Here is a 113326-nt window from a genome sequence, read left to right on the forward strand (position 1 = left end):
CCCGCCGCTGCGGTTCTCGGAACCGCCGCGGTTGTCGCGGTCGAAGCTGCGGCCCTGTGCGCCATCGCGGTCGCCGAACGAGCGCCGCTCGCCGCCGAACCCGCCGCTGCGACCCTCGGTGCCGCGGCTGTCCCGGTTGAAGCCGCCAGTGCGGCCCTGCGCGCCATCGCGGTCGCCGAAGGACCGACGCTCGCCGCTGAACCCGCCGCTGCGGTTCTCGGAACCGCCGCGGTTGTCTCGGCTGAAGCCGCCGGTGCGGCCCTGCGAGCCGTCGCGGTCGCCGAACGACCGCCGCTCGCCGCCGAACCCGCCCCGGCCCTCGGAGCCGCGCTCGCCGCCGCCGAAGCCGCGGCTGTCGCGGTGCCCGCGGTCGAAGCGGTCCCGGTCCTGCCGGAACTCGCTGCGTCCGGGGCGGAAGCCCTCGCGGCCGCCGCGGAAACCGTCGCGGCTGTCGCGCCCCTCGCGGCGGTCGTCGCCGCCCAGGCGGGCCTCGCGCGCCGCGCGGCGGGCCGCGTGGTAGGCGTCAGCCTCGGCGACATACTCCGCCACCGGGCGGCCGCCGGTCAGTTCGCGCAGCTCCGCGGAGCTCGGGGTCACCTTCGTCAGCTCGGCGTCGATGCCGGCCGACTCCAGCAGGCGCACCGTGCTCTTGCGCTGCTTGGGCAGGACCAGCGTGACGACCGTGCCGCTCTCGCCGGCGCGGGCCGTGCGGCCGGCGCGGTGCAGGTAGTCCTTGGGGTCGCCGGCCGGGTCGACGTGCAGGACCAGGTCGATGCCGTCGACGTGGATGCCGCGGGCGGCGACGTCGGTGGCGACCAGGACCGGGACGCGGCCGTCCTTGAAGTCCGCCAGGGTCTTGGTGCGGGCGCGCTGGGTCATGCCGCCGTGCAGGGCCAGCGCGGAGACGCCGGCCTCGCGGATCTTCTCGGCGATGCGGTCCGCGCCGAGCTTGGTGCGGGCGAACAGGATGGTGCGCCGGCCGTCGTCGTCGCCCGGCGTGTGCCGGGCCGCGATCTCGGCGGTGACCAGGGCCTTGTCCGCGGGCTCCACGATCAGCAGGTGGTGGTCCATCTGCGCGGAGTCGTCGCTGTCCGGGGTGACCGAGTGCAGGACCGGGTCGGTCATGTACTGGCGGACCAGCTCGTCCACGGCGCCGTCCAGCGTCGCGCTGAACAACAGGCGCTGGCCGGTCGGGTCGGTCTGCGACAGCAGCTCCGAGACGATCGGCATGAAGCCCATGTCGGCCATCTGGTCGGCCTCGTCCAGGATGGCGATCTCGACCTCGGACAGGTCGCACTCGCCCTGCTCGATCAGGTCGGTGAGCCGGCCCGGGGTGGCCACCAGCACCTCGACGCCGCGGCGCAGCGCGAACACCTGCTTGTACATCGGCGCGCCGCCGTAGACCGAGGCGATGTCCGCGCCCACGGCGAAGCCGTACGGCTGCAGCGCGTCGCTGACCTGCATCGCCAGCTCGCGGGTCGGCACCAGGACCAGGGCCAGCGGCTTGCCCTTGCGGGCCCGCTTGCCCTTCAGGTTCGCCAGCGCGGCCAGGCCGAAGGCCAGGGTCTTGCCGGAGCCGGTGCGGGCCTTGCCCAGCACGTGCCGGCCGGCCAGGGCGTCCGGGATGGTCGCGGCCTGGATCGGGAAGGTGGTCTGCACGCCGTTCTCGGCGAGCTTCTTCACCAGTTCCTCGGGCAGGCCCAGTTCGGTGAACGCGACCGGCTCGGAGCCGGCGGCGTCGGTGTCGACGGTCTCGGCGTCGTCGAAGCCCTCGGCCTCGTCGTCGTCCTCGTCGTGGTCTTCGGTCTCGTCGAGGTCCGCGACCTCGTCGGTCTCAAGGTCGATCTCAAGATCGTCGGTCTCAAGAGCCTCGCTCTCCAGGACCTCGTCGGTCTCCAGAGCAAGAGTCTCGTCGATGTCAGCGCTTTCGCGCACGACATCATTCTCAGGGGTGATTGCAGACATGGCTGATAAAGCCCTTCTGAAAACGGACACGTTCTCAGGGGCGTGCGAGCACATGGATTGCGCCGCAGCGGTACTACAGAACGGTCACTAAGGCGGCCTGGCTCCAGTTTTGGATGACCAGGTAGGCGATAGCCGCGCCTGAAGTGGCTGGGCGGGAAACGTCGTTCCCGGGCCACTGCGTTCTGCGTCACATGACGGAAGCCGGTTTCCGACCGGCTTCTAAGGTGACCTGTCCCGCGCAGCGTTCGCTTGGATTTCGATCCATGGTAGCGGGCAGGGTCTCGATTCCAAGAATCGCGCAGGTCAGCTGTGTCAAGAGCGCGGTCAGGCGTGCCGGTTGGGGTCCTTCAGCTCGGCCGGCGCAGGGCCGTTCAGCGGGTCCACCCGCACCAGGTGGCCCCACCAGATGAGCCGGTACGTCGAAGCCCACTCCGGCGTGCACGTCGTCAGCGTGATGTAGCGGCCGGGCTTGGTGAACGGCCCGCCCTTGGGGATCGGCGCGATCGTCCCGATGTTGGTCGGGTCGGTCTGCGGCAGCTCCTTGTCGAGCGCGTAGACGAACCAGCCGTGTGTGGTCTCCACGACGACGTGGTCGCCGGTTCGCAGCTGGTTGATGTACCGGAACGGCTCGCCGTACGTCCGCCGGTGCGCCGCCACGGCGAAGTTCCCGGTCGGGTCCCACGGCATCGCGGTGGCCGGCGTCGTGTAGTGCCCGACGGCGCCCTTGTCGAGCACCTTCTCCTTGTCCACGCCCTGCATCACCGGGATGTCGTCCTTCCCGATGGCCGGGATGGTCATCAGCGCGAAGCCCTCACTCGGCGCGAACGTCGACTTCGGCGCCCCGCTGGGCCCGGCCGGCTTCAGCTGCTGCTGGATCTGGTTGGCCTCGGCGTTGGCGGCCTTGTGCGCCTCGACGTTCGTCCACCACAGCGTGTAGACGACATAGAGCGCCATCACCGCGCCGAGCGTGATGAGCACCTCACCGATGCTGGACAGAAGTACCAACTTGCGCTGCGCCTGCCGCGCGACCCGTGCCGAGCCGCGCGCCGACCGAGGACGTTCGGGCTCGGATTCGGTCTGGGACGCCGGGTATCCGTCCTCACCGGGGAACCCAGACGGAGGCGGCGGAGTGAGGACGATCTTCGGGATGTACTCCGTCTGCGCCTCCGCGGGGGAGGGGAAGTCGGTGATCCGCGGGATGTACTCCGTCGGCGCCTCGTCGCCATTCATGCCGGACACGTTAGGGGAGAAACCTCTGGGTTCCTGCGGGCCCCGGTGGCTTTGCGGCATGGGCCACAACTTAGCGGACGATCATTCTTCCGGTGGGCTGTATCCCGAATGCCGCGGACCACTGGGAGCCTCCCATTCCGCCTCCGGTTTTCCGGCCGCAGCCTTGGGCTGACGCCGCCTCTGCCACAGCACGTACCCGCCACCAGCGAGGATCACGACGAACCCGATCAACAGGATCGGGCTGAAGCCCCCGGACCCACCGCCGCTGCCCGCCGCCGCGTGTGACCCGTTCGAGGGACTCGTGGGAAAGACCGGCTTGGTCGGCCAGATGTTGGCGGTGTCGGTGGTGCCCGGCGCAGAGGTCTGAGGTGTCTGCGTGGCCGAAGAAGATCCGGTGGCAGCCGTTGAGGAATTCGACGACGGAGCGCCGGAAGCCCCGGACGCCGCGCTCGTCGGGGCCGACCGCGTGCTCGGCGAGGCGCCGGTCCGCGGCGGCTGGTTGACCGGGAACAACGCGTCGAACCCGGGCAGGGACTCGGGATCGACCGGCGGACTCGTACTCACCGCCTGCACGGGTTGGATGACCCCGTACCCCAACCGGGCGTCGTGCCTGGCCCCGGACGCCCCGTAGATCGAACCGGCCATCTGCGCGACGACCTGGCGCGCCGGCCAGTCGCCGTGGTCGGCGCGCAGGATCGCGGCCAGTGCGGCGACGTAACCGGCGGCGGTCGAGGTGTCGTTGCCGAACGCCGCCAACGTCATCTGATCGCCCCAGGCGGACGACGGCTGCGCGGTCTTGGTCACCTGCGCGGAGGCCACATTCACGACTCCCTGCGGACGCTGGGTCATCGGGCCCCCGGTGTCCCCGGCCGCCGCGATCACGAGCGCCTGACCGGCGATCGACGCGGGATCGACCGAGGTGTCGGCGACGACCACGATCGCCCCGCTCGCCGAGCCCGACGCCACGGTCGCGTCCGGGGCCAGTGCGCTGATCGCGCAAGCCGCCTCGACGACGCGGTCCGGCGCCCCGACCACGCCGATGGTGACGCCGCTTCCCTTGGTGCCCGCCGCGTCCCACAGGCGCGAGGCCTGGAGATCGAAGCCTGGATCAGGGCACGAAGCCGCGGACGCGCGCGTCGGCGCCTGCGCCACCACGAAACCGGCGAGCAGCGCCGCGCACCCGAGGGCGGCCAGAGTCCTTCTCAGCACATGGTGACGCTACCCGAACCCGGGCCGCCTCAACGGTGTGCCGGGCCGTCCCTTGGCCGGGAGGTCGGCGGTTTCGGCGGTCAGAGCGGTTTCGAGGCATCAGACCTCGCGTTCTCAAGCCCCGTTATGCCGCCCCGACCAAGTCCACGCGTACCCCGGATCCTCAGAAGCCACGCCGCCCTCGCCGATCTCCAGCGGCCGGAAGGTGTCCACCATGACCGCGAGCTCGTCGAAGAACTCCGCGCCGATCGAGCGCTCCGCGGCGCCCGGCTGGGGGCCGTGTGTCAGGCCGGAGGGGTGCAGGGAGATCGAGCCCTGGCCGATGCCGGAGCCGCGGCGGGCCTCGTAGTTTCCGCCGGTGTAGAACAGCACCTCGTCGGAGTCGACGTTGTGGTGGTTGTAGGGCACCGGGATCGACAGCGGGTTGTAGTCCACCTTGCGGGGCACGAAGGAGCAGATCACGAAGTTCGGGCCCTCGAAGGTCTGGTGCACCGGCGGCGGCTGGTGGACGCGGCCGGTGATGGGCTCGAAGTCGGCGATGTTGAAGGCGTACGGGTACAGGCAGCCGTCCCAGCCGACCACGTCGAAGGGGTGGTGCGCGTACGTCAGCCGGGTGCCGCCGGCGCGGTGCCGGACCAGCACCTCCACGTCCGACCCCTCGGCCAGCAGCGGCTCGCTCGGGCCGCGCAGGTCCCGCTCGCAGTACGGCGAGGACTCCAGGAACTGCCCCTTGGCCGACAGGTAGCGCTTCGGCGGGCCGATGTGTCCGGTCGCCTCGATCACGAACAGCCGCAGCGGTTCGCCGGAGCCCGCGGCGGGGACCCAGCGGTGGATCGTGGACGTCGGCAGGATCACGTAGTCGCCCTGGCCGACCGCCAGCGCGCCGAACGACGTCTCCACGACGCCGGACCCGGACTCCACGTACACGCACTCGTCGCCTATGGCGTTCCGGTACAGGGGAGAGGCTTCCGTGGCCGCGACGTACGACAGGCGCACGTCCCCGTTGCCCAGCAACAGATGCCGACCGGTCACGGCGTCCAGCCCCGAGCCGTCCAGCTTGTGGGTCAGGAAGTGCCGGGGCTTCAGCGGCCGGTTCGCGACCGCCCCGGAGATCGGCCCCGGCGGCTCCCACTCCGCGGAGTCGACGATCGCCGTGGGCAGCCCGACGTGGTACAGCAGCGCGGAGTCGGAGGAGAAGCCCTCGACGCCCATCAGCTCCTCGGAGTACAGCGCGCCGTCCGGCCGGCGGAACTGGGTGTGGCGCTTGTGCGGGATCTCGCCCACGGCGCGGTAGTAGGGCATCGCCGCCGTCCCCTTCACTGTGTCAGCCGCTCCGGGCTGGAATGTGTTCGATAATCGGACGTTACTGTCCGCTCTCTTCGACCATGGGCTACCGTGGCGGTCATGTCAACCGCCGACCCCGGCGCCCTCGGCGTCCTGTTCGCAGAGCTGATCGACGACGCGGCGCTGTTCCCGCCCGGCGACGCCCCGATGCCCGAGGCGGTGCCCGCGCACCTGGCCTACGACGCGGGCGTTCACAGCGGCATGCTCGGCCGCTTCCTGTGCCCGGTCTCCAAGCTCGCCGACCTGAAACCGCTGCTCGACGAGGACGCGGGCCTGCGTCTCGGCCTGATCGCCGACACCGGCGTGGACGGTCTGCTGGCGGCTTTCGCAGAGCTCGAAGACGACGACCGGCTGATCCTGGAGACCGCGGAGATCCGCCATCCGGGCGAGCGCCTGGACGAGCTGGAGCGGCGGCTGCCCTACGGCGTCGAGGCCTACATCGAGATCGCACCCGCCGACATGCGCTCCCTGCTCCCGACGGTGACCGGCCGCGAGCTGCTGCACGCCAAGCTGCGCACCGGCGGGCTGACCGCCGAGGCGTTCCCGACCCCGCTGGCCGTCGCCGAGTTCCTGGTCGGCTGCGCGGATCTGGAGCTCGGGCTGAAGTGCACGGCCGGGCTGCACAACGCGATCCGGCACACCGACGCCGGGACCGGGTTCACGCACCACGGCTTCCTGAACGTCCTGCTGGCCGCCGAGCGCGCGAGCGACGGCGCGGAGATCGAGGACGTGGCGGCGGTCCTGGCCGTCACGGACGGCGCCGACCTGGCGGAACGTGTCAAAGCTCTGACGGTCGAGGACACGGCCCGGACCCGGGATCTGTTCCACGGCTTCGGCTCCTGTAGTTTCCAAGAGCCGATCGACGACTTGTCAAAGCTCGGTCTGCTGCCCACTGAGTAGAAGGACTGCAAGGACGGTTATGACACAGCCCACCTGGGTCCCGCTCCCGGACCCGACCGACTTCCCGGTCGAGAACCTGCCCTACGGCGTCGCGACCCACGGTGAGCGGCCGGCGCACGTGGTGACCCGGATCGGGGACTTCGTCGTCAGCCTCGGCGCGCTGGCGGCGGCCAGCCTGCTGGACGGCACGATCGAGGAGCCGGCGGCGTACTTCGCGATCGGCACGCTGAACCCCTTCATGGCGCTCGGCGCGCCGGCGTGGGCGGCGGTGCGGGAGCGGCTCACCGAGCTGTTCACCGACCCCGAGCGCCGCAAGGCGGTCGAGCCGCTGCTGGTGCCGCTCACCGACGTGGTGCTCTACCTGCCGTTCCAGGTGGCGGACTACGTGGACTTCTACTCCTCCGAGGACCACGCCACCAACCTCGGCCGCATCTTCCGGCCGGACAGCGAACCCCTGCTGCCGAACTGGAAGCACCTGCCGATCGGCTACCACGGCCGCTCCGGCACCGTCGTGCCCTCCGGCACCCCGATCGTGCGGCCCTCCGGCCAGCGCAAGGCCCCGACCGACGAGGAGCCGCGGTTCGGGCCGAGCGTGCGCCTGGACATCGAGGCCGAGGTCGGCTTCGTGGTCGGCACACCCTCGCCGCTCGGCGGCGGGGTGCACGTGGAGGAGTTCCAGGACCACGTCTTCGGCGTCGTGCTGGTCAACGACTGGTCCGCGCGCGACATCCAGGCCTGGGAGTACGTCCCGCTGGGGCCGTTCCTGGGCAAGTCCTTCGCGACCTCCATCTCCCCGTGGGTGGTGCCGCTGGCGGCGCTGCAGGACGCGCGCGTCGCGCCGCCGTACCAGGACCCGGTCCCGCTGCCGTACCTGCAGGGCGAGACCTGGGGCTACAACATCCACCTGGACGTCAAGCTCAACGGCCACACGGTCTCCACCCCGCCGTTCGCCGGCCTGTACTGGACCCCGGCCCAGCAGCTGGCGCACATGACCGTCAACGGTGCGAGCCTGCGCACCGGCGACTTCTACGCCTCCGGCACGGTCTCCGGCCCCCTGCCCGAACAGCGCGGCTCCTTCATCGAGCTGACCTGGAACGGCACCGAACCCCTGGCCCTGGCCGACGGCTCGACCCGCACGTTCCTGGTGGACGGCGACACCGTCGCGATCGGCGGCGTCGCGCCGGGCCCGAACGGGACGCGGATCGGGTTCGGCGAGGTCGTCGGGACGATCCAGTCGGCGGTGCGGCAGCCGGAGTTGTAGGCGCTGCTCGCAGTGGTCGGTGGATGACAGGGACAGAACCTAGGGCGAATGTCTCTATCCACAGCTTGGTGATCCTCCCCTTACGCTCGGCCGCGTAACGCACCTCTCGGGCAAAGGGGAAATCATGGAACTGACACGGCTTCGGCTGGCCGGCGCATGCGGGCTGGCGGGTGTGGTGGCCTTCGGGGCAGCGGCGTGCGCGAGTTCGGCGACGAGCCCGCCGGGCACGCCGGGCACGCCGGGCGCACCGGGTACGCCGGTCGGGGGGACGTCGAGTGTGTCCTCCACGGCCGCCGCCTCGTCGGCTGCGACCGCGTCCTCGGCGTCCGACTCGGCCTCGGCTGAGGCATCCAGCGCGTCGGCGTTGGCTTCCTCGGCTTCGTCGTCCGCCTCGTCGGCTGGCGCACTGCCGAAGAGCGGCAACGGCGACCGCCAAAAGGTCGTCGAGACCATGGCCGCCGTCGCGCCCTCCGGCCTGCCGGTGCACCGGACCGCCGACTTCGGTTCCAAGTCCCGCGTCTACCAGGCGATCGCCGCGAACTACCGTCCGCAGCTGCTCGACCTCAATGCGACCGGCTATGGGGACGCCGAATCCGCTGCGAGCACCTACATCGTCGTCCTCGGCCAGCTGAGGCGGCCGGTGCCGCCGCTTCCGGACGTCGTCGACGGCACGCTCACCGCGCTCGGGGCGACGGGGATCGTCCCGCAGCAGTCGTTCGACGCGCACGCCGCGGCGTCCTCGCTGGTGATGAGCTGCGGGGTGCTGCCCGACAAGTACAACTTGTGCGTGTGGACCGGCGGGACCAACGGCGACCTGTTCCTCGGCGCCGTCGAGACGCCGGCCGCGATGAGCCTGTCGGACAGCGCGCAGTTCGCGCAGAGCGTCTTCGGCTACGTGGCGCCCTGAGCGACGTAGTGAAGCAACGCGGCCAGGCTTCGTGAGGCCTCAGGCGTCACGCGTCAGCCGTCGCCCGGCTCTATCAGGTTCCTGCGAAGCTCCGCTATCTGCTCCGCGGTCAACCCGTGCGCCAGCAGATACTCCTCCACCGAGCCGTGCGCGGCGCGCATCCGCTCCAGCGTCGCCAGGATCAGCTCCGGCGGGCAGGCCAGCGCCAGGCCGTTCAGCCGCTGGCCGAGGCCCGTGGAGGCCTGCAGCTGCTCGACGGCCTGGGTGAACTCCTCGGCCAGGTAGGCGCTGGTGAGGTGGTAGTCCTCGGCTATCACCGCGTCCGGGACGCCGAGCAGCGACAGCACCACCGCGACCACCACGCCGGTGCGGTCCTTGCCGGCCGAGCAGTGCACGAGGACCGGCTGCGCCTCCGGGGCCGCCACGTGGCCGACGGCGGTGGCCAGGACCGTGCCGCAGGCGTCGACCATGTGGTCGTAGACCGACTTCAGGTCGTCGGGGGCCCGGCCGAAGGAGTCGCCGCTGAAGCGGAAGACCGGCAGGCGGAGCACGGAGATGCCGGTGCCCTCCAGCGCGTCGGGGGACAGCCGGGCCTCGAAGTCCTCGCGGAGGTCCACCACGGTGCGGACCGGCAGGCCGGCCAGGGTGGCGCGGGCCGCGTCGTCGAGGCGGTGCAGCGCGTCGCCGCGCAGCAGCCGGCCGGCGCGTACGGTGCCGCCGAGGGCCGGGTAGCCGCCGACGTCCCGGACGTTGAAGGTGCCGGCCAACGGGATGCGGCGGTCGGTACGGGGAACGACCGCGGGCTCGTCGTTCCCCTCCGAAGGTGTGGTCACGCGCACACGCTACCCGCGCCACGCTTCGCCCCACTGGCACCCCCTGACGAAGACCCGGTTGCCGCAAGGTATCCTGACCCTTACCGCGTTAGGCCTTCGACCACGTCAGGGGGCTTGGGTGCCGAGGAGCTGGCGACCTGCCAAGAACCGGAAGCGCGAGCACGCCGCTTCCCCCGATGGGCTGCGCTCGGAAGGGCTCCTGGATCCGCTCGACCGGCTGGTCACCGCGGGTTTCGCGGTGGTCCCGGCCGCCGCCCCGCGCGAGGGCTCGTGCAGCTGCGACCGCCTGGGATGCCCCGAGCCGGCTGCGCATCCGCTGTCCCGCGCGTGGCAGGTCGAGGCCAGCACCGACCCCGAACGCCTGGCGCTGTGGCGCGTCCGGCACCCGGAGGCGAACTACGTCACGCCGACCGGTAAGACCCACTCCGTCCTGGACGTCCCGGAACAGGCCGGTGCCGACGCCCTGCGCCGCATCCTGGTCGCCGGCACCGCCCCCGGCCCGGTCGCCGAGGTGGACGGCCGCTACCTGTTCTTCACCGCGCCGCGTACGAACCCTGACACCGACGACGTCGACGAGGACGAGTGGTGGTCCAGCTCCCTGGACTGCCGCCCGGAGACCCTGCAGGAGCACCCCGGTCTGCGCTGGCACGACCGCGGCAGCTACGTCTTCGTGCCGCCGTCGGTGAGCATGTCCGGCCACACGGCGCGCTGGGTGTACTGGCCCGCCGACGGCACGCCGCTGCCCGACGCGGTGGTGGTGCTGGAGGTGCTGGCCGACGTGCTCGCGGAGTTCTCGGCGGCCTGAGGGCGGTCCAGCGCCGTCTGTGCACGGCCTGAGCGCGACTTGAGGTTCGAGGACCACCGTCACCGGCGACCCTCGCAGGTCACTCCCCGCTAGGCAGCGTCAGCACCTCGACGCCGTCGTTCGTCACCACCATGGTGTGCTCGAACTGCGCGGTCCGCTTCCGGTCCCGCGTCACGGCCGTCCACTTGTCGGCCCACATCTCGTAGTCGGCGGTCCCCAGCGTCAGCATCGGCTCGATGGTGAACGTCATTCCCGGCCGCATCACCAGCGTGGCGTGCGGGTCGTCGTAGTGCGGGATGATCAGGCCGGTGTGGAAGGCCGTGGAGATGCCGTGTCCGGTGAAGTCGCGGACCACGCCGTAGCCGAAGCGCTTGGCGTAGCTCTCGATCACCCGGCCGATGACGTTGATCGGGCGGCCCGGCCGGACCGCCTTGATCGCCCGGTCCAGCGCCTCGCGCGTGCGCTCCACCAGCAGGTGCGACTCCTCGTCGACGGTGCCGACCTCGAAGGTGGCGTTCGTGTCGCCGTGCACGCCGCCGATGTAGGCGGTGATGTCCACGTTCACGATGTCGCCGTCCTCCAGCACCGTGGTGTCCGGGATGCCGTGGCAGATCACCTCGTTGACCGAGGTGCACATCGACTTCGGGTAGCCCTTGTAGCCCAGCGTGGAGGGGTAGGCGCGGTGGTCCAGCAGGTACTCGTGCCCGATGCGGTCCAGCTCGTCGGTGGTGACGCCGGGCTTGGCCGCCTTGCCGGTCTCCACCAGCGCGTCGGCGGCGATCCGGGAGGCCACCCGCATCTTCTCGATCGTCTCGGCGTCCTGCACCTCACCGCCGGTGTACGGCTTGGGTCCCTTGCGTCCGACGTACTCCGGTCGCTTGATCGACGCCGGGACGGGCAGAGTGGGAGAGACGGTGCCGGGTACGAGTGTCGCCATAGTCAGACAGTCTAGGCACCCGGTGACAGCAGGGAGAGTGCGATGCGCTGGACCAAGAAGGGCGAGCCGCCGGACGACGACGGCTGGTACTACTGCGTGAAGCACGGCCTGGTCGAGCCGGCGGGCGCCTGCGCCGCCAAGGACCGCCTCGGGCCGTACGCGACCCAGGAGGAGGCCGAACACGCCTTGCAACGCGTGCAGGAGCGCAACGAGGCGTGGAAGAAGGCGGACGAGGCCGCGGACGCTGACAGCTAGCGATGAGCCCGGACACCCGCGTGGTGTCCGGGCTCACCACTGGTCCACAGCCGCTACAGCGCCTTCACCTCGTCGGCCGACAGCGCCCGGCCGAACACCTGCACGTCCGAGATGTACCCCTTGAAGGGGTTCGACGCGAACTTCCCGTACCAGCTCCGTCCGATCGCGAACGGCCCGGTCGCGGCGTACGGCGCCGACCCGGTCTTGACCGGCCCGCCCTGCGGCACGCCGTTGACGAAGAACGCGATCGTCCCGGCCTGCGCGTCGTAGACCCCGGTCAGCTTGACCCAAGTGTTCATCGGCGTCGGGGCGGTCGCGCCGGCGTTGACCGTCTTGGGGTTGGCGCTGTCGGCCTCCGACCGGACGAACGACCAGGTCTTGGACTCCGTCGAATAGCTGAACGTGAACGCGAAGCACTGCGGCCCGTCCTGGCTGAACGCGGCGGCGAACTTCGTGGGCGTGCTGAGCCCGGTCTGGTCGACCCACATCGAGACCGTGAAGCTCTTCGTGGTGTCGATCGCCGGGCCCCTGGTCTGGATCTGGCCGCCCTTGATCTGGTTCGCCGCGCCGCTGAACTCCGCCGACCCGCCGTGCGCGGTCGAGAAACCGGCGGCGCCGGACAGTGCGCCGACGTGGTTCCTGCCCGAGCCGTCCGCGGCCGTGGTGCTGCCGACCTTGTCGTTCAGGCGCCAGCGCAGCACGTCCGGCGCGGGCGCGGCGACCGGCTTCGACGACGACGGCGTGCTGCTCGGCACGTTCTGCCCGCCGCGGCTGGACGACGGGGACCCCGAGCCGCTGATGTTCTGGCCGCCCGGGCCGGTCGCGCCGGTGGAGGCGGCCGCCCGCGCCGAGCTGGGGGCCGTCGGGGACGCGGGTCCCGGCTGCTTCTTGCCGCCACCGCCGGCGGCGAACGCGATCGCTCCGGCGGCGACACCGGCCACCGCGAGCGCCGAGGCCCCGATGAACAGGGCCCTGCGACGCTTGTCGGTCCCGCCCGAGGGCGGTGCTCCGGTCGGTCCGGCCGGTCCCGGCGGGCCGAACGGGCCGCTCGGGGCGCCGGGTCCCATCGGGCCGCCGAACTGGTTGCCCGGCTCGGGCGCCATCCCGGGAACCGCGCGGAATCCGCTGGCCGACAGGTCCGTGCCGCCCTGCTGCCCGACCGCCTGGTAGGCGCCGGTCGCGGCGAGCGGAAAGGACGTCATCGGCGGCGGTGCCTGCGGTGCGGCCCGCATCGGCGGCGGTTCCGGCGGCCGGACGGCCGCGTACGCGCCGGTCGCCGCGAGCGGGAACGACGTCATCGAACCCTGTGATTCCCCCGGCGATCCCCACTGCGGCCGACCCTGCGCCTGGCCTTGCGGCCCACCCTGCTGCGCCCCGTTCGGCCCCCCGAAACCGTTGCCCTGCCAAGCATCGCCCGGCGGCGGCCCGCCGGAATCCCCCGATGTATCCGGCGGCACGCCCCACGGCGGCACACTCCGGTCCCCGTTGTCCATGTCAACCCCCTGTTCGGACCCGTAAAGGCCTTCGATCATAGGGAGGGCTCAGCGTGGGCCGCCAGCCTTTCGGCCCGGACCGCGACGGCGTGCGTGTCGGTGCGCGCGTCGTAGCGCCGGAACCCGGGCAGCCACGCCGCGAGCCCCACCACCGCCCCGACGCAGGCCACGCCGCCGAACCCGACCGAGAACACCGGGCCCCGCAACGCCGCCATCGACCCGGCCCGCACCTGCCCCAGAATCGGTCCGGTGGAGAACGACAGCATCTCGATCCCGGCCAGCCGGCCGCGCAGCGCGTCCGGGATGGTCTGGTTCCAGATCGACATCCGGAACACTCCGCTCACCGCGTCCGCCGCGCCGGCGGCGGCCAGGCAGGCCAGCACGATCCACACCTGCTGGGTCGCCGCGACCAGTGCGATCGCCGCGCCCCACGCGCCGGCCGCGTAGATCACCGCCAGGCCGTGCCGGTGGACGTGCTTCGTCCAGCCGCTGGTGATCGAGACCAGTGCCGAGCCGACCGCGGGCGCGGCGTACAGCAGTCCCAGGGACCACGAGGCGTGCAGGTGGTCGGCGAGGAACGGGAACAGCGCGGTCGGCATCGCGAAGGCCATCGCCGCGATGTCCACGACGTACGTCCCGATCAGCTCCTGACGGCTGCGCGCGTAACGCCATCCGGCGGCTATCCCGCGCAGGCTGGCTTGCTCGGCGTCCTCGCCCTGGGGCGACGGTTTGAGCCGCAGGAGGAAGCCGACGGAGATCACGAACGTCGCCGCGTCCACCAGGTAGGAGACCGTCGGCCCCGTCGTCGCGACCAGGACGCCGCCCACCGCCGGCCCCGCGATCTGCGTGAACGATCCCAGCATCCACTGCAACGCCCCGGCGGGCACCACCAGGTCCGGCGGCACGATGCGCGGCACGATCGCCTCCTGCGAGGGCCGCTGCAGGCCGTTCGCCGCCGCGAACGCGGCCGTCAGCGCGTAGATCGGCCACAGCGCCGGATGCGGCAGCAGCGCGTTCAGCAGGAGCAGCACCGCCAACAGCGCCGCGGCGGCCTCGGTCGCCACCACCATCTTGCGCCGGTCCATCGCGTCGGCCAGCGCGCCGCCCCACAGCCCGCACACCACCAGCGGCACCAGCTCGGTGGCGCCGAGCAGGCCGACCGCGAGCGCGGATCCGGTGAGTTCCTTGATCTGGAAGGGGACCGCGACATAGGTGAGGAAGGAGCCGAAACCCGAGATCACCGACGAGGCGGTGAGGAACCGATAGTCGCGCGACACCCGCAGCGGCGTCAGGTCGACACTCAGCTCGCGCCATCGACGACGCCGGGGCGTGCGGGCCTGTGGGGGCGCGCCGCCGGACGCCGCGGGTTCTCCGGTCACGCGGCCGATTGTTCGGGCCGGTGCCCACGCTCCGCAAACGACTTTCCACTCGTGTGAGCCGAGTCACGGGTGGGTCGCGCGGGTGCTCGCGGCCCCTTAACAAGGGATGCGCGGCGTGAGACGATCAGCCTCGTCCGGGTACGCCGTTTCGGCGCCTCGAGTCGTCTCTTCAAGGAGAAGCCAGCATGTCCGCTGAAAGCAGCGCCACGCAGGAATCCGCAGTATCTCCAGCATCCGCAGCCACCTCGCCGAAGCTCTCGCTGTACGGCGGGACCGGCACGGGGCGCCGGGTCACCGTCCGGGACCTGGCCAAGGCCAAGCGCGAGGGCGAGAAGTGGGCCATGCTCACCGCCTACGACGCCCTCACGGCCGGCGTCTTCGACGAGGCCGGGATCCCGGTCCTGCTCGTCGGGGACTCGGCGGGCAACAACCACCTCGGCTACGAGAACACCGTGCCGGTGACCGTCGACCAGCTGGTCATGCTCTCCGGCGCCGTGGTGCGCGGCACCAAGCGCGCCATGGTGATCGGCGACCTGCCGTTCGGGTCCTACCAGTCCTCGCCCGCGCAGGCCCTGGAGACCGCGGCGCGGTTCATGAAGGAGTCCGGGGTCGGCGCGGTGAAGCTCGAAGGCGGCCGCCGCGTGCTGCCGCAGGTCGACGCGCTGGTGCAGGCCGGCGTGCCGGTGATGGCGCACATCGGCCTGACCCCGCAGTCGGTGAACGTCCTGGGCGGCTACCGGATAGCGGGACGCGGCGACGAGGAGGCCGAGAAGCTGATCTCGGACGCCAAGGCGCTCCAGCACGCCGGCGCCTTCGCGATCGTGCTGGAACTGGTGCCGGCCGAGCTGGCCGCCCGGGTCTCCGCCGAGATCGACATCCCCACCGTGGGCATCGGCGCCGGGGCCGGCACCGACGCGCAGGTCCTGGTCTGGACCGACATGGCGGGCCTGACGCCCGGCGGCGTGCCGAAGTTCGTCAAGCAGTACGCGGACATGCGCGCGCTGCTCGGCGACGCGGCGCGGGCCTTCGCGAGCGACGTGGTGCACGGTGCGTACCCGGACGAGTCGCACTCGTACCACTGAGCCCTGATCCTCACTGAACATCCCGGTCCGGGTGTCCTGGCGGCGCCCGGACCGGCAGTATGAATGCCATGGATGCCGAGCAGACCACCTTCCTCCGTGAACTCGTCAGCGGCACCCCGTGGTTCGGCGAATGTCGCGGCTTCGCCCGCAGCCTCCGCCGCGCCCCGCGTAGCCCGGGCGGCCTGCTGCTGGTCGGCACCCCGGAAGAGGAACCCTGGCACCTCGCCGCGCACCTGGACACCGAAGCCGGTCTGGCGAATCTGCCGCAGCTCGTACCGACGCTGGTGCGCCACCAGGTCCCCGACGGCGCGCCCCCGCACCTGGCGGTCCCGCTGGCCCGCCTGGAACAGGCCCGCAAAGGCGAGGCGGTCTTCATCGTGGCCCCCGACGACCCCGGCGCGCCGCTGCTGGAGCGCGTCGACGACGCCCGCCGGCGCGGGGCGGCGATCCTGACTCTCGCAGAGGACGAAGAAACCTCCAGCGAACTGCTGACCATCTCGCACGACGCGCTTCTGGTGCCGGAGAACGGGATCGTGCCCGGCTTCGACGCCGCGCAGCACCTGCTCGCCGCGACGGCGGGGGAGGGCGACGGCCGCCGGGGCGGCCGGGGGAACCGGGGGAGCGGTCCGCGGCTCGGGTTCCGCGACCGGCTGACCGCGCTGATCGACCAGGTTTCCGGCGGGTCTGCGGACACGTATCGGTAGTTCGGTAGATCGGCAGAGATCGTCCTGGAACCGCAGCCGCTTCTCGAACCACCCGGCGCGCAGCGAAGCGGTGTCGTGCAGCAGACGGAAGCGTTTCAGAGCCTGTTCGTGGCTCTCGTGCAACGCCAGCACCGCGACGATCCCCGCGCGCAGCACGTCCCAGACGTCTGATTCGGCGGGCTGCTCGCCGATCGTGTCCACCAGCACCTGCCCGAAGCGCTGCTGGTTGCCGCCGAGCAGGTCTTCCTTGGTGCCGAAGTAGCGGAACAGCGTGCGCTGGGAGACGCCTGCCTCGCGGGCGAATGCAGACACCAGCAGCTCTGATCACCGGCGGCACCAGCGGCATCGGCAAGGCCACCGCCGAACTGCTCCAATCCCGCGGCTATCGCGTCATGGTCACTGGCCTCGACGGCGTTCCCGCCGCCGGACTCCCCGACGGCGGCCTGGGCGTCCGCTCCGGCGCCTGACCAGCCCCCGCGCGTCCCGCGGAATTCAATACGGAACGGTTGCGTTTCGATAAGCCCCGGCGTACAGTCGCCGCAGGAAATCGATACGGGTGCGTTCCGTATCTGATCCGCGCCGATCGAGGGGATAGGGGAACATGGATCGGGAGACCCTGCAGAGGCGCCGGTGGGCGATCCTCGGCGTACTCATCTTCAGCTTGCTCGTGGTCGTGCTGGACAACACGATCCTGAACGTCGCCCTGAAGATCATCTCGCAGCCCAAGAACGATCCGCACCAGCCGGGTCTGGGGGCTTCGCAGTCGGATCTGGAATGGGCGATCAACTCCTACACGCTGGTCTTCGCCGGCCTGCTGTTCACCTTCGGGATCGTCGGTGACCGGTTCGGGCGCAAGAAGATCCTGATGGCCGGCATGGTCGGGTTCGGCATCTCCTCGGTGCTGTGCGCGTACGCCGGCAGCCCCGGAGCGCTGATCATCACCCGGGCCGCGATGGGCTTCTTCGGCGCCGCGATCATGCCGGCCACGCTGGCCATCATCGCCAACGTCTTCGAGCCCAAGGAGCAGCCGAAGGCGATCGGCATCTGGGCCGGCGGCGTGGGCCTGGGCGTGGCCATCGGCCCGGTGCTCGGCGGTCTGCTGCTGGACCACTTCTGGTGGGGCTCGGTCTTCCTGATCAACGTGCCGGTCATCATCGTGGCGCTGATCGCGATGTCGTTCCTGGTGCCGGACTCGAAGAACCCCAAGCCGGGCAAGCTGGACCCGTTGGGCGTGGTCCTGTCGATGGGCGGGATCGTGGTGTTCGTCTACGGCATCATCCGCGGCGGCGACCTGGGCTGGTCCAACCCGCAGATCTGGGGCACCCTGGCCGGCGGCATCGTGCTCAGCGCGCTGTTCGTGTTCTGGGAGCTGCGCTCCGATCACCCGGCGCTGGACGTGCGGCTGTTCCGCAGCTCGCGGCCGTTCTCCGCCTCGATCATCCTGATCGCGATGTCCTTCTTCGCGATGATGGGCGTGCTGTTCTTCCTGTCCTTCTACCTGCAGTCGGTGCTGGGCTACAGCCCGCTGAAGGCCGGTCTGTTCCTGACGCCGTTCGCGGTGGCGCAGCTGATCTTCTCGCCGATGTCGGCGCGGCTGGTGCAGCGCTTCGGGGCCCGCGCGGTGTCCACCTTCGGCATGGTGACCATCGGTGTCACGTTCCTGATGTACCAGTTCGTGACCCAGACCTCGGCGGCCTGGCTGCTGCTGCTGATCTTCTTCCTGCAGGGCATGGGCATGGCGAACGTGATGCCGCCGGCGACCACGACGATCATGACCTCGCTGCCCCGGGAGAAGGCCGGCGTCGGCTCCTCGGTGAGCAACACCGTGCGGCAGGTCGGCGGCGCGCTGGGCGTCGCGGTGCTGGGCACCCTGCTCACCACGGCATACCGCAGCCGGATGGAGGGCCCGCTGAAGACCGTGGTCCCGAACCCCTCCGCGCTGCACAACATCGACGGCTCGATCCAGGCCACCAAGGGCGCCGGCGAGCACCTGCCCGCGCTGGTCCGCTTCTACCCGCAGGCCGACGCGGCGTTCATCCACGCGATGCACATGACCGTGACGATCTCGGCCGTCGTGGCCTTCCTCGCCGCGATCGTGTCGCTGGCCTGGCTGCCGCGCAAGCAGGCCGGCGCCGCGGCCGGTCCGCAGCGGGGTGCGCAGTCCGGCACCGACGCCGCCGCGGCCGAAGCCGCCGGAGTGGCCTGAGCGGGACCTGGAACACAGCACGGCAGGACATGACCCGACCCGCCGCGACGCCCGATCATGGGCGTCCGGCGGTCGGCCGGCGGGCCGGTTCGCGAGCCGCCGGGGTGCCGTTTCTCCCGTGTTGTCCCCATCGGCCCCGCATCGAGGAGATGATGGAACGCTATGACGATGATCCATGACGGCCCCCGCCCCGACGAGCGCCATCCCGGGCACGTGGACGGCGCCTGCGACGACCCGGCCTGCGCCGGCGTGCGGGACGGCCGCCGCCGGCCCGGCCGGCCGCGCAGCGAGGCCGCCGAGCGGGCCATCCTGGACGCGGTCCTGGGGCTGCTCAGCGAGGGAGTGCCGTACGGCGCGCTGTCCATGGAGCAGGTCGCGACCCGGGCCGGGGTCGGCAAGGCCACCGTCTACCGGCGCTGGCCGAACAAGGAGAGCCTGGTCGTCGACTCGATGGCCACGCTGTGGCAGGAGTGCCCGCCGCCGGACCTGAGCGACGACCGCTCGACCCGCGAGCGGATCGTCGAGTACCTGGACACCATGGTCGAGATCATGCACGAGGACATGGCCGGGCTGGTGTTCGCCTCGGTGATGGCCGCCGCGCAGCTGCACCCTGAGCTGGTGCAGAAGTATCAGCAGGTGGCGATCGAGCCGCGGCGCGAGCAGCTTCGCATGATCCTGCGACACGGCATCGCCGCCGGGGAGCTGCGCGCGGATCTGGACGTGGAGCTCGGCGTGCGGATGTTCGCCGGGCCGATCGTGCACACCATGAAGGCCGAGCATCCGGGCCGGCCGGTGGACGACGCGTTCGTCAGGGCGTTGGTGGACACACTTCTGGAAGGTATCGGCGCGCGCTGAGGGCACGCGCTGAGACGGTGCCGACAGTGGGCGTCGTCGTGCGCTGAGACGGTGTCTGCGGGAGCCGTCAGGCCCCGTACTTGCCCGCCAGGTACTCCGCCCACGTGCTCTTGCCCTGCCGGCTCTCAGGGCACGTGTGCGCCCCGGCCCGGAAGGCCCGCCCGGCCTTCCCCGGCACGCGCAGCGGCACCAGCAGGCGTCGCTTCCCGGTCGCGCGCACATACGCCTGCGCGATCTCCCCGGCGTCCAGCAGCTCCGGTCCGCCCATGTCCTCGGCGCGCCCCAGCGGCTCGCCGCCGGCCAGGTCCGCCAGGCGTACGGCGGCTTCGGCGGCGTCCAGCGGCTGGAACGGTGCGGCGGGCACCGGGACCACCGGGGACTTGGTCGCCAGCGTCAGGAACGTGTCGAGCAGTTGGAACCACTGCGTGGTGCGCTGGATCGTGTGCGGCAGGCCGCTCGCCTCGATCGCCTGCTCGACCTCGTGCTTGACCCGGTAGTAGCCGAACGGGATCCGGTCGACGCCGACGATCGAGATGTACACCAGGTGCGGCCGCCGCCCGCCGCGCTTGGCCGCCTCCAGCAGCCGCCAGACCGCGTCGGTGTCGCCCTTGCCCTGCCCGCGGGTGTTGGAGGCGGCGTGCACGATCACGTCGATCCCGTCCACCGCCTCGTCCAGCCCCGCGCCACCGGCCAGGTCCCCGACCACCCACTCGAACGAGCCGGGTCCGCCGGGGCCGCTGCCGCCGCGCGGCCGGCGGCTCAGGGCGCGTACGTCCGCTCCGCGCCGGGTCAGGGTCGGGACGAGCGTCCGGCCCAGCGTGCCGCTCGCTCCGGTCACCAGGATCATGTCGGCCTCCTTGCCGTGTCCTCTACCCCGCCGGGGCGCGCTCAGCCCGCGAGCTTTGCTTGGCCTGCAGGCCTTGCTTAACGCGCGAGCCTTGCTCGGCCTGCGAGCCCTGCCCGGCCCGCCGGCCGCGCGCCGCGTCCCTCAGTCCCGCCGCGCCCCTCAGTCCCGCAGCGACCGCTCCCGCCACGCGTTCGTGATCGGCAGCCGCCGGTCCCGCCCGAACGCCTTCGACGTGATCTTCGTCCCCGGCGGGTACTGTCGCCGCTTGTACTCGGCCAGGTCCACCAGCCGCAGCGTCCTGTCCACCAGCGCCTCGTCGAAGCCGGCGGCGACCAGTGCGTCGCGGCCCTGGTCCTGCTCGACGTACAGGTCCAGCATCCGGTCCAGCACCGGGTAGTCCGGCAGCGAGTCGGTGTCCAGCTGGCCCGGGCGCAGCTCGGCCGACGGCGGCTTCTCGATCGAGTTCTCCGGGATCGGCGGCACCTCGCCGCGCTCGGCCGCCGCCTTGTTGCGCCAGCGGGCCAGCTCCCAGACCCGCACCTTGAACAGGTCCTTCAGCGGCGCGTAGCCGCCGACCGCGTCGCCGTACAGCGTCGAGTAGCCGACTGCCAGCTCGCTCTTGTTGCCGTTGGCCAGCACCAGGTGGCCGTGCTGGTTGGACAGCGCCATCAGCGTGGTGCCGCGGACCCGGGCCTGCAGGTTCTCCTCGGCCAGCCCGGTCAGCGGGGTCACCGCCTCACCGACGGTGGCCAGGAACGCCTTCACCATCGGCTCGATCGGCACGGTGCCGAAGTGCACGCCGGTGCGCCGGGCCATCTCGGCGGCGTCGCCCTTGGAGTGCTCCGAGGAGTACTTCGAGGGCATCGAATAGCAGTACACGTTCTCCGCGCCGATGGCGTCGCAGGCGATCGCCGTGCTCAGCGCCGAGTCGATGCCGCCGGACAGCGCGATCACCACCGAGCGGAAGCCGTTCTTGCGGACGTAGTCGCGCAGCCCCAGGACCAGCGCGCCCCAGATCTCGGCCTCGTCGTCCAGCCGCTCGCTGATCGGGGCGGCGATCGGCTCGCGCGCCGGGGCCGGCTCGGCGGAGACCAGGACGTGGTCCACGGTGATGCCGTCGGCGACCGGCGTGGTCGGCGGCAGGCCCTCGGCGGTCGGCAGGTCCAGGTCGAAGGTCAGCAGCTCCTCGGTGAACTGGCCGCCGCGCGCCACGATCTCGCCGCTCGCGTCCACCACCACCGAGTCGCCGTCGAAGACCAGCTCGTCCTGGCCGCCGACCTGGTTGACGTAGGCCAGCGCGCAGCCGGCCTCGGCGGCCCGGCGGCGGACCAGCTCCAGGCGCGCGTCGTCCTTGTTCAGCTCGTACGGCGAGGCGTTGATCGACAGCAGGAACCCGGCGCCGGCGTCGCGCGCGGCGCTCACCGGGCCGCCGTCCTGCCACAGGTCCTCGCAGATCACGATCGCCACGTCCACGCCGCGCAGCCGCACCACCGGCAGGGTGTCGCCGGGGACGAAGTAGCGGAACTCGTCGAAGACGCCGTAGTTCGGCAGGTGGTGCTTGGTCGAGCGGGCGATCACCCGGCCCTGGTACAGCACGGCCATCGCGTCCTGCGGGGAGCCGGCCGGGCGGCCGGTGCGGCGCTCGACCTGGTCGCTGCCGTCCAGGTAGCCGACGACCGCGACCACGTCGCCGTGCCCGGCCTCGGCCAGCCGGCCGGCCAGCGCGTTCAGCGCGGCCTGCGAGGCGGCGACGAACGAGGACCGCAGCGCCAGGTCGTCGACCTGGTAGCCGACCACGGCCATCTCGGGGAAGGCGACGAGGTCGGCGCCGGCGGCGGCCGCGCGGCCGGTCCACTCCACGATCTTGTCGCAGTTGCCGGCGATGTCGCCGACGGAGGTGTTGAGCTGCGCCAGGGCGATGCGCAGCCGCGAGGTCGGGACGGAGCTGGTGGTCATGGGAACAGGCTACCCCGTTCTCGTCGAGGTGACGTTAAGGGGGGTGCACACAGCTTCCGCGGGGATCGGCCCGGACCCGGAAAAGGTCCGAGGCCTCACCGCACGGGGGGACGGTGAGGCCTCGGGATGGGAGACCCCATCGCACGGGGGGACGATGAGGTCTCGTTGCAGGATTATTCTCCGTTCAACAACGCTTGGCGAGGGGTTCCGGAGAGTTTTTCGGCAAAGATCTTCAGAGTTTCCTCGCGAATACCCGGTGTGACCGGATCCTGTCCGGTTCTGTCCGGATCTGTGCCGCTTTGCTGGATGAGTATCGGAGTACGGCACGAGCCGCCATGTCGACGCGGCGTCGGTATGGCGGTCTACTCACTACATGACGACCGGGAGTAGGCATCAGGTTGCACATCGGGTGGCAATCATCGGTGCCGGGTTTTCCGGGTTGTGTATGGCGATCCAGTTGAAGCGCGGCGGCGTCCGGGATTTCGTCGTGTTCGACAAGGGCTCGGACGTGGGCGGGGTCTGGCGGGACAACGTGTACCCGGGCTGCGGCTGCGACGTCCCGTCGCACCTGTACTCGTACTCGTTCGCGCGCTACTCCGGATGGACCCGTGCCTATCCCAAGCAGGAGGAGATCCTCGACTACCTGCACACCTGTGTGAGGCGTTGGAAACTCGGACCACATCTCCAGCTCGACACCGAGATCGTGTCGGCGCGGTGGGAGCCGCAGGAGGGCCTGTGGCGGCTCCGGGACGCTTCGGGGTGCGAGTACACGGCTCGGGTGCTGGTGTGCGGCGTGGGGCAGCTCAACAGGCCGCGGTACCCCTCTGTGCCGGGACGCGAGGCGTTCCAGGGGGCGGCGTTCCACTCGGCGCGGTGGGATCCGGCGTGGCCGCCGGAGGCGTTCGCCGGCCGGGACGTGGCCGTCATCGGGACTGGTCCGTCGGCCGTGCAGTTCGTCCCTGAGATCGCCTCCTATGCGCGCCGACTCTATGTGTTCCAGCGGTCCGCGAACTGGGTGATCCCCAAGTACGACTACGCCTTCGGCGCGGCGGCCCGCTGGGCGTTCCGCCGGATTCCGGGTCTGCGCCTGGCGATGCGCGGGTTCATGTACGCGGTCGTTGGAGAGGCTCTGCTGTACTCCGCTATAGCGGGGAGCTCACTAGGCCGCGGCGTGCAGAGGTTCTCCAGGCGCCATATGCACAAGCAGATCCCGGACGACGCGGAGCTGCGTGCCAAGCTCACTCCGGACTTCCCGATCGGCTGCAAACGCATCCTGATCTCGGACGACTGGTATCCGGCGCTCGCGCGGGACAACGTAGAGGTCGTTACTGAGGCGGTTACAGAGGTGACCTCCAGCGGGGTGCGTACAGCGGACGGCCGTGAACGGGACGTAACGGTGCTCATCTACGGCACCGGGTTCCGGGCCACCGAGTTCCTGGCGCCGATCGACATCGTCGGGCGCGGCGGCGCGCGGCTCCAGGAGCGCTGGCGGGAAGGCGCCAGCGCGTACCTCGGCATGGCGGTGCCGGAGTTCCCGAACATGTTCCTGCTCTACGGACCGACCACGAACCTCGGCCACAATTCGGTGGTCTACATGATCGAGTCGCAGGTCCGGTACATCATGCGGTGGCTGCGCGCGGCCCGCGGCGGGCACGTCGAGGTGGCCGAGGAGGCGCTGGCGGAGTACGACGCGACCATGCGGAGGCTGCTGGCGCGGACGGCGTGGGAGGGCGGCTGCACGTCCTGGTACAAGACCGCGGACGGTCGCGTCACCAACAACTGGCCGCTGCGCTCGTACCGCTATCGCATGGCTACCAACCGCCCTCGCGCGCGCGACTTTTTAGCGCCGTAATCACACGGAAACTCACCTCGTTCATACTGTGCTCATGGAACGTCAGCAGGAGTTCGTACTCCGCACCCTCGAAGAGCGGGACATCCGCTTCGTGCGCCTATGGTTCACCGACGTCCTGGGCTTCCTGAAATCTGTGGCGATCGCCCCGGCGGAGCTTGAACAGGCGTTCAGCGAGGGCATCGGATTCGACGGCTCGTCCATCGAGGGCTTCGCCCGGGTGGCGGAGTCGGACATGCTGGCCAAGCCCGATCCCGCGACGTTCCAGATCCTGCCCTGGCGCGCGGAGTCCCCGGGCACGGCGCGCATGTTCTGCGACATCCTGATGCCGGACGGCGCGCCCAGCTACGCCGACCCCCGCTGGGTGCTCAAGCGCACGCTGGCCAAGGCGGCCGAGCGCGGGTTCACGTTCTACACGCACCCCGAGATCGAGTTCTACCTGTTCGAGGGCCAGCCCAAGCCGGGCAAGGCCCCGGAGCCGGTGGACCACTCCGGGTACTTCGACCTCACCCCGCACGGCATCGGCCACGACTTCCGCCGCCAGGCCATCACCCACCTGGAGTCGATGGGCATCTCGGTGGAGTTCAGCCACCACGAGGGCGGCCCGGGCCAGCAGGAGATCGACCTCCGCTACGCCGACGCCCTGTCCACGGCGGACAACATCATGACCTTCCGCCACGTGATGAAGGAGGTGGCGCTGGAACAGAACGTCTACGCCTCTTTCATGCCCAAGCCGCTGGCCGAGCACCCCGGCAGCGGCATGCACACCCACCTGTCGCTGTTCGAGGGCGACCGCAACGCCTTCCACGAGCCGGGCGCGGAGTACAGCCTGTCCAAGACCGGCCGCAGCTTCATCGCGGGCCTCCTGCACCACGCCAGCGAGTTCACCGCCGTCACCAACCAGTTCGTGAACAGCTACAAGCGCCTCTTCAGCGGCGGCGAAGCCCCCAGCTACATCAGCTGGGGCCACAACAACCGCTCAGCCCTGGTCCGCGTCCCGATGTACAAGCCCTCCAAGTCCCAGTCCAGCCGCGTAGAGGTCCGCTCCCTGGACTCCGCCTGCAACCCCTACCTCGCCTTCGCGGTAATGCTCGCCGCCGGCCTGAAGGGCGTCGAGGAGGGCTACGAACTCCCCGCCGGCGCCGAGGACAACATCTGGACCCTCACGGACGGCGAACGCCGCGCGCTGGGCATCGAGACCCTGCCCTCGTCACTGTCCGAGGCCATCTCCCGGATGGAGGAGAGCGAGCTGGTCGCCGAGACGCTCGGCGAGCACGTCTTCGACTTCTTCCTGCGGAACAAGCGCGCCGAGTGGCTGGACTATCGGCATCAGGTGACGCCTTTTGAGCTGAACCGGTACCTGCCGGTGCTTTAGCGCCGGCTTGAGCTTGGGTGACAGGGGACCCGCCGGGCTGGTTCGGCTTGGCGGCTTGGTCGCGGGCTCAGTGCCAGCCGGCGAGGACCCATTCCAGCGCGGCCGCTGCCTGGACCGGGTCGTTGGTCGTGCTCACGACGACGGTCGCGCCGCTCCGGCGATCCCACACTTCGTAGGTCCCGGCGGCGGTGAGCGAGACGAGACCGGGCGCGATGGTGGCTTCGTCGTGCCGGCGGCTGGTGGCGAAGCGGAGCATGGCGTGGCTCGTGAACGGGTGGAACCGTCGCAGCGTTGTGGATCGGGCAGCCGTGACCAGGGCGTGCAGGATCGGCGGGACCCATGAGGACTCGCGGTCGCGGGTGAAGTCGTCGCGGAGCCGGGCACGCTCGCACATCTCGTCCCACAGCACGTCGAGCTGGTCCGTCACGGCAGCCGTCCCCTCCGACGTAGTCCTTGGTCCGCTTAGTTCTTCGTCCAGTTCCGCAGCACCCACGAAATAGCCCCGACGTCCAGCTTCCCCTCGGCCGCGTCCCCCGCCAGCCGGGCGGCCTCGCGCACGTCCGGTAGCGCCCGGAGCCCACACGCGGCCAGGTACGCCACGGCGGTCGCGGCGGCGAAGAGGCGGTTGGCGTTCTCCAGGGCTGGGACGCGGGCCAGTTGGTGGAGCATCGCGGCGGCTTGGTGGTGTGGCTGTTCGTACACGCGGCGGCCCAGGACTACCGCCTCGGCGCGGGCCAGGGCGGCGAAGAGGGCGCCGTAGTCCACGACGGCGGGGTCGCCGGGGAGGCGTTGGGCGGCGTCGAGGAGCCAGGCTATGTCGATCGGGTGACCGGGGGTGGCCTCTGGGCTCACGCGGCCGGCATGAGGTCGTCGTCGAAGGCGCCGGAGGCCTTGGCGTCCTGGACGAACTGGTCGAAGACCGAGTCGAAGACCGCGCGGCGGCCGCGGGTGTCGGCGTCGATCAGCCGGGTCAGGTACTCGCCGAGGTTCACGCCGGCGTCCGCGGCGGCGGCGCGGGCGGCCTCGGCGATCGCGTCGGGGACGCGCGCGTTCAACTGTTGGTTGCCCATGCCTCCATGCTAGCGCTGCTAGCAGGAGCTGTCAGCAGTCTTAGGACGAAAGTCTCAGACCGGTGCCGCCTCGGGCCGGATCCGGCGGGCGCGCCACCCGGCGAAGATCGTGTGGGGATGCGGCCCGAACCGCGCCCCGACCAGCCCGAGACCAGGAGGAACGTCCATGCGCGCGGTATGGCTGCGAAAGTTCGGCACCCCGGCGGAACTCCACGTGGAGCCCACCCCCGAACCCGCGCCCGCCCCGCCCGGCACCGCCCTGGTCGACGTCGCCTACGCCAACATCACCTTCGTCGAGACCCAGGTCCGCGCTGGCGACGGCCCCTTCCGCCCGACCCTGCCGACCATCCCCGGCAACGGCGTCGGGGGAGTGGTCCGCGCGGTCGGCGACGGCGTGGACCCGGCGTTCGTCGGCGCCCGCGTCGTGGGCTCGACCGGCGGCTCCGGCGGCTACGCCGAGGTGGCGCTGGTCCCGGCCGACGTCCTCTACCGGGTCCCCGACGGCCTCGCCCTCGACGCGGCCGTCGCCGTCCTCGCCGACGGCCGTACCGCCTCGCTGCTCGTCGAGGCCGCCGGGATCCGCCCCGGCGAGCGCGTCCTGATCGAGGCCGCGGCCGGCGGCGTCGGCACCCTGCTGGTCCAGCTCGCGAAGGCGGCCGGCGCCACCGTGATCGCGCTGGCCGGCGGCCCCCGCAAGACCGCCACCGCCACCGCCCTCGGCGCCGACCAGGCCGTCGACTACCTCGACCCGGCCTGGCCCGAGCACCTCGACGAGGGTGTGGACGTCGTCTTCGACGGCGTCGGCGGCGCCATCGGCCACACCGCCTACCGCCAACTGCGTCGCGACGGCCGCATCCTCACCTATGGCCTGGCCAGCGGCCAGTGGACCGCCATCCCCGAGGACGACGCCGAGGCCCGCGGCATCAGGATCGTCCGCCCGACCGCCGGCCCCGAGGACATGCGCCGCCTGACCGAGTCCGCGCTGCGCGCCGCCGCCGACGGCACGCTGCGGCCGGTGATCGGCCAGCGGTTCCCGCTGGAGGAAGCCGGCGCCGCGCACACCGCGATCCAGGACCGGCAGACGGTGGGAAAGACCCTCCTTGTGACGGGCAAAACAGCAGACTGACGCGGGCGCCGCGACGCCCGCCCCCTTGACCGGCCCGCTCCCGGCTGCTGTCCTGTCAGACGCCTGGTCCAAGGAGCCTGACTCACAGCGGGAGGCCCGATGTCGCGCACCCGTACCACCCTCGCCGAAGACTTAGCAGCGGCACGGGCCGCCGCACCGCAGCTCGCCGAGCGCGCCGCGCGGGTGGTCGCCGGGATCGGCGATCCGAAGGCCGCCTCGCTCCTGCCCGGCTGGAACGCGGCCGACGTCGCCGCGCACCTCGGGATGGCGTGCACCGCCTACGCCGCAGTCGTGGCCGGTACGTTCGACACCAAACACTGGGACACCTTCGTGCCGGAGCACCCCGATCTCGCGCAGCGGGTCGCTGTGCTGAACGCCACGACGCTCTCGCACGCCGCGCCCGACGCCTATCGCGCGGCCCCCGGCCAGATCCGCGACGGCGCCGCCACGCTGGTCGCGGCGCTGGAGGACCGCGACCCCGAGGAGCCGTGCCCGATCCCGTGGTTCGGAAACGACGCCCCGCTGCCGCTGGCCGCCGTCGTCGGCCTGTTCCTGAGCGAGACCGCGCTGCACGCCCTGGACGTGGCCCGCGCCACCGGCCAGAGATGGCTGGTCCCGCCGCAGATCGCGCGGCTCATCATCTCCCTGACGTACCTCGACACCATCCCGCGCACCGTGGACGTGGCGCGCGCCGCGACCGTGCACGCCGCCGTGCGCGTCCACGTCCGCGGCGGCGTCACCATCGGCATCGACATCGACGGGCCCCGGGTCGAGACGCACCGCGACCCGGCGCCCGGCGCCACCGACTGCCACATCTGGGTCGACCCGGTGGCCTTCGTGCTCACCGCGAGCAGGCGGAGCTCCCAGGCCCGGCAGATCGCGGCCGGCCGGATGTTCTCGTTCGGGCGCAAGCCGTGGCTCGGCCCGATGATCGGGCGGCTGTTCGATCACCCCTGAGGGCGCCCCCGCGGGTCACCGCCCGGCAGCCGCAGCTCACACCGGCCGTCCACACATTCGCGCCGTACCCTCCCGGCCGAAAGCGTCTGCACCAGCCCCATGGTCCAGCACATCGGACAGCCGCGCAGCGCCACCAGCCCGACCGGAACCAGCAGCAGCGCGGCGATCCCCACGAAGGGAATCAGGGCCACGCCACCCGCGATCCCGCCGAAGCCGATCACGCCGCGTGCCAGATGCCGGGTCAGCGACGCGCTCGCGAACTGCCCGCCCTCAGCCACGGCCCGCCTCCTCCGAGCCGTCGGCCAGCAACGACGCCCGCACCTGCGCCCGGGCGCGATGCAGCCGCGACTTCATCGCCGCCAGGCTCAGCCCCATCTCGTCGGCGACTGCTCGGCCCGAATGCCCCTGCACGTCCCTCATGATCAGAACCCTGCGCAGGTCCTCCGGCAGCGCCACGATCGCCGCGACCACGGCCTCGGCCTCCAGCCGCGCCAGCACGTCGTCCTCGGCCGGGCCACAGACGGCCTCGGCACCGGTGCCTCCGCTCCGCGCCCCGCCCCGCGCCCAAAACCGAGCCCGCCGCAGGCACTCGTTCCGCACAATCCGGAACATCCACGACGCCAGCGCCGCCGTCGCCCGCAGCATCCCGATCCGGCTGTAGAGGATGATCAGCGCCTCCTGCGCCGCGTCCTCCGCGTCCTGAGGTGTCGCGCACAGCGTCTTGGCGAACCTCAGCACATGCGGATACGACCCCGACACCAGCGCTCGCACCGCCTCGGCGTCCCCGTCCTGAGCGGCCCGCACCAACTGCTCGCCCGGCCAGGCCGTCACCGCCTCACCCACGCGTCCGACCCCGCTTCCGCATCACCGAAACGACGCAAGCGCACACCAGCACCGCTGCCACGACTCCCGCCACTGTCCATATCATCCCCGGCGTCCTCTCCCGCTCGACGTGCCGGCCGCACGACCGGCTCCGGGGATAAGAGGTGTGCACGCGCCGGAAGGATTCAGGGGCCTCCGCCATGCTTTGATAACCCGGTGAACCCCGACGAAGAACTCGTCTACGAAGTCGACGAGAGCGACCGGATCCTGCGGATCGTGCGCCGCGGCGAACTCACCGACAACAACCTGCGGCACCGCAGCGTCGACATCCTGTTCCGCGACAACGCCGGCCGGATCCTGGTGCACCGGCGCGCCGCGGTGAAGCGCGTCTTTCCGCAGTACTACGACATGTTCGTGGCCGGCATGGTCCCGGCCGGCGAGTCCTACGACCAGGCCGCGCGCCGGGAGGCCGCCGAGGAGGTCGGGCAGCGCAACGTCGTGCTCCGGCCGATCGGCAGGTGGCGCTTCGACCACGACCGGGTGCCGCAGTGGGGCTCGGTCTACACCGCGACCGTCACCGGCCCCGTGGTGCCGCAGCCGGAGGAGGTCGAGTGGTTCGGCTTCCTCACCGAGGCCGAGCTGGAAGAGAGCATCGCGCAGAACCAGTTCTGCCCGGACAGCCTGTACTTCTATCGGCGGATGCGCGGCCAGGCGGTGTGAGCGGGGGTGATCGGGCGTGATCGGGGCGATCGAGGGTGATCGGGCCCTGTCGATCCGCGGCCCCGTCCGCGGCGCGACCGGCCCCCGGACACGACGCGCCGGTCTCGATCGTCGTCGGCTAGATTGGGCCGGGTGGCACAGACGGCGGCACTTGGCCGGGAACCGGAGTCGGCGCGCTCGCGACTGGTCAGGCTCGGATTCGCCGACCCCGAATCCGCCCTGCGGACCCTGGACGAGGCCCCGCTCGGCGAGCTGCGCGGCGACCCGCTGTTCCTGGAGGCCCTGGGCCGCACCGCCGACCCCGATCAGGCGCTGGCCGCGACCGGCAGGCTGCTCGCGGCCGCCGACGACGCCGACACCCTGGCCGCCACCCTTGCCGCCGCCAAACCCTTCCAGGACCGGCTGCTCGGGGTGCTCGGGGTCAGCGTGGCGCTCGGGGAGCACCTGGAGCGCCATCCGGAGGGCTGGCACGGGCTCGTCGAGTTCGACGTCGAGGACCTGGCCCCGGCTTTCCGGCGGCTGATGCTGGAGGCGGTCGGGGCCGACCCCGGCGCGCCCGACCCGGTGGCCGCGCTGGCCGGGATCCCGGCCCGGGACGCGCTGCGCGTCGCCTACCGGGACGCCCTGCTCGGCATCGCGGCGCGGGACATCGGAAGCGCGCAGAAGAACGACGCCACCGCCACATACGACCAAACGGCCGCCGACCTGTCGGACCTGGCCACCGCCACCCTGGAGGCGGCGCTCGCGGTGGCGCGCGCGGAACTCCCCGAGGACTGCCCGCCGGCCCGCCTGGCGGTCATCGCCATGGGCAAGTGCGGGGCCCGGGAGCTCAACTACGTCAGCGACGTGGACGTGGTGTTCGTCGCCGCCGCCCCCGACGGCACCGACCCGGACGAGGAGCACCTCGCCCTGCGCACCGCCACCCAGCTGGCCGCGACGCTGATGCGGGTCTGCTCCGACACCACCTCCGAGGGCGCCATCTGGCAGGTCGACGCGAACCTGCGCCCGGAGGGCAAGAATGGCCCGCTGGTGCGCTCGCTGCCCAGCCACATCGCCTACTACGAGCGCTGGGCCAAGACCTGGGAGTTCCAGGCGCTGCTCAAGGCGCGCGCCGCCGCCGGGGACCGGGACCTCGGCGCCAAGTACGTCGAGGCCGTCACGCCGATGGTGTGGGCGGCCTCGCGGCGTGACGGGTTCGTCGCGGACGTGCAGGCGATGCGGCGGCGTGTCGTCGAACACCTCCCGGCCAAGGACGCCGAGCGGGAACTGAAGCTCGGCTCCGGCGGTCTGCGCGACATCGAGTTCGCCGTACAGCTGCTGCAGCTGGTCCACGGACCCACGGATCCCGCCCTGCGCAAGCGCGGAACCCTGGAGTCCCTGGCAGCTCTTTCCGCAGGTGGATACGTGGGTCGGACGGACGCGGCGGCCCTGGCCGACGCCTACCGCTTCCTGCGGACGCTGGAGCACCGGCTGCAGATCCACCGGCTCCGCCGGACCCACACGCTGCCCGAGGAGAAGGTCGAGCGACGCCGCCTCGGGAGGTCCATGGGGTTTCGAAAAGATCCCGTCGATCAGCTGAACGGTGAATGGAAACGCCACAAGCGGGAAGTAAGGCGGCTGCACGAAAAGCTCTTTTACCGACCGTTGTTAGACGCGGTGGCCCGTTTGACGCCGGGACAAGCCGCATTGGGTGGTGCTGTTCACTTGTCACCGGAGGCCGCGCAGTCACGGTTGGAAGCACTCGGTTACACGGACCCCGCCGGAGCGCTCCGTCATCTGACGGCGCTCACCTCGGGGGTGAGCCGGCGGGCGGCCATCCAGCGGACGTTGCTGCCGGTGATGCTGGACTGGTTCGCCGACGCGGCGGATCCCGACGGCGGCCTGCTGGCGTTCCGCAAGGCCTCCGAGGCGCTCGGGGACACACACTGGTACCTGCGGCTGCTGCGCGACGAAGGCGCCGCCGCCGAGCACCTGGCGCGGGTGCTGGCCTCCGGCCGCTACGCGCCGGACCTGCTCCTGAGGGCGCCGGAAGCCGTGGCCATCCTCGGGGATCCGGCCAACCTGGTGCCGCGGGCCCGGCCGGTGTTGGAGGCCGAGATCCTGTCCGCGGTCGGCCGCGCGTCGACGCCTGAAGCGGCGGTCGCCGCGGCGCGCGCGGTGCGGCGTCGCGAGCTTTTCCGCATCTCTGCTGCGGATCTGCTGGGACTGCTGACCGTCGAGCAGGTCGGCGACGGCCTCAGCGCGGTGACAGCGGCGACGCTGAGTGGCGCGCTGCAGGCCGCCACCACAGCGATCGAGAACCGGCTCGGCACACCGCTGCCGACCCGCTTCGCGATCATCGCCGTCGGTCGGTTCGGCGGCCGTGAACTCGGCTACGGCAGCGACGCGGACGTGCTGTTCGTCCACGATCCGCTGCCGGACGACGGTGTCGAGACCGATCCGGACGAGATCGCATGGGGCGCGACGGCGAACGGTTCAGCACCGTCCAGCGTGGCGGTGGCAAGCAACGGTGCCGCCACCGGAGCCGCTAACGGAGCTGCTAACGAGGCCGCCGCGACGGATTCCGCGCGCCGCGTCTCGCCCGTCTCGCCCCAGCGCGAACGCGCCGCCACCGACGCCGCGCACGCCGTGGCCAACGAACTGCGCCGCCTGCTCCAGATCCCGACGCCGGACCCGCCGCTGATCATCGACGCCGACCTGCGCCCCGAGGGCCGCCAGGGACCGCTGGTGCGCACCCTCAGCTCCTACGCCGAGTACTACCGCCGCTGGTCGGAGGTCTGGGAGTCGCAGGCGCTGCTGCGTGCGGAGCCGGTGGCCGGCGACCCCGAACTGGGCCGCGAGTTCATGGAGCTGATCGACCCGCTGCGCCGTCCGGCGTCAGGGCTCGACGAGACCGCGGTGCGCGAGATCCGCCGCATCAAGGCCCGCGTGGAGGCCGAGCGCCTGCCGCGCGGCGCGGACAAGGCACTGCACACCAAGCTCGGCCCCGGCGGCTTATCGGACGTCGAGTGGACCGTGCAGCTGCTCCAGCTCTGCCACGCGCACGAGGTCCCGGCCCTGCAGACCACGCGGACCCGCCTGGCCCTGTCCGGGGCGGTGGACGCCGGCCTGCTGGAGCCCGACGACGCCGAGATCCTCGACGAGGCCTGGATCGAGGCCACGCGCGTCCGCAACGGCATCATGCTGGTCCGCGGCCGGGCCGGCGACTCGATCCCGAACGACATCAAGGAACGCGCCGGCATCGCCATGTATCTGGGCTCTGAGAACAGCGAGGAGTTCGTCGAGGAGTACCGGCGCAGCGCTCGCCGGGCCCGCGCCGTCGTCGAGCGCGTCTTCTACGACTGGAGCAGCGACGCGGGGCGTTCTCACGATTCGTGAGACGCCCCGCGCCGGGCCCGCTGCGGTGATCAGCGGACGCGTCCGAACAGCCGCCCCGCGATGTCGATCCCGACGACCGCGCCGCTCTCGTCCCGCGTGAACAGCCCGCGCTGCCCCTTCAACCCGCCGTCGGTGATGGTGTAGTCGTCGCCCGTCTCGGCCAGGAACCCCATCGCGGCGGCCGGGTAGTCCTGCGGCATCTCGGTGTCGGAGGCGGCGCGGATCTCCGGCTTGATGCCGACCGCGAGGGTCAGGCGCTCGCCGTCGTCGGCGACGTCCAGGTTCATCGCGTCGATCTCGTAGCGGCCGACGACGTCGCGGTTGCGCGCCGCGTCGTACGGTACGGGCTCCGGGTCCTCCTCGACGAGGCCGAGGAAGTGCTCCAGGGCCCACTTCACGACGTCCTGGTTCAGCTGGTAGCCCTCGGGCGCGCAGTTGCTCAGCGCCACGATCGCGAAGCCGCGCTCGGGGACCACGAGCAGTTCGGCGAACTGGCCGTTGCCGCTGCCGCCGTGGCCGAAGGTGCGGACGCCGGCGATCTCGTTGAGGAACCAGCCGAATCCGAAGGCGTCGCCGAGGGTGGAGCCGCGCAGCTCGGACTTCGGCTCCCGCATCGAGCGGCGCGCCTCGACGCTCAGGACCTCGTCGGCGGTGCCGGGCTGCTCCCCGACCTGCTCCCCGAGGTGGAACCGGGCCCAGCGCAGCAGGTCCGCGGCGCAGGAGACGGCACCGCCGCCGGGGTTGTTGCCGTGGGTCCCGGCCGGGTACGACTTCCAGGGCGTCGCGGGGTGCAGGACGCCGTCGGCGTCGCGATTGTGGCCGACGGTGTGCTTGCGGGTCATGACGTCGTCGAGGTCGAAGACGGTGTCGGTCAGGCCCAGCGGGGTGAGCACCAGCTCGGCCACGGCCTGCTCGTAGGGCTGTCCGGTGACCTTCTCGATCACCCGGCCCAGCAGGTTGTAGCCGGCCTGGCTGTAGGAGGCCCGGGCGCCGGGCTCGCCGATCAGCGGCAGCGCCTCCAGCTTCGCGACGAAGGTGGCCAGCGAGCCGTCTCCATAGTCGGTGTCGATCAGATTCCACTCCAGGCCGCCGGTGTGGTCGAGCAGGTTGCGGACGGTGACGCGCGCGGCGTGTGACTCGTCGGCCAGCTTCAGCTCCGGCACGTACGTCCGGACCGTCGCCTCCAGGTCGACCCGGCCGTCGGCCGCCAGGCGCATCAGCGCGGTGGCGGTGAAGGACTTGGTCGCGGAGGCGATGTGGAACAAGGTCCGTTCGTCCACCTCGACCGCGGTGAAGAACTCGTGGCCCTCGACCAGCACCCCCACGCTGATGCCGGGCACGTCGTACGCCTTCGCCGCCTCGGCCACGAACGCGGTCAGGTCCTGGGCGGTCTCCTGCACAGTCATCTCGATCTCCCCTTGCCGAGTCACTTGCACTTAGTTCAAGTGGAACCGTAGCCCCGACTTGAACTAAGTGCAAGTACACTTCCGCCATGCCTAGGAACACGCTGACTGTGGACCAGATCGTTTGCGCTGCCATTGCGCAGCTCGACGAGGAGGGGCTGGACGGCCTCAACATGCGTGCCCTCGGCAAGCGCCTGAACGTGGCCGCGACCGCCGTCTACTGGCACCTCAAGACCAAGGACGAGCTGGTCCGGTTGGCTGCCGACGCGGCCTGGGCCGAGGTCGAGCTGCCGGACCCGGCGGTGGTCGGCTGGCGCGAGGCGGCGGTGCGGACCGCGACCGGCGAGCACGCGATGTTCACGCGCCACCCCTGGATGGGCCAGGCCTTCGGCGGCTACCTGCTCTACGGCCCCGGCAAGTCCGGCCATGACGACCACCTGCTGACCGTCTACGAGGCCGCCGGGTTCGCGCCCGCTGATGCTGATCGAGCGGCTGCGGCCGTCTTCACCTACGTGCTGGGCAACTCGCTCGCCCCGGCGGCGACGGTCGCGCTGAACCGGCGGCTGGCGCTGGGCGGTGAGGACGCGATGCGGTCGTTCACGGAGGCGAAGGAGAAGTCCGTGGCGATCGCGCGGACATTCCCCAGACTGCGGGAGCGCATCGACAGCCCGGCGGCCTCCTACGCCGGGACGCCCGAGGAAAGTTTCGAGTTCGGGCTCGCGGCGCTGCTGGACGGATTCGAGGCGCGGCTGGCGGCGCAGGCGTTGGACGACTGAGGAACTGCGCGCGAACGAAGAACGGGCCCGCGAAGGGGCCCGTTCAGTGGTTCACGCTCGTTGGTTCAGGTTCTCAGGTGGATCGAAGGCCGTACCAGCTCCGCCGAGGCGCCGTCGTCGAGGTCGCTCGCCGTCAGCCTTTCCGGCTGCCGGGGCAGCGGCGCGTCCCCGGCCGGCTTCGGCGGCGCGAACACCTGCCGACCCTGGAGGATCCGCTGGACCAGGAAGCCCAGGGCCAGGGTCACCAGGCCGAACACTGCGTCCAGGACGTAGTGGTTGGCGGTGCCGATGATGACCGCGAAGGTGCAGAACGGGTAGGCGATGCCGAGGGCCTTGACCCAGCGGCGCTGCGCCAGGTGCGCGATGACCAGCGCGCACCAGGTGGACCAGCCGATGTGCAGCGAGGGCATGGCCGCGTACTCGTTCGTCGACGAGCCGAGCCCGGCCACGCCGTCGGACGTCGCCGCCGTCTGGCCCCAGGGGTTCAGCAGCTTGAACGTGTCGATGAAGTCGCCGCCGTGCAGCATCCGCGGCGGGGCCAGGGAGTAGAAGTAGAACCCGAACAGCGCGATCAGCGTCATCGCGATCATCACGGTCCGGACCGCGCGGTAGCGGTCGGGGAACTTGAAGTACACCCAGACCAGCACCACGATCGGCACGATGAAGTGCAGTGTCGCGTAGTAGACGTTCATCGAGAACGCCAGCCAGCGCACGCTGTACACCCAGTGGTTGAAGGTGCGCTCGAAGTTCAGCCCGAGGTAGTGCTCCAGGTGCAGGATGTCGTGGCCGCGCTGCTGGGCCGCCGTCTCGTGGGAGGGCGCAGCCAGCCGGGTCAGGGTGTAGAGGTAGTAGCCCAGCGCGATGAGCGCGATCTCCAGCCACAGCTTGGGCCGGTTCGTCGGACGGAATCGCTGCGGCAGGATCGGGCCCGGGATCCAGCTCCGGCGCCGTCCGCCGGCCGAGGCGGCGGGCGCCGTCGAGTCGACGTTCCCGTCGCGCGCTGTAGCCTCCGTGCTGCTTTCCAGCGGCTGTGTCGTCGTCACGAGTTCACCCCCATGACAAGCAAGTCTGCCAGGGTACCTGCCGCGAAGGCGTCATACCCCGGGTCCACATTCCGCATCACCCCATGGTAGGGCTTTGGCGGAGGTGTGAGGCGGTCCCGCCGTAAGGGTCTCTCAGGCGGAGTACGCCAGCTTATCCGGATCAGCTGTTTCCCGCGCGTCCCATGGCAGGTCATCTCCAGCCGGTACGCTCCGCGCCAAGCGTCTGTGCACCCGGTCACAAGGGGCGCGGCGTGACGAATCAGACACGCGAGGAGCCACCTCATGCCCATCCCCGTGTACGTCCCCGCGAACGGTGGTCGCTGTGACCACCTGGAACAGCTTCGCGACGCCGAACCGGACTCCACGGACGAGTGCCGGGAATGCCGGGCCACCGGCGGCCGCTGGTTGAGCCTGCGGGAGTGCCTCGTCTGCGGCCATGTGGGTTGTTGCGACAACTCGCAGAGCCGGCACGCCACGGCGCACTGGCGCGCCACAGGCCATCCCCTGATCCGGTCACTGGAGCCCGGTGAGGTCTGGGCCTGGTGCTATCCGGACGAGGCGATGTTGTTGCCGGCCGACTGCTACTGAGGCTGTGTCGGCTGAGGCTGCTGAGAAGGAGGCAGCGGCTGGGCCCGGGGGTGGCTTTCGTGGCTGCCTCCGGGCCACTGCTTTTGGCGGCGTTTTTCAGGCCGCGCTTCTTAGCCGGTGCTCCGGTGCTCCGGTGGCCCGACGCCGTGGCCCGGCTTAGCGTGAGGTCACGGAAGCCGTCTTCCCGCGGCTCCGGCAGGCAAGGAGTTGAAAACGCATGGCGAAGAACAGCCCGGCCAAGGGGCACCACGGACTCGGCGCACGCGGGCAGGGGAAGCTCCTCTATTTCCACACTCGCGTCTCCCACGTGATCCGCCACTCCAAGGAACAGCTGTTCCGCAAGTACCGCAAGCAACCTGAGTATCGGCAGGCCAACGGGCACTGGGCGGGGACCCGATAGTCCGGGCTATTCCTCTGACGCGCTCCTGGCGACGGTCGTGGCGACCTGCCAGGGGCGCATCTCCATGTGCTGATGTTCCTGCTCGGTGGTGATGGTCGCCGTGGTCGGCTCCGGAGTGAGGGCCACCAGCCGTACCTCGGCCGCTTCCCCGCCGCCGTTGTCGCTGACGTCGCGGCAGCTGCTCAGGACCACGCCGCGCCCGCCGATCTCGATACCGCCGTCGGGGATTTCCGGGACGTTGTCAGGGTTCTGGCTTCGGCCGGGGAGCGCGGTGAACGGATGGCGATAGCGCTCGGCGGCGTCGAGGAGCCCTGATTCGTGCCACTCGCCGGCGTAGAGGTAGAGGCCGAGCTCGACGGTGCGCACGCCGTGGCACTGCGCGCCGGGCGTGGGCAGCTGCGGGCCCGCGGGCTCCTCGCGCCAGGCGTTGTCGTTGCGCGAGAGCAGGCCGACGGAGCGCAGCAGGGTGAGGGCGAGGGTGCGGCCGTCGTCGACGAGCTCGTATTCGCTGACGTGGTCCAGCAGGACGGCCAGGCCCCCGGCCGCGACCCAGCCGTAGGCGGGGAAGGTCGGCACGGGGCGCTCGCCGAAGCCGCCCTCGGCGTGGAGCGGCCGGTCCACGACGGCGAACTGGCCCTCGGCGTGCGAGACCGCGGCCGGGCGGGGGAGCGGGAGGTGCAGGCGGACGCGGTGGTCGTCGCTGCGGTTGTCGAAGGCGACGGTGAGGCGCACGAAGGGCTCGCCGTGGCGCAGCTCGACGCGGGTGCTGAGCTCGGTGGTGTGGACGGCCTCGGCGCGGACGCTGACGGCGTTTCCGCCGGAGGTCCCGGCGGGGACACCGTGCGTCGGCCAGTTGAACCAGCGCACTGATTCGAGTGACGCCGTCAGCGGCCCGTTCCACCGCTCGCGGTTCCAGATCTCGTCCGGCGAGTCGACGATGCGGTCGCGCCCCGGCGGCGCGTAGTTGTACTCATCGCCGAGATCCCCGCCGTCGACGATCACACCGAGGCCCGCGGCGTGCGTACCGTCGGCGGCGAGGACGTCGAGGAGGCCGTCGGAGCGGAGCGCGACGTGAATCAGGCCATTGTCGAGGTCGGACAGCGCCCGGCGCCCGGTGGCGATGTTCCTCAAGGCGACCGGCGGCGCGGGCGCTCCGGCCGCCGCGGCGACCGCCGTGACCGCCGTGAGGCCGAGCGGCCCGACGTCGACGAGCGCGGCCACCTTGGCGCGAGGCTGTATCCGTACCTTGACGCACCACCGCTCGACGGCCGCGCCGGTGCTGGCGGCGGCGGCACGCACGTCGGCGACGTCGAAGACCAACTCGGACGTCGGCGCCAGCTCGAAGGCGATGGTCGCGGCGCGGGCATCGACCTGCCACGCGGCGATCTGCCGCCCGTAGAGCTCGCGCCCGTGGACCTTGCGCAGGAACCGATCGAGCTCACCGGGCGCGACCTGCTCCTCGGCGAAGGTCTCCTCGACGGTCTCAAGAACCTGATGCGGAACATGCGCGCCAGCCCTCAACCCCCGACCGGCCGGCACATCGAGCACCACCACCTCCGCCCGCCGCCACGGCGACGGATTGAAGACCAAATGCCCGCCATCCGGCACAGTATCCGCAACCGGCCCAAGCACAAGATCGACAACCCCGCGCCCCAGATCATCAGCCTCCCCGATCCGCGCAGCAACCTGCTCAGCAGTGCCATCGACGCCGCACCCGGTCACACTGTCGTGGCACGACGAGTCGACCAACCGCCGCCACGCCAGATCCAAGAACGGCTGACACGCCGCCCGCACGCCGTAGAGCGCGGCGACCGGCTCCGCATAGCGCTCGACGAGGCGCTCGGCACGACTCAGTGCCTGCTTGAGGTCGATGCGCGAGGACAGGACGCCGGGGAGGATGTTGGCTCGCGCGTGGGAGCGCAACTCGCCGCGGATGACTTCAGAGCCAGCGGCATCGGCGATATGAGGTCTGGCAGCGACGTTTGCTCCTGCGCTGGCGGCTGAACCTCTTGCAGCGCTCGCGGCATCCGGACTCGCGTGCCCGTCGAAGAACCCGGCCAGCGTGTCGAGCCGAATCCGCATCGACCCGTCCGCCGCACCGGCCACCAGCTCCGCCAGTCCCTCGACCGGCGCCGAGTGGTCCGTCCCGTACATCCCGAGCAGCGGGCCCTCGGGCTGCCAGCGCCGCAGTGCCCGTACATGCTCCTCGGCGCGCTGTCGCACTACCGCGGCATCCGCCTCGCTGAAGACGCCCGCCGCGCCGCCGTAGCCGCCCTCGGGTAGGTAGCGCGTGCGCAGCGTCGTGCCGTCCGGGGCCTGCCACCAGAACTCCGTCGTGTGCACGGCTGCCGGGACGCCGCGCCAGACGCATGCTGTCTCGATGCCCGCGTGGCGGAGGATCTGCGGGAGCTGGGCCGCGTGGCCGAACTGGTCCGGCAGGTAGCCGATGCGCATGGCGCCGCCGAGGTCGTCGGCGCGGCGCAGGCCTATCTCCAGGTTGCGGAGCAGGTTCTCGCCTGAGCACAGGAACGAGTCCGCCAGGACCCGCCACGGCCCGAGCGCCAGCTGGCCGCGCGCCGTCAGTGAGCGGACCAGTTGCTCCTGCTCCGGGCGGATCTCCAGGTAGTCGTCGATCGCGGCTGTCTGCCCGTCGAGGGTGAAGCGTGCCCGCGGGTCGGCGTCCAGCTGCGCCAGCAGCCGGTCCAGCACTGTCACCAGGCGGAGCCGGAAGCGCTGGAACGGCTGGTACCACTCGCGGTCCCAGTGCGTGTGGGGGACGATCACCAGCTCGGCGGGCTCGCTCATCCCGACTTCCCCAGCGTGTCGAGGACGAGCATCCCGGTGCGGATGTCGGCGGTGCCCTCCGCGATGCCGCTCAGCGGCGGCGTGCCGGCGGTCACGAAGGAGTGGAACGCCAACAGCTCGCGTTCGAAGCCCGAGTCGGCGCCGAAGAAGTACGGGTTCCCGAACGCGAGGTCGTACGTGCCGTCCTCGGTGTGCACGCGCACGCGCTCCTCATACTCCGGATAGTCCGGCAGGTAATGCCAACGCACGCTATAGCGCCCACCATGCGAAAGCGGCCCCGAGAACTCCAGCGAACCCGATTCCCCATCCCGCGCGCCCCACGAGTACGCCGCATCGACGTCCACTCCGGTGCCGCCACCCAGCAAGCGAATCAGCGCGAGATCGTGGCACACGCTGTCGAGCACAGCGCGGTACTCCCAATGCACACGCGGCCCGACGTGCTCCGGCGGCGCCACGGAACCGGAAGTGGAACCGGAACCGGGAGCCGGTGTCCAATCGATCTGCGGAAACCTTTCCGGAGGATGCAGAACACTGACATCGATATGCCTGATCGTCAGCAGATCCAGGCTCCCAAACGCCTCGGTGACCATGGGGTCGTACTGCTTCATATACCCGAGCATCAGACGATCGCCAGCCTGCCGCACCACCCCGGCCTCATCCAGCGTGTGCGCCAGCGGCTTCTCACAGAACACCGGATACCCGCGCTTCAGCGCCTCGGCGGCCAGCGCCGCGTGCGACCCGGACGTCAGCAGCAGCACCGCGTCGAACTCGCCGCACCCGAACATGCTCCGCACATCGGTGAAGACCCCGGACCCGGGCACGCGCATCCGCCGCGCGACGTCGGCGGCGTATCCGTGCTGCGCATCGCAGACCGCTGTGACCGCGAAGTACTTGTCCAGCTTGGCCAGCAACGGCAGGTGCACGTGCCGCGCCACCCGCCCCAGCCCGACGACCGCGACCCGGACGACCGGCCCCACAACAGAACCGGCAACAGAACCAGCAACCGACCCGGCAACCGACCCGCCACCCGCCGCCGAAGACAAACCCCCAGCCGCCATCACACCCCCAACCCGGCCAGCACCGCACGGTTGTGCCGCATGTCCCCGATGATCCGCCCGAGATCCTGACCGCGGTCCGGCACATCCTGCTCGACCACGATCCACCCCTCATAAGCCAGCGCCCGCAACGCGTCCAGGAACGCCCCCAGATCCAGCCGCCCCTCCCCGAGCCGACAGAACGTCCCGTCAGCCAGCGCGTCCTTCACATGCACGTGCCGCACCCGATGCCCCCACCGAGCCAGCGTCGCCAGCGGATCCCCGCCGGCCGCGAGCAGATGCCCGGTGTCCAGGCACAGCTCCAGCTCCGTCAACTCCAGCAGCCGGTCGATGTCGTCCGGCGTCTCGATACTGGTGTCCAGATGGTGGTGGAACACCGGCTCCAGCCCGTGCTCCCGGCACCGCGACGCGGCCCGGTACGCCTGCCGGACCAGCAGCCCCCACCCGGCGGCGTCCAGCGGCTCGGACGGCGGGCACGCCAACGTCGGCTTCGGCGCGAAGCTGCTCATGTCCGGGTACCGGTTGCGGATGCGCAGCAGTCGCGCGGTGTCTTCGAGCGCTGACAAGTCGTCCGCGAACCCCTCCTGCTGCCCGAAGCGCAGGTCGTGCCAGCCGCCGGCCAGCGGCGGGCCGGAGTCGGCGTCGGCCAGCACCTCGTCCAGGTAGCCGTGCGGCCCCAGATCAGTACCCTCATACCCGCAGTCCGCCGCGATCCGGGCGTATTCCGCCGCGCTGATGAAGGGATTCTCGGCCGAGTAGATCCCGAAGTTCACCGGTGCCGTCGCGACCTTCACTGCCCAGGCCGGCGGCTGCGGCTGCGGTCGTGGTCGCGGCTCCGTCACGCGCACAGCGCCACCACCTCGTTGCGCCACGTCTCCAACCGATACACCCCGGTCTGCGACGCCGGGAACGACTGCCGCCCCGACCGGTCCGCGCGCACCACCACCCGGGTCTCGTCCGGCCGCACCAGCACCAGGCCGTCGGCGTCCACCGTCGTCACCTCGTCGCCGCAGCGCAGCACCAGCGGGCCGGTCCGGGTGGCCGAGACCGCGGTGCGGCCGGCGGCGATGCCGGACAGGATCGCAGGGGTCTCACACTCGTCGGCCAGCACCCAGGTGACGGGCTCGCCGAGGGAGGCCGGCAGGCCGTCCGGCTCGTGGAAGTCGCTGCCGCCGACCGGGATGATCGCCGCCGGATGCCGTTTCATCCAGGCCAGCGGCCAGCCCCAGGTCCGGTCGAACCAGGACCAGTGCCAGATCTCCGCGATGGAGGGCTGCGTGGTCAGCTGGTGCCGCCACGCGCAGTCCCCGGCCAGCGGATGGTTCACGGAGAACAGCGCGCCGGCCTTCTCGGCCTGCTTCATCCACTGCGAAGCCGGGCGCCGGAAGTCGATCCACTCCTTCGAGCCCCACACGTTCGCGTGCCCGAGGTCGGTCGTGACCTCCTGGCCGGGGATCAGCGTGACGCCGCTGACCTCGGACTGCTTCTCCAGGAAGGGGTAGTGGCTGATCGTGTTGTGATCGGTGACCGCCAGGAAGTCCAGGCCGACCTCCGCCGCCAGCCCGGCCAGCTCCCGGACGGTCAGCTTGCCGTCGCTGTGCTCGGTGTGCGCGTGCAGGTCGCCGGCGAACCAGCGCCGGCCGCCGACGGCCGGCAGCTCCCGGGCCGGCGGTCGTTCCAGGGCCCTGACATGGTGGTAGTCCAGGTCCCTGGAGACCTTCACGGCCTTGTCGGAGAACGTGATCTCCAGCGAGTACCGGACGCCCTCGGGCGGAACCCGGTGCAGGCCCAGCCACACGTGCCAGACCCCGGGCAGGATCTCCCCGGCCAGATAGCCCGGCGTCGAGGACCCGACCCCGATCCGGAACGACTCCCGGGCCCCGCCGGACCAGCCGCGGAAGCCCTCGGGGCCGGCGCAGCCGAGGTCCAGGACCGCGCCGGCGGACTGGTCGTACTCCAGCCGGACCTCGATCTCCGAGACGCCGGGCGGCACCTCGAACGGGACCGGCCGCAGCTGTTGCCGCAGCCGGTCCTCCAGCCACCACACGCCGTCCAGCCGCATCAGCCCACCAACTCCCCATCCGCGTAGAGCAGAGTCCGGTCTTTGCGGGGCAACGCCCACACAGTGGCCTGGGGTTCCGGCTCGTCCTCTTCCGCGACCACGACCTGCACCGCGGTGCCGGCGACGTCCAGCGTCAGCAGCAGCGAGCTGCCGAGGTTCTCGGCGACCTCTACCGTGCCCCGAAACGCCCCATCGCGTGGATCCGCCGATACGCGGAAGTACTCCGGGCGCGCGCCAAGGACCACCTCGGCGCGTTCGGCCAGGCGCTCCCCGGTCCCGTCAGGCATCGCGATCTCGGAATCTGCGACCAGAACGCGTCCGTCACGGACTACCCCCTCCAGCAGGTTCATCGGCGTGGAGCCGATGAAAGAAGCCACAAACGTGTTCGCCGGCCTGCGGTACACCTCACGCGGTGTTCCCAGCTGGCGGATACGGCCGGACTGCATGACCGCGATGCGGTCCGCGAGCGCCAGCGCCTCGGCCTGGTCGTGCGTGACGAAGACCGTGGTGGTGGCGAGTTCGCGTTGCAGCCGCTTGAGGAACGTCCGCGCCTCCAGCCTGAGACGAGCATCAAGGTTGGACAGGGGTTCGTCAAAGAGAAAAACGGACGGCTCAGCCGCGGTGGCCCGGGCCAAAGCCACTCTTTGTTGCTGTCCGCCGGACAAAGCGCCCGGGCGTCGGTCCAGCAAACCCGCTGTGGTCTCGGTGCCTGTCAGACCGAGCTCGGAGGCGGCGGCCAGGACGGCTTCCCGTTGTCGGGCTTTGGGAACCCCGCGTACCCGCAGGGGATACGCAATGTTCTCCGTGACGGTCATGTGCGGGAAGAGCGCGTAGTCCTGGAACACCATGGCCACTCCGCGCTTGCCCGGCGGCGTGCGGGTCACGTCGGTCTCGCCGATGTGCACCGCGCCGCTGCTCGGCGTCTCCAGTCCGGCCAGCGTCCGCAGCAGTGTGGTCTTCCCGCAGCCGGACGGGCCCAGCAGCGCGAAGAACTCCCCGTCCTCGATCGTGAGATTCAGTGCGTCCAGCGCCGTGACGCCGCCGTCGGCGAACGTCTTGGTCAGGTCCACGGTTCTGATTTCGGCCAAGGGTCTCCTCCTACCGTTTGATCCCGCCGTGGAACCGGAAACCATAGCGATGGCTGACGAACAGGTACAAAACGATGACTGGAATCGAGTACAACAGAGAGAAGGCCGAGATGAGCGCGAGGTTCGGCTGGCCGCCCTCGGTATAGAAGGTGTAGAGCACCACCGAGGCCGGGTACTTGTCCGGGTTCCGGACCAGGATGTACGGGATCAGGAAGCTGCTCCAGACGTTCACCACGGCCCAGACCGTCACCGTGGCCAGGCCGGGCCGGATCATCGGCAGCACGATGTGCCGCATGATCTGGAACGGCGAGGCGCCGAACACCCGGGCCGACTCCTCGTAGGACTTCGGCGTGTTGTCGGTGAAGTCCTTCAGGATGAAGATCGCCGCCGGGATCAGGCCGCCGGTGAACACCAGGATCACCCCGACCCGGGAGTCGATCAGATGCAGTTTGAACGCCAGCTGGAACAGCGGCACCATCGCTGCCGTTCCGGTCACGATCGAGGACAACAGAAGGAGCGCGTAGAGGATGCCGTCGCGGCCCGGGACCCGGACCCGGCTCAGGGCGTACGCCGCCGCCGCTGCGAACCCCACTGTCAGCAGAGCCGTACCCCCTGCCAGCAGTAGAGAGTTCCACAGCGACGGCAGCGCATAGGGATCCTTCAGCAGGACCGAGAAGTTGTGAAGAGTAAACGAGCTTATGCTCACGTCCAGGGTCGGGTGCGCGTTGAACGGCGCCGACGCCAGCCACAGCATCGGCAGCGCGAAGAAGCCCAGCAGCACCGACAGGAACGTGTAGCGGCCGATCTTCGCCAGGGCCGCGCGCACGGTCGGATCTTTCATGCCGCCACCCGCTCCTGGCGTCGCTCCCGCAGCAGCCGCAGGTACACCAGCGCCACGACGAGATTGATCACCAGCATCAGCAACGAGATCGCGGCCCCCAGGCCCATCTGCCCGTCGAACAGCGCGGTCTGGTAGATGTACACCGGCAGGATCTCCGACTTCCCGTTCGGGCCGCCGGCGGTGATCTGGTACGGCGTGAAGTCGTTGAACGTCCACAGCGAGATCAGCAGCAGGTTGGTCAGGATGTGGCCGCGGATGTGCGGGAAGACCACGTCGCGCAGCTGCTGCCAGGAGTTCGCGCCGAACATCCGCGCCGTCGCCAGCTGCGAGGGCGGCACGCCGGTGAGCGCCGCGCTGTACAGCAGCATCGAGAACGCGGTGCCGCGCCAGATGTTGAACACGATGATGACGGCCATCGGGTGCTCGATCGCCCACGCCGTGCCGGGGGTGCGCAGCAGGGCGTTCAGCGTCCCGGCGTCGCGGTCCAGCATCGCCACCCACAGGAAGGCCACCACGGAGCTCGGCAGGATCCAGGCCAGCAGCACCAGCGCCTCGATCAGCCGCTTGAACCAGCCGGTGGCGTCGCGCAGCAGCCACGCGATGGTGAAGCCCAGCACGGCCTGCCCGATCACCGCCGAGACGATGACGTATTCGAACGTCAGCCACAGCGAGTGGTGGAACTCGGGGTCCTGGATGACGTTCGTGTAGTTCTGCAGGCCGACGCTGCGCGGATGGCGCGCGGCGAAGCCGGTGAGCCGGTAGTTCGTCGTGCCCAGATACAGGGTCCACAGCGCGGGGAAGACGAGGAACGCGGCGACGACGAGCAGGGCGGGCGCGGCGATCCCCGCCGCGCGCGCCCTGCCGAGCCCCGCGGGATCCTCAGGGACCCGGGGCGACGTCGCTCGCGCCAACGAGCGCCTCCAGCGCCTTCTCGTAGGCCGCCGCGGCGTCCGCCGGGCTCTTGCCCCCGACCACGTCCGCGACCGCCTTCTGGACCAGGTTCGACACGTCGTTGTACGCCGCCTGCGAGGGTCGGAAGTTGGTGACCGGCAGGACCTTCTCGGTGGCGAACTTCAGCATCGGGTCGTTGGCCAGGACTTCCTGGTTGACGTCGGTCCGCGCGGTGATCAGCGCCGCGCCGCCGATCCGGGACTCGGTCTCGGCCTTGGAGTTCAGGAAGGCCAGGAAGTCCCAGGCGGCCTGCGGGTACTTGGTCTTGGGGTTGATCGACCAATCGGAGCCGCCGGAGTAGGACACGAAGCTCTGGCCCTTCACGCCCGAACCCGCGGTCTCGGACGGGATCAGCGCGTACCCGACGGCGGTGTCGCGGTCGGCCATCGGCGCCGTGCCGCCCTTCGGATTCACGACAGAGCGCCACATGTAGTCGGACTCCGCGTAGATGCCGATCTTGTTCGCCGCGAAGTCGGTGAACGACTTGTCGCGGCCCTTGGCGTCCTCCTGGAGCACCGGGTCGCCGAATCCGCCGCCGTAGATCTTCTGGTAGAAGCCGAGGGCCGCCTTGAAGGCCGCGCCGGCCTGGATCCACTTGCCGCTGCTCCACAGCGAGCCGCCGGCCCCGGCCAGCAGCGGCAGGAAGCCCTGGATCGTGGTCGCCTCACCCATCGGGACGCCGCCGTCCCACTGCACCGGCGTGACCCCCGGAAGGGCCTTCAGCTTGGCGGCGGCGTCGTAGACGTCCTGCCAGCTCGTCGGCTGCCAGTCGGCCGGCAGTCCGGCCTGCGCGAACAGTTTCTTGTTGTAGAAGATGACGCGGGCGTCGGTGCCGTTCGGGACGCCGTAGCGCTGGCCCTGGTACTCACCGAGGGCCTGGACGGACTGCGAGATCTGGGACCAGCCGTCCCAGCTGTCGGCCTGGGAGCCGGCCACCGCGGTCAGAGGCTTGAGATACCCGGCGTCGGCGAACTCGCCGACCCAGATGCCGTCCAGGGCGAAGACGTCGTCGCCGGTGCCGGACTGCAGGTCCAGGGCGAGCTTGGACTTGTAGGAGGTGTCGTCGACGCCGTTGGGCCGGAACGTGACGTTCGCCGTGATCCCCTTGGCCGCCTCGGATTTCACGAAGTCCGGGATCAGGGTCTTCTGGATCCAGTTCGCCTCGTTGCTGTTCTTGCCGCCGGCGATGTCGTTGGCGGTGATCACCAGTGTGGGGTTCTTCGGCTGGTTCGCGGAGTTCACGTTGGCCGGCTTCGAGCCGGAGCCGGAGGAGGAACTGGAACAGCCGGCGACGAGGACGGCGGCCGCCGCGCCGATCGCCATCAGGGTTCGAAGATTTCTGGACTGTGCGGAATGTGCTCCCATCGGTGCCTCCGCGGGGGTCTCAGTGCTCGGTGACTGTGACTTCCAAGCTGTAGCGGGAGGCGCGGTAGATGTGGCTGCCGAACTCCACCGCCCGCCCGCCGTCGTCGAAAGCCGTGCGCTCCATGGTCAACAGAGCCGCGCCGCGCCGTTCCTCCAGCAGGGCCGCCTGCTCGGCGTCGGCGGTGCACGCGCCGATCCGCTGCCGGGCCACGCAGATGCGGATGCCCGCCTTGCGCAGCACCTCGTACAGGCCCCGGGTCTCCAGCAGCTCCACGGTCAACGGCGGTACCGGCTCGGGCAGCCAGTTCCGCATCACCGCCAGCGGCTCGCCCTGCGAGCGGCGCAGCCGCACCACCTTCGTCACCGGCGTGCCGGCCGGCAGCCCGAGCGCCGCGGCGGCCTCCGGCTCGGCCGGGACCCGGGCCAGCAGCAGCACGTCCGTCGCCGGGACCCGGCCGCTGCGGGCCAGGTCGTCGTGCAGGCTGGTGAGCTCCATCTCGCGCCGGACCGGCATCGGCAGGATCTGCGTGCCCACGCCGCGCCGCCGGACGATCATGCCGCGGTCCACGAGGTGGCCGATCGCCTGGCGCACCGTGGGCCGGGACAGCCCCAGCGACTCGGCGATCTGCACCTCGGAGTCCAGCTGGTCGCCCGGCGCCAGCTCGCCGGTGCGGATCGCCTCGGCGATCTGTTCGGCGACCTGGAAGTAGAGCGGGATCGGGGAGGAGCGGTCCACCTCGATCCGCGGTCGGATCCCCATGAGGGTCAGTATGCTGCGGTCACTTTGTCCGGACAACAGGTTGACCGGCGAACTCCGTCCTGCTATGCAGCTAGCGGGAGGCGGTATGACATCGGTCGGCGATACCACCATCGACATCACACCCGAGTCGGCGGGTTGGCGCTACGCGGGACTGAAGACCGCGACGTTCGGCGGTTCATATCAGTTCTTTACCGCAGAGGATGAGGCGTTAGTCCTGCCTTTGGCCGGTTCGTGCACAGTCAGGTGCGGTAGCGACGAATTCCTGCTGCACGGACGCGAGAACGTCTTCGCAGGGCCCAGCGACTTCGCTTACATTCCGCGGCGCGGCATGGTGCGGCTGACGGCGGTCGACGGACCGTGCCGCGTCGCGATTCCCACGGCGCGGGCCGAGGCGGACCTGCCGTTCCGGTACGGCGCGCGCGAGGCGGTGCCGGTGGAGCAGCGCGGAGCCGGATCGGCCGCGCGGACGCTGAACAACTTCTGCGCGCCGGAGTCCTTCGAGACCGACCGGCTGCTGGCGGTGGAGGTGATCACGCCGGGCGGCAACTGGTCGTCCTGGCCGCCGCACAAGCACGACGAGGACGTCGAGGGCGGGGAGCGCGCCAAGGAGGAGATCTACTACTACGAGGGCGGTCCGGGGTACCAGCGCGTCTACTCCTCGTCGGCCGGCGACATCGACGTGCTGCGGGAGATCGGGGCCGGGGACGTCGTGCTCATCCCGTACGGTTACCACGGGCCGTCGATGGCCATGCCGGGCTACGACTTGTACTACCTGAACGTGCTGGCCGGCCGGGACCGCGGGGCGGAGCGCTCGATGGCGTTCAGCGACGACCCGCGGCACGCGTGGATACGGCAGACCTGGAGCGCCTGAGGGGACGGCGCGTCCAGGTCCGACGCGTCTTCGGGATTCAGATGTCCTGGTTCAGATGATGCGGATCTCGTCGTTCGAGTGGTCGTGCCCGCAGTTGTCGCCTTCGTAGTGGTAGTCGCGCTGCCCGAGCTGCACCACCCGGAACGACTTGTGCTCGACGACCTTCTGCAGGTGCCGGAAGCCGCTGGCGCCGGCGGCCACCACGGCCAGGATCGCGGCCAGCACGGTGACCCCGATGACGGCGAAGCCGCCGGTCACGTGCCCGAACACGATCATGAACAGTGCCACCAGGATCGAGATCGGCACGGCTACCAGAAGCAGCACGGCGATCGTGGTGAGTAGGATCAACGGCTTGGCGGACGGGGCGTGGTCACCGTCGTGGCGGATCGTCGTTCTCATGGCCATGGCTAGTCCCTCTCGGCAGCGGCCCCAAAGACGCGTTGTATCGCGTTTAAAGTGTATCAACGAGGAGGGTGCCTCCGCCTGTTCCCGTTTCCGGCACCTATTCGGTCACACTGGGGATGTGATCTCGGACGTCGTCGACTCATTGTCCTGCCCGCATTGTGCCACCGCCTTGATCGTCGAGGGCTCTCCGGGGATGCGGTTGGTGTGTGAGGAGGGGCACGTCTTCGACGTCGCACGGCACGGCTATGTCTCGCTGCTGGCAGGTGGGGGAGCCGCTGGCACCGCCGACACCGCGGAGATGGTCGCGGAGCGTGCGGCGTTCCTCGGCGCCGGGCACTATGACGGGATCGCGGAGATGATCGCCGGGGTGGCGGCTGATAGCGCTTCGGTGGCGCCGGACGACAGCTGTGTGCTCGATCTCGGCGCGGGGACCGGCTACTACCTCGCGCGGGTCCTGAAGGCGGTGGACCGGCCGGGCATCGCGCTCGACATCTCCAAGCACGCCGCCCGCCTCGCCGCGCGGGCCCATCCGCGGATCGGCGCGGTGGTCGCGGACGCGTGGGCCGGGCTGCCGGTGCGTGGCCGGGCCGCGTCGGTGCTGCTCAACGTCTTCGCGCCGCGCAATCCGCGCGAGATGCGGCGGGTGCTGCACCCGGGCGGCCGGGCGATCGTCGTGGTGCCCGAGCCGGACCATCTCAGAGAGCTGATCGACGAGTACGGCCTGATGGCGGTCGACGACCGCAAGCCGGAGCGGCTGCGCGAGCAGTTCGCGGACCGGTTCACGGTCGAGGCCGAGCACACGTACCGGGCGACCCTCGCTTTGTCGGCGGCTGAGGTTGCGCAAGTCATCGGGATGGGGCCGAACGCCTGGCACGAGCGTGCCGGGGAGGTCCGATCGGGCGGTGCGGTGACGGTCGCCGTCCGTGCCTACGTCCTGTCTCCGATGTGAGCGTGCCACTATGTCCGGCATGCAGATCGCGATGACGAATGCCATTTCGGCCGGGACCGTCCACTACCCCGCCGGTGACGGCGCTGATATCGAGGCCTACCTGGCGATTCCGCAGGACGAGGCGCCGCGTGGCGGCATCGTGCTGATCCACCACCTGCCCGGGTACGACGAGGCGACGCGTGAGTACGCGCGGACGTTCGCGGTGCACGGGTACAACGCGGTGGTCCCGAACCTGTACAGCCGGGAGGGCGGGCCGGGGGTCTCGTACGAGGACGCTGCGGCTGCGGTGCGCGCGGATGGCGGCGTGTCGGACGAGCGGCTGATCGCTGATGTCGGCACGGCTGCGGAGTACCTGCGTGCGCTGTCTTCGGCGAACGGCAAGATCGGTGTCATCGGGCACTGCTCGGGCGGGCGTCAGGCGCTGCTCGCGGCGTGTGGGCTGGAGTTGCAGGCGGCCGTCGACAACTACGGGGCGTTCGTGATGGTGGACAGCCCGGAGTCGACGGGGCTGCGGGCGACGTCGCTGGAGGGGCGGCTGGCTGAGCTGTCGTGTCCGTTGCTCGGCAACTTCGGTGCGGACGACGGGTATCCGTCGCCGGAGGAGACGGCGCGGTTGGAAGCGGCGTTGGACAAGCTGGGGAAGACTTACGACTTCAAGACGTATGAGGGCGCCGGGCACGCTTTCTTCAACGTGAACCGGGTGTCGTACCGGCCGGAGGCGGCCATGGACGCTTGGGAGCGGATCTTCGAGTTCTACGGGGAGCACTTGTCATGAGGACGCCGCTTTCCCGGTCCCCGGGCCGTCTTCTCAGAGCCCTTCGAACAGTGCGCTGACCGATTCGCCGTTGTGGATCCGTCGCATCGCCTCGGCCAGTGCCGGGGCGATGGACAGGACGGTGAGCTTGTCCGACTCCTCGGTCGCGGGGATCGGCACCGTGTTGGTGCAGACGATCTCCTCGACGTCGGGCTGGTCGGACAGGCGCTTGAGGGCGCCGGCGGCGAACAGGCCGTGCGTGCAGGCCACTCGCACGCTGCGAGCGCCGAGGTCGCGCAGCCGGTCCAGGAGCTCCATGACGGTGCTGCCCTTGGCGATCTCGTCGTCGAGGACGATGACGTCGCGGCCCTTCACGTCGCCGATCACCGAGCTGATGGCGACGGTGTCACCGGCGAAGCGCTGCTTGGCGCCGGCCGCCACCGGGACGCCGAGCAGGCGCGCGAAGGCCGCGGCCTCCTTGGCGTTGCCCAGGTCGGGGGAGACGACGGTGGTGTTGGACAGGTCGTAGTCGCGGAAGTGCTTGGCCAGCTCACGCAGCGCGTTGAGGTGGTCGACCGGGACCGAGAAGAAGCCGTGGACCTGCGGGGAATGCAGCGTCATGGCCAGCACCCGGTCGGCGCCGGCGGCCACCATGAGGTCGGCGACCAGGCGTCCCCCGATGGAGATGCGCGGGGCGTCCTTCTTGTCGCTGCGGGCGTACGAGTAGTGCGGCACCACGGCGGTGATCCTCGCCGCCGAGGCGCCGCGGGCCGCGTCGCACATGAGCAGGAGCTCGACCAGGTGCTCCTGGACCGGCGCGACCAGCGGCTGGACCAGGAACACGTCGCGCTCGCGGCAGTTGGCCTGGAGCTGGACCTCCAGGCAGTCGTTGGCGAAGCGGATGGTGCGCACCGGGTTCAGTGAGGTCTCCAGGTGCGCGCAGATCTCCGCGGCCAGGGTCGGATGGGCGCTTCCGCTGAACACTGCGATGTCGCGCATGTGTGCATGGTAGCGATCTCCCACCCGGGCGGATCAACTGCCCTGCGGGCGTCCTTAGGAGGTCCCACCGGCCGGAGGGCGGTTCTGACCTTGCGATCCGGGCTGCTGGGCGCTCTGCTGAGCGGCTTGAGGAGCGGCCGCGTTCGCTGTGCCGGACGAGCTGGCCGTGGCAGCCGTGGCGCCCTCGGGAAGGTGGCCCTCCGGCGTCATCGCATCGACGACCTGCGGCAGCGTCGCCGCCATGGTCTGCGCGGCCTCCTCGTGACTCATGCCGAGCGTGTTGGCGACCTGCGCGATCTGCTCGTGCCCGAGGGCCTGCGTGATCTCCTCCCCGCTGACCGGCTGATTCGGCTGCTCGGAGCTGACCCACGACTTCGCCTGCGACCCGAGCCCACCACCCTTCAACTGCTCCATGAGCTTCGACAGACCGCCCCCGGCGACCAACCCACCGATCATCGGCGCGAGCTTCTGCAGCATCCCACTACTGAGCAGCCCACCAAGCCCACCGGCGCCACCGGCGGGCGCGGCACCCATCGCCTGCGCGGGCTGCTGCCCCTGCTCACCAGCCTGCTGCTCCTGCGGCGCAGCCTGCTGCCCCTGCTTCCCCATCAACTGATTCAGCAGCGAATTGATGTCGAAACCTGCCATGACGCGCGCTCCTGACGCTCGGGCCGCGCCCGCCCGGCGGCCACGCACCGCCGCGCCCCACGACCCAGCCTCGGGCAGGGTGGGTGCACGCGCCAGTCGGGAGGCGCGGGGGCTGGTGGGGATGGGGCGGCGCGCGCTGCGGGGCTCGCGTGGGCCGGGGCTGGCAGCGACTTGCAGGTCGGAGGCGCTGGCGCCCGGGACCGCGGCCGGTCAGGTGTGCGGCGCGGGAGCGGGCCGGCCTGGGCTGCGGGCGCGCCGGAGGTGCGGGTCGCCGAATGCGGGCCGGTAAGGCAGCGGGGTAGGCGATTTGGGCGCGGCCGGCTGCTGGCGGCGGGGCTGGGGCGCAGGTCACCGGGATGTCGGCCGATCGGAGGTGCGGCGCCTGATCCGGTGCGTGGCTAGCTGCCGGGCCGGGTCGGCGCTGCAGGGTGCGGCGCGGATCCGGGGCGCGGATCTGGCTGGCTGCTGGGCCTGGTCGGCGCTGCGAGGGCGCGTTGCGGCGGCGAGCGTGGCCGGTGAGTGGTGCGGCCCGGATCTGGGGCGCGGATCTGGCCGGCTGCCGGGCCGGGTCGGCGCTGCGAGGGTGTGGCGCGGTTCCGGGGCGCAGCTCCGGCTGGCTGCTAAGCCTCGCTGGCCGATCCGGTCGCGGGCGGGCTTGGGTCGCAGGTCACCGGGATGCTGGCCAGTCAGCGATGCGGCGCGCAACTTTGGTGCGCGGCTGGCTAGCGGGCCGGTTGTCGCTGCTCGATGCGCGGGTTGTGCGGTCGTAGTCTGTGCTGGTGCTGGTGCTGGTGCTGGTGCTGGTGCTGGTGCTGTGCGAACCTGCACCCTACCCCCGCCGCCCGGTCCGCTGGGCATCCTTCACCAGTTCGGCGGCCTTCTCGCCGATCACCATCGACGGGGCGTTCGTGTGACCCCGGATGATCGTCGGCATCACTGAGGCGTCCGCCACGCGCAGGCCTTCGGTGCCGCGGACGCGTAGCTGGGGGTCGACCACCGAGGTCGCGTCGGTGCCCATGCGGCAGGTGCCGACCGGGTGGTAGAGGGTTTGGGCGTAGCGGCGGATCGATGCCTCGTGGAGTTCCGGGCCGGACATGCCGGGGAGGAGCATGTAGCCGTCGCCGAAGGGGGCTAGTTGGGGTGTTGCCGCGATCTGCTCGCAGAGGGCCATGCCTCGGGTCAGGGTTGCGTAGTCCAGGCCGTCGGGGTCGGTCAGGTAGGCCGGGTCGATTCTTGGGGCCGCGGTGGGGTCGAGGGTGGACAGGGTGATGGTGCCGTGGGAGCGGGGCTTCTGCAGTACCGCGCTTATCGTGTAGCCGTGCTCCTTCGGGCGGGTCAGGCCCTCGTCGAGGAAGGCCACCGGGGCGAACAGGACCTCGATGTCCGGCTGGTCGAGGCCTTCCTCGCTCTTGGTGAACAGGTACGCCTCGCCGACGTTCGACGTCAGTGGCCCCTCGTGCCGCGCCAGGTAGCGCGCGAAGCCGGCCGGGGTGCGGCCGCTGATCAGCGACTTGGCGTTCTTCGTCTTCACCACGATGCCCGCGGCCAGGTGGTCCCGAAGGTTGCGGCCGACCTCCGGGAGGTCGGCCACCAGCTTCACGCCGCGCTGCTTCAGGTGCTCCGCCGGCCCGACGCCGGAGAGCATCAGCAGCTGCGGGGTGTTCACCGTGCCGCCGCACAAGATCACCTCGCGGCGCGCCGCCAGCGAGCCGACCCGTCGGCCGTCCAGGTAGCGCACGCCGGTGGCGCGGCGGTCGTGGAACAGCACCCGCGTCGCCAGTGCCCCCGTGTACACGACCAGGTTGGGGCGCGCGCGTGCCGGCTTCAGATACGCGTCGGCCGCCGACCACCGGCGGCCCGCGTGCTGCGTCACCGCCGTCTGCACGCCCGGCATCCCCAGCGCCGCGCACGCCTCAAGAAAACGCCCCGTCAACGTATGCGGCGAACGCTGCCGCTCCACCCGCACCGGCCCGGACGCCCCGTGGGCGGTGCCGTCCGGCGCGGCCGTGAAAGTCTCCACCCGGCGCAGCGCGGCCGCGACCGCCTCCGGCCCCCACTCGGAGCCGGCAGCCGCGGCCCACTCCTCGTAGTCCGCCGCGAACCCGGTCACCCACATCATCGCGTTGATCGACGACGACCCGCCGAGCATCCGCCCCCGCGGCCAGAAGATCCGCCGCCCGCCGAGCTGTGGCTGGTTCACCGTCCGGTACGCCCAGTCCAGCTTGCTCTCGAACAGCTCGGAGAACGCCGCCGGAATGTGAATCAGCGGATTGCGATCCGCGGGCCCGGCCTCCAGCAACGCCACCCTGCACCCCGGGTCCTCCGACAGCCGCGCGGCCACCGCGGAACCAGCGGAGCCGGCTCCGACCACCACGTAGTCGTAGACACTGCCGGTATCGGTCCGTGCGTCGTCGGTGGCCATGTCTATGACGTTAGACCTGCGACGACTCCGTGAGTAGCCCCGCACCCCGCACGCGCACCCCCGCCGGGAGCATGCCCTCCGGCACGCTCTCCAACGCCGTGAGAATGGCTTGCGCCAGGTCATAAGCCGCCTGCGCGGTCAGCTCCACCGCGATCCGCGCCGACGGCCCGCGCTCGGGATTGCGCAGGTCGATGTTCAGCGTGTGCTCGTCCATGGCGTGCACCGGATGGTCGTAGTACACGCTCGCCTCGGTGACGCGGATCCACCCGGGAGTGCCCTTGGCGCTGCCTGTCACCGCCAGCTTGAACGTCTGATAGGTACACATCGGAGCTGGATCCTCGCAATCGGTAGTACACACACCAGTTGTAGACATACGATGACGCTCTGCATTCGCCTGCCGAGCGGAGGGGATCCCCGTGTTCCGTCATGCGATACGCCAGAAGTCCCCTGGCGAACGATTATCCAGCCTAGCCAGCATCGAAGAGCTTTCCGACGAGGCCGAACGTTTCCTGCACCAGTGCTACACCGAACTGGACCGCACCGCCGAACTCCCCGCCCGCTGCCGCGCGGTGGCCGCCGCGATCCGCGCGGACGCGACCTACGACCACACCTTCGCCGAACTCGAATACGGCGCCCGAGTCGCGTGGCGCAACTCCTCCCGCTGCATCGGCCGCCTCTACTGGCAGTCGCTCAGGCTGCGCGACCGGCGCGCGACCGACAGGCCCCTGCGAATCGGCGAAGAGTGCGTGGGCCACCTGCGCGAAGCCACGAACGACGGCCGCATCCGGCCCACCATCACGGTTTTCGCGCCGGACCGCCCCGACCGTCCGGGCCCGCGCATCCGCAACGAACAGCTCATCCGCTACGCCGGATACCGCGTCGACGACGGCGGCCCGCCAGAGCACGGCAAGACGCTCCCGGCGCCGCGCGCACTGCCCAGCATCGTCGGGGATCCGCGCAACATCGCCCTGACGGACAGCGTCCGCGCCCTCGGCTGGTACGGCCACGGCACCGCCTTCGACATCCTCCCGCTCGTGATCGAAGCGGAGGGCTACCGGCCGTACGTCCACGTGCTCCCGCAGGACTGCGTGCTGGAAATCCCGCTGTCCCACCCCCGCCACCCCTGGTTCGCCGACCTGGGCATCCGCTGGCACGCCGTGCCCGCGATCAGCGACATGTGCCTGGAGGTCGGCGGCCTGCACTACTCCTGCGCGCCGTTCAACGGCTGGTACATGGGCACTGAGATCGGCTCCCGCAACCTCGCCGACGCCGACCGCTACGACCTGCTCCCGGCCGTCGCGGCCAACCTCGGCCTGGACACCACGACCGACCGCACGCTCTGGCGCGACCGGGCCCTGGTCGAGCTCAACGTCGCGGTACTGCACTCCTACGAACAAGCCGGCGTCACGATGACCGACCACCACACCGAAGCGCACCGGTTCCTGAAACACGTCGCCAAGGAGGAACGCGCCGGACGGGTGTGCCCGGCCGAGTGGTCGTGGATCGTGCCACCCTTGTCCGGCGGAGCCACGGCGGTGTTCCACCGGTACTACGACGAGGCGGACGTCCGGCCGAACTTCGTCCGGCACGGCCCCGAAGGCCACGGCCCTGAAAGGCACGGCCCCTGAGAGAACCGGGCAACCCCGCCCCCGCCCCGCCGCGTTAGCAGGGATGGCGCCCGCCCGGGCGCCCTACAACGACGGGGGGCGAAGGTGCGAGAACCGGACGGTTTCCGGGAGTTCCTCGCGGCGCGCCAGTCAACTCTGCTGCGCGCCGCGTGGCTCCTGACCGGAGACGCGCATCTGGCCGAGGACCTGCTGCAGACGGCCCTGGTCAAGGTGCTGCCGCGGTGGGAGCGGCTGGCGCGCGACGGGGCGGTCGAGGCCTACCTGCGCAAGACCATGGTCACCACCGCCACGTCCTGGTGGCGCCGGAAGTGGCACGGCGAGGTGCCCTCGGGCCACCTCCCGGGGCCGGCGGCGGGGCGCACGTCGTGGGAGCCGGCGAACGGGATCCTGACCTCCGACGGGGGATTCGAGGCCGTGGACGACCGCTCCGTGCTCGCCGCGGCGCTCCGCTCGCTCCCGCCGCGGCAGCGCGCCGTCGTCATGCTGCGCTACTACCTCGACATGTCCGAGGCCGAGACCGCGGCGCTGCTGGGCTGCAGCAACGGCACCGTGAAGAGCCAGAGCTCGAAGGCGCTCGCCACCCTGCGCACCCGGCTGTCCCGAACCCAGCGAGCCCAGGAGGTCTCGGTATGACTTCTGAGAACGACTTCGAGGACGAGCGCGACCTGCCCGAAGACGAACCCGGACGGTCCGAGGACGAGCTGGTCCGCGCCCTGCTCGTGACCGCACTGCCCGACTTCCCGACCACCGTGGCGCTCGGTGACCGCGCGCTGGCCGGCGCCGCACGCCGGCGCGCGCGGGCTCGGACGTTCGGCGGCGTCGGCGCGATCGCCGTGGTCGCGGGCTGCGTGTTGGCGGTCGCGCCGCTGGCCGGGTGGGGCGGTCACCGGCCCGGAACCGCCGACGTCGGCAACGCCGTCGCCGCGGCCGGGACGCCCTCGACGCCCCCGGCACCGCTCCCGTCGTCGCCCTCGCGTTCGTCGCCGACCTCGCGGCCCGTCCTACCGCCACCGTCGCAGCCCTCGACGACGCTGGTCGTCCAGCCCTGGACCAACTCGCCGAAGCAGCAGGCCGCCGAACGCGTGGCCAACGCGCTGCAGGACGGCCACGACAACGCCTACATGGGAGTCCTTCTCATCTCCGACAACAACCCGATCCTCGTCTATCGCAAGCCGGGCATCGACTCGACGCTGGAACACGACGCGACCCAGGCCGCGTACCCGTTCAGCGTGGTGTTCCGCGACAGCGTCCTGGACGCTTCCGAGCAGTGGTTCCTGGGGCACCGGATGGACCAGGACACGGCCTACTGGAAGAGCCGGGGCGTGACGTTCGGCACCGCGCTGGAGAACGACGGCACGATCGCGATCTACACCTCCGACCCCGGCACCGTCGTGCCGCTGCTGGAAGCGCACTACGGCTACGACGGGAAGGTGTTCGTGGGGCGGGAGTGGAACCCCACGCCGGCGTCCGTGCCGAGCTCAGGCAGCTAGCAGCTAGCAGCTAGCAGCGACCGGCGGCGACTAGCGGCGACCGGCGGGCGACTGGCTGCGACCTGCGGCGACCAGAGGCGCCTACAGGTACAACCCCGTCCCCGTGTCGTCCCCGGTGGACGCGACCGGCTCGCTCCCGTCCCGCGCCGCGATCAGCTCGGCCAGCGTCAGCCCGCCGATCGCCGTCCCGCCGCCGCCCCCGCCGCGCCCCAGGCGCGCCGCGGTGACCCGCGCCGGGTCCGTCCCCTCGCGCTCCAGCCAGGCCAGGGCCTCGGTGCGGGGGAGCGGGCCGACCTCGATCTGCGCCAGGCAGCGCCCCGGCCTTATCACCGCCGGGTGCAGGCTTGCCAGATTCTCGTTCGTGGTGATCGCGACCAGCACGTCGCGGCCCTGGCCGAGCAGGCCGTCGGTGAGGTTCAGCAGCCGGGACAGGGCCTGGCCGCTGGTGGCCTTGGCCTCGCCGCGGATCAGCTCGTCGCAGTCTTCGAGCAGCAGCAGGCGCCAGCGGCGGCGGTTCTCCTCGTCCTCGCCGTGCCCGTGGTACTCCACTCCCATCGCCACCTCCATGAGGTAGCCGGGGGAGGAGAACAGCGCGTCGGGGTCCAGGACGTAGTCGACCTGGCACCAGTCGCGCCACTCGCGGGCCAGGGTGCGCAGAGCCGTGGTCTTGCCGGTGCCCGGGGCGCCGTGCAGCAGGATCATGCGGCCGGCGGCCTCGGTGCGGCGGACCGCCATCAGCTTGTCCATCGCGGTGGCGGCCGAGGCGGCGTAGTTCTTGCGGACGACTTCCCACGGCTCGGCCGTGATGGTGCGCACCGTGCGGTAGGGGCCGCGCTGCGGAGCGGCGTACCAGAAGCCGACCGAGACCTTCTCCTCTTCCGGCTCCTCCTCGGCCGCCACGCCGTCGGTGGCCTGGTCGAGGATCTTGGTGGCCAGCTCGGGGGTCTCGGCGACCACGGTGACCTCGCCGCCGCCGCTGGACCAGCGCACCGAGCGCGCGGTCCAGCCGGGGCCGGCGGTCAGGCAGGACTCGCGCTTGTCCTCCACCACCGAGCGCAGGACCTCGCCCTCGGCCGGGACCAGGGTCGCGTCTTCGCGCAGCGCGTCCAGCCGGGCGTGGCGGGCGTGCGGCTGCAGGCCGGTGGTGAACGGCGTCAGCAGCAGCGCGTCCACGACGTCGTAGGGGGTGTCGGAGTCGTCGATGGTCACCCGGAAGGGCAGCCGGTCCCCGGGATCGCCCACCGGGCGCTTGTCGGTCGCCGGGTGCTTGTCCTGGGTCGGTGTCTCCTTCGCCGGTGTCTCCTTGCCCGGTGTCTCCTTGGTCTTGTCGTCGGGGTCTGGGGCCGGTCGCGTGGCAGGCCCCTGAGGGCGCTGGCGGGGCAGCGTCATGTCCTCGATGATCCCGCCCCGGGACGTCCGGCCACAACACGTTTGTCGAGGTTCATGCGTGATGGGCGTGCCGCGAGGGTGGTTTTACCCGCACTTTGCCGAGCCGGGGACCGGTCCCGCGGGCGCCGAAGATACGATGACCGACCATGAGCTCGCCCGATCACCACTCACCTTGGGGGACGCCCCAGTCATCGTCCGGTGCCGCCGGTGGCGCGCAGCCGCCGTTCGGGCCGGGGCAGGACCCGGCCCAACCGCCGTATCTCGCGCCGCAGTCGTCGTCGCCGCAGGACCCCGGGCAGCCTGCGCCGCCGTCGATGATGTCGCCTTACGGAGTGCCGCTGTCCGGCGGGCCGGAGGGACCCGGCGGATACGGCCCCAACGGCTACGGCCCCGGTGACGGCGGCCCCGGGGGACCCGGCCGCAACCGCAGGACCCTGCTCGTCTCGGTCCTGGCCGTGGTGGCCGTGGTCGGCATCGGCGGCACGGTGGCCTATATGAGCCGCGACACCTCGAAGCACGACAAGACGTCCCTGGCCGGCGCCGGGGCCTCGGTGACCGGCAGCTCCAGCGGCGGCGGCGACGGCTCGGCGGTCTTCGCCAACGGCGGCGGCAAGCCCGACGGCGACAGCATGGCCGCGGGCCCGTCGAGCAACGGCGCGCAGGGTGCGAATCTCCAGGGCTCCCCGACCTCCTCGACCGTGGCCTCCGGCTCCACGACCGGCGGCCAGCAGGGCCAGACCAGCACCTCGAACGGCGGCACCACCACGACGCCCGGCGGCCACCCGGTCACGTCGACCCACCCGGGCGGCCCGGCGACCTCGGCCCCCGGCGCCCCGGCGCCCACCGGTTCCAAGCCGAACACCCCGGTCACCACCACCGCCGCACCGCCGAAGCCGAGCACCGCGGCCGCGCCGTCCAGCGACTGCACGTACCTGGACCTGCCGGCCTCGCAGATGCCCACCATCAAGGAGGGCTCGGGCAACGTCAACGCGGTCAAGGAACTCCAGTGCCTCCTCAAGAAGTCCGAGCTGGGCATCAAGCCGCTGGTGATCGACGGCTCCTGGGGCTCGGCCACGCAGTCGGCGATGACCGCATTCCAGGGCTGCAACAACTCCCCGACCGTGCACTCGCCGGGTGGCACGCCGCCTTACCCGAAGCTGACCGTGGACGGCGTCGCCGGTCCGCAGACGTGGGCGGACCTGTACTTCTGGGACAACCAGTACTTCAACGGGACCGCGTACTACTGCAACGGCACGCGCTGACCGCCGGGAAAACTGGCGCTCCTGCTTGATGTGTGGGTGTGGGTGGCTGGGGTGTGGTGGTGCGGTTTGTTTGTGGGTTGACAGTCAAGGGCGTTTTTTGACGGCTTCGCGCGGGTTTAAGAAGGATCCGCTGGGTGGCGCAGTTCGGTGGTGTGCCTGGCGTGGCGTTGGCGGCCGGCGGTTGTCCGTGTGCACGACCGCGCACCGGTCCGGGTCACTGCGCACACGTTGCGTGGGCGGCGATCGTCGAGCGTGGTGGGCGCCTGAAGTCAAAAGCAGGGCCTCCGGCGGCGCCTGCGCGGCGAGCGGCACTCGCTCCGGGGAGGGGGGTCGCGCTGTGTGCCGGCGGACGCTGCTTGTGGTCGCCTTGTCCGGGGAACCCGGGACAACCCCGCCTGTGGGAAGGGTTCCCGCACCTCCGGCTCGATGGCTCACCGCCACCTGTGCCTGCCGAGTGGACCCCGTCCACACCACAGGAGGGATCCGGGACTCGGCGACCAACACTCAAACCGCCGCCGACGCGGGGGGTTGGGATCCCTCAGACCTGTGCGCGGTCGTGGACACGAACACCGCCAGCCGCCAACACCACGCCAGGCACACCACCGAACTGCGCCACCCAGCGGATCCTTCTTAAACCCGCGCGAAGCCGTCAAAAAACGCCCTTGACCGTCAGCCCACAAACAAACCGCACCGCACCCACCCACCACCGACACCCACACACAGGTCAGCAGCGCCGGGAAATCCCCACCACGGCGCGGATGACGGCATCCGCGCCGCGGTGGTAGGCATGACCCCGTGGGTGTGCCTCTGCTGATCTTCATAGGTTTCCTGGTGGTCATCATGGCTGCCGGGATCGTCGCCAACGTCCGGCGCCGGCGGGCGCTGGTCGCGATGGCCGCCGTCAAGCGCTGGGACCTGGCCAAGAACGACCGGCGGCTGCCGGGTACGTTCGGCGGACGGCCGTTCGCCTCCGGGCACGGCCGCGTCGCGCGGATCGTGTTGCGCGGACGGCACAATGGCCGCGCGGTCCTCGTGATCGACTACGAATACAAGACCCCGGGTAGCGACGGCGACGACACCCACCACTACTGGGCCGCCTGCGTCGACGATCTGCCCGCGCCGTTGCCCGCGCTGGAAGTCGTGGCGCGCGCGTCCCGAGAGAACAAGAACACCGGCCCCGGCATCCTGGCCGGCGCGCCGGAGTTCCTCCGCGGCGATCCCGCCTTCGATCAGCGCTATCTGGTCACCGCCGCGAGTGATCAGCTGGCCGCCGACATCCTGGACCCGAAGGTGCTCCGGCTGATCGCGTCCTGGCCGGACTTCTCCTGGCGGATCGAGGGAACCAGGTTGCTGACCTGGGGCAAGGGCAAGGTGAAGCCGCACTGGGTGGAGACCTGTCTCAACATGTTGGTGGCGCTCGCGGAGGCCGTGCCGGAGGAGGTGTGGCGTACGGCTCGCGGCTGATCCGTCCCCGGCCGCCCCGTTCGACCCGTCTGTCATGGGATGATCAGGTGTCATGACGGCTCAACACCTCCTTTTCCTGCTGGGCGTCCCGTTCTTCTCCGTCGTGGTGTCCGCGCTCGCCCGGCGTTTCGACCTCAGCGGTCCGCTCGTGCTGGTCGTCGTCGGGCTGCTGGTGTCGATCGCCCCGTTCATCCCGGACTACGACCTCGAACCCGAGTTCGTGCTGATGATCCTGCTGCCCCCGCTGCTGTACCAGGCGGCCGTGGAGACGTCGGTGCCGTCCCTGCGCGAGAACTGGTCGGCGGTGCTGATCCTGTCGGTGGCGATGGTGCTGGTCACAACGCTGCTCACCGGGTTCGCGATGCACTGGCTGATCCCGGGGATGCCGCTGCCGGTGGCGTTCGTGCTGGGGGCGGTGCTCGGTCCACCCGATACGGTCGCGGCGATCTCCATCGCGAAACGCTTGGGACTGCCGCGCCGGACCGTCGACGTGCTGGTCGGCGAGGGGCTGTTCAACGACGCCACCGCGCTGACCGCGTTCCGGATCGCGCTGGCCGCCGCGGTGGGGGAGACCGTCACGGTCTTCGACGCGGTCGGGCGGTTCGTGCTCTCCGCCGCCGGGGGCATCGTGATCGGCGCGGTGGTGGCGATGGTGTGGGACCCGATCCGTTTCCGGATGCGCGATCCGCGCGCCGAGAGCGCGATCTCGCTGATACTGCCCTTCGTCGTCTACATCACGGCCGAGGCGGTGCACGTCTCCGGTGTCATGGGCGTCGTCATCCTCGGTCTCTACCTCGGCCACCGCCGGGTCCGCGCGGGATACGCGACGCGGATGCTGGACACCGCGTTGTGGGACGTGATCGTCGAGATCTTGGAAGCCACGGTCTTCGCCTTGATCGGCCTCCAGCTGATCCCGATCCTGCGCGACGTGGACAACTGGGGGGCCTGGCAGCTGATCGGCTATGGACTGGCAGCCTTCACGATCGTGGTGCTGGCGCGGTTCGGCGGGGTTTACACGTTCGGCTACATCGGCGGCTTCCTGGTCCGACATCTGCGCCGCAACGCGCCGCTCGCGCCTCCACCACCTCAGACGCGGACGCCGAGGATCCTGTTCGTGGTCGGCTGGGCCGGGATGCGCGGTGTGGTCTCGCTGGCCGCGGCGGCCGCGATCCCGTTGACCGACAACCACGGCGGGCCGCTTCCGGACCGTGAACTGGTCCAGTTCCTGACGTTGTTCGTGGTGCTGGCGACGCTCATCGTGCAGGGCCTGACCCTGCCGCCGCTGATCCGCCGGCTCGGCGTCGAGGCCACGGAGGAGGTGAAGGAGGACGCGTTCGCGTACTGCAGCGCGATGGGGACGGCGGCCAACGCCGGGCTGGCGCGGCTGGACGAGTTGGAGGCCATGCTGCCGGACCCGGCCGTGGACCGCATGCGCGACCAGGCGCGGTGGCGCGGCGACAAGGCCAAGAAGTACGCCATGCAGGTCGCGTCCGGCGGGCCGAGCGCCAGCGCGGCGGCGGTCGAGGACGCGCGGCGGTCGATGCTGGACGCCGAGCGCGCGGCGATCGAGCATCTGCGGGACCTGCGGGAGATCAACGACGACGTGTATCGCCGGGTGCTGCACCAGCTGGACCTCGAAGAGGCGTACATGGAGCGGCGGTAGGTTCGTCTGGTTCCGGTTCTCGGGTGAATCAGTGCCCGAGCATCATCGAGACCAGCTTGACCGCCACCAGTACGGTCGCCACCGCGAGGTACCCCCGCAGCACGGTCAGCCCGATCCGGGTGCCGACCGAGAACCGGACCTGGCCGAGGTGCTCCAGCGGCGGCGTCCGCCACTCGTCGCGGCCCGAGCGGTCGATGACCTCGGCGACGTAGTCCGGGGCGCGCCGCACCCGCAGGGCCTTGACACCCATCCACGCGCCGAACCCCAGCGCGACGACTCCGCACCCGCCGAGGATCGCCTCGATCTGTCCGGCGGTGATGTTCTGGTCCAGCACCGAGCCGGTCAGCACCAGCGACAGCGCCACCAGGACGGCGATCACCGTGCCGGTGAAGACCGTGGTCTTGCGGTTGTTGACCCAGGGTCCGAGGACTTCCTTGTCCACGCACAGCAGCAGCAGGTACACCGACGCCGAGGGCAGCAGCACGCCGGCCAGGGCCTGCACGCCGACCGTCAGCACGCCCTGCACGTGGTCGCTGGCCACCAGCACGATCACCGCGGCGAAGGCGATGATCCCGGCGTAGACCGCGTAGAAGCCCTTGGCCTGCTTCACACCGCGGTGCAGCGAGTGGTTGATCTTCAGGCAGTCGCCCATCGCGTAGGCGGTGGACAGCGAGACCGCGAAGGCGCCGATGATCGAGGCGTCCAGCAGCGCCACGGCGAACATGTCGCCGAGGACCCGGCCGCCGTAGACCGTGAGACCGCGGGCCACGTCGGCGGCGTCGGTGTACGACCCGGCCAGGTGCGCCGCCGCCACCGCGCCCAGGCCGATGGTCGCCGCCGCGCCGACCACGACCACGACGATGCCGATGCCCAGGTCGGCCTTCTCGTACTTCATGAAGCGCGGGGTGATGCGCTTGTCGATGACGTAGCTCTGCTGGAAGAACAGCTGCCAGGGCGCGACCGTGGTGCCCACGATGCCGATCACGACCAGCATCACGGTGGCCATCTGGCCCGAGCCGCCGGGCAGCACCGGGGTGATGAAGCCGTGCGTCATCGCCCCCGCGCTCGGGTGCGCCATGATCGAGATCGGGATCAGCAGCAGCGAGCCCACGCACAGGGTCAGCGCGATCCGCTCGAACCGCTGGAACGAGCCGCTCATCGCGGCCGCCACGATGATCAGCGCGGCCATGACGACGGAGGGTACCTTTGGCAGCCCGAGGTAGCTGGTCGCCAGCGTGATCCCGATGAACTCGGTGACCAGCGTCAGGGCATTGAGGATGAACAGGTCGATGACGCTGAACGCGCCCCAGAACTTCCCGAACCGCTCGAAGATCAGGCGGGCGTGGCCGACGCCGGTGACCGCGCCCAGGCGCAGCACCATCTCCTGGTTCACGTACAGGACCGGGACCAGCAGCAACAGCGTCCACAGCAGCTTCGTGCCGTAGTCGTGGCCGGCCTGGCCGTACGTGGCGAAGGCGCCGGCGTCGTTGTCGCCGACCATCACGATCAGCCCCGGGCCGACGATCGCCAGCAGGGTCTTGAGCTTGGCCGACAGGCCCGGGCGGGTGTCGTGGTCGCCGAGCTTGATGGTGCCGAACGCACCCTTGATGTCGCCGACGTGCGCGTCGTCTAGGACTGCGCCGTGACGGTGCGTGTCGCGGGCTTCGCTGTTCAGCGTGGCCGTGGTCATGGAACACCCCCTGTTGCCGAGTAGGAGCGGCTGGTCGGGAGGCACGCGTCCACCCCGCCGGAAGCGGTGGGGCCGGGGCCCCGGTGCGGCCGGGTGGTGGCAGGGAACTGATGCGGTTAACGCGCGCCGAGGGAAGGACGGTGGGCTGGGTCGTGCGCGATGCGGGGCCGATCGTGGCCCGACCTACTACCAGGTTTCATCGCTACCACCTCCCTGCCCGCCGCGGCGCCGCGGCGCCTGTGTCTCGCGCGGTTCCGCCCGAGGGGGCGGACCGGTCCTACTCGACACCTCGGGGAGGTCAGCCCGGGAGAGTCCCGATCGCCCCGCCGAATCACGGCAAGGCCAAGACGAGTCCCGGCCACCTCTCTCGTCAGAGCTTCGGCACTTCACGGCGTAGCGTCAGCTGCGCAGCCACTTGGGATCACCCCTTAATCCGAGGAGATCTGTCCTGATCCGGAGGGTCTCTCGACCGATGGGATCAGTGGCCTTTGTCCGTGAAGACGCCTCACCGAACGAGGTGTCCTAACGGAAACAAAGCATCCTCTAGCGGTGTGGGACTGTCAACTCACCTCGTCACAGGTGGGTAACGATATGGATACGGCGGCAACCGGAACGAGCGGTCGAAACGTTTGCGGGTATCAGGGTGTGGTCTGTTGTGGCCTGGCACGATCGCGTTCGGCGTCAGGGCCGCCGGAGTCGTCCGGGGATTATTACAAACTGCGGGACTGCCGCTGGAACGGTGTCATCGGATACCGCGCATAGCATGCAAGCGTGTTTAGAGAGCCGATGACGACAGCACGTCTGGTGCTGAAACCCTTAACAGAATGCGACGCAGAGGAGATGGTCGGGGTGCTCGGCGCCCCGGAGCTCTATACGTTCATCGGCGGAGAGCCGCCAACCTTGGAAGCTCTGAGGGCGCGTTACGCGCGCTTGGCCGTGGGGCATTCTCCAGACGGTTCGCAAGAGTGGGTGAACTGGATCGCGCGGCGCGCCGAAGACGGCGTGGCGGTCGGCACCGTGCAGGCGACGGTGACCGACGGCGGCCGGCACGCGGACGTGGCCTGGGTCGTCGGCGCGGCGTGGCAGGGCCGCGGGTACGCGGTCGAGGCGGCGTCGGCGCTGGTGGCGTGGCTGCGGGAGTGCGGCGTGGCGGAGATCGGCGCGAACATCCATCCTGGGCACACGGCCTCGGCCCGGGTGGCCGAACGGATCGGCCTGGCGCCGACCGGCGAGCTGGACGACGAGGGCGAGCAGCTCTGGCGCGCGCAGGGTGCGCCGGGGCGGACGACGGTGGACGAGCATCCCGAACGGACGGAGAAGACCCGGTGATCGAGCTGAAGACGCCGCAGGAGATCGAGAAGATGGCGGTCACCGGCCGGTTCGTGGGCGAGACCCTGGCCGAGCTCGCCGAGCTGGCCCGCCCCGGCGTGAACCTGATGGACCTGGAGCAGCGCGCGCGGCGCCGGATCAAGGAACGCGGCGCGGTGTCCTGCTACTGGGACTACGCGCCCTCGTTCGGCCGCGGCCCGTTCCGCAATGTCATCTGCCTGTCGGTCAACGACGCGGTCCTGCACGGCTTGCCGCACAAGTACACGCTGCGCGACAGCGACGTGCTGACCCTGGACTTCGCGGTCTCGATCGACGGCTGGGTCGCGGACTCGGCCCGCACGGTGATCGTCGGCACGCCCCGCCCGGAGGACGTCCGTCTGGTGGAGTCCACCGGCGTCGCGCTGGAGGCGGGCATCGCCGCCGCGAACCCGGGCGCCAAGCTCGGCGACATCTCGGCGGCGATCCAGGCGGTCGCGACGGAGTACGGCTACCCGGTCAACATGCAGTTCGGCGGCCACGGCCTCGGCCACACGATGCACGAGGACCCGCACGTCGCGAACGCCGGCCGCCCGGGCCGCGGCCTGGTGCTGCGTCCGGGGCTGACGCTGGCGCTGGAGCCGTGGTGGTCGGCGACGTCGAGCGAGATCTTCACCGACCCGGACGGCTGGACGCTGCGGTTTCAGGACGGCTCGCGCGGGTCGCATTCGGAGCACACGATCGCGATTACCGAGGACGGGGCTCGGGTGCTTACCCGGGTGGATTGAGATTTCGGGTTCGGTGATTGTTCGTGGTCGGCGCCGGCTTGGTCGGCGCCGATTTCCTTTTGTTTTCTTCAGCTCACCAGATCTGGCGTGAAGTAGTCGCGCACCTGGGCGATCTTGCCATCACGGATGCGGAAGATCTGCACGAGAGAGACGACAGTGTCTTGCTCGTTCGAGCCTTCCCCGCTGTCGAAAACCATGTCGATCTCGGCGATGAACACGTCGGGATCGGCGGTGGTGTGCAGGACGAATCCGGACTTCTCGAAATTGGGGGAGCGGTCGTCCTTCGGCAGCCGTTCGTAGTACGCCGCCATTCCGTCGCGGATCTCCTCGCGGCCTACCAGCCTCCGCGGGAAGGCGGCGCCGGCGGGCACGAGGGGCGCTTCGTAGACGCCGTCCTCGGTGAAGTTCTCGGCGAGGGCGTCGGGGTTCCGGGTCATGGCGCCGGCGTAGATGTAGCTCTGGAAGATCTGCTGCGGCGTTCGGGACATGGCCCCATCATCACAGCGGGGTGCGCCGGGTTCCTGTGATTTCGGTGTCTCCCCGGTTGACCTGGTTGACACCGCCGCCGTCCCGGCGGGACGATGGAACCGAACGTTCGGTCGGTTGAGAGGTGGATGCCGTGACGGAGCCGCTGGACACGTCGGCGCTGCAGGAGCGCTTCGACGGGCTGATCGCCGCCGACGAGCGGATCGAGCCGCGGGACTGGATGCCGGAGGCTTACCGCAAGACGCTGGTGCGCCAGATCGCGCAGCACGCGCACTCCGAGATCATCGGGATGCAGCCGGAGGGGAACTGGATCACGCGTGCGCCGTCGCTGCGGCGTAAGGCGATCCTGTTGGCGAAGGTGCAGGACGAGGCCGGGCACGGGCTCTACCTCTACGCGGCGGCCGAGACGCTGGGCGTGGACCGTGCCGACCTGCTCGACGCGCTGCACAACGGGCGTCAGAAGTACTCCTCGATCTTCAACTACCCCACGCTGACCTGGGCCGACATCGGCGCCGTCGGGTGGCTGGTGGACGGCGCGGCGATCATCAACCAGATCCCGCTCCAGCGCTGCTCCTATGGTCCGTACGCGCGGGCGATGGTGCGCATCTGCAAGGAGGAGTCCTTCCACCAGCGGCAGGGCTTCGAGCTGCTCAACGACCTGGCCCACGGCACGCCCGAGCAGCACGCCATGGCGCAGGACGCGCTGGACCGCTGGTGGTGGCCGTCGCTGATGATGTTCGGGCCGCCGGACGCCGAGTCCTCGCACTCCGCGCAGTCCATGGCCTGGCGCATCAAGCGGCACTCCAACGACGAGCTGCGGCAGCGCTTCGTCGACATCAGCGTCCCGCAGGCCGAGGCGCTGGGGTTGACGATCCCGGACCCGGACCTGCGGTGGAACGAGGAGCGGGGGCACTACGACTTCGGCGTGATCGACTGGACGGAGTTCCAGGAGATCCTCGCCGGCAACGGGCCGTGCAACCGGCAGCGCGTGGCGGCGCGGGTGCAGGCGCATGAGGACGGCGAGTGGGTTCGGCAGGCGGCTTTGGCTTATGCGGCCAAGCACAGTGACAGTGAGAGGGACGTGGCGGCGTGAGTAGCGGTCTGCCTCTGTGGGAGGTCTTCATCCGCGGGCGGCGTGGGCTGTCGCATCAGCACGTCGGGAGCGTGCACGCCTCGGATGCGGAGATGGCGCTGCGTAATGCGCGGGATCTCTATACGCGGCGCGGCGAGGGGGTCTCCATTTGGGTCGTCCCGGCAGCTTCGGTTTCCGCGTCCTCGCCGGACGAGAAGGAGCCCTTCTTCGACCCGGCTGCGGACAAGGTCTATCGGCATCCGACGTTCTACCGGGTTCCGGAGGGCGTGAAGAACCTGTGACTACCTCTACAGAGACTTCTACAGAGTCCTCTGCGTCGGTTGCGCAGTACGCGCTCCAGTTGGGCGACGACGCGCTGATCCTGTCGCACCGGCTGTCGGAGTGGTGCGCACATTCTCCGGAGCTGGAGGAGGACGTCGCACTGGCGAACCTCGCGCTGGATCTCTTGGGGCAGGCGCGGACGCTGCTTACGTATGCGGGCTCTCTAGAGGGCGCAGGGCGTTCTGAGGACGACCTGGCGTTCCTGCGCACAGAGCGGGAATTCCGCAACGTGCTGCTGGTGGAGCAGCCCAACGGCGACTTCGCGGCGACGATCGCGCGGCAGCTGTACTTCGCGACGTACCAGAGCGAGCTGTACGCGGCTCTGTGCGATTCGACGGACCCGGAACTCTCCGCGCTGGCGGCGAAGGCGGTGAAGGAGGTCGCGTACCACCGCGACCACGCGGTGCAGTGGACGCTGCGCCTCGGCGACGGAACCGAGGAGAGCCACCGCCGCATGCAGGCCGGGCTGGAGCAGCTCTGGCCGTACACCGCGGAGCTGTTCTTCGCGGACCCGATCGCCTCGGCGCTGGTGGAATCCGGCGTCGCGGTCGACCCGCGCACGCTGCGGCCCGCGTGGGAGGCCTCGGTCGCCGGCGTGGTCGACGCCGCGACGCTGACGATGCCGGCCGACGGCTGGCAGCCGCGCGGCGGGCGCACCGGACGGCACAGCGAGGGTTTCGGGCTGCTGCTGGGCGAGATGCAGGCGCTGCACCGGCAGTACCCCGGGGCTAGCTGGTAAGCGGCGGAACTAGGACACGAGAACAAGCAACACGCGAGAACAAGCAAGACGCGAGAACAAGATGGAGGTGGCGAAGATGACGGTTGTCGAGGAGTACGTGGCGCTCGACCTGGCGGCGCTGGAAGCCGCTGCCTCGTCGGTCCCGGACCCGGAACTCCCCGTGGTGACCCTCGGTGACCTGGGCATCATCCGCGGCATCGCGCTTGCCGCCGACGGCGCGGTCGAGGTGCGCATCACCCCGACGTTCGTGGGCTGCCCAGCCACTGAAGTCATCGCCACCGACGTCCGCGCAGCGGTCGCGGACCGCCTCCGCGAATCTGGCGCACCCGACATCGAGGTGCGCACCCGCACAGCGATGTCACCCCCCTGGAGTACCGACTGGATCAGCGACGCCGGCCGCCGCAAGCTCGCCGAGCACGGCATCGCCCCGCCGAGCGGCGCCGCCCGGCACGCCGGCGGCCCCGTCGCCGTGACGATCGGGCGACGTCCCGTCTCTGCTGCCCCCGCCTGCCCCCGCTGCGGCAGCGCCGACACGCGCGAGCTCAGCGCGTTCGGCAGCACGCCGTGCCAGTCCCTGCGCGCCTGTCGGGCGTGCGGGGAGCCGTTCGGGGCTATCAAGCCCCTGTGATCTAGTCCCTTGATCTAGTCCCTTGTGAGAGCGCTGTGACCTTCCTTCCTGTCGTCGGCCTGGACCGGCTCACTGATGACGCCGTGCGCGTCGTGTTCGAGGTGCCCTCGGGGGAGCGGGACGGGTTCCGCTTCGTGCCGGGGCAGCATGTGACGGTGCGGGTGGAGCTCGGCGGGGTCGAGGCTCGGCGTGCCTATTCGCTGTGTGCTGCGCCGTGGGGCGATGGGGTGGCGACGCTGAGCATCGCGGTCAAGGAGCTCGGGCCCGGGGGCTTCGGGGAGATCGCGGCCGGCAAGCTCGGGGTCGGGGACCTCGTGGACGTGCTGCCGCCGGCGGGGCGTTTCGTCTTGCAGGAGGGCTCTGAGCACGTCGGTATCGTCGCCGGGAGCGGGGTGACGCCGGTCTTGGCCATGGCCGAGGTCGCGTTGGCTCGCGGGGATCGCTTCACTCTGATCTACGGCAATCGCACTGCCGCCTCTGTCATGTTCCTGGAGGAGCTCGCCGATCTCAAGGATCGCTACGGCGAACGGCTGATGGTGCTGCACGTGCTCTCCCGCGAGCCGCGCGAGGCGGCGCTGCTGACCGGGCGGATCGACGCCGAGCGGCTGCCGCAGTTGCTGGCCGCGGCGTCTCCGGGCCCTGAGGCGCACTACTACCTCTGCGGGCCGATGGCCATGGTCGACACCGCCAAGGAGGTGCTGGCCGAGCGGGGCGTGACGCGCGGGCACGTGCACTTCGAGCTCTTCCACGCCGAGGACGCCCCGCCGCCGGCCGCCTACGCCGAGACCGCCAAGGTCCTGGACGAGGGCGACGTCGACGTGACTGTCACCCTCGGCGGCCGTCGTACCCAGCTGGCCATGTCGAAGGACGACGACTCCGTCCTCGCCGCCCTCCTCAAGGCCCGCCCGGACACGCCCTACTCCTGCACCGGCGGCGTCTGCGGCACCTGCCGCGCGAAGATCGTCCAGGGCGAGGTCGCGATGGCCCACGACTACGCCCTGGAGCCGGAGGAGAAGGCGGAGGGGTTCGTCCTGGCCTGCCAGTCCCGGCCCCTGACGTCGGCGGTGGAACTTGACTTCGACGCATAGGGCATAGCCGCGCAGAGGTACAGCTGCGTAGAGGTATAGGCGCGCAAAGGAAAGCGGACCCCTAAGAAGCCTGCGAAAGCAGCCACTCGTCAAGCGTCTCCGCAGCCCGCACCTGCCCGGACACCCCGGCCCGCCAACCGCCGTCCTTCCGCCAGCCGTTTCGCGAACCCGCCCAGGACCCGACCGCGGACCCGACGGAGGACCTGCCAGAAACCTCGGGCTCCCCGACATCCAGAGGCGCCTCCACGCCCGTCCCCGGCCCCGCCGGGGCCGTAGGAGGCATCGGCACGCCCTGCCCCGCGCCCGGCTGCCACAGCTCGTCCATCCCGCCGTACGCGTCGAACCGAATGCTCGCCAGCGGGATGTTCAACTCCTGCAGCCGCGCGATCGTCGCCCGCACCATTGGCACGGACCCCGACACGTACACGTCGTGCCCGGCCCAGTGCTCGAAGAACTCCCCATAGCGCGCCACCACGTCGGGCAGCATCCCGCGCTCCCCGGGGTACCGCGGGTCGTGCGACACCGCCGATACCACCGACAGCCAGCGTCGCCGGTACGCCAGCCGTTCGAGCTCTGCCAAGTCGTACAGCTCGTCGTCATGGCGCGCCCCGTAGAACAACCGCACCTGTCGCGTCGTGTTCCACGTCGCCATGTCCTCGACCATCGCCTTGATCGGCGCCAGTCCCGTCCCCCCGGCGATGCACAGCAGGTCCCGCATCGACTGCGAGTTGCACAGCATCGTCCCGGACGGCGGTCCCAGCCGGACGACGTCGCCGACCTTCGTGTGGCTCACCAGTGCCGTCGACACCCACCCCGCGGGGATGGCGCGCACGTGCAAAGTCAAAGTGTTGTCGTGCCGAGGGGCGTTCGCGATCGAGAAGTGCCGCCACACCCGCGGCCAACGCTGTGTCTCCAGCGATAAGTACTGCCCTGCGCGGAACGCATAAGGCGCGTCCGGCGCCAGCGTGATCACGGCGATGTCGGAAGTACGCAGCTCGTGCCCGACCACCCGCGCGCTCCACCACGCCGGCGTCAGCTTCGCGTCCTGTTCCGCGGCCTCGATCATCGTCCCGGCGACGAGCTGGTAGGCCGCCAGCCAGGCGGCGTCCATGTCAGGGGTCCACGCGGCGCCCGCATAGCGTTTCAACGCTGATATGAGACACCGCCAGACCACGTCATAGTGTTCCGGCCGCGCACCGTACTTGCGGTGGTCGCGGCCCAGGTCCCTGAGATAGTCGGCCAGGCCGTCAGGGTGTTCGGCCTGGCCGACTATGTGCACCAGGGCCTGGAACAGGCGGTCGCGCTGCGCGTCCATCATCGGCGGGAACATGTCCCGCAGCGCCGGGTCCTCGGTGAAGAGCAGCGCGTAGAAGTGCGACAGGACCTGGTCCGCGCAGTCGGCGACCAGTGTGAAGCTCTCCCGGATCAGCGCCGGGACGCGTGCCGGGTCCAGGTCGGTACTCCCGGCACGTCCGGTACTTCCGCCGCTCCCGGCACTCTCGGTGTTTCCGCTGCTCCCGGCACCCTCGGTACTCGCGGTGCTGCTCGCCGCTGCCTGCCGCACCATATCTCGCGCCCCCAAAGCCTTCCGCCGGCTCCGTGACCCCAACGTCACGGAATGCATACCCAGCGCAAGCGATTACCTTAGGCTCCGGTGGCGTCGCGGAACGTTGAAGTCCGGTGGAAGTCCGGTCTGGTAAGGGTGGGATTGTCCGCTATGGCGCGGGGAAAAGTCCTGGAAGTCCGCCAGGAGTCCGGGGCTCTGCGGCGAGGCCGCGGCGCTATCGGGAGGGTTCCTGGCGCATCAGGGTCACGCGGCGGCTCAGGATGGCCTCCGCGGTGGCGCGTCCGTCCGGCCAGCGGCGGACGGCGATCCAGTCGTCGGTGAGGGGTCGTCGGAGGGGGTCCGCCGCCATCGATAGCAGCAGATTGGGGCCGTAGGTGGCTCTGAGCGTGCCGGTGCCGGATTCGGCCGTACATCCGCCTTCACCGGCTTCCGTGACCAACGCCGGTATGAGGTCGGCGCCGGCTGCTTCCTGCAGGACCGCGAAGGCCTTCTCGTGGCCCTCCGTCCAGCCCAGCGCCCGGAGCCGCTGTGAGCCCATCGGAGCTGCGGTTGACACGTATGCTGTCCCAGCTTTCACTGTTCTGTCCGGTTCTTGTCGACCGGGTTCCAGGTCCATCGCCTGTCCCGGTATCTACCGAAATCCCGGAAGATCGCTTCATGGTACGTACGGCTGCGACACGTTGTCGCAAGGTTTTCTGCCAGCTCAGTCGTCCGTAGGAAACCCTTCCGGACCGGGAGTGTCGACGTCCCTCTGAGCGGCAACCCGCTGGCGCAGTGCCAGCCTCGCAAGCCACAACCGCCGCGAGGGCCACACTTGTTCCACAGCCGCGTTGAGCGCCGCCCCGAGCAGTACGGCCAGCGCCGTCATGTACAGCCAGACGAGGATCGCCACGGACGCGGCGAGCCCTCCATACAGCGAGTTGGTCGGATCGGTGTCGGCGAACGTGCTGGAGACCCAGTCCCGCAGCAACGCCGACCCGCCGATCAACAACAGCAACGCCAGCACCGTGCCCGGCAGGTCCTGCGACCAGGGTGTCCGCACCGGCACGGCCAGGTGGTACAGGGTGTTGAGGAACGCCGCCAGCACCGTGAGCATCAGCGGCCAGTACACGGCATGGATCAGCCCGGTGACCGGCGGGAACGCGCTGACCAGCAGGTCCGGCCCGAGTACCAGCAGCGGGAGCGCGACCGTGCCCAGGAGTAGGCCGAGCATGTACAACCCGAACGCCAGCAGGCGGGTCCGCACTATCCCGCGGCGGCCGGACAGGCCGTAGGCGATCGTGATGGTGTCGACGTACACGTTCATGGCGCGCGATCCGGCCCACAGCGCCAGCACGAACCCTATGGAGATCAACTCGGGGTGTCCGTTGGCGAGCAGGTTCGTCAGCAGTCCGTCGAGCTTCAGGATGCCGGGCTGGGACAGCATCGTGCCGGCGGCGCCGAGGATGTTGTGCTTGATCTGGGTGATCCGCGCGGCGCCGATCCAGCCGTTCAGATACCCCAGGGTGCCGGCCAGCCCGATCACCAGCGGCGGCAGCGAGAGCAGCGCGAAGAACGCCGCCTCGGCGGCCAAGCCGGTGATCCGGTAGCGCATGCAGATGGAGAAGGTGATCCTGGTGACGCGCCACCAGTTCTGTGCCTGCGCGCGAAAGCGCTCGCGCGGCCCCAGGTGACGGTGCGGTTCGGCGTGCTCCGGCAGGTCCGGCTGCTCCCGGGGTTCCGGCACGAGGGTGCCGGGGTCGGGGGTGGCGCCGGAGCCGGCGGGCAGGTCGAGCACTGGGCGCATGCGCGGGTCCTTGGGTCCGACAGGGAGGTTCACAAAGGTCAACGGACAATCGGGTCGTTGTTACTAACGGGTAGCGAACACTAGGATCGGGTACTACGTTAACGGCAGCACGACGCAGTACCAGCATCACGCCGAAACGGAGATGACCGGCTCATGCCCGAAGGCCCCCTCGTCGGCCCCGCCGACGAGCCCCTGAACCAGGTTCCGCCGCTGGCCGGGTACAACGCCTACACCGCCGACCCGGCGCTGGCCGCGGCCGTGGCCAGGCTGTTCGGCAGCGGTTCGGCGACCGACACGGAGCTGACCGGGCTCGGCGCGCTGGCCGGCTCCTTCGAGGCCCGCGAATGGGGACGCCTGGCCGAGGCGAACCACCCGATCCTGCGGACCCACGACCGCTACGGCCGCCGCATCGACGAGGTCGAGTTCCATCCGGCCTGGCACGAGCTGATGACGGTCGCGGTCAGCCACGGCATCGCCGCCGCCCCCTGGCTGGAGGACGCCGGCACCCTGCGGCACACCGCCCGCGCCGCCAAGATGCTGGTCTGGGGCCAGACCGAGGGCGGCCACCTGTGCCCGGTCTCGATGACCTACGCGGCGGTCCCGGCGCTGGCCGCCGACCCGATGCTGGCCGCGGAGTGGACCCCGCGCCTGGCGTCCAAGAGCTATGACTTCGGCCTGCGCGACCCCGCCACCAAGGCCGGCTGCCTGGCCGGCATGGGCATGACCGAGAAGCAGGGCGGCTCCGACGTCCGCGCGAACACCACGCGCGCGACCCCGGTCTCCGGCTCCGACCGCGAGTACACGCTGATCGGCCACAAGTGGTTCACCTCCGCGCCGATGTGCGACGTGTTCCTCGTCCTGGCCCAGGCCCCCGGCGGCCTGTCGTGTTTCGTGATCCCGCGCGTCCTCCCCGACGGGACCCGCAACTCCTTCCGCCTCCAGCGCCTGAAGGACAAGCTGGGCAACCGCGCGAACGCCTCCTCAGAGGTCGAATTCCACAACACCCGCGCCTGGCGCCTCGGGGACGAGGGCCGCGGCGTGGCCACCATCATCGAGATGGTCGCCATGACCCGGCTGGACTGCGTCACCGGCTCCGCCTCGCTGATGCGCGCGGCGCTCGCCGAGGCGGTGCACCACACGCGGCACCGGATGGCGTTCGGCAAGCTGCTCGCCGACCAGCCGCTGATGCGCAACGTGCTGGCTGACCTCGCACTGGAGTCCGAGGCGGCGACGCTCACCTCGCTGCACCTCGCGGCGGCCACGGACGCCGGCTCCGACGAGGCGGCGCGCAAGTTCCGCCGGATCGGCCTGGCCGTGGCGAAGTTCTGGGTCACCAAGCGCTGTGCGCCCTTCGCGGCAGAGGCGCTGGAATGCCTTGGCGGGAACGGCTACGTCGAGGAGTCCGGTATGCCGCGGCTCTATAGGGAAGCGCCGCTGAACTCCATCTGGGAAGGCTCTGGGAACGTCAACGCATTGGACGTTCTGCGCGCTCTGGGTAGGGAAGACGGAGTGTGGGATGCGTTCTGCACAGAGGTCGGCGCGGCACGCGGGACCGACGCGCGCTTCGACGCGGCCTTCAAGGAGCTTCAGGACGAGCTGTCCTCGGTGGACGAGGCCGGCGCGCGTCGCTTCGTGGAGCGCATGGCGTTGCTTCTGCAGGGCTCTCTGATGCTTCGCTACGCGCCTACCGAGAACGCTGACGCATTCGTCGCCTCGCGGCTCGCCGGCGACTGGGGCCGAAGCTTCGGGACGCTGCCGCGCGGGCTGGAGATCGAGAAGATCGCCGCGCGCGCACTGGCGGTCTGAACCCGCTCAGCGGGAGACGACCAGATCCGCGTATTGAGGGTTCTTCTCTATGTACGCGGCGACGAACCAACACTGCGGCGACACCTTCAGGCCGTGCTCCCGCGCGTCGTCCAGCGCTCGCTCGGCCATCAGTCCGCCGAAGCCGCGGCCTTCGTACTGCGGCTCCACCACGGTGTGCGGCATGACGACTACTCCGTCATGCACGGAGTACGCCAGGACGCCCGCGAGCGCGCCGTTGACGCGCGCTTCGTAACGCTTGCGCTCCTGGTTGTCGACCACCGTGACCTCGTCGTTCACAACCTGCCTCCGGCTCCCTCTACGATCTTCAGTAGTGTGCGCATCAGCGTAACCGGGATGACTTTTATGCCCAGGAGGCAGAAGTGACAGCGGACGGCGAGGGGCTCCGGATCCACCCCGAGGTGATCGAAGCGCTGGAGTCGGACACCCCGGTGGTGGCGCTGGAGTCGACGATCATCAGCCACGGGCTGCCGCGTCCGGACAACCTGCGGGTGGCGCGGGAGATCGAGCAGACCGTGCGGGATCACGGCGGCGTGCCGGCCACCATCGCGGTGATCGATGGCAAGCCCTGCGTCGGTTTGTTCGACGAGGAACTGCGGCTGATCGCGGAGTCCGACGACGTGGTCAAGCTCGGCGTGCGCGACCTCGGCGTCGCCGCGGCCAAGGGCCTGCACGGCGCCACCACTGTCGCGGCGACCGCGTCTCTGGCGGCTCAGGCCGATATCGACGTCTTCGCCACCGGCGGCCTCGGCGGCGTGCACCGCCACGCCCGGGACAGCTGGGACGAGTCCGCCGACCTGACTGCGCTGTCGCGGATCCCGATGGCGGTGGTGTGCGCCGGGGTGAAGTCGATCCTGGACGTGCCGGCGACGCTGGAGCGGCTGGAGACCCTGAACGTGCCGGTCTTCGGCTACCGGACGACCCAGTTCCCCGGCTTCTACCTCGCCGACTCCGGCCACGCGCTGGAGTGGAGTTTCGACTTCGCCGAGGAGATCGCCGACGCGGTGCTGCAGCACTGGCAGCTGGCGTGGCCGGCGGTGTCCAGCGGCGTGCTGATCGCCAACCCGATCCCGGTCGAGGACCAGCTGGACCCGGTGCTGCACGACCGGATCCTGAACGACGCGCTGGCGGCGGCGGAGAAGGACGGGATCAGCGGCAAGGACGTCACGCCGTTCCTGCTGGAGTTCTTCCACCGGGAGACCGGCGGGGAGTCGCTGCGGGCGAACGTGCTGCTGGTGAAGCGCAACGCCGAGCTCGCCACCCGGATCGCGGCGGAGATCATCGACGCCGCGCCGAACCAATAGCGCAGCCCTGATGCCACCTGTGCCGCCGATGCCGCCTGTGCCACGGACGCCCGCGGCCGGGACGGCGCCGATCCTGGTGATCGGGGACCTGATGGTGGACGTCCTGGCGCGGCTGGACGGGCCGCTGGTCGCCGCCTCCGACAGCCCGGGCAGCATCTCGATGCGCGGCGGGGGGTCGGCGGCCAACACGGCGTGCTGGCTCGCCGCCACCGGCGCCGAGGCGCTGTTCGTGGGCTGCGTCGGCGACGACCTGCCGGGCCGCGAGGCGGCGGCGGCGCTGCACGCGTGCGGCGTCCGCACGATGCTGAAGGTGGACCCGTCGCGGCCGACCGGCACGGTGGTGGTGCTGGTCGACCCGACCGGCGAGCGCACGATGGTCCCGGACTCCGGCGCGAACAGCGCCCTGACCCCGATGGACCTGCCGAAGGACGAGTTCCTCCCAGGCCGCCACCTGCACCTGTCGGGCTACACGATCCTGAACCCCTCGACCCGCGCGGCCGGCGTCGCGGCCCTGGACCTGGCGCGCCGCCGCGGGATGACGACCTCGGTGGACGTCGCCTCGGCGGGCCCGCTGGCCGCGGTGGGACCGGACTGCTTCCTGGACTGGATCGGCGACCCCTTCATGCTGATCGCCAACCGTGACGAGGCGGCGGTCCTGACCGGCATCGACGACGACCCGGTGGCGGCCACCCGGGCGCTGACAGAGCTGTGCGACCAGGTGGTGGTCAAGCTCGGCGCGGACGGCGTGGTCCGGCACGACGCGCTGTTCGACCGCACGATCCGAGTCCCGGCGGAGCAGCTGGCGCCGGGGGAACTGGTCGACACGACCGGCGCCGGCGACGCGTTCGCCGCGGGGTACCTGGCGGCGTGGATGCGGGACGAGGATCCGGAGGAGGCCCTGGCGGCCGGGTGCCGGCTGGCGGCTCGGGTGATTCGGAGGGTCGGGGCGCGGCCTTAGGGGCGGGGCGGGTCTGGCGGCGCGGCGCGAGCAGGCCCCGGGGATGCGGCGGCTGCCGGAGCGCGAGCCGGAGCTGGAGCGGCGGTGCGGCGCGGCGCGATGCGGTGCGGGGCGATGCGGGGCGAACAGTCGCTGGAGCGTGAGCTGAGCTGCGGCTGGAGCGCGCTGGCCGGACTCGGCGGCGGGCGCCTCAGTCCGCCGCAGTCGGCCTTAGTCTGCCTCGCCGACGTGGAACTCTTTGCGGGCGGCCACATATGTCGACATCGTCCAGCACACTGCGGTGGCGGCGATCACCAACACCGCCGGCAGCAGCGGCAGCCGGGGGGCCTGGTCGCTGGGGGTGATTCCGCGGATGGCGGCGTTCACTGGCGAGCCGGCGGCCACCAGCACCGTGATGGCCAGGATGCCAGCGATGGGGATGGCCCAGGTCGCGCGTACCAGGAGCGGCGGGTTGCACAGGGCGCCGACCGCGCTGCCGGCCACGACGCAGGTCGCCATCGTGAGCAGGCCCGCGGTCAGTGCGGTCGTGGGGTGGATGCTGCCGACCGCGGCCAGCATCCCCGCCGCGCCGCCGGCTGCCAGGACGAAGCCGACGATCGCTGCTGCCGCCAGGGCCGCGATGTGCGGGCGGCGCGGGCCCACGGCTGCGGCCACGCAGTGCCGCGCGGCCTCGGGCTCGGCGGTCAGGGCGGCGCGCGTCAGCCAGGCCACCGACGGGACCAGGCCCGCGCCGGCGTAGCCGAGTGCTTCGCCGACCTTCGCCGAGCCCTGTGTTCCGACGCTGACGATCGCCGCATAGAAGATCGTCGCGGGGAGCCAGCGGCCGGAGCGCAGGAGGAGTGCGACGTAGTAGCGGATCAGCGCCGGCATCAGGAGGCCTGCTTCGCGCGGATCTGAGCGGGGGCCTGCGATACAGCGACGATGTGTACCTCCGGTCCGAGGGCCAGGAGATGCCTCAGGACCTCGTCCGAGAGCGCATCATCGACCACGATCCGGTGTAGGCCGTCGCGCTCAGAAGTGATCGCGGCCGCTGGCGGGAGCGAGATCTCTGCCACTACCCCGGCCACCTCGATCGCCACCAGCCGGGACGTGGCAGCGGCCCCGCCCGCGAACTCCTGGTCGGCCGCATGCAGCGCCCCGTCCCGCACCACCCACCGCTCGTCCGTGGCGTCCGCCAGCCGCGCCGCATCGTGGTCCACGAACACCACGCACGCCCCGCCCCAGGCCCGCTCCCGCACCACCGCCGCCAGCTCGTCGCGGGCCGCGACGTCCAGCCCCGTCCACGCCTCGTCCAGCACCAGCAGCTCCGGATCGCCGAGCAGCGCCTGCGTCACCGCGATCTTCTGCGACGTCCCCTTCGACAGCTCCTTCATCGCGGTCCCGGCGAACTGCGCCGCTCCGAACCGCTCCAGCCACTGCGTGCCCTGCGACGCCGCGACGCCCCGCATCCGCGCGTGGTGCCGCAGGTACTGCCCGGCCGTGAACGGCAGCACGGGCGGGAACCGCTCCGGTACGTACCCGGTCGACGGACGTCCGCTCACCCGGCCGCTGGACGGCTCCGCGATCCCCGCGATCACCCGCAGCAGCGTCGACTTCCCGCTGCCGTTGTGTCCCTGGATCCGCACGACCCGCCCCGGCCGCAACTCCAGCCGCACGTCACGCAGCACCCACGGCCCGCCGATGCGGTACCGCTTGCCGATCCCGTCGAGAAGCACGTTCCCAGTCTGCCTTCACCGACCGCTGTGATGTCCGCGCAAGCCCACGACCGTCGCGATCACCCCGGCGGCCGCGATGAACCCGCCGATCATCAACGGCCCGTCATAGGTGTGCGCGGGAGCGGCCAGCGCGAGCAGCGAATAGTGCACGTTCCACACGATCCCCGCGACGAACGCCAGGAACCCCGCCAGCGCGAGCTGTTCCGAGTGCTTCATGGCCGTCCCACCCCCGATCAGAACACTCACTCCTCAGGGTGCCCCGTCCGATCCTGTCTATACCACCAACCGCAACTGCCGCTCCGCCGCCCGGATCCGCACCGTCTGCCCCCACCCCAAAGACAGCCGGTCGGCCTCGATCCCGTCCCCGAACACCACCAGCGACTCGCCCTCGATCCGCACCGTCAGCTCCGCGCCGTCCGGAAGCAGCCCCTCCGTCAGCGAAGCCCCCGTTGTCGGCGACGGCCACGCCTCCCGCACGAACCACCCCAGCTCCGGATCGGTCGGCCCCGGCAGCGCGATCTGCCGCGCCCGCTGCCGGGCGATCGACAGCAGCCAGCCCGTCGCCCCCGTGCCGGACCCCACGAGCAGCCCCGACGACGAGTGGTGCTCCTCCTCACCCCCCGGAGTGCTCAGCAGGTACCGCGCGGACTGGTGCCCGGAGTGCCCGAGGTACACCTCGTTCAGCGCCAGCAGCGATTCCCCGTCGTCGGTCGCGGCCGAGACCATCGTGCGCGCCTCGACCTGCGCCCGGCCCGCGCTGATCCCCGCGAGCAAGGACTCGAAGTCCCTGGGGGAGTGCCGCACCAGCACCCCCACGTTCCGCCCCGGATCGGGGTCGATCCCGATCACCGGCTGGCCGTCCAGGTACTTCGCGGTGTTGGCGACCAGGCCGTCCTGGCCGACCACCACCACGACGTCCTCCGGCTCGAACAGGAACCGCGGCAGGTCGGCCCGCTCGACCGTCCCGCGGCGCCACTCCTTCGGGATCGTCGCGGAGACCGCCTGTACCGCGCCGCTCAGCATCTCGTGCCGCTTCTTCACCGAGGACAGCGACACCCCGCGCCGCTTCTGCACGAACTCCGCCTGCCCCCACGTGCCCTGCTCGGCGACGATCTCGTCCCGCTCGCTGTGCCGGTGCACGACGACCACCCGCGGCGCCACGGACATCGCTCAGGACCCCGCGCCCTGGGAGGCCCCGCCCGCCCCGTTCGCCAGCTTCGACAGCAGCCCGGTCACCACGTCCGGCGTCAGGTTCACCGTCCCGATCTCCGGCAGCTGTCCGGCGAACTCGCGCAGCGCCAGCGTGAACAGCACATTGCGATCCAGTCCCGCGTACGCCGCCAGCTTCGCCGCCTCGTTCTCCGCCTGCGCCGCACCCACGGCCCGCAGGTCCTCGACGTTCGCCGAAGAACGCGTCCGCAGCGCGTCTGCGTCGGCTTCGGCGACGATCCGGGCCCGCTCGGCGTTCGACGCGGTGGCGATCCGTGCGCGCTCCGCCTCGCCCTCGGCCGCGATCCGGGCCCGGTCCGAGTCGCCCTCGGCGGCGATCCGCGCCGCGGCCGCCTGCTCGGTCGCCCGGCGCCGCGCGTTCTGGCCCTCCTGCGCGACCAGATTCTCCTCGCGCATGGCCAGCTCGATCTTGCTCTGCAGCTCGTTCTCGGTGATCGCGCGCTCGCGCTCGACCGCCAGCGCCCGGCGCTCGAAGCCCGCGCGGTCCGCCTCCTGCTGGATCAGCTCCCTGGTGGGGGTGCGCAGCGCGCGCTCCACGTCGGCCTCCGGCTTCACCGCGACCACCCGGACGCCGATCACGCCGATGCCGGTCTCGGCCAGCCGCTCGTCCGCGGCCAGGCCGCCGGCCACGCGCTCCTGGACCGCGGCGGTGCCCGAGGCGAGCGTCTCGGCCAGCTCCATTGTGGCGACGAGGGTCAGCGCGTGCTGCTGTGCCAGCTCCGTGAGCAGCGTCGCGACCTGCTCCAGCGGGGTGGCCCGCCACTGGCCGGTGAGCGGGTCGACGGCGAAGTCCAGGCGGCGCGTGGCCACGGCCGGGTCGACGAACCGGTACGTCATCGACGCCTGCACCGCGACGTCCTGGAAGTCCTTGGTGCGCGCGTGGAACAGCATCGGCAGTTCGCGGTCGTCGACCGGGACCTCGGCCAGGACCGCGCTCAGCGGCCGGAACCAGAACGCCTGGCCGGTGCCCTCGTGCGCGACCTTGCCGCGCCGCAGGTGCACCACGTGGTTGGTCGGGCTGCCGCGGAAGTGGCTCAGGAACAGCCGCTTGGTGATGTCCGCCATTTCTCTCCCCCAAGAAATTCGAAGCTCTGCGTTGCGAGACGCTGCGACGGTAGCCCCTCGGACCTCTTATCGTCAAGCTGACGAGAAAAGGGGCCGACGGCGTCGGGAGACTCAATATCCGCATACTCGACGGCCTGGCCGCCGCGCGACGAGGAAACGTCCGCGTCCTTGAGTCCGGGCGATGCCCCGACCTGCGGGTGATCATTCCGACGGGTGACATCGGCCCGACTATCGGCTAAGAATCCTCAAGTCCGCGGGTGGTGCGGCCGACGACAACAACATGAGCATTCCTACACACATGACCGGGACCGTCGCGCCCGTCGACACCCTTCCCGCCGCACCGTCCCCCGTCGCCAACACCCTGGCCGCCGCGGCCGGCGGCACCATGACCGACTCCTACCTGTCCCTGCGCGCCGGGACCCAGGCCCGCGGGCTGCACGGCCAGCTGGTCCAGCAGCTCGGCCGGATGATCGTGGCCGGCGAGCTCGGCGCGGACCGGCCGCTGGTGCCCGAGGAGATCGGCCGCCGCTTCGAGGTCTCGCGCACCGTGGTCCGCGAGTCGCTGCGGGTGCTGGAGGCCAAGGGCATGGTGACCGCGCGTCCGAACGTCGGTACCCGGATCCGCCCGGTCCCGGAGTGGAACCTGCTGGACCCGGACGTCATCGAGTGGCGTGCGGCCGGGGTCGCGGGCCTGGACCAGTGCCGCGAGCTGGCCGAGCTGCGCTGCGCGTTCGAGCCGCTGGCCGCGCAGCTGGCCTCGGGGCGGCTCTCGGAGTCCGCCGCGGCCCGGCTCTCGGAGCTGGCCGTGCTGCTGAAGCAGGCCGCCGCCAACGGCGACCAGCCCGGCTACGCCAGGGTCGACGGCGAGTTCCACGCGCTGCTGGTGGCCGAGTGCCCGAACCGGATGGTGGAGCATCTGGCGCGGGTGGTGACCGGGGCGGCTGAGAGCGCCGGGATGCGGCGCCGGTCCTGCGGGCCGATGGGCGACGCCGGCGCGGCGGCGCACCAGCGGCTGGCCGACGAGATCGCGGCCGGCGACGGTGCGGCGGCGGCCAGTGTGATGCGTGCCATGCTCGCGGCTCAGCTTGAGGAGCACACTCCGGCCTACGGGCTGCCCGGACAGCGCGGACAGTGAACAACCGGTGATCGACGCCAGCCGGTTGCGTGACCGGAACGTCGGTTCGTGGTGCGGGGCACCGTCGCCTCGGGGGACGCTGAGAGGCGTTCAATAGGCGGTGCCCGCCGATTACCCGGTATCCAGTCCCCGGGGAATACATCGGCGTGCCACAATGCTATGTCGCGTGCAATGCGGAACGACCGGGTGCGACCGGCCGGATCCGCGGCGCGATCGGAATCTTCCACACGAACCCGACACAGAGCAAGACGGTCCGCGTACCTTGCGGGCTGTATCCCGGCTCACGTCGGAAGCGGGTGGTTGCCATCCAGTAGCGAGAGGGTTTTCGTGTCGGCCAGCACTTCCCGTCCACTGCCCGCCGAGATCGCCGAGTCCGCCCACCTCGTGGCGCTCATCGAGCGGGGCAGGGCGCAGGGACACATTGCCGCAGACGAGGTGCGGCAAGCCTTTGAAGAGGCGGACATCCCGATGGCCAAGGCCAAGAGCGTCATGCGGGCCCTGACCACCGTACTGCACGAGGAAGGCGTCGACCTGACGGTCAACGCCGCGCAGAGCGCCGGGGTCGCGCGCAAGCGCGTCGCCGCGGCGAGCAAGACGGCGGCCAAGAAGACGACCACGGCCACCGCGGCCAAGGCGACCACGGCCAAGAAGGCCGTCGCCAAGCCCGCGGCCCCGGCCGTCGCGACCGCCAACGGCGCGTCCGAGGACGCGGACGCCGAGGCCGCCAAGGCCCCGGCCAAGAAGACCGCGGTGAAGAAGACCGCGGCGAAGAAGACAACAGCGGCCGCCGACGGCGAGGCCGAGACCGGCAACGGCCCGGCCAAGAAGGGCGCGGCGAAGAAGGCCGCCCCGGCCAAGAAGGCCGCGTCCGGCAAGAAGGACGGCGACGAGGACGGCGACGAGGCCGAACTTGAGGAAGACGTCGACCTGGAGCTGGAGCTCGACGACGAGGAGGCCCCCGATCTGGAGGTCGCCGCCGTCGACGAGGAGAGCGAGGAGGCCTCCGAGACCGAAGGGGCCGCCGGCGCGGACAAGGAAGAGGGTTTCGTCCTCTCCGACGACGAGGACGACGCCCCGGCCCAGCAGGTCGCCTCCGCCGGTGCCACCGCGGACCCGGTGAAGGACTACCTCAAGCAGATCGGCAAGGTCCCGCTGCTCAACGCCGAGCAGGAGGTCGAGCTCGCCAAGCGCATCGAGGCCGGCCTGTTCGCCGAGGAGAAGCTGAACGACGGCGAGCCGCTGACCCCGGAGTTCCGGCGCGAGCTGGACATCATCGCCGAGGACGGCCGCCGGGCCAAGAACCACCTGCTGGAGGCGAACCTCCGCCTGGTGGTCTCGCTGGCCAAGCGCTACACCGGCCGCGGCATGCTGTTCCTGGACCTGATCCAGGAGGGCAACCTGGGTCTGATCCGCGCGGTCGAGAAGTTCGACTACACCAAGGGCTACAAGTTCTCGACCTACGCGACGTGGTGGATCCGTCAGGCCATCACCCGCGCCATGGCCGACCAGGCGCGGACCATCCGCATCCCGGTCCACATGGTCGAGGTCATCAACAAGCTGGCCCGCGTGCAGCGCCAGATGCTCCAGGACCTCGGGCGCGAGCCCACCCCGGAGGAGCTGGCCAAGGAACTGGACATGACGCCCGAGAAGGTCGTCGAGGTCCAGAAGTACGGCCGGGAGCCGATCTCCCTGCACACCCCGCTCGGCGAGGACGGCGACAGCGAGTTCGGCGACCTCATCGAGGACTCCGAGGCGGTCGTCCCGGCCGACGCGGTGTCGTTCACGCTGCTGCAGGAACAGCTGCACTCGGTGCTCGACACGCTCAGCGAGCGGGAGGCCGGCGTGGTGTCCATGCGGTTCGGGCTGACCGACGGCCAGCCCAAGACGCTGGACGAGATCGGCAAGGTCTACGGGGTCACGCGCGAGCGGATCCGGCAGATCGAGAGCAAGACGATGTCCAAGCTGCGGCACCCGTCGCGGTCGCAGGTGCTGCGGGACTACCTGGACTAGGAGTCCGTCGGCGCCACCTCGGTCCGCAAGGTCCGCAAGGTCCGCAACGCCGAAAGTGCGGCCGTCCCGGAAGGGGCGGCCGCACTTTCAGTATGTGAGATGTGTTCCGTCTGTCACATTCGGCGAGAGGTCGACTACACAGGGCGATCACCATCGCGTGTCGTCGTATGTCGTCGTATGCGCCGTCGTGTGACTCAGCTCACAGCGAAGGCCCCGGCTTCCCATCGGAAGCCAGGGCCTTGTCGCAAGCAGTAGCCGTTATCGGTTGGTCCGTTGCAGGTCTACATGGTCGAACCCGGCAGAACAGGCGCTGTGGCTCAGCGCTCGTCCTCAGCTGCGGCGACGGCGGTCTTGGTCTCCGCCTGCGTCAGCTTGTCCGTGAAGTCGTGTATCTCGATAGCCACCTTCGACAGGCTCTCCTGGTACTTCTTGCCGTGGTGGGCGCAGAAGAGGAGCTCGCCGCCACCCAGGACGACGCGCACGTAAGCAGCGGCACCGCAGCGGTCGCAACGGTCGGAGGCCTTGAGCGGCTCAGTCGGGGTCAGTACTGCAGTGGTCACGGTCGCACCTGCTTTCTGTGTGGTACCCGGAACAACATCAAAGCAGGCGTTCGGTGTTCCCGCGCTAGTGATTCGGCGTCGAAAGCGTCACGTTCGCTCAGAGCGTACGCGGAAAGGGTGCGAACCATGAGGAAACTCAACGTTCGGTGTCGGTCCCGGCACGAAGCGTGAGGCTTCTCCCATCAGAGTGTTGCGCCGGTCACATGGACTCGCCGGGGGGAAGCTGCCGGTACGCTGGCCCTGCCGTCGCTACCATTGATACGAAACTGTGTTCGAGTGACGTGAGTCGATCTTGAGGTCGGTCTTCGCGACCGACGAGGGAGAGGTAGGTCCGCAAGTGAGTGCGCAAGGCAGGCCCGCGCCGTCCGCCGACAAGGACGGCTCCTACACCGCGCGGCACCTCCTTGTCCTCGAGGGACTCGACGCGGTCCGCAAGCGACCGGGCATGTACATCGGCTCGAACGACGGCCGCGGTCTCATGCACTGCCTGTGGGAGATCATCGACAACTCGGTCGACGAGGCTCTGGCCGGGTTCGGGGACAAGATCGAGATCATCCTGCACAAGGACGGCTCGGCCGAGGTACGGGACTCCGGCCGCGGCATCCCGGTGGACGTGGAGCCCAAGACCGGGCTCAGCGGCGTCGAGGTCGTCATGACGATGCTGCACGCCGGCGGGAAGTTCGGCGGCGGCTCCTACGCCGCCTCCGGCGGCCTGCACGGCGTCGGCGCCTCGGTGGTGAACGCCCTGAGCTCCCGGGTGGACATGGAGGTCGACCGCGCCGGCAGCGTGCACGCGATCTCCTTCCAGCGCGGCGTCCCCGGGGTGTTCGACGGCGACGGCCCGGAGGCGAAGTTCAAGGCCGAGTCCGGGCTGCGCAAGGTCGGCAAGGTCTCGCGCGCCAAGGGCGCGTCCCCGACCGGGACCCGGACCCGGTTCTGGCCGGACCGGCAGATCTTCCTGAAGGACGCCGAGTTCGTCCTGGAGGACCTGCACGCCCGGGCCCGGCAGACCGCGTTCCTGGTGCCGGGGCTGACCATCGTCGTCGTCGACGAGCGCGAGGGCGGGCGCGACGAGGAGGTCTTCTCCTACGCCGGCGGCATCTCGGAGTTCGTGGAGTTCCTGTCCCCGGACCGCCCGATCACCGACACCCTGCGGTTCACCGGCTCCGGCAAGTTCACCGAGACCGTGCCGGTGCTCGACGACCAGGGACACATGACCCCGGCGGACATCGAGCGCGAGCTGTTCGTGGACGTGGCGCTGCGCTGGGGCACCGAGTACGACACCGTGATCCGCTCGTTCGTGAACATCATCGCCACCCCCAAGGGCGGCACCCACCTGGTCGGCTTCGGCAAGGGGCTGCTGAAGGCCGCGAACGAGCAGCTGCGGGCGGCCAAGCTGCTGAAGGTCAACGACGACGACGTGATCCGCGAGGACGTCTTCGAGGGGCTGACCGCGGTGGTCACCGTGCGGCTGGCCGAGCCGCAGTTCGAGGGCCAGACCAAGGAGGTCCTGGGCACCCCGGCGGCGAACCGGATCGTGGCCCGGGTCGTGGACAACGCGTTCAAGGAGTTCCTGACCTCGGCCAAGCGCAACGACAAGCCGATGGCCCGCGGCGTGCTGGAGAAGATCGCCAACGCGGCCCGGACCCGGATCACCGCGCGCCAGCACAAGGAGGCGCAGCGCCGCAAGAACGCGCTGGAGACCTCGGCGCTGCCGGCCAAGCTCGCCGACTGCCGCTCGGACGACGTGGACCGCTCGGAGATGTTCATCATCGAGGGTGACTCTGCGATGGGCTCGGCCAAGGCCGCGCGGAACTCGGAGTTCCAGGCGCTGCTGCCGATCCGCGGCAAGATCCTGAACGTCCAGAAGTCCTCGATCGCCGACATGCTGAAGAACGCCGAGTGCGCGGCCATCATCCAGGTCGTCGGCGCGGGCTCGGGCCGGTCGTTCGACCTGGACCAGGCGCGCTACGGCAAGGTGATCCTGATGGCCGACGCCGATGTCGACGGCTCGCACATCCGCTGCCTGCTGCTCACGCTGTTCCACCGGTACATGCGGCCGATGCTGGAGGCCGGGCGGGTCTACGCCGCCGTCCCGCCGCTGCACCGGATCGAGGTGATCGGCGCGGGCCGGGCGAAGAACGAGTACATCTACACGTACTCGGACAACGAGATGCGCCGCACGGTCGCCGAGCTGCTGAAGAAGGGCAAGCGGATCAAGGAGCCGATCCAGCGCTACAAGGGCCTGGGCGAGATGGACGCCGACCAGCTGGCCGAGACCACGATGGATCCGCGGCACCGGACGCTGCGGCGGATCACGGTGGCCGACGCCGAATCCGCCGACAAGGCCTTCGACCTGCTGATGGGCAACGACGTGGCGCCGCGCCGGGAGTTCATCATCAACTCGGCCGCGGTCCTGGACCGATCCCGGATCGACGCCTAGCGATGGCGGCGGGCGGGGGGCCGGCGGCGCCGAGCACGGTGCTGCCCGCCGGGCGCGCGGCGGTGTGCCGCGCGGTGGTGGGGTGGCTGACGGCGGTTTCGGCAGCCGGTTCGGCAGGGGCGCCGGCGGGTTCGGCGGGGGCTGCGGCTGATGGCGGCTCGGGTGGTGGCGGTCGCGCCAACGGTGACGGTGGCGGTGCTGGCGCTGGTGGCGGCGGTGCTGGTGCCTCGGCGGGTGGCGCCGGGGTCGCAGGCGCCGGGCTGCCGCGACTGCTGTTGGTGACCGGGCCGCGGGGCTCGGGGAAGACGTTCACCTTGGCGTGGGCGGCCTCGGAGCTGGCGGTGCTGGCCGAGGCCGCCGATGACGAGCGTTTCGCGTGGGTGTCGGCGCGGGGTCTGACGCCCCGGGTGCTGGCATGGCAGTTGGCCGGACAGCTCGGGGTGACGGTCGGGGACGCCGAAGGGCTCGCCGCTGCCATCGCCGCGCGACTGCGAGCGAGTGAGCGGCCCGGCGAGGAAACGCGATCCGGCGGCGGGCTCGGTGGTTCGGGGTTCGGCCCGGGGGTCGCCGACGGGGTCGCGGCCGACGGCCTGAGCGGCGCGCCTGCCGGGGATGCCGATGCCGATGCCGATGCTCAGGGCTCTGCCGCCGGCGATGGCCACCCGGGGGCTCGCGTTCCCGGCAGCCGATCGTCTTCCACGTCCACCTGGGATCTGTCGTCCAGCGGAGCCGAGGCGCCCCACGAGACCGGCCTGTGGTCCCGGGTCACGATCCTGATCTCCGAACTCGACCTCGCCGGCCACCTGCGCGACGGTTCGGCCCGCGCGGCGGTGGTCTCCGAGCTGCTGGCACCGCTGCTGGCGGTGCCGGGCGTGCGGCTGGTCCTGGAGTCCGCGGAGACGGACGTGGCGCGGGTCGCCGCGGCCGCCGACGCCCCGGCCACCGTCATCGACCTCGGCGAGCCGCGCTGGACCGACCGCGCCGAGTTCGCGGCGTGGCTGGACGACCTGGTGCCCTCCGGCGGCGCGGCGGCCCCGCAGGCGTACCCGAACCCCACCAAGGCCCGCGAGATCCTGAGCCTGGCCAGCAAACGCCACGCGGGCCTGCTCGCCGCGAGCGACGAACGCCCCTGGAAGCTCGCGGCGGTCCCGTTCGACGTGGCGTTCCGCGAAGGCATCGCCGACCAGATCGTCCTGGAACCGGCCAACCTGGTCCTGGTCCAGCAACCGGCGTTGTCGACCGCCATCGACGCCCTCGGCAGCGCCGTGGCCCCCGGCACCCGCGCCGCCTGGCGCGTGGCGGGCCAGGCCCTGACGAACTCCACAACCGTCCCCGAACGCGCGGCGATCCTGCACGGAGCCGCCCTCGCCGTCGGCGACCACGCCCTCGCCGAGGCGGTGGCCCCCTACACGCGCGGCACACGTCCCTCCGACGGCGCCACGGTCGGCGACCCGATCCCCTGGCTCACCCGCTGGGCCGGCTGGCGCCCCCTGCCCCCGGACACCCCGCGCCCCACGCCCTGGCCCGGCCCGGTGGCGGCACTGGCGATGCGGGCGGCGGAGCTGGCGGTCGCGGCGGTTGAGGAGAAGCAGGGCACTGTTGCTGAGCCGACGGTCATGGTGCCGCGGGCCGGTGCTCCGACGGCCGGCGCGCAGAATGTGGTTGCGCCAAACGGCGCTGGTTTTCCGATAGCGAGCGTGCTGAATGCGGGCGCGCAGATCGCCGGTGTGCCGGCTGGTGCTGTTGCTTCGAGTGCTGATGTCCGGGCCGCCGGCGCGCCGCTTGTCGCCGGTGCCGCGCCGAGTGCCGACGGGTTCGATGCTGGCACTCGGGCCGCCAACGCGTCGATAGCGACTGGTGCTGTTTCGAGCGCTGATGCGTTTGCTGCTGGTGCTGATGCTGCTGGACAGAGCGAAGCCGTCCTCGCGCAGCCCGTCCTCGCCAGCCCCGGCATCCTCCTCACCCCGGTCGCGACCTCCCCGGCGGGCGCCTGGCTCCCCGACCCGGAGCCGACGCCGCCGGAGGTGCTGGTCGCGATAGATGACCTGGCCCGCGCCTATCGGTTGGATCCACGGAGCGGGCGGATCGTGGGGCGTCCTGCTTCGCCGGTGATGGTGAAGGCGCGGGCGGCCGCGGTCGTCGACGCCTCGCCGAGCTTGGTGCTCACGGATTCGAGTCGGCGCTTGGCCGCGTTGGGGCCGACGGCGCCGCGTGGGGCTGTGGCGGCGGTGCGCGATGTGCTGCCTGACACGATCGTGACCGCGGTCGCTGTGGCGCGTGACGCGTTGGTGTTCGGTGCCGGCGACGGCCGTGTGCATGTCTGGGACGTCGACACCGAAGAGCTCATCGCCGATCCCGAGGACCAGCACTCCGGTGCCGTGACCGCGGTGGCGGCGATCTGGATGCCCGACATGGACGTGCTGTTCGCGCTGTCCGGCGGCCAGGACGGCACCTTCCGGCTGTGGGCCGTGCCCGCCGACGCCAGCTTGCTGCCGGTGGAGGATCGCGGCGTGCCGGTCACCGCGGTCACGGCGGCGCTCACGGAGATCGGCCCGGTGGCCGCGGTGGCGTGGTCCGACGGCTGCGTGACCGTGTGGGACCTCGGCGAGGCCCGCACCGGACGCCCCATCCCGCTCGGCTGGGCCCCGAAGGCCCTCGCGCTCAGCGCCGACGGCCTGCTCATCGCCGCCGGCCAGGACGGGCTCATCGCGATCGACCTGCACCTCGGCGACTTCTTCGAGGACTGAGGAAGACCGGCGGCAGACTGGGGAAGACCGGCGACCGCCGCGCCGGCGCCGGAGCTGACAGAGCGCTGGATGCGAAGGCGCCGACGCAAGCATCGGGCATCGGGCATCGGGCATCGGCACCGGCGTCGGCAGGGTGCTGGCTTCTGAAAGCGGGGGCGCGGCTCGGCCCGCCGCGCGAGTTCGAGCGCTACTACCCCTCGCCGAGCAGCCCCTCGCGCAGCGCGCCGAGCTCCTCGGCAGTCACGCCGTGCGCGAGCAAGTACCCTTCGACGCTCCCGAACCCCTCCCGCACGTGCGCCAGCGACCCCGAGATCAGCTCCTCGCTGATCGGGTGCTGGTACACGACGTCCCCCGGGTCCGTGCTCAGCCGCTCGTTTGAGATCAGGTAGTCCGCGACGATCGCCTTCTCCCCGACCCCGAGCACGTCCAGCACCATCGCCACCAGCACCCCGGTCCGGTCCTTGCCGGCCGTGCAGTGCACCAGCGCCGGCAGCGCGCCGGGACGCGCCAGCGCGCGCACAGCGTCGGCGAACGCCTCGCCGCTGTGGTCCAGCCAGCTCAGGTAGAGATCGAAGAACGTCCCGCTGCCCTCGCTGTCCAGGCTCGGCGCGACGTTGACCCGCTCGACCTCCAGGTCCCCGAGGTCGTCCGGCCACCTCTCGATCTCGAAGGGCTGCCGCAGGTCCACCACCGTCCGCAGCCCGATCGACGCCAGCCACGCGCGGTCGGCGTCCGTCGGCCGGTTCAGGCGCGCTGTGCGCAGCAGCCGCAGCGGTCGCACCACCGCCCCGGACTCCGTCCGCAGCCCGCCGATGTCGCGGGCGTTCTTGATTCCGGTCAGCGGTATGTCGCTCATGTCATCGGATCTTATCGACGGCGTCCGCCCGCAGCTCCAGCGGTGTGCCGTCGGCCTTGCCGCAGCTTTCCGGGCGCGGAACGGAGGCGAAAGAACCGGTGACCGACACCTCGTACGCCCGGCCGTCCTCGTGCTCGACGACCGCCGTCCACGCCGGCTCCGGGTCTCCGGTAGCCGCGGCGCCCCCGGCGGTCTGCGTCACCGAGACCACGTCCAGCGCCGCCTCCGCCGTCTCGTCCAGTGCCTCCCGTACCGCGAGCTCGGCGACCTGCCCGGCCCGTGGCCACGTCGACCGGCCCCGGCACCCGTGCACCGCCATCCGGCCCTCCCGTGCCTCGGCCAGCACCCGGCCGGCCGCGGCCGTGTCGAGCCGGCCGTAGGAGTACCCGGACGGCAGCACCACCGCGGTCGGCGCGAACCGGTGCCCGCCGAGGTGGGTGATCTCCCAGACCGCCGGGTACGCGCCGACCGGGCCCGAGCCTGAGCCCGATCCGAAGGCCTGGCCCGAGCCCGAGCCGGAGGCCGCGTCCAGCGCCTCGACACCGACCGCCACCTGGCGTCCCACGGTCGCACAGCACGCGTCACGCTTGCCGTTGGTGCACACCCCGAGCAGCGGCGCGTGCACGAACTCATGCTCCAGCTCCGCCACGGCGCGCCGGTCCCCGGCGTCCAGCGCCGCGAAGTCGATCTTCAGCAGGTCGGTCGGGTACGTGACCACGCCGGTGGCCAGCCACGTGCGCTTCGGATGCGTGGACGCGGCGAACCAGCGACGGTGCGGCGGGTCACTGTCGTGGTGGTCCTCCACCCGGCGGATCAGCGCCAACCGGACGGCGGTCCCGGCCGTGCGCCCCTCCAGCTCGGCGCCCAGCTCCGGGTCCAGGCGGCTCTCCGTGGCCGCCACCCGCCCCCACGGTCCCGGCTGCTCCACCAGCAGCCACGCCCGGGCCACCGCCCCGGTCCCGGCCAGCGGTTCGCCCAGCTCGCGGGACAGCACCGAACACGCGTGGGGCTGGGGTGCCGGAAGTTGATCGTCGCGCATGCCTACGACCCTAACGCCCCTGGCGTACCCCCTACACCGCTCGCTTTTGCGCGCTCCCGGAGTCACGATGGTGGCGTCAGGAGAGATCGGGGGGGTGCTCCGAGTAGTGAGGTGCGCACCATGACCGAGAGTCCCAAGCCCGAACCCACCAAAGACAGCGACCTGCTTCAGGCGCCTGACACGCAGACGGACGCGCACATGGCCGACCTGGGCCCCGAAGCCCGTCGCTACGGCTTCCCCGCCGTCTACGGCCACGAGGTCTGTGCCCTCCGCACGGTGGCCCGCGAGGACTGGGACTCCTCGGCCCCCGGCCGCGTGGAGCTCCTCCGCTGGCGCAAGGGCTCCGGCGCCCTGGTCCGCGACCTGCCGCTGACCCGGCTCTACGTCTGGGCCCGCGCGGGCCGCGTCAGCTTCGGCGACAAGGGCGGCCGCACCGTGGACCTGGTGCTGCTCGGCGAGCCGGAGACCGAGGGCCTGCGCCTGGGCTCGCCGTGGCCGACGGACCACCACCGCACCAGCACCGCCTCCAACCTGGCGCACGGCGTGGTCAGCGACATGAAGAACGTCGTCACCTTCCCGTCGTCCTTCCCGCGCATGATGCGCGTCAGCGGCGAGCGCAACGCCGTCCTGGACGCCATGGTCGCCTGGTGCAAGCGCGAGGTCCCGGACATCCACATCATGCGTGGCTGGCTGCGCGGTTCCGAGGGCCCCTCGCGGCACCAGGTCAGCGGTTCGATCCACAAGGGCCTGATCGGTGAGCCCGGCTGGCTGCCGGACACCGTGGGCGCTCATCCGACCGGTTGGTCACCGTTCCATAACGACCGCAACGCGCACAGCGGGACCGCTCGTCCTAACGCGCATGAGCACCCTTCAGGAGCTTGAACTCGCGGCCGCGCAGCCGAAAGAGGTCTACGGCGAGGACGCCAAGATCGTCTGTGACAACCTGGTCCGGATCTACAAGACCGACGGCATCGAGGTCCAGGCTCTGCAGGGCCTGGACCTGCTGGTCCGGGCCGGGGAGCTGGTCGCGATCGTCGGCGCCTCGGGCAGCGGCAAGTCCACGCTGCTGAACATCCTGTCCGGGCTCGACACCCCGACCGCCGGCGTCGCCAGGGTCGGCGGATACGACCTGCTCACCATGAAGGGCCGCGACCGTCTGCGCTACCGGCGCGAGACGGTCGGCTTCATCTGGCAGCAGACGGCGCGCAACCTGCTGCCGTACCTCAGCGCCGTGGACAATATCGCGCTGCCGATGGGCTTCGCCGGCAAGAAGCGCAAGTACGCGCGGCGCCGCTCCGGGGAGCTGCTGGACCTGCTCGGCGTCGGCTACTGCGCCGACCGGCGCCCCGGCCAGATGTCCGGCGGCGAGCAGCAGCGCGTGTCGATCGCGGTGGCGCTGGCCAACGACCCCGAGGTGGTGTTCGCCGACGAGCCGACCGGCGAGCTGGACTCCGGGACCAGCCAGCAGGTGTTCGACGCGCTGCGCACGGCGAACGAGGAGCTCGGCGTCTCGATCGTGGTGGTGACCCACGACCACGAGGTCACCGAGCAGGTGCAGCGCACCGTCGAGATCCGCGACGGCCGCACCTCGACCGAGGTGCTGCGGCGCGGCGACGACGGCGCGCAGGCCGAGCAGTTCGCGGTGCTCGACCGCGCCGGCCGGGTGCAGCTGCCGAAGGAGTACGTCGAGGCGCTGCGCATGAGGGACCGGGTCCGGCTGGCGAAGAACCCTGATCACATCGGGGTGTGGCCGGACCTGGTGCACGGCTCCGGTTCTGCCGGTTCCGCCGGTTCCGCGGGCGAGGGGGAGTAGTCCGGTGGGGGACATGATCGAGGTCGAGGGGCTGCGCCGGACGTTCGGTTCGGGGGAGAACGCCGTGCACGCGGTCGAGGACGTGTCGTTCACGGTGCCCGAGGGCCAGCTGTGCGCCGTCGTCGGCCGCTCCGGCTCGGGCAAGACCACGCTGCTGAACCTGATCGGCGGCCTGGACAAGCCGGACGCCGGCCGGATCTCCGTGGACGGCAAACAGCTCGCCGGACCGGGCCGCAACCTGGGGGAGAAGGAGCTGGCCGGGCTGCGGCGGGACCTGTTCGGCTTCGTGTTCCAGTCCTTCGCGCTGATCCCGATCCTGTCGGCGGCGGAGAACGTCGGCATCCCGCTGCGGCTGCGCAAGACGCCGGTGGCCGCGCGCGAGGAGCGCGTCGAGCTGTTGCTGAACATGGTCGGCCTCGGCGAGCACACGAAGCAGCGGCCCGGCGAGCTGTCCGGCGGCCAGCAGCAGCGCGTGGCGCTGGCCCGGGCGCTGGCCAACTCGCCGCGGGTGCTGATCGCCGACGAGCCCACCGGCCAGCTGGACTCCGAGACCGGTCGCGCGGTGATGCGACTGCTGCGCGCCGTGGTCGCCGCGGAGAACGTGACCGCCCTGGTGGCCACACACGACCCGCTGATGATGGAGCTCGCCGACCGGGTGATCACCGTCGGCGACGGGAAGCTGGTGTCGGACTCCGACGCCGTGGCGGCCGCGGAGGTGCCCGCTTAGGCCACACAGACCCCCGGACCCCTCGGCGGACCCCGAGGCGCGGTCCGGGCCCGGCTGTGGTGTCTTCCGTACCACCACACGCCGATGAGGGAGCACCGCCGTCCGCCGGGACTCCGGTCCAGCCACACGGGACCGGGGATACGACCTCCCGCCGCGTGCCTGAAGGCCGCAGGACGGCGGTGCTCCCGCCCTCTGGGGGAGAGGTGGCGGCTGCTGTGGATTTCCATGGCAGCCGCTGCGGGCTCTCAGCACACTTCATCTGACCGACTTCATCCGACCCGGCGCGCAAACGGCTGTGGCCGCCACAGAACGCGGCGGCCACAGCCGTGAATCAACTCCCTGCTCCCGCGGGCTACCCCGCGGCAGCCGGGCTCGTCACGAACCCGATCGGCACCTCCACCGGCGCCCCCGAGCCGTCGCGCCGCGGATCCACCGCCGGCAGCGGGATCGGCGTCCCGCTCTCCGTGCAGGCGTACGCCGGCGCGTTCACCGCCCAGGCGGCCACCAGCCGGTGCTCGCCCTTCAGGAAGCGCTGGCAGCGCACGCCGCCGGTGGCCCGGCCCTTGGTCGGATACAGGTCGTACGGCGTGGCCTTGATCGTGGTCGCGGTGTCGACCAGGGCGTCGTCCGAGCCGGCCATCGAGACCACCAGGCCGTCCTGGCCCGGGTCCACCGCGCCGAAGAAGATCACCGAGGCGTCGTCGCTCAGCGAGATGCCGGCCATGCCGCCGGCCGGGCAGCCCTGCGGGCGGACCAGCGCGGCCGAGTACTTCAGGAGCTGCGCGTCGTCGGTGATGAAGACCAGCTCTTCTTCGCCGGTGCGCAGTTCGGTGGCGCCGGCCACGGTGTCGCCGTCCTTGAGCGTGATCACCTCGAAGGAGTCGCGGTTCCTCGGATAGTCCGGGGTGACGCGCTTGACCACGCCCTGGACCGTGCCCAGCGCCAGGCCCGGGGACTCGGCGTTCAGCGAGCACAGGCACAGCACGCGCTCGTCCTCCTCCAGCCGGACGAACTCCGACACCGGGGCGCCGCCGGCCAGGCTCGGCGCCGCCTTCGCGGCCGAGTCCGGCAGCACCGGCAGGTCGATCACCGGGAACCGGATCAGCCGGCCCTGCGACGTCACCGCGCCGACCTCGCCTCTTATCGTCGAGGTGACGATCGAGGCGACCGAGTCGTTCTTGCCGCGCTCGCCGCCGGTGCCGATCTTCGTCGAGCCGGAGGCGGTGCGGGCCAGCAGTCCGGTGGCCGAGAGCAGGACCACCACCGGGTCGTCGCTGATCTCCAGCGGCCGGGGCTCGAACACCGGCAGCGCGCCCTCGACCAGCACGCTGCGGCGCGGCGTGGCGAACTGCTTGGAGATCGCGGCCAGCTCGTCGGAGACCACCTTGCGCAGCAGGGAGTCGGACTCCAGGATCGCGGTCAGGTCCCTGATCTCGCCGGTCAGCTTGTCCCGCTCGGACTCCAGTTCCAGGGAGTCGAACCGGGTCAGCCGGCGCAGCGGGGTGTCCAGGATGTACGTGGCCTGCCTGTCCGACAGCGCGAGGGCGGCCATCAGGTTCTCCTTGGCCGCCGCGGCGTCGTCGCTCTCGCGGATGATGCGGATCACCCGGTCGATGTCGGTCAGCGCGATCAGCAGGCCCTCGACCAGATGCAGCCGGTCCACGCGCTTGGTGCGGCGGAACTCGGTGCGGCGCCGGACCACCTCGAAGCGGTGGTCGAGGTAGACCTCCAGCAGCTCCTTCAGGCCCAGCGTCAACGGCTGGCCGTCGACCAGCGCCACGTTGTTGATGCCGAAGGACTCCTCCAGCGGCGTCAGCTTGTACAGCTGCTCCAGGACCGCCTCGGGGTTGAAGCCGGCCTTGACCTCGATGACCAGCTTCAGGCCGTTGAACCGGTCGGACAGGTCCTTCAGGTCGGTGATGCCCTGGATCTTCTTGGCCTGCACCAGCTCCTTGACCTTGGCGATCACCTTCTCCGGGCCGGTGTTGAAGGGCAGCTCGGTGACCACGATGCCCTCGCGGCGCGCGGTGACCTTCTCGATCTTGGCGGTGGCGCGCATCTTGAACACGCCGCGGCCGCTTTCGTAGGCGTCCCGGATGCCCTGCTCGCCGATGATCTGACCGCCGGTGGGCAGGTCCGGGCCCGGGACGAACCGCATCAGGTCGTCCAGGGTGGCGTCCGGGTGCTTGATCAGGTGCCGGGCGGCGGCCACCACCTCGCCGAGGTTGTGCGGCGCCATGTTGGTCGCCATCCCGACCGCGATGCCGGCGGCGCCGTTCACCAGCAGGTTCGGGAAGGCCGCCGGCAGGACCTGCGGCTCCTGCTCCTGGCCGTCGTAGTTGGGCCCGAACTCGACCGTGTCCTCGTCGATGGAGTCGGTCATTATCATCGCCGCGGGCGACAGCCGGGCCTCGGTGTACCGCATGGCCGCCGGCGGGTCGTCGCCGCCCAGGGAGCCGAAGTTGCCGTGTCCGTCGACCAGCGGGATGCGCATCGCCCAGGACTGGGCCATGCGCACCAGCGAGTCGTAGATCGCGGTGTCCGAGTGCGGGTGCAGCTTGCCCATGACGTCGCCGACGACGCGGGCGCTCTTGACGTAGCCGCGGTCCGGCCGCAGGCCCATGTCGTTCATCTGGAACAGGATCCGGCGGTGCACCGGCTTGAGCCCGTCCCGCGCGTCGGGCAGGGCGCGCGAGTAGATGACCGAGTACGCGTACTCCCGGTACGAGTCGGAGAGCTCGTCAGCGACGTCGATGTCGATGATGCGCTCTTCGAAGTCCTCGTCGGGTTCGGGGGTGGTGCTGCGGCGTGCCATCTTCGGTGCGGCTCCTGCTTCTCACGATGCGGGTGACGCCCTATTGTTGCGCGTCGTTCCGACACCTCGTCGCAGGAGGGCACATGCGTCCCGGCGGCCCGGCCCGTCCGCCGTCAGCGATCGGGGGTGCCAATCAGGCCATAACACCCTCCTCCGTCACGCTTCCGTGGGGTGTGGGGCCCGCAACCGGGCCCACAGGTGTCAGGATGGACTCATGCCCAACTCGCAGCCGTCCTCCTCGTCACTGCTCGCCGCCATCGAGCGCAGCGGCTACTACCCAGCCCTGGTGGCCGAGGCGGTCGAGGACGCGGTCGGCTCCGAGAAGGTGCTCGGCCACCTCGTGCACCAGGAGACCACCTTCGACGCCGACGAGGTGCGCAGGCACGTCACCGTGCTGGCCGTGACCCCGACCCGGCTGATCGCCGGGCACACCGACGAGTACGGCTCCGACGACCCGATGGCGCCGGTGCCGCCCGGCTCCCCGGAGTCCGCGACCGGGGCCAAGGCCTACGCCACCACCTCCACCGAGACCGTGCCGCTGCACCGGATCTCCTCGGTGGTGGTCAGCCGCGTCGTGGAGGACCCGGCCAACCACAAGCCCGGCACCCCGCCCCGCGAGGTGGTCCTCACCATCGGCTGGGGCGTGGTGAGCCGGCTGGACCTGGAGCCGGCCAACTGCGGCGACCCGCACTGCGACGCCGACCACGGCTACACCGGCACCGCCACCGCCGACGACGTGATGATCCGGGTCTCCGCCGAGGCCGACGGCGCCGACGCGGTCGCCGAGACGCTGTCCTTCGCCCGCGCGCTGACCACCGTCGTCACCGAGGCCGGGGCCGGCGCCCGGACCGCGCGCTGAGCGCCCGCGAAAGCGTGAGCCACCCCGGAGCGTCCGGACCCGGCGGGACCGACCTCGTCCTGCCCGCCTACGGCCGCGGCGCCCTGTCCGACCTGCTCCCCGCGGTCCTGGCCGCGCTCGGCGTCCCCGACGAGCCGAACCCGCTCGGCCTGGCCCCGACCCGCCGTGCCTGCGTCTTCCTGGTGGACGGCATGGGGGCCCGGCTCATCGAGCGCAACTCCGACGTCGCGCCCTACATGGCCAAGGCCCTGCGCGCCAGCCGCGCGCTGACCGCCGGCTTCCCCTCCACCACCGCGGCCAGCATCGGCTCGCTGGGCACCGGGCTGCCCTCCGGCGCCAGCGGCATGCTCGGCTACCGGGTCCTGGTCCCCGGCACCTCGCGGATGATCAACCTGCTGCGCTGGGACTTCCCGGTCGACCCGGTCGAGTGGCAGCCGCACGAGACCGTCTTCGAACACGCCGAGCGCGAGGGCATCGAGGTCACGCAGGTCACAGCGGCCCGGTTCCAGGACTCCGGCCTGACCCGCTCGGTGCTGCGCGGCGGTGCCTTCACCGGCGCCGAGTCGCTGCCCAACCGGGTGGCCGGCGCGCTGCACACGCTGCGGGACGCCGCCGACCGCGACGCCAGGGCCCTGGTCTACCTGTATTACGCCGAACTCGACGCCGCCGGGCACCTCAACGGCGTCGACTCCGAGAGCTGGCGGCAGCAGCTGGCGGTGGTCGACGCCACGGTCCACGAGCTCGTCGACCGGCTGCCGGCCGGCACCACGCTCTACGTCACCGCCGACCACGGCATGGTCGACGTCCCCGCCGACCGCCGCGTCGACGTGGACGAGGACCCCGAGCTGCAGGTCGGCGTCCGGCTGCTGGGCGGCGAGGGCCGGGCCCGGCACGTCTACGCCAAGCCCGGCGCGGCGCGCGACGTGCTGCAGATCTGGCGCGAGGCGCTGGAGGACGTGGCCGTGGTCCGCTCCCGCCAGGAGGCGATCTACGAGGGCTGGTTCGGGCCGCCGGAGTGCGTGGACGACCGGCTCACGCCGCGCATCGGCGACGTCGTCGCGGCGCTACTCGACGACTGGGCCGTGGTCGCCACCCGCCGCGAGAAGCTGGAGTCCCGGCTGCTGGGCATGCACGGTTCGCTGTCGGCCGCCGAGCAGGAGATCCCGCTGCTGGTGTTCGGTCCGAACGGCGCGCCGGGCCTGTAGATCGCTTGTAGATCCACGCCCCGATCGGTGCCAGGATGGCGCTCATGCGCGAACCCCGAACCTCGCCGCTCAGCGGTACCTCGCCATTGACCAGTGTCGAGCAGCTCGCCGCCGACCTGTCCTGCGCCACCGCCCCGATCCTGCTCGACATCCGGTGGAAGCTCGGCGAGCCGAGCGAGTACGGGCTCGGGGTGTATCTGAAGGGCCACATCCCCGGGGCGCACTATGTCAGCCTCGACCAGGACCTGGCCGAGCACCCGGACTCGCCGGTCGGCGCCCGGGGCCGGCACCCGCTGCCGGACCGCGAGCGCTTCGCCGCCGCGATGCGGCGGGCCGGCGTCCGCGCCGATCTGCCGGTGGTCGTGTACGACGACGGCGACGGCACGCAGGCCGCCCGCGCCTGGTGGCTGCTGCGGCACCACGGCCACCCCGACGTCCGGGTCCTCGACGGCGGCTTCGCGGCCTGGCGGGCGGCCGGCCACACGGTCGAGGAGGGCGAGCCGGGGATCCGGGCCGCCGAGGGCGACTTCGAGGCGGCGGTGCGGGACGTGTTCGCCGTCCTGGACCACGACGGCGCGGCCGCGGTCGCCGCCGACGGCACGCTGATCGACGCCCGGGCCGGCGCGCGCTACCGCGGCGAGACCGAGCCGATCGACCCGGCCGCCGGGCACGTCCCCGGCGCGGTGTCGGCGCCGACCACCGAGAACCTGGGGGAGGACGGCCGGTTCCGGCCGGCCGAGGAACTGGCCGAGCGGTTCGCCGGGCTGGGGGTAGAGCCCGGGCACGAGGGCCGGGTCGCGGTCTACTGCGGCTCGGGGGTCACCGCGACGCACGAGATCCTGGCGATGGCCGTGGCCGGGATCGACCCGGAGGGCGTGGCGTTGTACGAGGGCTCGTGGAGCGGTTGGGCGTCCGATCCGTCACGCCCGGTGGCCACCGGCGCGTCCTGAGATGTACATCACCGGCTCATAAGCCGGGCGGTGTTGACCCACCCCGGCGGTGCGCTGCTAACTTAGGCATGCCTTACTGAAGTAAGGCGTGCCTAAGTTTTTGATGCGGACCAGAAGGGGCGGGGCGCGGTGCTGTCGGATGCCTTCCCGAGTTTCTTGATCGGACTCCGAGAAGGGTTGGAAGCCGGCCTGGTCGTCTCCATCCTGCTCGCGTCGCTGGCCAAGGCCGGCCGCAAGGACCGGGCCGGCTCGGTGTGGCTGGGGGTGGCCGCGGCCGCCGCGCTGAGCCTGTCGTTCGCCGCGGTGCTCACCTTCACCTCGGCGCACCTGCCGCCCAAGGCGCAGGACGTGTTCGGCGGCGCGATGGCGCTGCTGGCGGTCGCGTTCGTCACCACGATGGTGTTCTGGATGCGCCGGGCCAGCGCCTCGATGTCCGGGGACCTGAAGGCGAAGCTGGCCGCCGCGCTCGGCGCCAGCGCCGGGATGCTGGTCTTCACGGCGTTCGCCGCGGTGGCGCGCGAGGGGCTGGAGACCGCGCTGTTCCTGTGGACCACGGCCCAGACCGCGCACGAGAAGAGCGGCCCGGCGATCGGGGCGGTCGCCGGCATCGCGGTCGCGGCACTGCTGTGCTGGGGGCTGTACCACCGGGCGCTGAAGCTGAACCTCGCGCGGTTCTTCAAGGTCACCGGGTTCGTGCTGGTGGTCATCGCGGCCGGAGTGCTCGCTTACGGGCTGACGGACTTGCAGGAGAGCGGCGTGGTCGGCGGGTTCACGGCGTACGCCTGGGACCTGACCGCGCACCTGGACCCGAACGCCTGGTACTCGCAGCTGGTCGCCGGGACGCTGAATCTGACGCCGAAGATGACGTGGCTGGCGGTGGTCGGGTACGTGGCGTACCTGGCGCCGGTGATGTTCTTCTACCTTCGGCCGGCTGTCGCTGTTGTCCGCTCCGCTCCCCAGACCGCCGAGGCGGTCGCGTCGGTTCAGAACCCTGAAGTGACTGAACCGGCTGCCACCCCGGCCGCCTCGGCTCCTTCCGTTGCCCCCGCCCCTGCTCCGTCCCGCAAGCCGGCTCCGCGTTGGGCGCTGGGCGTCGCGGTCGTCACGGTCCCGGCGGTGGCCGCGGTCGCGGTGATCGTCGCCGTCGGCCCGAGCTCGGGCAGCAAGGGCGCACAGACCATCGAGGTCTCGGCGGCGTCCTGCGGCAAGGGCTTCGACGGGCTGACCACCGGCGAGCACACGTTCCAGATGAAGAACACCGGAGACGTGGCCGCCGAGGTGTACCTGCTGGACCCGTCGAGCAACGCGGTCTACGGCGAGATCGAGGGCCTGGCCCCGGGCACCACGCGGCCGATGACGGCGACCATAGGCAGCGGCACGTACGCCTGGCGCTGCGTGCCGAACGGCAAGGACGCGGTCACCTCCGAGGCCAAGCACGCCACCGGCTCGGGCAGCTCCACCACCGCGGTCGTGCCGATCACCGAGAAGGACCTGGCAGCGCCGCTGGACCAGTACCGCGCCTACGTGACGGAGCACCTGAACGAGCTGGCCGGCTACACGGACACGCTGAAGCAGGACGTGGACTCCGGCAACCTGCCGAAGGCCGAGCAGGACTGGCTGACCGCGCACCTGGCGTACAACCGCCTCGGCGCGGCGTACGGCACCTTCCAGGACTGGGACAAGAAGATCGACGGCCGCGCCGACGGCCTCCCCGACAAGGTGCACGACAAGGACTTCACCGGCTTCCACCGCCTGGAGTACGGGCTCTGGCACGGCGAGGCCGCGGCGAGCCTGGCCCCCATCGCCGACCAACTCGACAGCGACGTCCACGGCCTCATCGGCGACTGGCCCAAGCAGGACTTCGACCCCGCCGACCTCCCGCTGCGAGCGCACGAGATCCTGGAGAACACCCTCCAGTTCCAGCTCACCGGCGACGCCGACTACGGCTCCGGCACCACCCTGGCCACCGCCGACGCCAACCTGACCGGCACCCGCGAAGTCCTGACCGTGATCAGGCCCCTGGTCCAGGCCCGAGACCCCCAGGGCCTGACCCAGATCGACGCCTGGCTCGACCGCTTCGGCACAACCGTGAACGCCGCGAAGAAGCCCGACGGCACCTGGACCCCGGCGGACCAGCTCGACCCGGCCGCCCGCCAGAAGCTGAACGGGACCCTGGGCGAACTGCTGGAGCAGCTCTCGGTGGTGCCGGACCTGCTGGAGATCCGGAAGGCGACGTGAGCGGAGCCTCCAGACCCGCCGCCACGCCGACTTCGTAGATGAAAGCGCTTTGAGATGACCGAGCAGAACCAGAACGAGAACCAGGTGCCTGCCGCTGCCGCGCCGACCACCGGCGAGGTGACTTCGGTTGCCGTGAGTGAGGCCGCAGCTGAGCCCGCCACCTGCCCCTTCGACCACACCGCCTTCGCTCGCCGCGCCATGCTCAAGGGCGCGGCGGCAGGCGTGGCCGGTACCGCGGTCGTCGGCGCCACCGGCTTCGCGATGAACAAGGCCGCCGCCGACACCGCTCCGGCTGCCTCGGCCGGCTCCGGCGGTGGCTCCGGCCGCACCCTGCCCTTCCACGGTGCGCACCAGCAGGGCGTCACCACGCCGGCGCAGAAGCACATGACCCTCGCTGTGTTCGACGTCATCGCCGCCGACAAGGCCGAGCTCGCCGCCCTTTTCCAGACGCTCACCGATCGGGCCCGCTTCCTCACCTCCGGCGGCACTCCGCCCGACCTCGGGGTCGGCGCTCCGCCGTCGGACAACGGCATCCTCGGCCCGACGGTGCCGGCCGACGGCCTCACCTTCACCCTCGGCGTCGGCGCCTCGCTCTTCGACGCGCGCTTCGGGCTCGCAGACAAGAAGCCTGTGCGCCTGACGCCGATGAAGACGTTCCCCAACGACAACCTGAACCCCGCCGAGTGCCACGGCGACCTGTCGCTCCAGATCTGCGCCGACAGCCAGGACACCGTCGTGCACGCGATCCGCGACATCGCCAAGCACACCCGCGCCGGCATGCAGCTCAAGTACCGCATCGACGGCTGGGCCAACGACCCGCGCCCCACCGGCGCGCAGCGCAACCTGCTCGGGTTCCACGACGGCATAGCCAATCCCGCCACCGAGCACGAGTTCGACTACCTCGTCTGGGTGCAGCCCGGCGCGCCGGAGCCGGCGTGGACCGCCGGCGGCAGCTACCAGGTGGTGCGCCGGATCCGGATGCTCGTCGAGTTCTGGGACCGGGTCTCGTTGCTGGAGCAGGAGAAGATGATCGGGCGCCGCCGCGACACCGGTGCGCCGCTGGACGGTGGCGCGCAGACCGACGTCCCGCAGTACGCGAAGGACCCCAAGGGCGCCAACATCCCGCTGGACGCGCACATCCGGCTCGCCAACCCCCGCACCGCCGAGACCGACCGCAACCGCATCCTGCGGCGCGGCTACAACTACGACCGCGGCTTCGACAACGTCGGCGACCTGGACATGGGCCTGGCCTTCGTCGCCTACCAGCAGGACATCCAGCGGCAGTTCGAGTTCGTCCAGACCAAGCTCATCGACGAGCCGCTGGTGGACTACATCTCGCCGGTCGGCGGCGGCTACTTCTTCGTGCTGCCCGGGGTGAAGGACGCCTCCGACCACTTCGGCAGCGCGCTGCTGGCCTGAGCCGCACGCGTTCCGAGCCGCCGCCGCTAAATCGGTGGCGGCTCCCGCACGGTGTGCATAGCCTGCACCCATGCCCTTCGACATCAAGATCGTCGAGTACGGCGACGACTTCAGCGACGCGGTCGACGTCACCTTCAGCCGCCCGGCCCAGCGGGGCCGCGGCGCCTTCCGCCGGCAGATCTTCGCCGACGAGATCGCCGCCGGCCGGGTCATCGGCGCCTACGACGGCGACCGCGTGGTCGGCACGTTCGCGAACTTCCGCAACACCGTCTCGGTCCCGGGCGGCGCCGCGGTCCCGGCCGCCGCGGTCACGTCCGTCAGCGTCGCGCAGACGCACCGCCGCCGCGGCATCCTGTCCGCGATGATCGCCACCGCCCTGCGGCAGTCCGCGGACGCCGGCGAGCCGCTGTCGATCCTGATCCCCGCCGAGTGGCCGATCTACGGCCGCTTCGGCTACGGCCACGCCACCGACGAGACCTCCTACCGCTTCGACAGCAAGCGCTGCGCCGTCTCCAGGCCGCTGCCGGGCACCGTGGACTACGCCTCGGCCCAGGAGTGGGTCGAGGAACTGCCGGCCGCCTACGACCGCCTCCGAGCCACCACTCCGGGCGCGATCGAGTACCGCAACCGCCTCTGGGAGCGTGACGCCGGCCTGCTGACCCACGACGGCAAGCCGACCGACAAGGAAAAGCTCTTCGCGCTCTACCGGGACGAGTCCGGGACGGTTCGCGGCGGCGTGACCTACTCGGTCAAGGAAGGCGACTGGAACGGCTTCGTCGCCAACGACCGCGCCGAGGCGGAGATGCTGGCCGAGGACTCCACGGCCCGCGTCCGCCTGCTCCAGTTCATGTGGGAGCAGGACTGGATCACCACGTTCGACGTCGAGACCTTCCCGGCCGACGACAGCTGGCGGCACCTGATGGCCAACCCGCGGTTCGCGCGCGAGACATCGCGCCACGACGTCCTGTGGGCCCGCGTGCTCGACGTCCCGGCGGCGCTGGAGGCGCGCACCTACGAGACCGAGGGCCGCCTGGTCCTGGCCGTCACCGACCCGGCGGGGTTCGCCGAGGGCGTGTACGTGCTCGAAGGCGGTCCGGCTGGCGCGACCGTGAAGCGCAGCACTGAGAACCCCGACGTGACGCTGCCGGTGCAGACCCTCGGCGCGCTCTACTTCGGCCACCACGCCGCCACCGCGCTGGCCCGGGTCGGGGAGATCACCGAGGAGAGAGCCGGCGCGCTGGCGCTCGCGGACCGCATGTTCAAGACCGCGATCCCGCCGTACTGCGCCACATGGTTCTAATCAACCGGCCCCGGCTTGGTCGCCCGCTCGTCGATCTCCATCCACGACTGCGGCCTGGTCACCGGGTAGAACCCGGCCTTGGCGTACGTCGAGTGCTTGTCCTTCGTCGCGAGCAGGAACCGGTTGATGCCGATCGCCTTCAGGTCCGCCACGATCTCCCGCGACAGCCACGGCCCGATCCCCTTGCCGCGGTAAGCCTCGTCCACGTAGACGTCGCAGAAGTACGCGAAGGTCGCGTGGTCGGTGATCACCCGGGTCACTCCGACCATGGTCTCCCGGTCGGCGTAGACGCCGTAGACGTGCGAGCCCTCCAGCGAGCGTTCGACGGCGTCGCGCGGGCGTCCGGCGCCCCACCACGATTCCTCGCCGATCCAGCGGTAGACCTTGTCGGCGTCGACCAGCGCCGGGTCGTCGCTGATGAACAGTCCGTCCTCGCGCGTCACGTCCATGATGGAAAGTCGATCACACCGCCGGTACCGCGGCCAAAAGCCAAAGACGGAAAAGTGGCCCGGTCTCGATGGACGAGACCGGGCCACTGAAGGAAAGACGGAAAATCAGTCGCGGCCCTTCTGCTTGCCGCGCCGCGAGCCGAACACGATCTCGTCCCACGACGGCACCGTGGCCCGCCGCCCCGGCCGCACGCCGTCGGCCTCGGCCTGGCGGTCGGTGGTCCCGACCATCCGCTCCCGGTGCGGGGAGATGGTACGCGGGCCGAAGATCGCGTCGTCGAAGGCCGATCCGGCGGACTGCCCGGCCACCGCGGCGATCGGGGCGCGGGAGTCTCCGGCGTCCAGGAAGTCGAAGTCCTCGTCGGGGCTCGCGGTCTGGGACGGCACGCCCGCGGTGCCGTTGGCGGCGGCCGAGGCCGACGCCGACACCGCGGCGGACGACGCGGCCGAGGCCGACGCCGAAGCCGGCATCGACGACGGGTGCCGCTCCACCGACGCGGTCCGCTCCGCGGCCGTGCGCTCGCGCTCACGATCCCGTTCGCGCTCCCGCTCCAGCGCGCCGCCGGAGCCGTTCGAGCCGTTCGAGGAGGAGGTCTCGGCCGGGCGCCGGCGGGCCTCCAGGTGCACCAGCGAGCCGCCGGCCGAGGAGCCGTTGGCGGCCGGCGCGGGGCCCGGCACAACAGTTCCGCCGGAGAGCACGGAGGCGGCGACGAACGGGAACATCGGTTCGGCGGCGGCGATCGCGGCGGCGTCCGAGGACAGCAGGCGCGCCTCGTCGTCCTCGGGGGTCACCAGCCGGCGCGGCGGGTCGAAGGCCCACAGCGCCTCGTACGTCTCACCGGAGATCTTGTAGACGGCCTGCACCGTCCAGGTGCCGTCCTCGCGGCGCCAGGAGTCCCAGCGCACCGCGGTCGGGTCCTCGGCCCCGCGCTTGGTCAGCCGTTCGAAGACGATCTCCCCGAGCTTCTGCCCGTGGTTCTCGCCCTGCCGGCGCACCTGCGTGTTCTGAGCCTTTTCCGCCATGAAGGCGCGTTCGGCCAGGATCGGGCCCTCGAAGCGGCGGATGCGCTCGACGGAGATGCCGCAGGCGTCTGCGACCTCCTGCGCGGTGGCGCCCGCGCGGATGCGGGACTGGATGTCCCGGGGGCGCAGCTGCCCTTCTGCCTCTATCTCGATCTGGCCCAGCCGGGCCCGATCGCCGCGCACGGCGGCCCGCAACCGCTCGTCGATGGTCAGATGGAATTCCTGGCCGTCGTTAGAGCGCAGCACAAGTCGCTGACCGTCGCTGGTGACGGCCATGACGCGGAGCTCAGTCACGAGCGGACCTCCCTTCGACGAGTGCTGCCAGCTAGACCGTACTGCATCGACACGCCGATCGGGTACGGGAAACGGATGAGGTCGCCCGGACAGCAAGGGTTGTCGGTCATTTGTCGTACGCCGTCCAGTTGTGGGATGTCAGTTCTGTGACCCCCCGCGGGGCCACCCCTCCCGCCTTGAACCGGGTACATTCCCAGACATCATGGTCGCCAATCCTCATCTTCCGGTTCTTCTGGATCTCTTAGGTGTCTTCGCCGCGGCGGTGGCGGGGGCTTTCGCGGGTCTGCGCAAGGGCCTTGATCTGGTCGGCATCCTCGTCATCGCGGTCGCGTCATCACTCGGAGGAGGGATGATCCGCGACGCCCTGATCGGGGCCACCCCGGTGGCCGCGATCCAGGACTGGCGCTATTTCGCCGTGGCACTGGCGGCGACCGCGGCAGTGCTCCTGGTGACCAGCCGCCGAATGAGTGATTCGAAACTGAAATCGGCGATAGAGGAAGTGCGCGGAAGGGCGGTCCGCTTTGACCGCGTCGCGGTGATCGCCGATGCCCTGACCCTTGGTCTGTTCGCGGTCTCCGGAACTCTCAAAGCATTGGATTACCATCTGCCGGTCTTCCAGGCCGCGCTGCTCGGCACGGTCACCGCGACCGGCGGCGGGGTGGTGCGGGACGTGCTGGTCAACGAGGTCCCGATGGTGCTGCAGCGGGAGCTGTACGCGGTGCCGGCGTTCGTCGGGGGACTGCTGTTCGGACTGGTGGAGCGGCACGGGTTCGTGGTCCAGGGCTACCTGGCCGCCGCGGCGTCGGTGGCGATCACCGCGGCCATCCGGTTGGTCGCGGTCTGGCGGGACTGGCACGCGCCTCGCCCCGGCGCAGTCGCATAGCGCCGGGGCGAGGCGGTAGGGCCCTGATACAGCTGTTCTACGTGGGCTTTCTCACAGGGTGATCCCCTAACCCGACATTCCGCGGTCAAAGATTGGTCGGCGGTTCGGGCGTCTCAGTTCAGGACGTGGGTCGTCCAGTTCGAGCGGTCTGTGCCGAGCGAGGTGATCTGATCGAGCAGCCCCTTGGCGCCGCCGACGGATTCCAGCGGGTCCACGCCACTGGCGCCGTCATGGCTGTCCAGAACGCAGATCCGCAAGCCTTTGGAGTCCTTGCAGGCGTCCGTGCTGGCCGGGGGCCCTGACTTGCCACCCTGGGGGTCCGTCGAGCCGACGGGCATGACCACGATGCTGAAGCTGATGAACCTGCTCTTGCCGTCGCCGAAATCCAGCGTCGTCCGGGCTGCGGGCGGATTCTGTCCGACCACGATCGGGTCAGCCAGTGAGGCGGCGCCGAGCGTGGCGCCCTTCGGCACGCCGTCGATGTGGATCGGCAGGGGCACGGCGGAACCGTTGGCGGTCACCGAATCGGCGACTTTGACCAGCATCGCCTGCAGTTGGGCGCCGTGGATCTTGTTGAAGGCGACGAGCGTGAACCAGGACCCGGATGCCGTCTGCCACTGCAGCCTGTCTGCGATTTCGGTGCCGTCACCGTCGTGCACGATGTACGCCTTCGGACTCCCCTTGACCTTCACCTCTGTCGTGGTCTCCGGCGGTACCGGCTTCAGCTCGGTGGCGGACGAGGACAGCTGCAGCTCCGCCGGGATCAGGTCACCGGGTTTTTGGCTGGGCAGCATCGGCTTGGTCTGCAAGATGACGGTCGTGAGGCCCGAGCCCAGGACGTGCGTCGCCACCTGGTAGCCGTCCGGCACGTATCCGAAGGAGGCGACCTCGCTGAGCGGGTCGGTACCGGCGGTGAGGTCTCCGGACCCCGCGCTCATGGTCGCGGGCCGCTCCGCCGGCGACGTCCCGCCGAGCCCGTTCGCCACCAGCGCGCAGGCCGCGACCAGCGCCAGTCCGCCGCCGATCGGTGCCAGCCGGGCTGTGGCGATCCGGCGCCGGCCGTCGGCGCGGGCACGGCCGATGTCGACGGTGGTGGGCGGCGCGTCGGCGTACTCGGCGTCCGCCAGTTCTTCGAGCGAGGTCTTCAAGTGCTGATTCACAGCAATCCCTCCATCGCGGGGATCAGATTGGGGTCGAGAAGGGTGCGCAGCGTCGCCAGGCCGCGGGTGGACTGGCTCTTGACGGTGCCGGTCGAGCAGCTCATGATCTGGGCGGTCTGTTCGACCGACAGGTCGCAGTAGAAGCGCAGGACCACGGTGGCGCGCTGCCGCGGGGGCAGCTTCGCCAGCGCCGTCTTCAGGTCCAGTCCGAGCGCCAGGTCGCCGAGCGCGGCCGGGTCCGGCTCCGGATCGGCGGCGTGCCCGCCCCCGAAGCGGTGCAGGACCGTCCACTTGGCCCAGCCGGAGCGCTGCTCGGCCAGGTAGGTGTTGACCAGCGTGCGGCGGGCGTAGCCGTCGATGTTGTCGACCCGCCGGGCCCGGTGCCAGTGCGTGTAGAGCTTGGTGATCGTGCTCTGCACCAGGTCGTCGGCGCGGTGCCAGTCGCCGCACAGCAGATAGGCGACTCGGCGCAGCCAGGCCTGCCGGGCGCTGGCGTACTCGGTGAACTCGGCGTCGCGGTCGGGCGTCGCCATAGGCCTCCCCCTCGGTGGATGTGTTATCCGGACAGTCACCTGATGCGTCCGGGTGCGCGAGGGGTTGCATGCGAGTAGCGCCGTGCTTCGGCACGGCGCTACTGCGTTCGGCGCGTACGCCGATCGGTCGAACGGCCGGTCAGCCGTTCAGTCGATGACCAGGTTGATCTCGGGCTGGTCCGCCCCCAGGTCCAGGTAGCACGCGCCCGGCTCCACGTACTCCGTCCCGCCGGGGCCGTTGATGTGGATCCCGGTGAACACCGCCACGTGCACCGGCAGGGAGTTGCCCTCACGCAGCACGCTGATCACCTTGTGCGTGTCCGCGGTGATGACGTCGCGGGCGATCCGGGTGAGCCCGGCCAGGTCCGGCACCGGACCGTCCGGCAGGAACGGCGGGATGCGGTCGCGGAGCATGCTCTGCTCCGGGTCGGCCAGGTCCAGGAACGGGTAGTCGCCGGTCGGGGCGTTGTCCCCGCGCAGCTCGTCGTGCAGGGCCATCAGGGCGCCGCAGGTGTGCGAGACGCCGGGGACGCCGGGGCGCTCGACGTTGCCGATCACGCCGTGCGTGTCGATCCCGATGTGCGGGAGCGCCACCAGGACGAAGCGCCGGACGCCGTCCTCCACCGGGGCGTGGCCCGAGGCGGCCAGGATGCCGGTGCGGCCCAGCACGATCATCCCGGCCAGGCCGGCCATGTTGAAGCCGGCGCCCCAGGTGTCGTACAGGCGTGCGGTGAT

At 70.9% G+C, this 113326-nt stretch carries 104 protein-coding genes, 2 pseudogenes and 1 riboswitch (1 of these 107 cut by a window edge); of the genes and pseudogenes, 53 read left to right on the forward strand and 53 right to left on the reverse strand.

All coding sequences use genetic code 11. From position 1 onward, the window contains the following. The 4 genes from ABH935_RS19165 to ABH935_RS19180 form a co-directional block, all read right to left on the reverse strand. On the reverse strand, positions 1-1935 hold a 1935-nt coding region (locus tag ABH935_RS19165; RefSeq protein WP_370379269.1), incomplete at its 3' end, for a DEAD/DEAH box helicase. Between the two features lie 354 nt (positions 1936-2289). Next, positions 2290-3195 carry a class E sortase gene (locus ABH935_RS19170; RefSeq protein ID WP_370379270.1) on the reverse strand — a complete coding sequence of 302 codons (906 nt, stop codon included), beginning with the start codon at positions 3193-3195 and terminating at the stop codon, positions 2290-2292. A gap of 81 nt (positions 3196-3276) precedes the next feature. Next, positions 3277-4404: a hypothetical protein gene (locus ABH935_RS19175; protein ID WP_370379271.1), complete on the reverse strand. Its 1128-nt coding sequence runs from the start codon at positions 4402-4404 to the stop codon at positions 3277-3279. A 114-nt stretch (positions 4405-4518) separates the two neighbouring features. Next, a complete protein-coding gene (locus tag ABH935_RS19180) occupies positions 4519-5706 on the reverse strand; it encodes a homogentisate 1,2-dioxygenase (protein ID WP_370379272.1) in 1188 nt (395 codons plus the stop codon). Between the two features lie 102 nt (positions 5707-5808). Here ABH935_RS19180 and ABH935_RS19185 point away from each other — a divergent pair, with 102 nt between their 5' ends. From ABH935_RS19185 to ABH935_RS19195, 3 genes are all read left to right on the forward strand, one after another. Further along, positions 5809-6648, forward strand: coding sequence for a hypothetical protein (locus ABH935_RS19185; protein WP_370379273.1), 840 nt, complete (start codon positions 5809-5811; stop codon positions 6646-6648). Positions 6649-6667: 19 nt separating this feature from the next. Further along, entirely contained in the window at positions 6668-7909 is a 1242-nt protein-coding gene (gene fahA / locus ABH935_RS19190; protein ID WP_370379274.1) for a fumarylacetoacetase, read from the forward strand. Between the two features lie 124 nt (positions 7910-8033). After that, a complete protein-coding gene (locus ABH935_RS19195) occupies positions 8034-8816 on the forward strand; it encodes a hypothetical protein (protein ID WP_370379275.1) in 783 nt (260 codons plus the stop codon). 53 nt (positions 8817-8869) lie between these two features. On the opposite strand, the gene ABH935_RS19200 is transcribed toward ABH935_RS19195, so the two are convergent. Then, positions 8870-9649 (reverse strand): tyrosine-protein phosphatase, encoded by a 780-nt coding sequence (locus tag ABH935_RS19200; protein WP_370379276.1) that lies wholly within the window; start codon positions 9647-9649, stop codon positions 8870-8872. 118 nt (positions 9650-9767) lie between these two features. On the opposite strand from ABH935_RS19200, the gene ABH935_RS19205 reads away from it, so the two are divergent. Then, on the forward strand, positions 9768-10454 hold the full coding sequence (locus ABH935_RS19205; protein ID WP_370379277.1) for a bifunctional DNA primase/polymerase: 687 nt from the start codon (positions 9768-9770) through the stop codon (positions 10452-10454). Positions 10455-10533: 79 nt separating this feature from the next. Here the strand turns inward: ABH935_RS19205 and map (ABH935_RS19210) are convergent, their stop codons facing one another. Then, on the reverse strand, positions 10534-11391 hold the full coding sequence (gene map / locus ABH935_RS19210; protein WP_370379278.1) for a type I methionyl aminopeptidase: 858 nt from the start codon (positions 11389-11391) through the stop codon (positions 10534-10536). A gap of 42 nt (positions 11392-11433) precedes the next feature. On the opposite strand from map (ABH935_RS19210), the gene ABH935_RS19215 reads away from it, so the two are divergent. Then, positions 11434-11646, forward strand: coding sequence for a hypothetical protein (locus ABH935_RS19215; RefSeq protein WP_370348801.1), 213 nt, complete (start codon positions 11434-11436; stop codon positions 11644-11646). A gap of 53 nt (positions 11647-11699) precedes the next feature. Here ABH935_RS19215 and ABH935_RS19220 read toward each other — a convergent pair whose 3' ends face one another. Beyond that, positions 11700-13139: a LamG-like jellyroll fold domain-containing protein gene (locus ABH935_RS19220; RefSeq protein WP_370379279.1), complete on the reverse strand. Its 1440-nt coding sequence runs from the start codon at positions 13137-13139 to the stop codon at positions 11700-11702. 35 nt (positions 13140-13174) lie between these two features. Further along, on the reverse strand, positions 13175-14518 hold the full coding sequence (locus ABH935_RS19225; protein WP_370379280.1) for an MFS transporter: 1344 nt from the start codon (positions 14516-14518) through the stop codon (positions 13175-13177). Positions 14519-14703: 185 nt separating this feature from the next. On the opposite strand from ABH935_RS19225, the gene panB reads away from it, so the two are divergent. Together panB and ABH935_RS19235 are read left to right on the forward strand one after the other, a co-directional pair. Further along, entirely contained in the window at positions 14704-15600 is an 897-nt protein-coding gene (gene panB / locus ABH935_RS19230; protein WP_370379281.1) for a 3-methyl-2-oxobutanoate hydroxymethyltransferase, read from the forward strand. Positions 15601-15668: 68 nt separating this feature from the next. Next, on the forward strand, positions 15669-16304 hold the full coding sequence (locus ABH935_RS19235) for a hypothetical protein (protein ID WP_370379282.1): 636 nt from the start codon (positions 15669-15671) through the stop codon (positions 16302-16304). Positions 16305-16571: 267 nt separating this feature from the next. Here the strand turns inward: ABH935_RS19235 and ABH935_RS19240 are convergent. Next, a pseudogene (locus ABH935_RS19240) lies at positions 16572-16616 on the reverse strand (hypothetical protein); the annotation flags it as partial. Between ABH935_RS19240 and ABH935_RS19245 the strand changes: the two are divergent. The 3 genes and pseudogenes from ABH935_RS19245 to ABH935_RS19255 all read left to right on the forward strand — a co-directional run. Further along, positions 16607-16714, forward strand: a pseudogene (locus ABH935_RS19245) (SDR family NAD(P)-dependent oxidoreductase); the annotation flags it as partial. The pseudogenes ABH935_RS19240 and ABH935_RS19245 sit on opposite strands and share 10 nt — an antisense overlap. A 191-nt stretch (positions 16715-16905) precedes the next feature. Then, positions 16906-18510 carry a DHA2 family efflux MFS transporter permease subunit gene (locus ABH935_RS19250; RefSeq protein WP_370379283.1) on the forward strand — a complete coding sequence of 535 codons (1605 nt, stop codon included), beginning with the start codon at positions 16906-16908 and terminating at the stop codon, positions 18508-18510. A gap of 162 nt (positions 18511-18672) precedes the next feature. Beyond that, positions 18673-19365, forward strand: coding sequence for a TetR/AcrR family transcriptional regulator (locus ABH935_RS19255; RefSeq protein ID WP_370379284.1), 693 nt, complete (start codon positions 18673-18675; stop codon positions 19363-19365). 67 nt (positions 19366-19432) lie between these two features. Here the strand turns inward: ABH935_RS19255 and ABH935_RS19260 are convergent, their stop codons facing one another. Both ABH935_RS19260 and ABH935_RS19265 read right to left on the reverse strand, forming a co-directional pair. Further along, positions 19433-20212 carry an SDR family oxidoreductase gene (locus ABH935_RS19260; RefSeq protein WP_370379285.1) on the reverse strand — a complete coding sequence of 260 codons (780 nt, stop codon included), beginning with the start codon at positions 20210-20212 and terminating at the stop codon, positions 19433-19435. Between the two features lie 159 nt (positions 20213-20371). Then, positions 20372-22168, reverse strand: a complete 1797-nt coding sequence (locus ABH935_RS19265) for an NAD+ synthase (protein WP_370379286.1) — start codon at positions 22166-22168, stop codon at positions 20372-20374. 373 nt (positions 22169-22541) lie between these two features. Between ABH935_RS19265 and ABH935_RS19270 the strand changes: the two genes are divergently transcribed. Together ABH935_RS19270 and ABH935_RS19275 are read left to right on the forward strand one after the other, a co-directional pair. After that, positions 22542-24020, forward strand: a complete 1479-nt coding sequence (locus tag ABH935_RS19270) for a flavin-containing monooxygenase (RefSeq protein ID WP_370379287.1) — start codon at positions 22542-22544, stop codon at positions 24018-24020. Positions 24021-24054: 34 nt separating this feature from the next. Next, the gene (locus ABH935_RS19275) at positions 24055-25392 is read left to right on the forward strand and encodes a glutamine synthetase family protein (protein ID WP_370348791.1); all 1338 of its coding nucleotides are present in this window, start codon (positions 24055-24057) and stop codon (positions 25390-25392) included. Between the two features lie 67 nt (positions 25393-25459). Here ABH935_RS19275 and ABH935_RS19280 read toward each other — a convergent pair whose 3' ends face one another. Genes ABH935_RS19280 through ABH935_RS19290 form a run of 3 tightly spaced genes read right to left on the reverse strand, consistent with a single transcriptional unit; the run spans position 25460 to position 26462 of the window. After that, positions 25460-25819, reverse strand: a complete 360-nt coding sequence (locus ABH935_RS19280) for a DUF6193 family natural product biosynthesis protein (RefSeq protein WP_370379288.1) — start codon at positions 25817-25819, stop codon at positions 25460-25462. Between the two features lie 35 nt (positions 25820-25854). Continuing rightward, on the reverse strand, positions 25855-26244 hold the full coding sequence (locus ABH935_RS19285; RefSeq protein WP_370379289.1) for a fic family toxin-antitoxin system, toxin component: 390 nt from the start codon (positions 26242-26244) through the stop codon (positions 25855-25857). After that, a complete protein-coding gene (locus ABH935_RS19290; RefSeq protein WP_370379290.1) occupies positions 26241-26462 on the reverse strand; it encodes a hypothetical protein in 222 nt (73 codons plus the stop codon). The genes ABH935_RS19285 and ABH935_RS19290 overlap by 4 nt, the downstream gene beginning before the upstream one ends. Before the next feature lie 166 nt (positions 26463-26628). On the opposite strand from ABH935_RS19290, the gene ABH935_RS19295 reads away from it, so the two are divergent. Both ABH935_RS19295 and ABH935_RS19300 read left to right on the forward strand, forming a co-directional pair. Then, on the forward strand, positions 26629-27588 hold the full coding sequence (locus tag ABH935_RS19295) for a zinc-binding dehydrogenase (RefSeq protein ID WP_370379291.1): 960 nt from the start codon (positions 26629-26631) through the stop codon (positions 27586-27588). A 99-nt stretch (positions 27589-27687) separates the two neighbouring features. Further along, entirely contained in the window at positions 27688-28545 is an 858-nt protein-coding gene (locus tag ABH935_RS19300) for a maleylpyruvate isomerase family mycothiol-dependent enzyme (protein WP_370379292.1), read from the forward strand. On the opposite strand, the gene ABH935_RS19305 is transcribed toward ABH935_RS19300, so the two are convergent. Both ABH935_RS19305 and ABH935_RS19310 read right to left on the reverse strand, forming a co-directional pair. Then, a complete protein-coding gene (locus tag ABH935_RS19305) occupies positions 28536-28823 on the reverse strand; it encodes a hypothetical protein (RefSeq protein WP_370379293.1) in 288 nt (95 codons plus the stop codon). The genes ABH935_RS19300 and ABH935_RS19305 overlap by 10 nt on opposite strands. Further along, positions 28816-29376, reverse strand: coding sequence for an RNA polymerase sigma factor (locus ABH935_RS19310; RefSeq protein WP_370379294.1), 561 nt, complete (start codon positions 29374-29376; stop codon positions 28816-28818). The genes ABH935_RS19305 and ABH935_RS19310 overlap by 8 nt, the downstream gene beginning before the upstream one ends. Before the next feature lie 207 nt (positions 29377-29583). On the opposite strand from ABH935_RS19310, the gene ABH935_RS19315 reads away from it, so the two are divergent. Both ABH935_RS19315 and ABH935_RS19320 read left to right on the forward strand, forming a co-directional pair. Then, on the forward strand, positions 29584-30087 hold the full coding sequence (locus ABH935_RS19315) for an NUDIX domain-containing protein (protein ID WP_370348784.1): 504 nt from the start codon (positions 29584-29586) through the stop codon (positions 30085-30087). Positions 30088-30219: 132 nt separating this feature from the next. Beyond that, complete coding sequence (locus ABH935_RS19320) at positions 30220-33465, forward strand: bifunctional [glutamine synthetase] adenylyltransferase/[glutamine synthetase]-adenylyl-L-tyrosine phosphorylase (protein ID WP_370379295.1); 3246 nt, start codon at positions 30220-30222, stop codon at positions 33463-33465. 29 nt (positions 33466-33494) lie between these two features. On the opposite strand, the gene ABH935_RS19325 is transcribed toward ABH935_RS19320, so the two are convergent. Continuing rightward, positions 33495-34871, reverse strand: a complete 1377-nt coding sequence (locus ABH935_RS19325) for a serine hydrolase domain-containing protein (RefSeq protein WP_370379296.1) — start codon at positions 34869-34871, stop codon at positions 33495-33497. Between the two features lie 86 nt (positions 34872-34957). Between ABH935_RS19325 and ABH935_RS19330 the strand changes: the two genes are divergently transcribed. Beyond that, positions 34958-35644: a TetR/AcrR family transcriptional regulator gene (locus tag ABH935_RS19330; protein WP_370379297.1), complete on the forward strand. Its 687-nt coding sequence runs from the start codon at positions 34958-34960 to the stop codon at positions 35642-35644. A 65-nt stretch (positions 35645-35709) separates the two neighbouring features. On the opposite strand, the gene ABH935_RS19335 is transcribed toward ABH935_RS19330, so the two are convergent. After that, positions 35710-36687 (reverse strand): phosphatase PAP2 family protein, encoded by a 978-nt coding sequence (locus ABH935_RS19335; RefSeq protein ID WP_370379298.1) that lies wholly within the window; start codon positions 36685-36687, stop codon positions 35710-35712. Positions 36688-36969: 282 nt separating this feature from the next. On the opposite strand from ABH935_RS19335, the gene ABH935_RS19340 reads away from it, so the two are divergent. Together ABH935_RS19340 and ABH935_RS19345 are read left to right on the forward strand one after the other, a co-directional pair. Further along, positions 36970-37275 (forward strand): UBP-type zinc finger domain-containing protein, encoded by a 306-nt coding sequence (locus tag ABH935_RS19340; RefSeq protein WP_370379299.1) that lies wholly within the window; start codon positions 36970-36972, stop codon positions 37273-37275. A 217-nt stretch (positions 37276-37492) separates the two neighbouring features. Then, the gene (locus tag ABH935_RS19345) at positions 37493-37675 is read left to right on the forward strand and encodes a hypothetical protein (protein WP_370348779.1); all 183 of its coding nucleotides are present in this window, start codon (positions 37493-37495) and stop codon (positions 37673-37675) included. A 6-nt stretch (positions 37676-37681) separates the two neighbouring features. Here the strand turns inward: ABH935_RS19345 and ABH935_RS19350 are convergent, their stop codons facing one another. The 9 genes from ABH935_RS19350 to ABH935_RS19390 all read right to left on the reverse strand — a co-directional run bounded on the left by ABH935_RS19350 (position 37682) and on the right by ABH935_RS19390 (position 48602). Beyond that, on the reverse strand, positions 37682-40480 hold the full coding sequence (locus ABH935_RS19350; protein WP_370379300.1) for an alpha-mannosidase: 2799 nt from the start codon (positions 40478-40480) through the stop codon (positions 37682-37684). Beyond that, the gene (locus tag ABH935_RS19355; protein WP_370379301.1) at positions 40477-41457 is read right to left on the reverse strand and encodes a Gfo/Idh/MocA family protein; all 981 of its coding nucleotides are present in this window, start codon (positions 41455-41457) and stop codon (positions 40477-40479) included. Before ABH935_RS19355 ends, ABH935_RS19350 begins: the two co-directional genes overlap by 4 nt. An 80-nt stretch (positions 41458-41537) precedes the next feature. Next, positions 41538-42377, reverse strand: coding sequence for a TIM barrel protein (locus ABH935_RS19360; protein WP_370379302.1), 840 nt, complete (start codon positions 42375-42377; stop codon positions 41538-41540). Next, positions 42374-43597 carry a CehA/McbA family metallohydrolase gene (locus tag ABH935_RS19365; RefSeq protein WP_370379303.1) on the reverse strand — a complete coding sequence of 408 codons (1224 nt, stop codon included), beginning with the start codon at positions 43595-43597 and terminating at the stop codon, positions 42374-42376. The genes ABH935_RS19360 and ABH935_RS19365 overlap by 4 nt, the downstream gene beginning before the upstream one ends. Next, positions 43597-44685 (reverse strand): ABC transporter ATP-binding protein, encoded by a 1089-nt coding sequence (locus ABH935_RS19370; protein WP_370379304.1) that lies wholly within the window; start codon positions 44683-44685, stop codon positions 43597-43599. The genes ABH935_RS19365 and ABH935_RS19370 overlap by 1 nt, the downstream gene beginning before the upstream one ends. 10 nt (positions 44686-44695) lie before the next feature. After that, positions 44696-45526 (reverse strand): carbohydrate ABC transporter permease, encoded by an 831-nt coding sequence (locus ABH935_RS19375; RefSeq protein ID WP_370379305.1) that lies wholly within the window; start codon positions 45524-45526, stop codon positions 44696-44698. Beyond that, a complete protein-coding gene (locus ABH935_RS19380) occupies positions 45523-46437 on the reverse strand; it encodes a carbohydrate ABC transporter permease (RefSeq protein ID WP_370379306.1) in 915 nt (304 codons plus the stop codon). Before ABH935_RS19380 ends, ABH935_RS19375 begins: the two co-directional genes overlap by 4 nt. Beyond that, positions 46406-47842, reverse strand: coding sequence for an extracellular solute-binding protein (locus ABH935_RS19385; protein WP_370379307.1), 1437 nt, complete (start codon positions 47840-47842; stop codon positions 46406-46408). Before ABH935_RS19385 ends, ABH935_RS19380 begins: the two co-directional genes overlap by 32 nt. A 19-nt stretch (positions 47843-47861) precedes the next feature. Next, complete coding sequence (locus ABH935_RS19390; RefSeq protein WP_370379308.1) at positions 47862-48602, reverse strand: GntR family transcriptional regulator; 741 nt, start codon at positions 48600-48602, stop codon at positions 47862-47864. Between the two features lie 85 nt (positions 48603-48687). On the opposite strand from ABH935_RS19390, the gene iolB reads away from it, so the two are divergent. After that, the gene (gene iolB / locus ABH935_RS19395) at positions 48688-49473 is read left to right on the forward strand and encodes a 5-deoxy-glucuronate isomerase (RefSeq protein ID WP_370379309.1); all 786 of its coding nucleotides are present in this window, start codon (positions 48688-48690) and stop codon (positions 49471-49473) included. A 51-nt stretch (positions 49474-49524) separates the two neighbouring features. On the opposite strand, the gene ABH935_RS19400 is transcribed toward iolB, so the two are convergent. Then, entirely contained in the window at positions 49525-49878 is a 354-nt protein-coding gene (locus tag ABH935_RS19400; RefSeq protein WP_370379310.1) for a hypothetical protein, read from the reverse strand. A 118-nt stretch (positions 49879-49996) separates the two neighbouring features. Here ABH935_RS19400 and ABH935_RS19405 point away from each other — a divergent pair, with 118 nt between their 5' ends. Together ABH935_RS19405 and ABH935_RS19410 are read left to right on the forward strand one after the other, a co-directional pair. Continuing rightward, positions 49997-50827 carry a putative RNA methyltransferase gene (locus tag ABH935_RS19405; RefSeq protein WP_370379311.1) on the forward strand — a complete coding sequence of 277 codons (831 nt, stop codon included), beginning with the start codon at positions 49997-49999 and terminating at the stop codon, positions 50825-50827. A gap of 10 nt (positions 50828-50837) precedes the next feature. Beyond that, a complete protein-coding gene (locus ABH935_RS19410; RefSeq protein WP_370379312.1) occupies positions 50838-51602 on the forward strand; it encodes a dienelactone hydrolase family protein in 765 nt (254 codons plus the stop codon). 33 nt (positions 51603-51635) lie between these two features. On the opposite strand, the gene ABH935_RS19415 is transcribed toward ABH935_RS19410, so the two are convergent. The 4 genes from ABH935_RS19415 to ABH935_RS19430 all read right to left on the reverse strand — a co-directional run bounded on the left by ABH935_RS19415 (position 51636) and on the right by ABH935_RS19430 (position 55975). Further along, entirely contained in the window at positions 51636-52580 is a 945-nt protein-coding gene (locus tag ABH935_RS19415; protein ID WP_370379313.1) for a ribose-phosphate diphosphokinase, read from the reverse strand. Positions 52581-52634: 54 nt separating this feature from the next. Continuing rightward, entirely contained in the window at positions 52635-53228 is a 594-nt protein-coding gene (locus ABH935_RS19420; RefSeq protein WP_370379314.1) for a YidB family protein, read from the reverse strand. Positions 53229-54057: 829 nt separating this feature from the next. Next, on the reverse strand, positions 54058-55650 hold the full coding sequence (locus ABH935_RS19425; protein WP_370379315.1) for a GMC family oxidoreductase: 1593 nt from the start codon (positions 55648-55650) through the stop codon (positions 54058-54060). 10 nt (positions 55651-55660) lie between these two features. Beyond that, positions 55661-55975: a DUF6295 family protein gene (locus ABH935_RS19430; RefSeq protein WP_370379316.1), complete on the reverse strand. Its 315-nt coding sequence runs from the start codon at positions 55973-55975 to the stop codon at positions 55661-55663. A gap of 91 nt (positions 55976-56066) precedes the next feature. On the opposite strand from ABH935_RS19430, the gene ABH935_RS19435 reads away from it, so the two are divergent. From ABH935_RS19435 to ABH935_RS19445, 3 genes are all read left to right on the forward strand, one after another. Then, positions 56067-57278 carry a nitric oxide synthase oxygenase gene (locus ABH935_RS19435; protein WP_370379317.1) on the forward strand — a complete coding sequence of 404 codons (1212 nt, stop codon included), beginning with the start codon at positions 56067-56069 and terminating at the stop codon, positions 57276-57278. 84 nt (positions 57279-57362) lie between these two features. Next, positions 57363-57911, forward strand: a complete 549-nt coding sequence (locus ABH935_RS19440) for a SigE family RNA polymerase sigma factor (RefSeq protein WP_370379318.1) — start codon at positions 57363-57365, stop codon at positions 57909-57911. Beyond that, entirely contained in the window at positions 57908-58768 is an 861-nt protein-coding gene (locus ABH935_RS19445; protein WP_370379319.1) for a hypothetical protein, read from the forward strand. The genes ABH935_RS19440 and ABH935_RS19445 overlap by 4 nt, the downstream gene beginning before the upstream one ends. 81 nt (positions 58769-58849) lie before the next feature. Here the strand turns inward: ABH935_RS19445 and ABH935_RS19450 are convergent, their stop codons facing one another. Then, complete coding sequence (locus ABH935_RS19450) at positions 58850-60157, reverse strand: DUF5925 domain-containing protein (protein WP_370379320.1); 1308 nt, start codon at positions 60155-60157, stop codon at positions 58850-58852. A gap of 146 nt (positions 60158-60303) precedes the next feature. On the opposite strand from ABH935_RS19450, the gene ABH935_RS19455 reads away from it, so the two are divergent. The 3 genes from ABH935_RS19455 (at position 60304) to ABH935_RS19465 (ending at position 64546) form a co-directional block, all read left to right on the forward strand. Then, positions 60304-61419, forward strand: coding sequence for a hypothetical protein (locus ABH935_RS19455; RefSeq protein ID WP_370379321.1), 1116 nt, complete (start codon positions 60304-60306; stop codon positions 61417-61419). Between the two features lie 795 nt (positions 61420-62214). Continuing rightward, positions 62215-62883 (forward strand): hypothetical protein, encoded by a 669-nt coding sequence (locus tag ABH935_RS19460; protein ID WP_370379322.1) that lies wholly within the window; start codon positions 62215-62217, stop codon positions 62881-62883. A gap of 52 nt (positions 62884-62935) precedes the next feature. Then, positions 62936-64546, forward strand: coding sequence for a Na+/H+ antiporter (locus ABH935_RS19465; RefSeq protein WP_370379323.1), 1611 nt, complete (start codon positions 62936-62938; stop codon positions 64544-64546). 28 nt (positions 64547-64574) lie between these two features. Here the strand turns inward: ABH935_RS19465 and ABH935_RS19470 are convergent, their stop codons facing one another. Further along, positions 64575-66236, reverse strand: coding sequence for an NRAMP family divalent metal transporter (locus ABH935_RS19470; RefSeq protein WP_370379324.1), 1662 nt, complete (start codon positions 66234-66236; stop codon positions 64575-64577). Positions 66237-66591: 355 nt separating this feature from the next. Further along, a riboswitch (M-box (ykoK) riboswitch) is annotated at positions 66592-66760 on the reverse strand. Positions 66761-67022: 262 nt separating this feature from the next. Between ABH935_RS19470 and ABH935_RS19475 the strand changes: the two genes are divergently transcribed. Beyond that, positions 67023-67565 (forward strand): GNAT family N-acetyltransferase, encoded by a 543-nt coding sequence (locus ABH935_RS19475; protein ID WP_370379325.1) that lies wholly within the window; start codon positions 67023-67025, stop codon positions 67563-67565. Beyond that, positions 67562-68329 carry a type I methionyl aminopeptidase gene (gene map, locus ABH935_RS19480; protein WP_370379326.1) on the forward strand — a complete coding sequence of 256 codons (768 nt, stop codon included), beginning with the start codon at positions 67562-67564 and terminating at the stop codon, positions 68327-68329. Before ABH935_RS19475 ends, map (ABH935_RS19480) begins: the two co-directional genes overlap by 4 nt. 68 nt (positions 68330-68397) lie before the next feature. On the opposite strand, the gene ABH935_RS19485 is transcribed toward map (ABH935_RS19480), so the two are convergent. Further along, on the reverse strand, positions 68398-68817 hold the full coding sequence (locus ABH935_RS19485) for a nuclear transport factor 2 family protein (protein WP_370379327.1): 420 nt from the start codon (positions 68815-68817) through the stop codon (positions 68398-68400). A 131-nt stretch (positions 68818-68948) separates the two neighbouring features. Here ABH935_RS19485 and paaA point away from each other — a divergent pair, with 131 nt between their 5' ends. The 5 genes from paaA (at position 68949) to ABH935_RS19510 (ending at position 72684) form a co-directional block, all read left to right on the forward strand. Beyond that, positions 68949-69908 carry a 1,2-phenylacetyl-CoA epoxidase subunit PaaA gene (gene paaA, locus ABH935_RS19490; RefSeq protein ID WP_370379328.1) on the forward strand — a complete coding sequence of 320 codons (960 nt, stop codon included), beginning with the start codon at positions 68949-68951 and terminating at the stop codon, positions 69906-69908. After that, positions 69905-70189, forward strand: a complete 285-nt coding sequence (paaB, locus tag ABH935_RS19495; protein WP_194922004.1) for a 1,2-phenylacetyl-CoA epoxidase subunit PaaB — start codon at positions 69905-69907, stop codon at positions 70187-70189. Before paaA ends, paaB begins: the two co-directional genes overlap by 4 nt. Further along, on the forward strand, positions 70186-70968 hold the full coding sequence (gene paaC / locus ABH935_RS19500) for a 1,2-phenylacetyl-CoA epoxidase subunit PaaC (protein WP_370379329.1): 783 nt from the start codon (positions 70186-70188) through the stop codon (positions 70966-70968). Before paaB ends, paaC begins: the two co-directional genes overlap by 4 nt. A gap of 76 nt (positions 70969-71044) precedes the next feature. Beyond that, the gene (gene paaD, locus ABH935_RS19505; RefSeq protein ID WP_370379330.1) at positions 71045-71596 is read left to right on the forward strand and encodes a 1,2-phenylacetyl-CoA epoxidase subunit PaaD; all 552 of its coding nucleotides are present in this window, start codon (positions 71045-71047) and stop codon (positions 71594-71596) included. 35 nt (positions 71597-71631) lie between these two features. Continuing rightward, positions 71632-72684: a 2Fe-2S iron-sulfur cluster-binding protein gene (locus ABH935_RS19510; RefSeq protein WP_370379331.1), complete on the forward strand. Its 1053-nt coding sequence runs from the start codon at positions 71632-71634 to the stop codon at positions 72682-72684. Between the two features lie 61 nt (positions 72685-72745). Here ABH935_RS19510 and ABH935_RS19515 read toward each other — a convergent pair whose 3' ends face one another. The 3 genes from ABH935_RS19515 to ABH935_RS19525 all read right to left on the reverse strand — a co-directional run bounded on the left by ABH935_RS19515 (position 72746) and on the right by ABH935_RS19525 (position 76037). Next, on the reverse strand, positions 72746-74251 hold the full coding sequence (locus ABH935_RS19515) for a globin domain-containing protein (RefSeq protein ID WP_370379332.1): 1506 nt from the start codon (positions 74249-74251) through the stop codon (positions 72746-72748). A gap of 214 nt (positions 74252-74465) precedes the next feature. Beyond that, positions 74466-74807, reverse strand: coding sequence for a hypothetical protein (locus ABH935_RS19520; RefSeq protein WP_194920988.1), 342 nt, complete (start codon positions 74805-74807; stop codon positions 74466-74468). Between the two features lie 147 nt (positions 74808-74954). Further along, a complete protein-coding gene (locus ABH935_RS19525) occupies positions 74955-76037 on the reverse strand; it encodes a YihY/virulence factor BrkB family protein (RefSeq protein WP_370379333.1) in 1083 nt (360 codons plus the stop codon). 153 nt (positions 76038-76190) lie between these two features. Here ABH935_RS19525 and ABH935_RS19530 point away from each other — a divergent pair, with 153 nt between their 5' ends. Beyond that, the gene (locus tag ABH935_RS19530; RefSeq protein ID WP_370379334.1) at positions 76191-77843 is read left to right on the forward strand and encodes an acyl-CoA dehydrogenase family protein; all 1653 of its coding nucleotides are present in this window, start codon (positions 76191-76193) and stop codon (positions 77841-77843) included. A 6-nt stretch (positions 77844-77849) separates the two neighbouring features. Here ABH935_RS19530 and ABH935_RS19535 read toward each other — a convergent pair whose 3' ends face one another. Further along, positions 77850-78140, reverse strand: coding sequence for a GNAT family N-acetyltransferase (locus ABH935_RS19535; protein ID WP_370379335.1), 291 nt, complete (start codon positions 78138-78140; stop codon positions 77850-77852). 83 nt (positions 78141-78223) lie between these two features. On the opposite strand from ABH935_RS19535, the gene ABH935_RS19540 reads away from it, so the two are divergent. Next, positions 78224-79165: a pseudouridine-5'-phosphate glycosidase gene (locus tag ABH935_RS19540; protein ID WP_370379336.1), complete on the forward strand. Its 942-nt coding sequence runs from the start codon at positions 78224-78226 to the stop codon at positions 79163-79165. Positions 79166-79202: 37 nt separating this feature from the next. Further along, positions 79203-80123, forward strand: coding sequence for a carbohydrate kinase family protein (locus tag ABH935_RS19545; protein WP_370379337.1), 921 nt, complete (start codon positions 79203-79205; stop codon positions 80121-80123). A 210-nt stretch (positions 80124-80333) separates the two neighbouring features. Here ABH935_RS19545 and ABH935_RS19550 read toward each other — a convergent pair whose 3' ends face one another. From ABH935_RS19550 to ABH935_RS19570, 5 genes are read right to left on the reverse strand one after another with little or no spacing between them, the layout of a single operon-like run. Beyond that, positions 80334-80993 (reverse strand): ABC transporter, encoded by a 660-nt coding sequence (locus ABH935_RS19550; protein ID WP_370379338.1) that lies wholly within the window; start codon positions 80991-80993, stop codon positions 80334-80336. Continuing rightward, positions 80993-81838, reverse strand: coding sequence for an ATP-binding cassette domain-containing protein (locus ABH935_RS19555; protein ID WP_370379339.1), 846 nt, complete (start codon positions 81836-81838; stop codon positions 80993-80995). Before ABH935_RS19555 ends, ABH935_RS19550 begins: the two co-directional genes overlap by 1 nt. A gap of 15 nt (positions 81839-81853) precedes the next feature. Further along, complete coding sequence (locus ABH935_RS19560) at positions 81854-82054, reverse strand: hypothetical protein (RefSeq protein ID WP_370379340.1); 201 nt, start codon at positions 82052-82054, stop codon at positions 81854-81856. Between the two features lie 57 nt (positions 82055-82111). After that, a complete protein-coding gene (locus ABH935_RS19565; protein WP_370379341.1) occupies positions 82112-83005 on the reverse strand; it encodes a hypothetical protein in 894 nt (297 codons plus the stop codon). Positions 83006-83008: 3 nt separating this feature from the next. Beyond that, on the reverse strand, positions 83009-84133 hold the full coding sequence (locus ABH935_RS19570) for an SPFH domain-containing protein (RefSeq protein ID WP_370379342.1): 1125 nt from the start codon (positions 84131-84133) through the stop codon (positions 83009-83011). 280 nt (positions 84134-84413) lie between these two features. Between ABH935_RS19570 and ABH935_RS19575 the strand changes: the two genes are divergently transcribed. Beyond that, the gene (locus tag ABH935_RS19575) at positions 84414-85268 is read left to right on the forward strand and encodes a FadR/GntR family transcriptional regulator (protein WP_370379343.1); all 855 of its coding nucleotides are present in this window, start codon (positions 84414-84416) and stop codon (positions 85266-85268) included. A gap of 327 nt (positions 85269-85595) precedes the next feature. Beyond that, on the forward strand, positions 85596-87278 hold the full coding sequence (locus ABH935_RS19580) for an RNA polymerase sigma factor (protein WP_370379344.1): 1683 nt from the start codon (positions 85596-85598) through the stop codon (positions 87276-87278). Positions 87279-87595: 317 nt separating this feature from the next. Here ABH935_RS19580 and ABH935_RS19585 read toward each other — a convergent pair whose 3' ends face one another. Beyond that, positions 87596-87838: a hypothetical protein gene (locus ABH935_RS19585; protein ID WP_370379345.1), complete on the reverse strand. Its 243-nt coding sequence runs from the start codon at positions 87836-87838 to the stop codon at positions 87596-87598. Positions 87839-88175: 337 nt separating this feature from the next. Here ABH935_RS19585 and ABH935_RS19590 point away from each other — a divergent pair, with 337 nt between their 5' ends. The 3 genes from ABH935_RS19590 (at position 88176) to ABH935_RS19600 (ending at position 93028) form a co-directional block, all read left to right on the forward strand. Continuing rightward, on the forward strand, positions 88176-90281 hold the full coding sequence (locus ABH935_RS19590; protein WP_370379346.1) for a type IIA DNA topoisomerase subunit B: 2106 nt from the start codon (positions 88176-88178) through the stop codon (positions 90279-90281). A gap of 150 nt (positions 90282-90431) precedes the next feature. Further along, positions 90432-90563: a hypothetical protein gene (locus ABH935_RS19595; RefSeq protein WP_370379347.1), complete on the forward strand. Its 132-nt coding sequence runs from the start codon at positions 90432-90434 to the stop codon at positions 90561-90563. Further along, positions 90560-93028: a hypothetical protein gene (locus tag ABH935_RS19600; protein WP_370379348.1), complete on the forward strand. Its 2469-nt coding sequence runs from the start codon at positions 90560-90562 to the stop codon at positions 93026-93028. The genes ABH935_RS19595 and ABH935_RS19600 overlap by 4 nt, the downstream gene beginning before the upstream one ends. A gap of 190 nt (positions 93029-93218) precedes the next feature. Here ABH935_RS19600 and ABH935_RS19605 read toward each other — a convergent pair whose 3' ends face one another. Together ABH935_RS19605 and ABH935_RS19610 are read right to left on the reverse strand one after the other, a co-directional pair. Then, entirely contained in the window at positions 93219-93884 is a 666-nt protein-coding gene (locus tag ABH935_RS19605; RefSeq protein ID WP_370379349.1) for a tyrosine-protein phosphatase, read from the reverse strand. A gap of 1 nt (position 93885) precedes the next feature. Then, positions 93886-94923 (reverse strand): sucrase ferredoxin, encoded by a 1038-nt coding sequence (locus ABH935_RS19610; RefSeq protein WP_370379350.1) that lies wholly within the window; start codon positions 94921-94923, stop codon positions 93886-93888. A gap of 120 nt (positions 94924-95043) precedes the next feature. Between ABH935_RS19610 and ABH935_RS19615 the strand changes: the two genes are divergently transcribed. Genes ABH935_RS19615 through ABH935_RS19625 form a run of 3 tightly spaced genes read left to right on the forward strand, consistent with a single transcriptional unit; the run spans position 95044 to position 97463 of the window. After that, positions 95044-95805, forward strand: a complete 762-nt coding sequence (locus ABH935_RS19615; protein ID WP_370379351.1) for a hypothetical protein — start codon at positions 95044-95046, stop codon at positions 95803-95805. Then, positions 95783-96736 (forward strand): ABC transporter ATP-binding protein, encoded by a 954-nt coding sequence (locus tag ABH935_RS19620; RefSeq protein WP_370379352.1) that lies wholly within the window; start codon positions 95783-95785, stop codon positions 96734-96736. The genes ABH935_RS19615 and ABH935_RS19620 overlap by 23 nt, the downstream gene beginning before the upstream one ends. Before the next feature lie 13 nt (positions 96737-96749). Further along, positions 96750-97463 (forward strand): ABC transporter ATP-binding protein, encoded by a 714-nt coding sequence (locus ABH935_RS19625; protein WP_370379492.1) that lies wholly within the window; start codon positions 96750-96752, stop codon positions 97461-97463. Between the two features lie 352 nt (positions 97464-97815). On the opposite strand, the gene ABH935_RS19630 is transcribed toward ABH935_RS19625, so the two are convergent. Continuing rightward, positions 97816-100278 carry a DNA topoisomerase (ATP-hydrolyzing) subunit A gene (locus ABH935_RS19630; RefSeq protein WP_370379353.1) on the reverse strand — a complete coding sequence of 821 codons (2463 nt, stop codon included), beginning with the start codon at positions 100276-100278 and terminating at the stop codon, positions 97816-97818. Between the two features lie 214 nt (positions 100279-100492). Between ABH935_RS19630 and ABH935_RS19635 the strand changes: the two genes are divergently transcribed. The 6 genes from ABH935_RS19635 (at position 100493) to ABH935_RS19660 (ending at position 108249) form a co-directional block, all read left to right on the forward strand. Beyond that, complete coding sequence (locus tag ABH935_RS19635) at positions 100493-101137, forward strand: DUF5998 family protein (RefSeq protein WP_370379354.1); 645 nt, start codon at positions 100493-100495, stop codon at positions 101135-101137. Positions 101138-101151: 14 nt separating this feature from the next. After that, positions 101152-102342, forward strand: a complete 1191-nt coding sequence (locus ABH935_RS19640; protein WP_370379355.1) for an alkaline phosphatase family protein — start codon at positions 101152-101154, stop codon at positions 102340-102342. A 44-nt stretch (positions 102343-102386) separates the two neighbouring features. Continuing rightward, positions 102387-103292, forward strand: a complete 906-nt coding sequence (locus tag ABH935_RS19645) for a sulfurtransferase (RefSeq protein WP_370379356.1) — start codon at positions 102387-102389, stop codon at positions 103290-103292. A 129-nt stretch (positions 103293-103421) separates the two neighbouring features. Next, on the forward strand, positions 103422-105530 hold the full coding sequence (gene efeU, locus ABH935_RS19650) for an iron uptake transporter permease EfeU (protein ID WP_370379357.1): 2109 nt from the start codon (positions 103422-103424) through the stop codon (positions 105528-105530). A 54-nt stretch (positions 105531-105584) separates the two neighbouring features. Then, the gene (efeB, locus tag ABH935_RS19655; protein ID WP_370379358.1) at positions 105585-106949 is read left to right on the forward strand and encodes an iron uptake transporter deferrochelatase/peroxidase subunit; all 1365 of its coding nucleotides are present in this window, start codon (positions 105585-105587) and stop codon (positions 106947-106949) included. A gap of 70 nt (positions 106950-107019) precedes the next feature. Next, a complete protein-coding gene (locus ABH935_RS19660) occupies positions 107020-108249 on the forward strand; it encodes a GNAT family N-acetyltransferase (RefSeq protein ID WP_370379359.1) in 1230 nt (409 codons plus the stop codon). On the opposite strand, the gene ABH935_RS19665 is transcribed toward ABH935_RS19660, so the two are convergent. Then, a complete protein-coding gene (locus ABH935_RS19665) occupies positions 108246-108698 on the reverse strand; it encodes a GNAT family N-acetyltransferase (RefSeq protein WP_370379360.1) in 453 nt (150 codons plus the stop codon). The genes ABH935_RS19660 and ABH935_RS19665 overlap by 4 nt on opposite strands. A gap of 105 nt (positions 108699-108803) precedes the next feature. Next, positions 108804-110015, reverse strand: a complete 1212-nt coding sequence (gene sepH, locus ABH935_RS19670) for a septation protein SepH (protein ID WP_370379361.1) — start codon at positions 110013-110015, stop codon at positions 108804-108806. Positions 110016-110217: 202 nt separating this feature from the next. On the opposite strand from sepH, the gene ABH935_RS19675 reads away from it, so the two are divergent. Continuing rightward, positions 110218-110898, forward strand: a complete 681-nt coding sequence (locus ABH935_RS19675; RefSeq protein WP_370379362.1) for a trimeric intracellular cation channel family protein — start codon at positions 110218-110220, stop codon at positions 110896-110898. Positions 110899-111011: 113 nt separating this feature from the next. Here the strand turns inward: ABH935_RS19675 and ABH935_RS19680 are convergent, their stop codons facing one another. The 3 genes from ABH935_RS19680 to ABH935_RS19690 all read right to left on the reverse strand — a co-directional run. Next, on the reverse strand, positions 111012-112058 hold the full coding sequence (locus tag ABH935_RS19680; protein ID WP_370379363.1) for a hypothetical protein: 1047 nt from the start codon (positions 112056-112058) through the stop codon (positions 111012-111014). Further along, a complete protein-coding gene (locus ABH935_RS19685; RefSeq protein WP_370379364.1) occupies positions 112055-112591 on the reverse strand; it encodes a SigE family RNA polymerase sigma factor in 537 nt (178 codons plus the stop codon). Before ABH935_RS19685 ends, ABH935_RS19680 begins: the two co-directional genes overlap by 4 nt. Before the next feature lie 147 nt (positions 112592-112738). Next, positions 112739-113326, reverse strand: partial view of a hypothetical protein gene (locus ABH935_RS19690; protein WP_370379365.1) — the 3' portion only. 180 nt of this gene lie beyond the right edge of the window; only the last 588 of its 768 coding nucleotides appear in the window; the start codon falls outside the window, past its right edge; the stop codon is at positions 112739-112741.

This window comes from Catenulispora sp. GAS73, from assembly GCF_041262085.1.
GTDB lineage: Bacteria > Actinomycetota > Actinomycetes > Streptomycetales > Catenulisporaceae > Catenulispora.

Bases quoted from the DNA above. Each gene is read 5' to 3' on its own strand.
- ABH935_RS19635 (WP_370379354.1), top strand. From the start codon at position 100,493: ATGCCCAACTCGCAGCCGTCCTCCTCGTCACTGCTCGCCGCCATCGAG.
- ABH935_RS19465 (WP_370379323.1), top strand. From the start codon at position 62,936: ATGACGGCTCAACACCTCCTTTTCCTGCTGGGCGTCCCGTTCTTCTCC.
- ABH935_RS19260 (WP_370379285.1), bottom strand. From the start codon at position 20,212: ATGATCCTGGTGACCGGAGCGAGCGGCACGCTGGGCCGGACGCTCGTC.
- ABH935_RS19340 (WP_370379299.1), top strand. From the start codon at position 36,970: ATGCCCATCCCCGTGTACGTCCCCGCGAACGGTGGTCGCTGTGACCAC.
- ABH935_RS19220 (WP_370379279.1), bottom strand. From the start codon at position 13,139: ATGGACAACGGGGACCGGAGTGTGCCGCCGTGGGGCGTGCCGCCGGAT.
- ABH935_RS19445 (WP_370379319.1), top strand. From the start codon at position 57,908: ATGACTTCTGAGAACGACTTCGAGGACGAGCGCGACCTGCCCGAAGAC.
- ABH935_RS19665 (WP_370379360.1), bottom strand. From the start codon at position 108,698: ATGGACGTGACGCGCGAGGACGGACTGTTCATCAGCGACGACCCGGCG.
- fahA (WP_370379274.1), top strand. From the start codon at position 6,668: ATGACACAGCCCACCTGGGTCCCGCTCCCGGACCCGACCGACTTCCCG.
- ABH935_RS19685 (WP_370379364.1), bottom strand. From the start codon at position 112,591: ATGGCGACGCCCGACCGCGACGCCGAGTTCACCGAGTACGCCAGCGCC.
- ABH935_RS19630 (WP_370379353.1), bottom strand. From the start codon at position 100,278: ATGGCACGCCGCAGCACCACCCCCGAACCCGACGAGGACTTCGAAGAG.
- map (WP_370379278.1), bottom strand. From the start codon at position 11,391: ATGGCGACACTCGTACCCGGCACCGTCTCTCCCACTCTGCCCGTCCCG.
- ABH935_RS19330 (WP_370379297.1), top strand. From the start codon at position 34,958: ATGCCTAGGAACACGCTGACTGTGGACCAGATCGTTTGCGCTGCCATT.
- ABH935_RS19560 (WP_370379340.1), bottom strand. From the start codon at position 82,054: ATGAAGCACTCGGAACAGCTCGCGCTGGCGGGGTTCCTGGCGTTCGTC.
- ABH935_RS19255 (WP_370379284.1), top strand. From the start codon at position 18,673: ATGACGATGATCCATGACGGCCCCCGCCCCGACGAGCGCCATCCCGGG.
- ABH935_RS19610 (WP_370379350.1), bottom strand. From the start codon at position 94,923: ATGCGCGACGATCAACTTCCGGCACCCCAGCCCCACGCGTGTTCGGTG.
- ABH935_RS19350 (WP_370379300.1), bottom strand. From the start codon at position 40,480: ATGAGCGAGCCCGCCGAGCTGGTGATCGTCCCCCACACGCACTGGGAC.
- ABH935_RS19170 (WP_370379270.1), bottom strand. From the start codon at position 3,195: ATGAATGGCGACGAGGCGCCGACGGAGTACATCCCGCGGATCACCGAC.
- ABH935_RS19295 (WP_370379291.1), top strand. From the start codon at position 26,629: ATGCGCGCGGTATGGCTGCGAAAGTTCGGCACCCCGGCGGAACTCCAC.
- ABH935_RS19430 (WP_370379316.1), bottom strand. From the start codon at position 55,975: ATGTGTACCTATCAGACGTTCAAGCTGGCGGTGACAGGCAGCGCCAAG.
- ABH935_RS19410 (WP_370379312.1), top strand. From the start codon at position 50,838: ATGTCCGGCATGCAGATCGCGATGACGAATGCCATTTCGGCCGGGACC.
- ABH935_RS19185 (WP_370379273.1), top strand. From the start codon at position 5,809: ATGTCAACCGCCGACCCCGGCGCCCTCGGCGTCCTGTTCGCAGAGCTG.
- ABH935_RS19425 (WP_370379315.1), bottom strand. From the start codon at position 55,650: ATGGCCACCGACGACGCACGGACCGATACCGGCAGTGTCTACGACTAC.
- ABH935_RS19345 (WP_370348779.1), top strand. From the start codon at position 37,493: ATGGCGAAGAACAGCCCGGCCAAGGGGCACCACGGACTCGGCGCACGC.
- ABH935_RS19385 (WP_370379307.1), bottom strand. From the start codon at position 47,842: ATGGGAGCACATTCCGCACAGTCCAGAAATCTTCGAACCCTGATGGCG.
- ABH935_RS19375 (WP_370379305.1), bottom strand. From the start codon at position 45,526: ATGAAAGATCCGACCGTGCGCGCGGCCCTGGCGAAGATCGGCCGCTAC.
- paaD (WP_370379330.1), top strand. From the start codon at position 71,045: ATGACGGTTGTCGAGGAGTACGTGGCGCTCGACCTGGCGGCGCTGGAA.
- ABH935_RS19270 (WP_370379287.1), top strand. From the start codon at position 22,542: ATGACGACCGGGAGTAGGCATCAGGTTGCACATCGGGTGGCAATCATC.
- ABH935_RS19525 (WP_370379333.1), bottom strand. From the start codon at position 76,037: ATGCGCCCAGTGCTCGACCTGCCCGCCGGCTCCGGCGCCACCCCCGAC.
- ABH935_RS19455 (WP_370379321.1), top strand. From the start codon at position 60,304: ATGAGCTCGCCCGATCACCACTCACCTTGGGGGACGCCCCAGTCATCG.
- ABH935_RS19470 (WP_370379324.1), bottom strand. From the start codon at position 66,236: ATGACCACGGCCACGCTGAACAGCGAAGCCCGCGACACGCACCGTCAC.
- ABH935_RS19565 (WP_370379341.1), bottom strand. From the start codon at position 83,005: ATGTCCGTGGCGCCGCGGGTGGTCGTCGTGCACCGGCACAGCGAGCGG.
- ABH935_RS19450 (WP_370379320.1), bottom strand. From the start codon at position 60,157: ATGACGCTGCCCCGCCAGCGCCCTCAGGGGCCTGCCACGCGACCGGCC.
- ABH935_RS19620 (WP_370379352.1), top strand. From the start codon at position 95,783: ATGAGCACCCTTCAGGAGCTTGAACTCGCGGCCGCGCAGCCGAAAGAG.
- ABH935_RS19300 (WP_370379292.1), top strand. From the start codon at position 27,688: ATGTCGCGCACCCGTACCACCCTCGCCGAAGACTTAGCAGCGGCACGG.
- ABH935_RS19235 (WP_370379282.1), top strand. From the start codon at position 15,669: ATGGATGCCGAGCAGACCACCTTCCTCCGTGAACTCGTCAGCGGCACC.
- ABH935_RS19290 (WP_370379290.1), bottom strand. From the start codon at position 26,462: ATGGGCAACCAACAGTTGAACGCGCGCGTCCCCGACGCGATCGCCGAG.
- ABH935_RS19400 (WP_370379310.1), bottom strand. From the start codon at position 49,878: ATGGCCATGAGAACGACGATCCGCCACGACGGTGACCACGCCCCGTCC.
- ABH935_RS19485 (WP_370379327.1), bottom strand. From the start codon at position 68,817: ATGTCCCGAACGCCGCAGCAGATCTTCCAGAGCTACATCTACGCCGGC.
- ABH935_RS19265 (WP_370379286.1), bottom strand. From the start codon at position 22,168: ATGACCACCAGCTCCGTCCCGACCTCGCGGCTGCGCATCGCCCTGGCG.
- efeB (WP_370379358.1), top strand. From the start codon at position 105,585: ATGACCGAGCAGAACCAGAACGAGAACCAGGTGCCTGCCGCTGCCGCG.
- iolB (WP_370379309.1), top strand. From the start codon at position 48,688: ATGACATCGGTCGGCGATACCACCATCGACATCACACCCGAGTCGGCG.
- ABH935_RS19195 (WP_370379275.1), top strand. From the start codon at position 8,034: ATGGAACTGACACGGCTTCGGCTGGCCGGCGCATGCGGGCTGGCGGGT.
- ABH935_RS19215 (WP_370348801.1), top strand. From the start codon at position 11,434: ATGCGCTGGACCAAGAAGGGCGAGCCGCCGGACGACGACGGCTGGTAC.
- ABH935_RS19530 (WP_370379334.1), top strand. From the start codon at position 76,191: ATGCCCGAAGGCCCCCTCGTCGGCCCCGCCGACGAGCCCCTGAACCAG.
- ABH935_RS19660 (WP_370379359.1), top strand. From the start codon at position 107,020: ATGCCCTTCGACATCAAGATCGTCGAGTACGGCGACGACTTCAGCGAC.
- ABH935_RS19575 (WP_370379343.1), top strand. From the start codon at position 84,414: ATGAGCATTCCTACACACATGACCGGGACCGTCGCGCCCGTCGACACC.
- ABH935_RS19595 (WP_370379347.1), top strand. From the start codon at position 90,432: ATGGCGGCTCGGGTGGTGGCGGTCGCGCCAACGGTGACGGTGGCGGTG.
- ABH935_RS19250 (WP_370379283.1), top strand. From the start codon at position 16,906: ATGGATCGGGAGACCCTGCAGAGGCGCCGGTGGGCGATCCTCGGCGTA.
- panB (WP_370379281.1), top strand. From the start codon at position 14,704: ATGTCCGCTGAAAGCAGCGCCACGCAGGAATCCGCAGTATCTCCAGCA.
- ABH935_RS19675 (WP_370379362.1), top strand. From the start codon at position 110,218: ATGGTCGCCAATCCTCATCTTCCGGTTCTTCTGGATCTCTTAGGTGTC.
- ABH935_RS19420 (WP_370379314.1), bottom strand. From the start codon at position 53,228: ATGGCAGGTTTCGACATCAATTCGCTGCTGAATCAGTTGATGGGGAAG.
- ABH935_RS19605 (WP_370379349.1), bottom strand. From the start codon at position 93,884: ATGAGCGACATACCGCTGACCGGAATCAAGAACGCCCGCGACATCGGC.
- ABH935_RS19275 (WP_370348791.1), top strand. From the start codon at position 24,055: ATGGAACGTCAGCAGGAGTTCGTACTCCGCACCCTCGAAGAGCGGGAC.
- ABH935_RS19645 (WP_370379356.1), top strand. From the start codon at position 102,387: ATGCGCGAACCCCGAACCTCGCCGCTCAGCGGTACCTCGCCATTGACC.
- ABH935_RS19570 (WP_370379342.1), bottom strand. From the start codon at position 84,133: ATGGCGGACATCACCAAGCGGCTGTTCCTGAGCCACTTCCGCGGCAGC.
- ABH935_RS19475 (WP_370379325.1), top strand. From the start codon at position 67,023: ATGACGACAGCACGTCTGGTGCTGAAACCCTTAACAGAATGCGACGCA.
- ABH935_RS19390 (WP_370379308.1), bottom strand. From the start codon at position 48,602: ATGGGGATCCGACCGCGGATCGAGGTGGACCGCTCCTCCCCGATCCCG.
- ABH935_RS19550 (WP_370379338.1), bottom strand. From the start codon at position 80,993: ATGCCGGCGCTGATCCGCTACTACGTCGCACTCCTCCTGCGCTCCGGC.
- ABH935_RS19180 (WP_370379272.1), bottom strand. From the start codon at position 5,706: ATGCCCTACTACCGCGCCGTGGGCGAGATCCCGCACAAGCGCCACACC.
- ABH935_RS19365 (WP_370379303.1), bottom strand. From the start codon at position 43,597: ATGCGGCTGGACGGCGTGTGGTGGCTGGAGGACCGGCTGCGGCAACAG.
- ABH935_RS19415 (WP_370379313.1), bottom strand. From the start codon at position 52,580: ATGCGCGACATCGCAGTGTTCAGCGGAAGCGCCCATCCGACCCTGGCC.
- ABH935_RS19615 (WP_370379351.1), top strand. From the start codon at position 95,044: ATGACCGAGAGTCCCAAGCCCGAACCCACCAAAGACAGCGACCTGCTT.
- ABH935_RS19325 (WP_370379296.1), bottom strand. From the start codon at position 34,871: ATGACTGTGCAGGAGACCGCCCAGGACCTGACCGCGTTCGTGGCCGAG.
- ABH935_RS19515 (WP_370379332.1), bottom strand. From the start codon at position 74,251: ATGGTGCGGCAGGCAGCGGCGAGCAGCACCGCGAGTACCGAGGGTGCC.
- ABH935_RS19625 (WP_370379492.1), top strand. From the start codon at position 96,750: ATGATCGAGGTCGAGGGGCTGCGCCGGACGTTCGGTTCGGGGGAGAAC.